The organism is Brumimicrobium sp. (genome assembly GCA_023957385.1).
Classification (GTDB): domain Bacteria; phylum Bacteroidota; class Bacteroidia; order Flavobacteriales_D; family Crocinitomicaceae; genus Brumimicrobium.
Map to the genome: position 1 here is coordinate 692,057 of JAMLGZ010000001.1, position 115,343 is coordinate 807,399.

Genomic DNA, 115,343 nt, shown 5'->3' on the forward strand with positions numbered 1-115,343 from the left:
TTTCTTCACGCTAATATTTTTTTAATAGGTTGGATTAATAAACTGATATCACCAGCTCCTACAGTTAAAATCACCCCTTTTTGAATTGTTTTGATAAATTCTGGAACTTCTTGCATGTTTAATACCTGTACATTTGAGGTAACCATTTTTGCTAATTCTTCACTCGTTATACCTTCAATAGGTAATTCACGTGCAGGATAAATGGGCATTAAAATTACATTTTCAGCTTCACTCAAGGCTTCTGCAAATTCATGCATAAAATCTTGTGTACGACTGTATAAATGGGGTTGAAAAATAAGATAAACTGGCCACCCTTTGTAAATAAGATGAATAGATTTTAATAAATTCTGAATGGCAGTTGGGTGATGTGCATAATCATCGATATATATCAAACCTTCTTTCTTGATATGTAATTCAAATCTACGATGTACACCTCTGAATTGATGAAGAGCTTCTCGGATATCATCAACTGTTAAGCCTATTGTATCGCATAACGCAATTACTGCTAATGCATTTTCTGCATTGTGGACACCAGGCATCCCTATGATAACATGTGGATAATTTGCTGTTGGAGTGGTTACATCCATTACAAATTCATTGTTTTCAATTCGAATATTACTTCCTCTGTAATCAATATCCGGATTCTCACCTATACCATAGGTATATGAAGGTATATCTTGACAAATAGATAAGGAAAAATGTTTGATAACAAAGCCGTCTTTATTTACAAGATGACCGTATTCATTAAATGTATCCACAAGGGCTTGTGGCTCATGGTAAATGTCTAAGTGGTCAGCTTCTGTTGATGTAATAATGGTAGAGAAGGGACTTAATTTTAAGAAACTCCGATCGTATTCGTCGGCTTCTACTACCATCCAATTGCTAGTTGGGTCGATGAGTAAATTAGAGTCAAAGTTAGAGCTTATCCCTCCAAGAAATGCGTTACACTTATAAGCGGAAGTGTGAAGTACATGTGCCAACATCGTTGAGGTGGTAGTTTTTCCATGTGTACCGGCAACAGCCAATGTTTTATATGCTTCAGTTATTCGCCCTAAAACTTCTGCTCGTTTTTGAATAGTATAATTGTGTTTTCTTAAAAACTGCAATTCACCAAGGTCAGAGGGAACTGCTGGAGTTAAAATAACTAGCGTGTTTTCAGGGGGCCCAATGAATTGAGAAATGGAATCTCCCTTGTCTGAATAATGTATATGAATACCTTCTCGAACCAGGTTTTTAGTAAGTTCTGTTTCGGTTTTGTCATAGCCGGCAACCCGATAGTGGAAGTGATTGAAATATCTGGCAAGGGCAGACATGCCAATGCCACCTATGCCAACAAAATAGATATGTGTATAATTGTCATATTTCATTTTACAATATCTTTTATCACTTCTACGATGCGTTCATCTGCGTTGTCAATGGCTTTTTTCTTAATGTTCGCTGACAAGGTTTGTTGTTGTTCTTCGTTAGAAACCAAGTCGAGTAGAGTTGGAACCAATTCTGCACGAGATGTTGTATCTTTAACAAGGATTGCTGCATTGTCGTTTACTAAAGCCATCGCATTCTTTGTTTGATGGTCTTCTGCTACATTTGGTGAAGGCACTAAAATGATTGGTTTTCCAATAATACATAATTCAGATATGGCAATTGCACCAGCACGAGATACTATAATGTCGGCAGCTGCATAGGCCATCTCCATTTCTTTGATGAATTGTGTTAGAACGATTCCTTTCATGTTTTTTCCAGCAGTTAATTTTTTCATCTCTTCAAACTGACCACTACCACATTGCCAAATGAGTTGAATATCTTTTTCTTGTAAAGTCTCTAATTGATTTACTACACTCTCATTTAACGTTCTAGCCCCCAAACTTCCTCCAACTATTAGCACGGTTTTATGGTTGGGATTTAATTGGAAAAAATCTAAACCTTTTTGCTTCAATCCTTCAATCTGCACTACTTGTTTTCGGACAGGATTTCCTGTAAGTACAATCTTTTCTTTTGGGAAAAAACGCTCTAGGTTTTCATAGGCTACACAAATCTTAGTAACTGTTTTGGAAAGAATCTTGTTGGTTTTTCCAGGAAAAGAATTTTGTTCTTGTACAATGGTTGGAATACCTAATTTACAAGCGGTACGTAATGTAGGTGCGCTAGCATATCCACCAACGCCAACAACTACATCGGGTTTAAATTCTTTTATGATTTGCTTTGCTTTGAATAGAGAGTATATCAATTTAAAAGGAAGTAGAAAATTTTTGTAAGTGAGGCGCCTTTGAAATCCACTAATCCAAAGACCTTCAATTTTATACCCGGCTTCTGGAACTTTTGTCATTTCCATTTTTCCTTTTGCACCAATAAATAAGATCTCAGCGTTAGGATTCTCTAGCTTTATTCTATTGGCAATGGAGATAGCTGGGAAAATATGCCCCCCTGTTCCTCCTCCTGATATGATAGCTCTGTTAATATTCATGATTTAATCTTGATTTTCACTTGCCATTACTTTATTTTCTTTAAGTGAATTTTTATACCCAACACTTAAAACAATTCCTAGGGAGACACAGCTCATAACCATGGCAGACCCACCCATTCCTAAAAAGGGCATATTTTGACCTGTCACTGGGATAATACCTGTACAAACAAACATGTTTGTTAGTGCCTGAGCCATGAAGATAAGTCCTATCCCAATACATATATAGGTTTCAAATAATCTCTCAGCATTTAAACCGATGCGTAAAATTCTATAGAATAAAATAAGATAGAGTAGGATGAGAGGTACTGCAAATTTGAGTCCTAATTCTTCCACAAAAGAAGAATAGTAAAAGTCTGCATAGGCCTCTGGGGTATAATATTTTAGGTCTCCATCGCCTATACCAACGCCAAAATACCCACCGTTGTGAATAGCTAACTTTGCATTGATGGCTTGCATGTTATCGATTTGGCTAATGGTATCGTCCCCGTATGCTCTAAAAACACGATTAATCCAAGTATCCAAACGAGGAAGGATATCATATTCAGGTAGAGCAAAATGAATAAGTACAAAAATGCCAAATAAACCGATGGCGCTCAAAGTAAAAGTAGATATCTTACTGAGAGGCACTTTGGCAATAAAGAATAAACACATGATTACTCCAACCAATAATCCTGCTGTTGAGAAATTATCCTTAGCAATTAGCATGCTTACAAGAATAACCGGCCATATCAAAGGCCAAAATCCATCTTTCCAAGAATCAAACTGATCTTGTTTACTTACTAGCCTGCGAGAGATATAGATTACTAGCGCAAGTTTGGCAAAATCGGAACTCTGAAAGGTAAGTCCGATGATTGGGATTCTGACCCATCGGGTGGCATCATTGACTTTTACTCCAAAGAAGAAGGTAAAAATAAGTAGCCCAATAGATATGTAAAAAATAAATTTTGATAATTTCTCTAGATAAATTGGATCTTTGGTGTGAAGCCAATACATCATGATTAATCCAATAATGATATAAGTGAGATGTTTAAATAAATAGCCCAAAGATGAACCCCCTTGTGTTTTTATCAATATAGGTACAAAGCTATAGACGGTTACAATGGATACGCCCATGAGAAGGAGAGCAATAATCCATAGCACTTTATCGCCTTTGACATATTTAAACAGGTCTTTCACTTACTTGCTTTTATGTTTTTTTGTTAGATTATAATGCACGAACAGCTGTTTTAAACTGTTGGCCACGGTCTTCAAAATTTTCAAATAAATCAAAGCTTGCACAAGCGGGAGAAAGAAGGACTGTCTCTCCTTTCTTAGCTAAGCGATATCCGTATGCTACGGCTTCAGATGCGGAAAATGCCTCTACAATAACTTCAATATCATTTTGAAAAGATTCTATAATTTTATTATTTTCTTTTCCTAAGCAAATAATGGCTTTTACCTTTTCTTTTACCAAAGGAAGAAGTTCTTCATAGTCGTTTCCTTTATCTACTCCACCTACTATCCAAACAACTGGATTTGTCATGCATTCTAATGCATACCAAGTAGAATTGATATTGGTAGCTTTTGAGTCATTGATAAATTCAATACCGTTTACTTTTGCTACAAATTCCAAACGATGTTCTACGTTTGTAAAATCAGCTAAGCTTTCGCGTAGGCTTTCCTTACGGATTTCAAAAATTTTTCCAGCGATTCCTGCTGCAAGTGCATTCTGCACGTTGTGTTGTCCTTTCAGAGCTAAATCATGAATACTCATAGTTAATTTATTTTTTATGGTTATTGTTTGTGTTTTTGCATCATAGTAACCTCCTTCTACTGTTTCATCTTGCATTGAAAAAGGAAGTTTATTTGCCTCAATGATATGTTGAGACAATTGTTTTCTGATTTCTTCATCATCTGCATAATAAATGAAGGCATCATCTTTTGTTTGGTTTTGTGTAATTCTCATTTTAGCCTTACCATATTCATCCATACTATGGTTATATCTGTCTAAATGATCTGGCGTTATATTTAGGAGAATAGCTACGTTTGCATGAAATTTATACATGTCTTCCAATTGGAAAGAACTTAGTTCTATCACGAAGTAGTCAGGATTGAAATTAGTAGCTAATCTTCTAGCCAAACTTACCCCCATGTTACCTGCCATTTCAACATTGAGACCTGCCTTTTTTAGTATATGATAAGTGAGGTGAGTGGTTGTAGTTTTTCCATTGCTTCCTGTTATAGCAATTAACTTGGCTTTTGTATAACGAGCTGCAAATTCTATCTCACAGATGGGAGTTATACCAGCTTCTAAAATGGTTTTAATCAGGTTAGAGCTGTTTGGTATGCCAGGACTTTTAATAATTTCATCAGCTGCTAATACTCTCTCTAAAGTGTGTCCACCTTCTTCCCAAGCTATTTGATGTTCGTTTAATTCTGCTTTGAATTTATCTTTAATAGGACTAGCATCACTAACGAATACAGAAAGTCCTTTGGCTTTTGCTAAAATAGCAGCTCCCACTCCGCTTTCACCGGCTCCTAAAACGACAATATTTTGATGTGTTACATTCACTTATCTTAACTTTAATGTTACGATGGTTATTACGGCTAGGAGAATCCCTATAATCCAGAATCTGGCAACGATTTTTGCTTCGTGTAAGCCTTTTTTCTGATAGTGATGATGTAGAGGTGACATCAAGAAGATGCGTCTTCCTTCACCAAATCTTTTTTTCGTATATTTAAAATAGGCTACTTGAATGATTACAGATAAATTCTCCATTAAGAAGATGCCGCACAGTACTGGAATTAATAATTCCTTCCTTATAGCAATTGCAAATACAGCTATAATTCCGCCAATTGCCAAAGAACCAGTATCACCCATGAATACTTTTGCAGGATAGGCATTATACCATAGAAATCCGACACATGCTCCTACAAAAGCTGCAATATAAACTACCAATTCTTCACTATAAGGGATATACATTACATTGAGGTAACTAGCAAATGTGATATGAGAGCTTATGTATGCTAGAATAGCTAAAGCAATACCTATTATGGCTGAAGTACCGGTAGCCAAACCGTCCAGCCCATCGGTTAAATTTGCACCATTTGAAACCGCTGTAACTATGAAAATTACTATGGGAATAAAAAGTAACCATCCCCATTTCTTCCCGTATTCGCCCAATAGCCAATTATAGTCAACTTCATTGTTCTTAATAAATGGAATGGTGGTTAGCATATCTTTTGATTCTACCCATTTGGTTGTGTGGATAATATCCTCACTATCGTTAGTAGTTACAAAATGTTCTCCTTCTAGTAGCACATAATTAGCCTCAACTTTCTTGTGTACCTTTACGTCGGGATGAAAAAATAGTATAGAACCTACTATGATCCCAACACCAATCTGACCGATGATTTTGAATTTCCCTTGTAAACCATCTTTGTTTTTCTTAATACGTTTTAAGTAGTCATCTAAAAAACCTATAAAACCAAGCCAGATTGTTGCAATCAGCATGGTAATGACATAGATGTTATCTAGTTTAGCAAATAAGAGAGTAGGGATAAGTATGGAACCTAAGATAATGAGTCCACCCATTGTTGGGGTTCCTTCTTTTTCTTTTTGACCCTCTAGTCCGAGTTCACGAATTTGTTCACCCATCTGTAATTTACGCAATAAGTTAATTAGTTTATTTCCGAAAAGGATAGAAATAATGAGTGAAGTTATCAGCGCCATAGCTGAACGAAATGAAATGTATTGAAACACTCCCGCTCCAGGAATATCCAATTGGTCGAAGTAATTAAATAAATAGTACAGCATTATTTATTCAGTTTTAATAAGGTTTCTTTTAAAATTTCTAAGTCATCAAAATCGTATTTCACACCATTGATTTCTTGGTAGGTTTCATGTCCTTTCCCTGCAACTAAGATGATATCATTTGGTTGCGCCATGCTACAGGCTACTTTGATAGCTTCAGCTCTGTCTATGATGCTTAATGTTTTATAGTAATATTCCCCCCCCACACCGGCTTTCATTTCTTCAATGATTTGAGCTGGGTCTTCACTTCTTGGGTTATCAGATGTAAGCACAACTTTATCGCTTAATTTGCAAGCTGTTGCTGCCATTACTGGGCGTTTGGTTTTATCCCTATCTCCTCCACAGCCTACTAATGAAAATACTGTTTCATTTCCTGTACGAATATTTTGTATTGTTTTCAAAACATTTTCCAAGGCATCAGGTGTGTGAGCATAATCTACGATACCTATGATACCCGTGTTGCTTTTAAAAAACTCAAAGCGACCTTCAACAGATTTTAATTCTGAAATTACGCGTAAGATTTCAATTGGCTCATGTAGTAACTGGTCGGCAATCGCATATACTAATAAGATGTTGTAGGCATTGAAGTCGCCGATTAACTGCGTGTAAATCTCTGTTCCATTGATTGATAAAACGAGTCCAGAAAAACTATTTTCAACCACCTTAGCTTTGTAATCTGCTATTCCTTGTAAGCTATAATAGTATTTCTTAGCTTTCGTATTTTGAAGCATTACTTCTCCGTTTTTGTCATCTGCATTGGAAATTGCAAAAGCAGTTGCGGGTAAATGATCAAAATACATCTTTTTAGCAGTAATATATTCTTTGAATGTTTTGTGATAGTCTAAGTGCTCGGGAGTAATATTTGTAAAAGCAGCTCCAGTAAAGTGTAAACCACCAATTCTATTCTGTACAACAGCGTGAGAACTCACTTCCATAAAGCAATACTCACATCCTGCATCTAGCATATCTGCAAAAAGTTGATTTAAACTAATAGCATCAGGGGTTGTCCTTTCTGTTGGAATAAGTATATTATTGATTCTATTCACTACGGTAGAAATTAATCCTACAGAATACCCCATTCTTCTGAATAGTTCAAATAAAAGAGTAGTGGTAGTTGTTTTTCCATTGGTGCCTGTTACGCCAATTAGTTTTAAATTTTTGGATGGATGGTCGAAGTAATTATTTGCAACAATTGATAGAGCTTTGTGTGTGTCATCTACCATAATGTATGCAATTCCTTGATGTGTCTGAGTAGGGAGTGTTTCGCAAAGAATCGCAGTTGCACCTTTTTGAATAGCACTTTCTATAAATTGTGTTCCATCTACCTTTTCTCCTTTGATTGCAATAAATAAATCATTGTCTTCTACAGTTCTGGAGTCAAACGTAAGTTTGTTGATTTCATAGTCAACTTTTCCAATAATCTCTTTTATTGAACAACCATATAATATGTCGCGAACATTTTTCACTGTCTTTCTATTTAAGTAATAAATGAATGAGTTCTCCTGGTACTGTTTCTTGCCCAGCCACTAATGACTGATTGATTACTCTTCCATAACCAGTTGTTTTTACAACTAACCCTTGTTTTTCTAATAAATAAATAGCATCTGTAATACCCATTCCAACTACATTTGGAACAATTCCTTTGGTAACATTCAAGTCGGCAAATAAAATTTTATTTTCTTGAGAAACTGTTTGGATCCACTCCTCCTTACTTTGTAAATCCTTTTTAATTCTAAAATGGTTTAGAACAGTGTTGATATCATATCTACTTCCATTTTGCACGAAAGGAGTGGAAGCACGAAAACTTTGCTCATTGATTGCTTCATGGTATTTATAGCTAGAAGCATATACCTTATTTGCTATAGCCGAAAATACTGTCCCTGAAACTGAAGCGCCGTAAATATCATTTGTTGGAGCGGCAATTGAAATAATGCAAGAATAAATAGGGTCATCTGCAGGGAAATACCCCACAAATGACGCTAAATATTTTCGAGCCCCTTTTTCACCATATCCTTCGTTGTTGTTTGCAATCTGAGCTGTGCCAGTTTTTCCTGCAATGTTGAAAAATGCTGATTTTAGGTTGGAACCTGTTCCGTATTCTACAACACCTTCCAATGCATCTTTCATGGTGTTGATGGTTGTTTGACTGGCTATTTTGTCGATTTTTACAATAGGCTTGAATTCTTTTACAATTCCACCGTTATTAATGACGTGTGTTACTAATTGTGGTTGCATATATTTCCCATTGTTAGCAACTGCATTGTAGAATGATAAGAGTTCCAAAGGAGTTAATCTAAACTCATATCCTATTGCCATCCAACCTAAGGATCCACCCCACCATTCTTTTGTTCCTGGCATGGAATATAATGGCTCTACTTCTCCATTGAGATTGATGCCACTCTTTTCAGTTATTCCAAATTGTTGGAGTCGGTCTATATATTTTTGAGGATCTTCTTTATAAGCATTGTAAATTACTTTGGAAATCACATTAGAAGATACCTCAAACGCATGCTTTAGAGTGATTTTTCCATATCCCCAGCTTCTAGAATCTGTAAGGGTCTGGTCATAGAATTTATAATGACCTACTGCATTTACGGTGTCTGTTAATTTTACTTTCCCATCCTCTAATGCCGCCATTAAAGCAGCAAGTTTCATAGTTGAACCAGGCACCTCACGAGTTCCTAAAGCATGATTGTATAGTTCTTTATACACCCCTTCTTCTACCTCTTGAAGATTAACCATTGCTTTGATGAATCCGGTTTTTACCTCCATCACTACAGCGCATCCATATTTTCCTCCTTTAGTTTTAAGTTGATTTTCTAGTTCGGTATGTGCAACTTCTTGGATATCCTTATCAATAGAGGTAACTAAATCATACCCATTGATTGCTTCTCTAACTATATTGCTTGTTGGTTTCCAAGAATTTCCAATTCTTTGTTCCAAACGGATACCTTCTTGTCCTGCTAGATAGTTGTTATATGTCCCTTCAATACCAACGTATAAAGAATCCTTTCCATTGTCTTTGATATATCCAATGGTACGAGCTAGTAGTTCTTCATTCGGGCGTTTTCTAACAGTGATTACTCCACTATCTATCAAACCACCTTTATATCTTCCTTTGTTGTAAATTGGGAGGTTTCTAACTTTTTCACGTGTTTCATGCGTAACCCGTTTATGGATAAGTACATATCTTCTTCCTTTTTTGCGTGCTTCGCGTAAATATTCTTCATATTCCCGGGCTGATTTTTCTGGAAATAATTGAGCAAGCCCTATACATAAATCTCCAATTTCTTCTTGCCATAAATCTTCTTTTACAGCTATAGGGTCCATGTAGATATCGTAAAAGGAGACGGAAGTAACTAAAGGGCTTAGCTTGTTATCTAAAATTTCTCCACGACGTGCTGGAATTGGAGCAGGACGTTGTTCTAAATTGCTATTAGCTAAGGTGAAAACACGTTCTCTTCCGTCCATAATGATAATCACTGTCTTAGTTAAGACAATAATCATTGCTATTACCACTAGTGAGTATAGAAGATAGGTACGTAATATGATCGCCTTATTGTTCTTCACGTGTGTTATCCTTTTTTCTTTTCTTTAATTCGTATTACTTTAACAGGGTTTACAGTTTCCTTTAATTCGAGTGGTTCGAGACGTTTAATCATTTCGGAGCGACGTGTCATTTCTTCTAATTTTGCCTTAGTTTCCACGTAATCAGCATTAATATTCCTCAGGTTTTTCTCAGTGTCACTGATGTCGTTAGTTAATTGTGTTACATAATACCCTTTGGATACGATAAGCACCATTAAAAAAATCAAGAAGAAGATATAGTTCAAGTTATTGAGTACAAAGTCCTTTGTTAAGAAATCTCCATTCATGATTTGAGCAATAGAATCTGTACGTTTCTTGCTTTCTTTTGAAGGCTTACGCTTTTTATCCTTTTTTATAGGATTTGCATTCTCTGGTATGTAGTTATTATCCTTCATTTCTAGTGGCTATCCTTAATTTAGCACTTCGTGCGCGTGGATTCTGTTCAATTTCTAGGTCTGATGGAATAATTGGTTTTCGATTTAACTCGGTAAAAGGCTTTAGTACATTTCCATAAAAGTCCTTTTCAATTTCTCCATCAAAACTTCCTCGTTTCATGAAGTTTTTTACTAACCTATCTTCCAATGAGTGATAGGACATAATTACCAGTCTTCCATTCGGACGGAGCATTTCTGCTGTTTGCTCTAACATCTTTTCTAGCACTATTAATTCATCGTTCACTTCAATACGAATAGCTTGGAAAATTTGTGCTAAGAATTTGTTTTCTTGGTTGCGTGGGGCAAACGATTTAAGTAATTCTACTAATTCCCCGGTTGTTGAAATTGGATTAGCTTGTCTATTTAAGCAAATGATTTGTGCGATTTTACGTGGGTTTTGAACTTCTCCGTATTTCGCAAAAATCTTAAGTAAATCAGCCTCGTCATATTCATTAATCACCTGAAAAGCAGATTTTTCTTGGCGTTGATTCATACGCATATCCAAATGTTCATTGGAACGTATGCTAAAACCTCTTTCAGGTTGGTTAAATTGATAAGATGAAACACCCAAATCTCCTAAGATTCCGTCAACATATTTAATTCCTAAAAGGCGCAGTTGATTCTTTAAGTATGAAAAATTAGAAGCAATAAAATGAAAATTTGGAGCTGTCCAAGCATTTTTAGCAGCGTCTCCATCTTGATCAAATACGATGAGTTTTCCCTTTTCTGAAAGTTTTTCAAAAATAGCACGAGAATGTCCGCCACCACCAAAGGTAACATCTACATATATACCATCAGGACTAATGTTTAGTCCTTCCAAGCATTCTTGGAGCATTACAGGGGTGTGGTATGTGTATTTATCTTGGCTCGTCTCCATTGTCTATTTTACCCATTACTTCATCCGCTAAATCGGAAAAATCAGACATGTTTCCTTCGATCATATTGAAGTATTTGGACTTATCCCAGATTTCTACTCGGTCATTGTAAGCAATTAGCATTGCTTCTTTTTTTAGACCAATACGTTCCATGTGAGTTGAAGGAATCAGAATTCTGCCGGCACTATCTAGAGAGATATCTTTTGCACCTTGATGAAATAAACGGTAGAACATACGATTCTTAGGTTTGAATAAATTAATCTTACTGAGTGCTTCACTCAATTTTTCCCATTCATTCATAGGATAGAGTGTTAAACAGTCTTCAAACCCTTTGTTCAACATGAAACTTTCTTGGGCAGCAGGAGATAATTGCCTTCTCAAATGAGAAGGGAACATGAAACGCCCTTTTGCGTCTAGTGTTACTTCATATTCTCCTACAAGTCCTGCCATGTCTTAAATAATGTGTAAAATTAATGGATTTTTACCACTTTTTACCACTTTTTGTGAACTGTTGAAAACTTATAACGTAAATAGATCTAAAAAAGTTACATTATTTTTTAAGAAATGACGGTATATCAATAGATTTGATTGTTTTTATAGTGGTGGTAAAAAGTGGGAATATTTCTAAATTGTTGATAATATGAAAAGATAATATATTGAGAAATCATTTTCCAATACTATATAATAAATATGTGTTATTCTGCCTATATAGGGGATTGAGAATACTATTTAATAGGGCTTTTTCTCCTAATAAATTATCTTCTACATGTTAGGGATTTCTTTCTAATGAAATTCATAAGAAGTATAAGGGCAATCTACTTGTATTTATAACAGATGATTGATTGTGCTATCTTAGAAAATATATATACCTGCTTTTTATCTTTGTCTGTCTCTGCTACAACTAATTCTCTTCCTTCTTTTGGGAAATCAGTTACCTCTTCTCCTAGAGAGGAATACGCATGTATCTTATTCTGTAAATTATCTAATACCACACATTCTTTGCGATTTTTTAGATAAACAAAACTGCCCACTTCATTGAAAGGAACTGTTTTAGTGTATAGTAAACTTTGATCATGGGTAAAGACTGAGAAATTATTTGATTTTACAATTACAATATAATCGTTTGTTACGGTAAATATTTTTCCTTTCTCAATAGGAATTGGATTACTTCCTTTCAGTCCATTTACATCCGATTTTTGACAATATACTTCTCCTTCTTTTTCAAAATAATTTACTACTTTTCCATTGTATTTCACAGCACTTTCTGAATCGACGCTACCGAGTTCTACAGGTTTTCCTGGTTTCTCAAGAAATCCTAAATATTCCTTATGCTCCTTATTCACCACCCATGCTGTTAATTTCCCTTTGATATTTAGGGCATAAGGAGTTTGTATGACAGAACTATTTCCAACCTTAATAATAGTTAATTCTTGTCCAGCGCTATTCAACATTATAACCTCTCCTTTTTCGGTTCCGACAAGGAAGCGTTTTGTACCATTCCAAACAAAATCACTAATGCTGGTAGTTAATTCATTATCTGATAAATATGGAAAGCCTCCTACTTCTTTCCCATTTAAGTCAATGAGATGTACTCGTTTCTTGGTTCTAAATAAAAATTGGTGCTTATTGTTGTCAAACACATCAATTACACGCACTTCTCCTTGAATAGCACCATCTGCATCGCCTCGCCATAATGATTTTCCATTGGAAGAAACTAGCTCATATTTTCCATCTTCACTATAACTCAATACAGAGATTCCACCGCGTAAATGGTCGTATATAGGCACCAATTCAAACACAGTATGGTTAACAGATGCTGACCAAGAGGTTTTGTCTTCCTTTACCAATTGTTCGCCTGGAGGTTCTGTACTAACTTCAAATAGGAGATGATTTTTCCATGTGATACTTCGCTTTTGATTATTAGAAACAAAGCGGTGATTGGTAAAAGAAGGAAGCCCTCCAAAAAAATAATTCATCTTTTCAGGATTTAAGGCTAGTGTTTTTCCTAATTGATAATCAACTAATAGTTTTTGTGTAATAGACTTAGATTCTGTGATAATAACTTTGTCTTCTATTTCTGTAATATAGATTCGTTTGTTTTTTTGAGAAGGGAAATCGTTAGTTAATTGGAATCCAGAGAAAGAATATATTTCATCAGAAATATTGACAGAATCTTCTTGCTTAGATTGTTCTATAAGAATTAAACGTGGTGTTTGTTGTGATCGGTAATCGGATATAATAACAGAGGCGCCCTCATATTCGAGTACAACAAAACCTTTATCCACCCAATCATTCATTGGGCCAATTTCAAAGATACTATCTGTTTTTTCAGCATAGAATCGTTCATGAAAAGAATAATTATCTGCCGTATATGGAATGACACTTGCAAAAAGAGGAATGTCCTGAATGGCTTCTCCATATATAGCAGTAGGGTTGCTAGAGCGGTATTCGAAATAGCCATTATTGAGATTGTACATGTCAGTGCGACTCCATTGATTCTGATTGTATTTCCAAAAATTGGCAGAAGCTTTTTTATCTGCTTCCCGCAGTTGAGTTAATAAATTATGATTACAAGCAGTATAGTCTTTTGAGAACATCAAATAAGGTCCCTCGTGTCTGCTCTCCACGCCTGTTAATTTAAATTGAGAATAAATGAGGTCAATTTCCTCCTTTTTCCACGAGTTTTCTTTTTCGAAGATGATAATCGCTCTTTGTTGAGAAGCATATATTCTAAGATGAGGTATTTTGATAGAGTCTAGATTCTCCAATGAATTAGCTAATGGGTTGCTAGCTACTACTTTAAGATAATCAGAATTTTTAGTTTCGTTATAATTGTTGATGAGCAAAACACCTTGATCTTGCTCGCAAAAAACGTATTGAGGGTTTACTTGACTGTCATTATTTATCCATAATTGGTAACTGGAATATGCAATCCAGATTACAGCAACAGAGACTAAGCCAATGAGTACAATACGTTTCATCTACTATTTTTTATCAAAATTACTGTTTTCTAATATGTGTCAGAATGCAGAATTAAAATTTTATTAACGAATGATTGTTGGACGATTGATGGATATAATTTGCATCTTATAGCTCAAATATTCTTAAAGTCAGAATAAAGTTCCTTGATTATCTAGTAGTCTAAATGACAAACGATGGTGAGCGGTAGCACCCATTTCTTTAAGCATCTCCCTATGAAATTTTGTAGGATATCCTTTATTTTTTTTCCAATTAAAATCTGGAAATTCTTGATGCAAATCCTCCATAATATGATCACGAGTTACTTTGGCTAAAACGGAGGCTGCTGCTATACTCAGATAATTTGCGTCCCCTTTTATTAAGCACTGATGTTCAATATTAGGGTATGCTTTGAATCTGTTACCATCAATTAGTAGTAATTCGGGTTTAGTTTTTAATTGGTCAATTGCTTTATGCATCGCTAAGAAACTTGCATTTAAGATGTTGATTTTGTCTATTTCAGCAGGACTTACTTCTGCAATCCCGTAGGCTAATGCAGTTTCTTTAATAATAGGAAATAACCTCTCACGTTGTTTTTCAGTTAACTGTTTTGAGTCGTTTAATTCTTCAATATAACAATCTGAAGGTAAGATTACTGCTGCGGCAACTACAGGACCGGCAAGACAGCCTCTTCCAGCTTCATCACATCCCGCCTCTATTTTCTCTTTATTAAAGTAATTTTTAAGCATTTAGCATAAAATTTTAAATTCAAAAGCAACTATTCTGGCACAAATATTGTCTTTATAATATAAATTTTTTAAGATTAAATTTTGTAGAAAGATAAATTATTTAGATATTTAGCTTTTATAACTGCAAAGTTATTATTTTTATAAAAACTAAAATTATGAAAAAATTATTGACACTTATCGTTTTGGTTGTCTTTACAATGTTTGGTTATGCTCAAACAGCAAAAGTGGGGGGAACTGAAGAGTCTATTAAAAACATGATTGGTAAAAATTATGTTGAATTTGTTTTTCCAGATGAGATAACACAAGAGACGATTGAAAAATCAGGAAAATATTACACTGAGTATTTTACAGTGGAATACAATAAACCAAGCAAGATTGTGAAAGTATCTTTGATTGAAAATACAGATATGGCGCGAAGAGTAATCACTCGTTTCCTTTTATCTTGTGGTGTTAGAACAGTTGAGTTTACTGGTAAAGAGTTTACTATCATGGAATTTTATGATAGCTATTTAAAATAGTAATTACGAGAACATCAAAAAAAGAGTTGTCATTCGGCAACTCTTTTTTTGTTTCATAATAAATCTCTCAAATTTATCCCCAATTCCTCTAGATTAATTTCCTTGGTTTTATCAATCTTTCTGCTGATTGGAAAGCCAGCCCCTGAAGCTTTTAATTTCCCAACTATACGTGCATTTAATGGTTTCCCAAGTGTCATGCTGAGTAATTTGAAGAGAACTCCTTTGCCTAATTCCAATTGGATGGGAACTGCTGCAATAGTAGTCGATTTTTTCTTCATTTTATACTTTTGAGTAACATGAATCTTACCTACATAATCATCGTTTAAGTAAATATCGAAGACAGATTTCTTGATATTTATCTTGAAACCATTTGGATTGTAAGCTTCTATATCTATATTGAAAACTACCTCTTCTTGATTGATGTGATCAATTTTAAGATTAGACATTCCTTTATATTCGGGCTGTTCTATGCAACTTGTTAGAATAATGGAAAGAAAGAATAGAATACCTACAGGTTTAATTAAATGCCTCATGTTTATTTCTTTAACCTACTAAATTCTTCATAGAAGTAAGGAATCGTTTCAATGCCTTTATAATAATTAAATAAGCCATAGTGTTCATTTGGTGAATGGATAGCATCGCTATCTAATCCGAATCCCATTAAAACAGTTTTTAATCCCAATACTTCCTCAAACAAGGCGACAATAGGGATACTACCACCGCTTCTCATAGGGATAGGTTTTTTGCCAAAAGTTCTTTCCATGGCGTTGCTTGCTGCAATATAACCTACCGAATCAATTGGAGTTACAGCCGGTAATGCACCATGATGGAAATCTACTTTTACCTGCACTGATTTGGGTGCTATTTTTTCAAAATAAACTTTAAATAATTCGGAAATTTCTTCAGGTGTTTGGTGCGGAACCAAACGCATGGATATCTTTGCAAAAGCTTTTGAAGGTAACACTGTTTTTGCGCCTTCTCCAATGTAGCCTCCCCAGATTCCATTGACATCTAATGTTGGACGAATAGAAACTCTTTCTAATGTAGTATATCCTTCTTCACCCTGAATATCTGAAATCCCAATAGATTCTTTAAATTCATTCATGTCAAAAGGAGCTTTGTTCATTTGAGTTCTTTCTTCAACAGAAACAATCTCTACTTTATCGTAGAAACCAGGTATTGTAATATGATGATTTTTATCTTGTAGTTGGGCAATCATATCACTCAATATATTGATTGGATTAGCTACTCCTCCTCCATATAAACCAGAGTGTAAGTCACGGTTTGGACCTGTTACTTCTACTTCAACATAAGCTAGGCCCCTCAACCCGGATGTGATGGAAGGCGTATCATTAGCAATAATTCCTGTATCTGAAATCAATACGATATCAGCAGCTAATTTTGCTGTATTTTCTTTTACAAATACACTTAGGTTAGTACTTCCAATTTCTTCTTCCCCTTCAATCATAAACTTTACATTACAAGGAAGTTCTCCATTTTTCTGCATTGCTTCAAAAGCCTTGATATGCATAAACATTTGTCCTTTATCATCACAAGCTCCTCGCGCAAAAATGGCACCTTCTGGATGTATTGCTGTTTTCTTAATAGTAGGCTCAAATGGTTTGCTTTCCCATAATTCTATAGGGTCAGCAGGTTGTACATCATAATGTCCATATACAAGGATAGTGGGTAAATTGGAATTAATAATTTTGTTTCCATACACTATAGGGTGTCCAGCAGTTTGAAAAATCTCTACATCATCAACACCACCTGCCTTCATGTATTCAGCTACTTTTTCAGCAGCTTTCTGCACATCACCTTTGTATGCAGGATCGGCTGAAATAGAAGGAATACGAAGTACTTCAAATAATTCGTTTAGAAATCTCTCTTTGTTATTTGCTATAAATTCTTGTGTCTTTTTCATGGGTTCTCATTTTTCGTAAAATTAAAAATTATTACCCAATCTCTGTGAGAACTATTATTTTTTCTTTTTCGGACAACGAAAATCATAACCATTCGTTATAATAATTGATATGAAATAACGTTATTTGCACTATGTTTAAACAGATTCGGAAATTACTGATTTTATTTCTATTAGTTATGTATGCTTTTACTGCCAGAGCCACGCATGGTATGGGAGGTGATATTACATGGCATTGCTTAGGGAATGGACAGTATATTTTTGAATTGAAATTCTATCGAGATTGCAATGGCTTTGATGTGAATATCAACTATGAAACACTTCAAGTATGGGGACATCCTAATTTGACATCTATTCAAGTTAATTATATTTCTAGAACGGATATTTCTCCTACTTGTACTCCTGCCTCTGGATATGTTCCTTTTACTTGTGGTTCTGGAACAGGAGGAGGGAGTGGAGTAGGTGCTGTTGAAGAGATTTTGTATCGCAGTGACCCAATTTCAATTAGTGGAACTCCACCTGTAGCAGGTTGGAAATTCACCTTCCAAAATTTCTCGAGAAGCGCTAATTTAACTAATATTCAGAGTCCTACGACGTATGGAATCACTCTCTCAGCAACAATGTACCCAGTACCTGGAAATACAGGCGGTTGTATCGATAACTCACCCATATTCTTACAATCTCCGTATATTGTAAGTTGTGCCGGAGAACAGTATGAATACAATCCCAATGTTGTAGATCCTGATTTGGATTCTCTCGTTTTTGATTGGGGTAAACCGTTGGATTATTTTCCGACAGGTTCTTTTTCACCTCCTACTAATCCAGCACCTGTTCCTTTTGTGGCCGGTTTTTCGTATGATAATCCTACTCCAGGACCTGGGTTTAATGCTGGTAACCAAGCTGCTGTCTTAGACTCTGAAACAGGTAAAATGACGTTCAAATCCTTTACCATTGGAAATTTTGCTACTAAGATTGTGATTGATTCCTATCGTGCGGGAATTAAAATTGCTTCGGTAGAAAGAGAAACACAGTTGATTATCAATAATTGTAGCGGTAATAATAATGCACCTGTAATTACACCTCCATTTGCAAGTGGAACATCCTTTGAAACTGAAGTCTTTGCAGGCGATTTAGTACAGTTCAGTATAAATGTGACTGACAATGATAATCTACAAAATGGAAATCCGCAATCTGTAACCGTATCGTCCTCGGGATTAATGTATGGTGCTAACTTCACTAATCCGGGAGCAGGTTGTTCTATTATACCCTGTGCCACGTTGGCCGCACCAAGTGTAACGAATGTGCAGACTGCTACTTTGGGATTTGATTGGCAAACTTCATGTGATCATTTAGTTGATGCCACCGGAAATGCACAAGCAAAGAAGACCTATGTTTTTGTATTTAAAGTGCAAGATGATTATTGCCCTATTCCTATGGTGAAATATGCAACGGTTAAAGTTACCTTGAAAAATAAAGATGTGTTACCCGCTCCTACGATTAAATGTATTTCTTATCAACCCAATGGTGATGTAAAAATTGAATGGGATCCCGTTTCTGATCCGTATGGAACATTTAGCGGATATAAAATTAATGGAGTAAATGGTGGGGTTTATGGAATGGTAAATAATATCAATGCTAACTCGTATATTATTGTAGGAGGTGTCGTAGCTCCCGAACAGTTCTTTGTTTCAACTATGTCAGGATGTGGAGGTTTGACAGCTCGTAATTCTGATACGATTTCAAGTATATTCTTAACTCTTGATAATCCGGGTGATGGACGTGCAAAATTAAATTGGACTCAACCTCATATACCACCTCTTCCTTCTTTCGGAAATAATTATGATATTTATAAGGAGTATCCAGCAGGAATATGGACACTAATCAATACAGTTCCATACGGAACAACTGTCTATTTCGATACAATTACTACGTGTAGTGACTGGATTAATTATAAGGTGGTTTTATCAACTCAAACATGTGATTTTGTGAGTAATGTTGTGGGTGATGTTTTTAAAGATAAGATTGTTCCTGATATGCCAACTATCTATAGTGCAAGTGTGGATACATTGTCTGGAAACATCATAATTACTTGGGATGTAAATAAACAGGAAGATACTTATGGATACGTTATATATATGGAAGATCAATTCGGAAATATTGTTCCAATTGATACGGTTTGGGGAAGGAATAATACGACATATATTTATGCCCCTTCCTACAGTGATGCTTATAAATATTCAGTAGCGGCATTTGACTCATGTTATACTACAAATATTCCTCCTACGTATCAGACTTCAGCTAAAGCAGAGCCTCACACAACTATTTATCTACAAAATGAAGTAGATGTATGTGCTCGTTTGGTAACACTTAACTGGACGAAATATGAAGGTTGGCAGGGAGTAGATCATTATAACATTTATGTCCGTAAGAATGGACAAAGTTGGGTGTTGGAAAGTCAGGCTAACGGATTAAGTTACTCGATGGATATAGTAGCGGGAGATATTATTGTTGCGGTTGTAGAGGCAGTTTCAACTGACGGAATTAGAGCCTTTTCCAATAGGGATACTGCTAATTTTGTTGGTACTGCAGGACCTTCTATGTCGTATTTAAGCGTAGCTACAGTGGATGGTGAAAATGTTCGTATTCGATATAGAATTTCAACGGGAGAAAGCGCTCAAAGTGTTCAACTTCAAAGGTGGAATCCGCAGATTCAAGAATTTGAAAAGATTGATGAAAAAGCAGTAGGTAATGATGAGGAAATTTCCTTCATTGATTCAGATGTAGAGGTAAATAGGAGATCATATACCTATCGTGCAAAAATTATTGATACGTGCGGAAGATTTGTGAGTTATTCCAATATTGGAAGGACCATGTATCTCACTGTATCCACAGATCAAGCTAATGAGACTCATACTTTACAGTGGAATCCGTATGAAGATTTTATAGGTGGATTGTTGATGTATCAAGTTTACCGTGCTATCGATGGTGAAAATTTTGGAACTACCGCTATTGCAACTCTTCCATATAATGTACGAACTTTTGTTGATACCATTGGGGTTATTTCTAGTTATGATGATGGTAGGATTTGTTATTATGTAGCAGCTAGAGAAGCAAGCAGCCAAGTTATAAAGGAAGCAAGTTATAGTAATATTGCTTGTGGCGTTCTGGATCCAATTATTTTTATCCCAAATGCCTTTACAGTTGGTGGTAGAAATCCAATCTTTCAACCAATTACAGGAAATCATCAACTTCAAGATTATTTATTTGAGATTTATGATCGATATGGTCGTGTGATTTTTAGTACAAATAATCCAGATGAAGGATGGAATGGCCAATTGAAAGGGCAAACACGTATTGCTCAGGAAGGTGTATATGTTTTTAGAGTAGCACTTAAAGATGGAAATGGTATGGAACATGTAACGTATGGACATGTTACGCTCTTAGATTATACCAAAGTAGATTATTAGAAATATCTTTATTAATTCTTCAGTATCACATCATATTTTATAAAATACACTATTTTTGTGTACGTTTATGAAAAAGGAGGATGATAATGATATGGCCTTTTTGGAGCATCTTGAGGAATTGAGATGGAGGATTGTACGTGCGCTTATTGCGGTCCTAATCTTTGCTGTTGCCATATGGTTCTTAAAAGAATGGATTATCCAGCATGTATTTATAGCAATGTCCAAACCTGATTTTATCTCCTTTCAGTTGATGTGTAATTATTTTGGTATTTGTATTGAGGAAATACCTATAAGATTCCAGTCAAATCAAGTAGCAGCTCAATTTACTTATGCCCTGTATATGTGTGTAGTAGGTGGTTTTATAGTTGCGTTTCCCTATGTGTTTTATCAATTCTGGTCTTTCATTAAACCAGGGTTAAAGGCAAAAGAAATTCAGGCGGCAAGAGGAATTACAGTTTCGGTCTCCGTCTTATTTTTGCTAGGAGTTGGATTTGGATATTTTGTTGTAGCTCCTTTATGTGTTAACTTCTTTGGGGACTTCCAACTGGCTGCCGAATTTGAAAATATATGGAAGATTGATTCCTTTATGTCTATGATTATTTCTAGCGTTATATTTACAGGACTCCTTTTTTTATTGCCTGTTGTAGCTTATATTTTTACCAAATTAGGATTAATTACTTCTGTATTCTTAAAAAAATATAGAAAACACGCCATCGTAGGAGTTCTAATTGTTGCGGCATTTATTACCCCACCTGATTTTATAAGTCAAATTATTGTTGTTATTCCAATTCTTATTTTATATGAAATTAGTATATTGATTAGCAGGCGAGTAGAACCAAAATATAAGTAATACTTATCATAAAATGAAGTATTTTATAACAGCTACTTTCATTCCTAAATATTAATTTGATTATCTTTAGCATTTATGCGCTGGACACTCTTCATACTTTTACTTGTTAGTAGTTATTCGTTAGCACAACGGACTACGGTGACAGGCAAGATTATAGAAGAGGAAACTGGTAGTCCTATTCCGTTTGCTCAAGTTTTCTTCAAGAACTCTAAGATTGGTACAGAGAGTGATTTCGACGGGAACTATAAATTGGAATCTTATTATGCAACAGATACCATTTCCGTAAGAGCTTCTGGATTTGAGCCTCAATCAATGGCTATTAAGAAGGACCAAGTACAAGTGGTTGATTTCAAGTTATCTCCCGTTCTACAAACTACAGAAGAAGTTGTGATTAAAGCCCCTGATGAAAAACCATCTACAATTCTTTTTAGGCGAGTGGTAAAAAATAAATCTATTAACAACAAAGAAAAACTAGATGCTTATCAATATGAAACATATAATAAGATACAATTTGACCTCAATAATATAGGAGATAATTTTGATAGGAATAAGATTGTTCAAGGCTTAAAAGTTATTATGGATTATATGGATACCTTAGAAGGTAAAAAGTTACTTCCTTTAATCTTGTCAGAATCTATTACTGATTTTTATTATCGTACAAGTCCAGTTAAAAAGAAAGAAGTTTTAAAGGCAAGTAGAATTACAGGAGTTGATAATCTTGAATTAGATCAGTATCTAGGCGATATGTATCAGGATATTAATGTGTATGATAACTATATCAATATCTTTGATAGATCCTTTATAAGTCCAATAGCTAGTTTTGCATTGAATTATTATAAATTCTTCTTGCAAGACAGTATGTTTGTTGATAATCAATGGTGTTACTTAATGACCTTTAAACCTAAGCGTAAAGGAGATTTAGTATTTGAAGGAGAGATGTGGATTAATGATACGACCTATGCGGTGAAGCGATGGACTGCAGGAGTCTCTGAAACAGCAAATATTAACTATATCAATGGTTTTTATTTGGATCAGAAATTTGATCAAGTAGAGAATGAAGTTTGGATGTTAACATCAGATAAGTTGATTGTTGATTTAAAAATTCAACGAAATTCTAAGACTCTTGGCTTTGTTGGAAGGAAATTAACTACTCGGAAAGATTTTGTTATCAATAAACCGAAAGATTTGAATTTCTATCTTTCAAAAACTCCCGTGACCAAATTAGATAGCTCAGGAATCAGGGATGAATCTTATTGGGAAAAAAATAGGCATTCTCCTTTAAATAATACCGAGAATAATATTCAACTTATGATAGATTCTTTGAATCATGTTCCGCTCTTTAATTTCTTTAAAAATTTAACTTTTATGGCAGGTTCAGGATATTATCCTGCTGGATATGTCGAGATAGGAACTGTTGGTGGGTTAATTGGATTTAATCGAATTGAAGGATGGCGTAATCAATTGCAAATTCGAACTTCTAATAAATTTAGTAAAAGGCTGGAGTTATCTGCTAAAATAGCTTATGGTTATAGAGATACACGTGTCAAATATGGAGCGGGATTGCGATTTAATTTAACTCCAAAGAAGCGTGGAATGCTTAGTCTTTTCTATGATAATGACATGTATCAACTTGGATTAGGAGGAAGAGGAGGAGACGTTGAACGTGGTTTTGGTTCCTTGATTAAAACAAAACCAATCAAAGAGTTGACAAAAATTGAAAAATTTGGAGCTTCTTTCGAAAAAGATATATGGAAAAGTTTTATTATAAAGGTTGGAGGAGAATGGATGAGTTATACCCCTTTTGGTGAGATGTCATATAGAGTCCCTTCAAATTCAGTTGGATATACTTTTACGCAAAATATCCGCTCCTTTGAAACCTCTGTTAAATTTAGATACGCACAAGACGAGCGTTTTATTTCAGGTACGTTTGATAGAATATCTATGGGATCTAAGTACCCTATTTTGAGTTTAGAAGGAACTTTTGGAATTCCAGGAATTCTAGGATCCGACTATAATTATCAACGAGTGGAATTCAAATTAGAACATAACCCGAAGATTGGTGTTTTGGGGAAACTTATTTACCGTGTCTATGGAGGAATGTATTTTGGTCAAGCTGCTTTTCCTTTTCTAAAAATACATGAAGGTTCTCAAACATATTGGTTTCAAAATTTCTTACATAATCGTATGGATTATTATGAGTTTATATCTGATACTTATGTGGGAGCACAAGCTGAACACCATTTTAACGGACTCATTTTTGACCGAATTCCGGGTATTCGAAAATTGAGATGGAGATTGGTTGTGTCTGGTAAGGCTGTATGGGGAACAATCTCGGATAGACAAAAAGAAATTATGCTGTTACCGTCAAATACTAAATCTTTTGGAAATATTCCGTATGCTGAAAGTGCCATCGGAATTGAAAATATATTCAATGTACTGAGAGTGGACGTTGTTTGGAGGATGACACATTTGGAAGTGGGTATGCCTCCTGTCTCAATAAGAGCAAAATTGAGTATTAGATTCTAATCAAGAGTGAATTGTTTTTATTATTTTAGCGGGGTAATTGTTTGAATGAAATTATATACTAAGAATATATCAAAGACCTATAAGAATCGACAGGTTGTAAAGGGAGTTTCCATTGATGTTAATCAAGGTGAAATTGTTGGTTTGCTTGGACCAAATGGAGCAGGGAAAACTACTTCATTTTATATGATTGTGGGACTTATAGAACCGAATGAAGGTACAGTCTATTTGGATGACCTAGAAATTACTCACCTTCCTATGTATAAAAGGTCTCAATTAGGAATAGGGTATTTACCACAAGAGGTTTCTGTCTTTCGGAAGTTGAGTGTGGAAGATAATATCATGGCTATTTTAGAGATGACAAATCTTTCTAAACCTGAGAGAGAAGCAAAATTAGAAAAGTTAATTTCAGAATTTGGTTTGAATCATGTCCGAAAAACAAAAGGAGGCGCGCTTTCAGGCGGTGAAAAGAGACGTACGGAAATAGCTAGAGCATTAGCTACAGACCCTAATTTTGTTCTTTTGGATGAGCCTTTTGCCGGTGTTGATCCTATTGCTGTAGAAGATATTCAGTCTATTGTAGCTGATTTAAAGAAACGAAACATTGGTATTCTTATAACTGATCACAATGTAAACGAGACACTTTCTATTACTGACAGAGCTTATCTACTTTTTGAAGGAAGTATTTTAAAGGCAGGTACTGCTGAGGAGCTAGCAGAGGATGAACAAGTCAGAAAAGTGTATCTGGGTAAAAATTTTGAATTGAAACGAAAAATTTAATATATTTGCTTCAAATATCTGTAACATGTTTAAATATAATCTCTTAATCCTAATAATAGTCGTATCATTTTTAAGCTCTTGTAAAAAGTGTGATCCATCCAATAGTACTTCTGGAATTATTATAGAAAAATCGAGAGTTAAGGTATTATCAGGACATGCCGGGCAACAATTTATTACAGATACTGAGCAATACCCTAGTATTGAAATGAGCTTAGATGATGGAAAAACATATACTAGCGTTGATTTTTCAAAGTATTCGGTGATGGGATTAACTACAACTGCGGGTTGTAGCACAGGTTATGCTCGAAATGTTCAGGTTAACGATGCAGCAAAAACGGTAACTTATACAATTACCTTGTCCGAATGCCCTACATGTAAAAATTCGGTTACTATAGATAATTGGGTATTGATAAAGAAGGTACCAAGTAATTATTCGCCTATCTTCGATATTAAGAAGAAATAAGTCTAAAAAATTCTACAGCTTATTATAGCAGTATCATCTACTAAATCTTGCTGATTTCTAAATTCATCTAATTTAGAAAAAATGATATTATTTAAGTCCTCCATTTTTAACGGATAAAAACGGTGTATCAATTTTATTAGTCTATTAGTTTGGAAGAACTCTCCATATTTATTTTGTAATTCCACTACGCCATCTGTGTATAGAACTAGAGTGGAATTTGGATTAATATAGATTTCATCAGGTTCAATAAAAGGGATTTTATCAAGCATCCCCAAGCCGATGGAGCCTTTATCTAAAAATTGTGCCTTTTTTCCATTGGTTAGAATTGGATAATTGTGACCTGCATTGATATATTTGAATTGTCGTGTTTTAGCATTGTAATGCCCTATAAAGAAAGTAATAAATTTTTCACCCTTAGCAGATTCAGATACACGTCTATTTAATTCATGAATAAGTTCTTCCAAGTCATATTGTTGGAAACTAAGAAGCGTACGGATAGTGGCTTGAAAATTAGCCATCAGCATAGCAGCACTTATTCCTTTTCCAGACACATCTGCAATATAGATAATAAATTCATCATCATTGATAGGGATAAAATCATAGTAGTCTCCACCAACTTCATGGCGTGCTATAAAATTGGCCGCTAAGTCTAATCTTTTATCAGAAGGGAGTTCATTAGGAAAAAGCATCTTTTGCATTTCAGAAGCAATCTCTAATTCCTTTTTGATTCTCTCTTGAGCTAAACTCTGCTTGTTCATCCTTTTGTTTTCAATAGCTACTAAAATGATATTAGTAAGTGTTTGAATGAATAACAAATCGTCATCTGAATTTCTTTGACTTAAATCGATGGAGAGTTTTAAAATTAGAAATGCAATTGCTCTTTCTTGGAAGAAAACAGGAATTACTATATCAAACTGATTTAAATCTTCATTGGCAGATGAATCAATTAAGGTAATTTTCTTAAAACGCAATAAGTCTCGCTCAACCTGAATGCCTTTTATAGATCCTTTAATTCCAGCTTTGACTGTAGCATTCCATCCTGTCTCTGTAGTATTGAATAATACAAAATGACGCACTCCAAGCCTTTCTTTAAGAATGAATTCATAAAGAGAAATTAGATTGTCAATGGACTTATTATCATGAATGCCTTTTGTGATTTCGAGAATAGAGTTTAACTCGAAATCTTTTAATTTCAATTTCTTCTTAAGGTCACGTATGATAAATTCGTGTTCCATTATAAATTCTCAATTATCTCTGGTAATTTGCGTAATGCAGCCATTTCTCTGTATTTAATACGAATATCTTGACAAGGACTGCCGAAATAAGTTCTGTTGGGAGCTAAACTTTTTGATATTCCCGATTGTGCTAATATGATAGCTCCTTCTCCCACAACAATTCCATTAATACACCCTACTTGTCCCCACATGATTACATTGTTTTCAACAACCGTACATCCTGCGATTCCTACATGAGAAGCGAGTAAACAATTTTTTCCAATATGCGTATCGTGACCAATTTGTACATGATTATCTAATTTCGTCCCTTCTCCTATGATGGTGGAAGATGCAACTCCTGCATCGATAGTACAACAAGCACCCATCTCAACTCCTTTCTTTAACCATACATTCCCACACGTATGTAATCTGTCGTATCCAGTATCTTTCTTTTTGTAATAAAAAGCATGTTGACCTATTACACAGTTTGCTCCTATAACTACGTCATCCTCTATGATACAGTTATCCATTATTACAGTTCCGGAGTATATGACTGTATTTTCTCCAATCTGTACATTATTTCCAATAACAACATTGGCGTAAATTGTTGCAGTTGGAGCTATGCGTGTTCCCTTTCCTACGGGTGAGGTCATTGGAATAGTTGGATAGAAATGTTTGGCTATCTTATTATAAGCATCAAAAGGTTTATCTATAATAAGCAGTCCTTTTCCAGTAGGCACATCTACATCTTTGTTGATGATTACAGTTGTAGCTTTACTATTTAGAGCTTTATCATAATATTTAGGATGATCAACAAATACCAAATCACCTTCTTCTACCATGTGGATTTCGTTGAATCCTTCTACCAAGTGTTGTGCATCACCTTTAAAATCACATTGTAGGAAATTAGCCATCTCCTGTAATGTCATAGGTTTTTGAAATTTCATATTTTTACTCTTTGACAAGTAAAAATATAAAGAATACGAGCAATTAAAAAGGCTCAACAGAATAATTGTGAGCCGTACAATGTTAAAAACTATAAACGTTATATGTTAGATGATAAGGAGAGCTTGCTGCTTATAAAAATCCCAGTTCTAATTTAGCTAATTCGCTCATCATAGATTGTTCCCAAGGTGGATCAAAAACAACTTCTACGTGAGAAGCTGTCACCCAGTCTATTTCTCCAATCTTATCTTCCACTTCTTTAGGAAGAGATTCAGCAACAGGGCAATTAGGTGAAGTAAGGGTCATACGTGTATCTACGCTCATGTCGTCGTTAATTTTGACCTCGTAGATTAAACCTAATTCAAAAACATCAACAGGAATCTCAGGGTCGTAAATATTCTTTAAAACTCCTACAACTTCTTCTTCTAATGCCGCTTTATCCATTCTATTTTTTTTTGCAAAATTACTACTTCCTTCTATATTTTAGTTCATTTTCTTATTCTTTTTTAGAAAGATTATAAATAAGAGCAAAATAAATTAACGAAAAATTGTCTCAATACCACAAAAGTGGTATTTTTGCCATTTCAAATAGTGTTATTTAGAATAAATATAAATAATTTTAGAAAAAAATAAAAATGTGAAGAATAGTTGGAATAACCAACTTGGACTAAATATAAAGATATGGAAGGATATACAGAGGAGGAATTAGCTAAAGACTTAGAGAACCAAGAGTATAAATATGGGTTTGTGTCTAATTTCGAGTCGGACAGAGCTCCTAAAGGGTTAAATGAAGAAATTATCCGCCTTATTTCTGCTAAAAAAGATGAGCCAGAATGGTTGTTGGAGAAACGTTTGGAAGCTTTCCGCCATTGGCAAACTTTAATTGAACCAGAATGGGCGCATGTTCAATACAATAAACCTGATTTTCAGGCAATTTCTTATTATTCTGCGCCTAAGCAAAAGAAAAAATATGAAAGCTGGGATGATGTTGATCCAGAGATGAAGGAGACTATGAAGAAGTTGGGGATTTCGTTAGAAGAACAGCAACGTTTAACAGGAACGGCGGTAGATTTTGTAATTGATTCAGTTTCAGTAGCTACTTCCTTTAAAAAGAAACTGAAAGAACTAGGAATTATCTTTTGTTCTATGTCAGAAGCTGTAAAGGAACACCCGGAATTAGTGAAAAAATACTTAGGAACAGTAGTTCCTTCTACAGATAATTTTTATGCTGCATTAAATAGTGCGGTGTTTACAGATGGTTCTTTCTGTTATATCCCAAAAGGAATTAGATGTCCTATGGAATTATCTACATATTTCCGAATTAATGATGGTGAAACAGGACAGTTCGAACGAACTCTAGTGATTGCAGATGAGGGATCTTATGTTTCCTATTTGGAAGGTTGTACAGCACCACAGCGTGATGAGAATCAGTTGCATGCAGCTGTTGTGGAATTAATAGCTATGGATAATGCTGAAATTAAATATTCTACGGTGCAAAATTGGTATCCAGGAGATAAGAATGGTGAAGGAGGAGTATTTAACTTTGTTACTAAGCGTGGTTTATGTGAAAAGAGTGCTAAGATTTCATGGACACAAGTAGAAACGGGATCTGCTATTACGTGGAAATATCCTTCTTGTATTTTAAAAGGTGATAATTCAGTGGGAGAATTCTATTCTGTGGCTGTGACGAATAACTACCAACAAGCCGATACTGGGACTAAGATGGTTCATATAGGAAAGAATACTTCAAGTACAATTATTTCTAAAGGGATTTCAGGAGGATATTCTCAAAACTCATATAGAGGTTTAGTACAAATTCATGCGAGCGCTGAGAATGCTCGTAATCGTTCAGAATGTGACTCCTTATTATTGACCGATAAATGTGGGGCACATACTTTTCCCTATATTGAATGTAAGAATAGTTCGGCTAGAGTGGAACATGAAGCTACTACGTCTAAAATAGCAGAAGATCAAATTTTCTACTGCCAACAGCGTGGTATCGATGAAGAAAAAGCAATCGGTTTGATTGTTAATGGTTATTGTAAAGAGGTTTTAAATAAAATGCCTATGGAATTTGCAGTGGAAGCACAGAAATTATTGGAGATTTCATTAGAGAATTCAGTAGGTTAGAAGTATAATAGATATAAAAAGAAAATATATAGATATGTTAAAGATAAAAAATCTGCATGCTAAAGTAGAAGAAGGAGCAGAAATACTTAGAGGTTTAGATTTGGAAGTGAAACCAGGTGAGGTTCATGCTATTATGGGACCAAATGGAGCTGGTAAATCTACCTTAGCCTCAGTTCTATCTGGTAAAGATGGATATGAAGTAACAGAAGGTTCTGTAGAATTTAATGAAAAAGACTTACTGGAATTAGAAGCGGATGAACGTGCTAAAGAAGGAATGTTTTTAGCTTTCCAATATCCTATGGAAATACCAGGTGTATCTAATATCAATTTCTTGCGTACTGCAATAAATGAAATTAGAGCTTATCGTAAAGAAGAACCTATGTCTGGAAAAGATTTCTTAGACAAAGTGAAAACTGCTTCTAAGATTGTAGAATTGGATAGCTCATTAGCTAGTAGATCTGTAAATGTCGGTTTCTCTGGAGGTGAGAAAAAACGAAATGAAATTTTCCAAATGGCGATGTTAGAACCAAAATTAGCTATTTTAGATGAAACTGACTCAGGCCTAGATATAGACGCATTAAGAATTGTTTCAAATGGTGTGAATCAGTTGAAGTCTAAGGATAATGCAATTATTCTAATTACCCACTACCAACGCTTATTGGATTATATACAACCTGATTTTGTGCACGTATTGTATAAAGGAAAAATCATTAAAACAGGTACAAAAGAATTAGCCTTAGAATTGGAAGAAAAAGGATACGATTGGATTACGGAAGAAATGGCTCAGTAAAATGGAAATGGTGATAGATAATAAAGTATTAGAGTTTGTTGCTGATTTGAAGTTGCCTGAAGTAATTTCAAATGTCAGAAAACAAGCAGCGGATGCATTGAATGGTATGGACTTCCCTACAACTAAGGTAGAGGAATGGAAATATACCCGTGTATCTAAATACGTTAAGAAAAAATATATTCAGTCTAAAATAGATGCAGATATTCAAAAATATATCCCATCTGATTTAGAAGGTCATAGACTCATCTTTATTAATGGATATTATAATGAATCCCTATCGTCTATAATAAAAGAGGATAATGCACTGAATATTCAATCAATAGAATTGCTTAATGAAGAGTATTATACAGATCTTCTAGAAGATATTTCCGAGAATGTATTTTCATTAATCAATAAGGCGTATCAAACAGGAGGAATCTTTATTCAGGTAAAAGAAAATGCCAAATTGAAATATCCAATTCATCTCTTATTCTTGACCAAAGGAAATGGTGTTATAGCCAATACTAGAAACTTTATTCAATTGGAATCAGGGGCAGAAGCTGAAGTATTTGTTACGTTTAACTCTGAGAATTCTGATGATAGTTTTACGAATTGTGTATTGGAAGGACATGTAGAGAATAATGCCCATTTAACAATCACCAAATTACAATCAGAAGAAAATAATGTCTTCCATGTGTCTAAAGATTTATTTATTCAAGATACTGGGAGCACCTTTAAAATGAATACAATTACAACAGGAGGCTCATTGATACGGAATAGTGTAGATGTATTAGTAGAAGGAGAAAACTGTCATACAGAATTAAATGGCGTATATTTAGGAGTGGAGAAGCAGTTAATAGATAATCATACATTAATAGATCAGATGTTTCCAAATTGTACATCAAATGAATTATATAAAGGAGTAATGGGTGATGAATCTACTGGAGTATTTAATGGAAGAGTGATTGTGAGACAAGACGCACAAAAGATACAAGCATATCAATCGAATAAAAATATTCTATTAACAAAAAAAGCAAGCGTTAACTCTAAACCAGAGTTGGAGATTTATGCAGATGATGTGATGTGCTCACATGGTTCAACTGTAGGGGATTTAGATGATGATGCTATCTTTTATTTAAAAACACGTGGGATTTCTGAAGAAAAAGCAAAACACATGTTGATAGGAGCTTTTATTGGCGATGTGTTAGAACGAATTGAGAACGAACCTATTCGAGAGATCGTAAATAAAAGATTTACTGAAAAATTTGGTTGGGAATTTTAAAGTAATGAAAATGTAGCAGTTTCAAAAGTCAAGCTTTACAATGAAATTGTAGGTATTTCAATAATAACGCTTTATTTCGCCATTTTTGAGACGCTTACTTTTATTTGGTAAAATATTCCATTACAATGTGGGTCGCTCCTGTATTTTGCTGGATGTATTCACGCACCCTTTCTGCAATATTCTCATCAGAAAGAATAGAATAATAAGCTTCCATAAAAGATGCTTGATCATAAATACTATCTCCAATGCCTTTATTGATAAACGTTGAGGCTTCTGGAAAGTTGGTGTGTATAGGACCAAATATAACAGGTAGTCCAAATGCTGCTGGCTCGAGAATATTGTGCAGAGCAGATCCAAATCCACCACCTACATAAGCAATTTTTCCATATTTATATGCTTCGGCTAAAATCCCGATACAATTTAAAATAACAACTTTTGTATCATCTGACAAGATCTCTCCCTGTTGTAAATCTGTATATAATTGATATTTTACTTGTAATTGAGCTAGAATTTGTTGAACATGGCCTTCATGAACTTCATGCGGGGCGAGAATAATTTTTTGGGTTATTTTTCCTGAATTTATAAGAGGCAAAAGTACGGACTCATCTTTTGGCCAGGAGCTACCAATCACGAGAACGTCTTCTGTTGATACCCATTTTGAAAAAATGGGATTTTCTTGTGCATGATGAGCACGATTTGCTACTCTGTCAAAACGTGTGTCACCTGAAACAGTTATATTATTTAGGTGTATATTTTCTAATAGATTCTTACTGTTTTGATTTTGTACAAAGATGTGATTAAATAAATGCAATGCGTTACGGAAATATCCACCATACCATTTGAAATATCTATGCTTGATTCTATAATTGGCACTTATGGCGTAAATTTCACTTCCTGATGTTTTTGCAGCTTTCAGAAAATTAATCCAAATCTCATACTTGATGAAGAATACTTTTTTAGGTTTAAAATGACGAATAAATTTTTTTGCATTTCTTTTTGTATCGAGAGGAAGATAACAGGTGTAATTCCCAATCGATTTTGTTTTAAAATATTCGTATCCGGAAGGGCTAAAAAAGGTGACAAGGATGAAATCTTCTGGAAATTGTTTTTTCCAAGCCTCCATAATAGGTAAACCTTGGTCGTATTCTCCCATAGAAGCACAATGAAACCATACGACGTTTGCATTTTCTACCTGAGGGAATTGCTGAAATAATCTCTTACGACCATCTACCCATTTTTTAGCTTTCGGATGAAATAAACTTCCAATTCGGACTAAAATACCATATATGAAAATACCAAGATTGTATATCATCCTGTTAGTTATAATAAAATTCTTTTGGCATTCGCTTATAGATAGGAATGAGCCATCCTGCTCGTAACCCAAAGAGATGACCTATACGAATTTTCTTATCTACTAATTCATTTGGATGATCCCAAAAAATATCGCGCTGATCTCGTGTGAATTGTTGTTGGAAGTAGAATCCAGCATAAAAATTGAAAATCCCACGATTAGCCATGAACGTATAACCGATAAATTCTGAGGTATTTACTCCGATTTCTAGTCGATCGTAACCTTTTAAATAGTCTCCCCTAAGTTGTGGAACTTCATCTTCTTGTGTTTCAATGCGCAATCTATTCCAAAAATATCCTGCATCCAACGTAATGGTTATTCCAGAGTTTGGATTAGGGTTCCAAACAGGAATAATTTTACCTACAGATGCGTTTATATTGAATCCTCGATTGAATAAAAGAACTATGGACGATCCACCCGAAGTATTCAAAATATTCCCATTAGAATCCATTAAATTTTGAATGAGTCCTTCTACTTTAATTTTATTACCAAATAGAAAGTTGCCGTCCAAGGCATATATCCAATTCTTTTTTGTTTTATATCCAGCGTGCGATCCAAGCATGTTTGTAAAGCCATATCGTTGAGCGTATGCGCCTCCCGGCCAATTGGCACCATAATGTATTCCAATATACGGAGTACCAATAGCTTCCTCTACTTTTCGTTGTCCCCAGCTAAAAGTATGAGCCAGTAGAAGACAAATTCCTAAAAGGAATAAGGTCTTATTTGATATAGCACATGAAATTTTTTTCATATCTCACAAAGTTAGAAAGAACTCTTTGAATTTAAATCTTTTTGATAGAAATGTTTATTTCTCTTTGTTAAAAAATATATTTCCAAGTCGATAGTTCTTTAAGTTGTTTCCATTAATAAAGAGGGTGTTTCTTTCTGGAATTGGAACAGATAAAGAAGGAGTAAAGATGATATTTGACTCGTAACGACCAATAGTACTTTTACGTGTGACATTTCCATTTGTACAATCTATAGAAACGTGAGTAATCGTATTTTTAACAGCGTTAAATTGGGCTAATTCGGAAGTGTTCTCATCTTTAATAAAATTGCCATCTTTACTATAATTAGAGAGATTATCATTAAAAAAGATGTGTAAATGATTGTCGGATAGGTAAGAAGTGGCTGATAAATAATACCCACCATCATTCACTGTTCGTTGTAATTTAGGTATTAATGAGAACCATTGAGTAGAATCTCTTTTGTTTATACCAAATGCTATTAAATCATTGCACCAATAATATCTATCAATACTTCCTGCTCCATTTGGCATAGCAGCACCTCCGTATCTATATTCGGTGGCTTTATACTCTATAATACCATAATAATTGTCACCTATGGCATAAAAGTCGATGAGTTTAAAATTATGGGTAGAAGGTTCAAAATCTAAATTAAATCCAGCATTAAATATAGTGGCAGAACGTATATAAGTAAGTGTTTCATTATTAAATGGAGTGAAATATTTATTGAGTATGTTTCCCTCTTTATCCATTTTAGCAATAAGAACTCCTTGAATTTCGCCATTTATTTGATATTTGTATAAAGAAACAATTGTAAATCCATTCTCAGAGGGGTAGCATTTTGTATCTGAAAAATATATTCCTTGTTCTCGGATCGACCATTCATGGAGTTCCTTATCCTTTAATTGTGTGATTTTAATTTCATCAAATTCATACGCCTTTGTTTTTGCTAATTCTTTGTCATTATAATGTGCTGCAATTAAAAATTGGTTATCGGGATTGAATATAAAAAAATCCAATGGATTGAAATTATTTGTGGAGTATGGATAGTTGATACCTCTTAATACGGGTACTTCTGAGTTGCTTGCAAAAAGCAGATAATTTAGTTGGGTAAACTCGGCATCTGTTGTATTAGGAAGATACATGATAGAAGAATAAGAAGCATCTTCACTTGAAATTAGCATGAGTCTAGAGATATTTACGTTCTTATACATGCGGCTAAAATCTTCAGGGATGCTGAATCCATGATTTATTCGAGTATCAGAACTTGGATCAATAAAATGATAATACAACAAATCATTCCGAGAAGCAAAATCACTCCGGTATGATACAGCCAAGATATGTTCACCTAAAATTGCATAACTAGCTAATTCAGTCCGCCTGCCATCTCCATAAAATTTAAGGTATTTGGTTTGAGGTAAAGTATAATCCTCTACATATCCAAAAGAGCGATTTGCTTTTATTTTGCTGAATAAATTGAGGAGATTACTTTGATTTTGGACACAGATTATTTTTCCGGAAGGCGTCTTGCTAAAGCTTTCTATATAGCCTTTTGATTTCTTTTTATCTCCCATAAATATAGAGATATCTTTATAATCTTTGACAACCTGTGCATGTACATTCGGAGTAGAAATCATCCAAAAGCAGAAACTAAGAAAAATCAGAATAATGAGACGCATTCTGTTAATATCGCATATTTATTATAGCGAAGATACTACTAAAATATGACAACTAAGATAAAGATAAGTTAAAAACCCGTGTAATTATGAGGGGTGATATTTTTAAGCTCTTTTTTTAGGAGTTCATTAACCTCTAAATTATCAATAAAATGATGCACCGTTTCTTTGGTTACTTTTTCATTCTTTCGGGTTAATTTTTTCAATGCCTCATACGGTTGTGGATAGCCTTCCCTCCTTAAGATGGTTTGTATGGCTTCTGCAATTACCGCCCAATTATCTTCTAGATCATCTGCAAGTGCACTTTCATTTAAGACTAATTTTTCTAAACCTTTTTGTGTGGAGTTGAAAGCAATAATACTATGTGCCAACGGTACACCAATATTCCTAAGTACAGTAGAATCTGTCAAGTCTCTTTGAAGTCTGGATATGGGTAGTTTCTGTGCAAAAAACTCAAATAGAGCATTTGCAAGACCCAAGTTCCCTTCTGAGTTTTCAAAGTCAATAGGATTCACTTTGTGAGGCATGGCACTTGATCCTACTTCTCCTTCTTTAACTTTTTGTTTGAAATAATCTATCGAGATATATGTCCAAATATCACGATTCATATCTATCAAGATTGTATTGATGCGTTTCATGGCGTCAAAAAGAGCAGCGAGATTGTCGTAATGTTCAATTTGTGTTGTAGTTTGACTTCTTGTTAACCCTAATTGTTTTTCTACAAAATCATTAGCAAAATGTACCCAGTCTTTTTGTGGATAAGCAACGAAATGAGCATTAAGGTTCCCAGTAGCACCGCCAAATTTCGCAGAGAAAGGAATTTGTTTTAGCTGTTTTAACTGCACTTGTATTCTTTCATAAAATACAAATAATTCTTTTCCTAGCTTGGTAGGAGTTGCCGGCTGCCCATGTGTTCTTGCCAACATAGGAATATTCTTCCACTCATCAGCTAAAGTTTTTATTTGAATGCAAACCTTATCAAGCTCTGGTAAATATACACTATTTACAGCTTCTTTTAATAACAATGGGATAGCTGTGTTGTTTATATCTTGAGAAGTTAGTCCAAAATGTACAAATTCAAGAATTGATTCCAAACCAAGTGATTTCATTTTGTCTTTAACAAAATATTCAACGGCTTTCACATCGTGATTGGTTACTTTTTCAGTGCCTTTAATTACTAAGGCATCTTCTTCCGTAAAATTTTTATAGACTTCTCGTAAGGCTTGGGTTTGACTAGGATTTATTTTTATATTAGAAATTCCAGAATTCTCTGCTAAAGCAATGAGATATTCAATTTCTATAAGTGTTCTATATCTAATGAGTCCAAATTCAGAAAAATAACTTGCTAAATCTTCGGATTTACTTCTATATCTTCCGTCAATAGGGGATATAGCCGTAAGTGTGTTGAGTTTTATCGACATATAGGGTGTATGATAATGAATAAAACAAAGATACAAATTCTGATTTAATCTGAATAAGATATGACTATTAATATTGAAATGATGTATGTAAGATGCCCTATTTTAAGTGTTTATTAGGTTTAGGTTTTATAATTAAAAATAATTTATATATTTGCAAAATTAATTTGATCAAAAAAATATATCATGAAAAAATTACTACTAATTGGATTTGGTGCTTTAATGTTAACTACTTTAGCTTCTTGTAAAAAAGACTGGACTTGTGTTTGTCAATCTTATGGTGAAGTGTCACAATACACAATCTATGGTAAAACTAAGAAACAGGCAAAGAATCAATGTACAGATGCTGTTTCTGTTGGTTTAGTTACTGTAGGTGGTGATAATGATTGCAGTCTAAAGTAATTAGATTACAAATTTCAAATTAAAAAGAGTATCTAAAAAGGTGCTCTTTTTTATTTTAGAATACATGTCTTGTCCTAACATAGCGTTACACTAAAAAAAGTAATGTTATGGATAAATCTAAAAATCAGTACATTAAACGTACACAAAAAGATTACAGCATGTCTTTTAAATTAGCTGTAGTTAAAGAAGTTGAAAGCGGAGAAATTAGTACCGAAGCAGTAATGCGAAAGTACGGTATACAATCTCATAGTACAATTTTAAATTGGAGAAGGAAATTTGGTATCTTTGATTTAAAAAACAGTTCTAATTCTATATTTATGAAAACACCACAACAAAGAATCCAAGAGTTAGAGCAGAAATTACGGTTATTGGAATCAAAGAATGATTTCTTAGAGGAACAATTAATGAAAGCCGAGGATAAAGCTTATATTTTGGATAAGCTTATAGACATAGCAGAAAAAGAATATATGCTTCCTGTAAGAAAAAACTCCTTCCCCGATCAATCAAAGAAACAAACAAAGAAAGGCAAAGGTCAATAGGCTATCTTTGTGGATTGGTCGGGATAAATAGACAATACTATTATCGTAGTTTCTGGCTTATAAATGAAAAACGAGAAGTCGCTAGCCAAGTTATTGAAATGGTTAATAATGTACGTATAAAAATGCCTAGAATAGGTACTAAGAAGCTTTATTTTCTTTTAAAAGAAGAATTAAAAGGTCTTCATGTGGGTAGAGATAAACTTTTTGATATTCTTAGAGCAAATCATATGTTAGTAATTCCAAGGAAAAACTATCATATCACAACTAATTCTCATCATCGATTTCATAAATATAAAAATATTGTAGAGAATTTAGAAATAACAAAACCAGAACAAGTATGGGTATCAGATATAACTTATATTGAAGGAAGAGGTAATGGTTATTTAGCTCTAGTAACGGATGCTTATTCAAAGAGGATAATGGGGTATGATTTATCAAATAGCCTTGCAACAGAAGGTGCTTTAAGAGCTCTTAAAATGGCCTGTAAAAATCGTATATATAAGAATCATCCTTTGATTCATCATTCTGATAGAGGAATACAATATTGTAGTAATAAATATCAAGAATGTCTTAAAAGGAAAAATATTCGACCTAGTATGACTGAAAGCTATGATCCGTATGCAAACGCGGTAGCTGAAAGAGTAAATGGAATATTAAAGGATGAGTTTTTATTGGAAAATTATAAAGCTGATATTCAAACAATGAAAAAAATTGTAAAAGAATCTATTGAAATCTATAATAACCAAAGACCACATCTGTCATGTGAATTGTTAACACCAAGTAAAATGCATATGCAAAGAACTATAAAAAGAAAAACTTATAAAAAAACTTCTGTGAAGCTAGCTTCACAGAAGTTTTAATTATTTTTGTTTAAAATATGTAACGCTTATTTAGGACGATACAACATCTGTTATTTACATAAAACTTTTATATTTGGTAAAATTTTTTAAATTAGTGGTATCTTTATTGCACTGCTGTTTATCTTGAAATTAAAAATAAAATAGTAATGAAAGCCTTATTAATAGCCTTATTTGGAAGTTTCTTTTTTATAGGAAATTCTTTTGCTGTCGAATTTTCTGGACATACTCCTCCCCCAGATTCTAGTTCGTCAATTATTGATAAAACTGCAGCACTCTATCTAATAGATGAAGGTAAGAAATTATTAAATCAAGGGAGAACACGAGATGCCTTACAAAAATTCAGAGAGGCTTTTGTCAAAGATAAATATAACTCGAAGGCTGCTTACTGGATAGGAGAAGCCCACTATAAGTTAGATAATTTTGGATATGCTTTGAGATATGGTAAAACAGCTGAAGCATTAAGTCAGGCTTCTGATGGAGATGTATTCTTTTTGCTAGGCAGAGCATATCACAGACAAAATATTCTAGATAGTGCAAAAATGAATTATGAGTTGGCAGATATTCAATTATCACAAGCATTAAAAAAAGCCTATAATCTTGGTCTATACCTTGAAGAAATAAAGTATGCTTTATCTGTATCTAACTATGAAAGAAAGTATCAAAAGGAATTATTGGGAGATAATATCAATTCAGGATATGATGATTATAATGCTTTAATTTCTGATGATGGAAAGACAATGTATTTTGTTTCAAGAAGACCCGAAACAAAAGGTAGTAACATTAACCCGGATGATCAGAGATATTTTGAAGATATTTATATTTCTAGATGGGATAGTGAAAATAATGAATGGGGAAGAGGGGTTAATGAAATCGACAGATTAAACTCTAATGGATTTGATGCACTGAATTATATCTCTAAAGATGGAATGGAAGCATACCTAACTATCAATACCTCTATCTTAGATCAGAAGAAAGTTACTAAGAGTTCAGATATTTGTATATCTAATTTTACAAAAGAACACCGATGGTCAGTTCCAAAGCCTATAAAAAATAAAACAATCAACACCTCTTTTTTTGATGGTGCTCCCACATTAACAGAAGATGGTAGTATTATGTACTTTGTAAGTGATAGAGAAGGAAATAAATCAAAGTCTGATATTTATGTGGTTGAAAAAGTTGGAAATTCTTGGGGTACTGCTAAGAAATTACCAATGAATGTAAATACGACTGAAAACGAAACAACTCCTTATATTACGCCGGATAATAAATTTTTATTTTACTCTTCAAATGGTAAAAAAGGAATGGGAGGATATGATGTGTATGTAACTGAGAATATGGGTGATGGAACATGGGGTGAGCCCGTTAACTTAGGGCCGGATTTTAATACTGTGAATGATGATATCTTCTTTAAATATTATCCAGAATTAAATAAAGGAGTGATTTCCACTTATACACTAGAAGGACAAAAATCAAGTATGGATATTTATGAATTGAAATTAGAGGGTTGGAAAATACCTAAATAATTTTCTGTAATTCAGTATATAGAAACGGGTTGAGAATTCTCAACCCGTTTTTGTTTTAATCTACTACCGTTAGCTTTGCAAATTTGAGTATTAAAGTTTTCTGTCCAACTTTTGGAAAAAACACAGAGGCTCTTTTATCATTTCCTGTTCCAGAGATGGCTGTAATTTTCCCTTTCCCAAATCGCTCATGTTCTACGTTATAGCCAACTTTTAAATCTAATGAAGAGGTCAAGTCTCCTTTAGAATCTTTATTAATTACATCTTTTAATGGCTTTAGATTCTTTTTAATTGAAGACTCAAAAGAAGCAGGGCCATCCATCGGAGGTCTTTTAAATCCACTAAGTGAGCGACCACCTGAAGTACTTATCACCTTATTCTCAAAATGCAAAAAATCACTGTCAATCTCGTCTATAAAACGACTAGCCTCAGAGGTGATTAATTGTCCCCACCTATAACGACTCACAACGTATGAAAGCGTGCATTCTTTTTCAGCTCTAGTTAATGCCACATAAAACAATCTTCTTTCTTCTTCCAACTCTGCTCGAGAAGTTAAAGAAAGTTGTGATGGAAATAAATTCTCTTCCAAACCTACTATATATACGTATGGAAACTCGAGACCTTTTGCAGCATGAATTGTCATTAATGTTATAGTGTCTTGGTTCTCTCCCTTGTCTTGATCTGCATCTGTGAGGAGCGCTACGTCAATCAGAAAATCACTTAATGTGCCCAACTCTTCTTTTTCGGTCTTCTCAACTGAGAAAGCTTTAACAGCAGATAATAATTCCTGTATATTTTCATAGCGAGTCACCCCTTCAGGAGATTTATCATCATATAAATCCTTTAATATACCAGATGATTTAGCAATATTTTCAGCTAATTCGTATGCAGAGGCTGTATCTATCTGAATAGCAAAACTATTCATTTGAGCAGCGAAACTAGTAATCTGGTTTTTTGCTCTCGGACTAATATCTACTGGGTAGCGACCAAAATCAGAAATAATTTCCCAAATTGGCACATTATATTGCCGCGATGCAAGAACCAACATATCTACAGTAGTGTCTCCAATCCCTCTTTTAGGATAGTTGATGATTCTTTTCAGTGCCTCTTCATCTCTCGGGTTAGCTGTGAGTCGAAAATAAGCTATTAAATCTTTTATTTCTTTACGTTGATAGAAAGATATGCCACCATATATTTTGTAAGGAAGATTTAATTTTCGTAAAGACTCTTCAAAGGAACGTGATTGTGCATTGGTGCGGTAAAGAATTGCAAAGTCTTTGTAAGACGCCCCATTATTTCTTTTCGTGTCATATATCTTATTGACAATAATGCGACCTTCTTCATTATCTGTTAAACATCTAACTACATTTATTTGTTCCCCCTGAACATTCGAGGTCCAAACGTTCTTCTTAATCTGGTCTTTATTTAGTTTGATGATGCTATTAGCAGCCTCTACAATATTTTTAGTGCTTCGATAATTTTGCTCAAGTTTATAGAGCTTGTAATCTGGATAGTCCTTTCTGAAATTTAAAATATTTTCAATGTTAGCTCCCCTAAAAGAGTAGATGCTTTGTGCGTCATCGCCAACTACACAGATATTTTCATAAGCTGCTGCTAATTTTTTTACAATTAAGTATTGTGAATAGTTAGTATCTTGGTACTCATCAACTAAAATATATTTAAATTTCTGTTGATAGAAATGTAATACATCCGGATAATCTCTTAATAGAACATTTGTTTGAAATAATAAATCATCAAAGTCCATTGCTCCGGCTTTAAAGCATCTGTTCTGATATTCTTTATATATACGGAATAATTCAGGTTTTTGAGACATCCTATCCTCTGCAATGATATCTGTATTACTCTCATAGTAAGCAGGAGAAATTAAATTATTTTTAGCACCAGATATACGATTATATACTGTACTGGGTTTATATATTTTATCATCTAAGCCATATTCTTTGATGATGCTCTTGATAAGATTCTTACTATCATGCGTATCATAAATGGTAAAATTGGAAGGATATCCTAATTTATCGGCATTATATCTTAAGATACGTGCAAATACTGAGTGGAAAGTTCCCATGGTTATATTTAGAGCATCACTTCCGCCCACAATTGCATTAATTCTATTTTGCATTTCTTTAGCCGCCTTGTTGGTAAAGGTCAAAGCCAGAATATTAAAAGGATCCACGCCGCTACGAATAAGATGCGCAATGCGGAATGTTAAAACTCTAGTTTTACCCGATCCTGCGCCCGCAATAACCATCATTGGGCCACTAAGATGTTGAACAGCAGCTTGTTGATCAGAATTTAATTCATTTAGATAATCCATAAGGACAAAGATACTAAGAAAGAAGGTGGATAAAAATCTTTTTAAAACTCTTTTTAGAAAATAATTTTTTCCTACTATGCATTCTCTTTATTTTTTTTAATTGATTGATAATTAGTTTATTATATTAAATATAAGTATGGATGAAAAGATTTAGAGAATTAGAATTAACAGTAGATTGTTAAAAATCAGCAACTTTTTATAAAAAAATGTTGGATTCTAAAATTAATTATCTAATTTTGCACCCCCCAAAGTGTATTGGGAGTATTAATTAATTATAATAATTTAAAGAGAAAATATGCCAACTATTCAACAACTAGTTCGCAAAGGTAGAACAGCGCCGGTGAGAAAAAGCAAGTCTGTAGCACTTGATTCTTGTCCGCAGCGTAAAGGAGTATGTGTACGTGTGTACACCACTACACCTAAAAAGCCAAACTCTGCAATGAGAAAGGTTGCTAGGGTTCGTTTAACTAATGGAAAAGAGGTGAATGCCTACATCGGAGGTGAAGGTCATAACCTACAAGAGCACTCTATGGTATTAGTAAGAGGAGGAAGAGTAAAAGACCTTCCAGGAGTACGTTATCATATTGTACGTGGGGCAGAAGATACTGCTGGAGTAAATGGAAGATTACAAGGTCGTTCTAAATATGGAGCGAAAAAACCTAAAGCACAAAAATAATTGAGTCATGAGAAGAAGAAAGGCGAAAAAAATTGAAATTTTACCAGATCCACGCTTTAATGACGTTCAGGTAACAAAATTCGTTAACAACTTAATGTTTGACGGGAAGAAAAACTTGGCTTACAAGATTTTTTATGATGCTATTGATATTGTAGAGGGAAAAATTCAAGATCAAAACGGATTAGAAGTATTCAAGAAGGCGATTGAGAACATTACTCCAAGTGTAGAAGTTCGTAGTAGAAGAGTAGGAGGAGCTACTTTTCAAATCCCTACACCTATTCATGAGTCAAGAAAACAATCTTTGGCTATGAAATGGATGATTACTTATTCTCGTAAGCGCAATGAAAAAACAATGGCTATGCGTTTAGCTAATGAGTTTATTGCTGCATCTAAAGAAGAAGGAGCTGCTTTCAAGAAGAAAGAGGATACATTAAAAATGGCTGAGGCTAATAAGGCGTTCTCTCACTTTAGAATCTAAAACGAAGATATTATGGCAAAAAGAGATTTAAAATATACAAGAAATATTGGGATTATGGCTCACGTGGATGCTGGTAAAACAACAACTACTGAGCGTATTCTTTATTATACAGGTGTAAACCATAAATTAGGAGAAACGCATGACGGTTCTGCAACAATGGACTGGATGGATCAAGAGCAAGAAAGAGGTATTACTATTACTTCTGCTGCAACTACTTGTTTCTGGAAGTATAATAATGAACAATATAAGATTAATGTGATTGACACTCCAGGACACGTTGACTTTACTGTTGAGGTAGAGCGTTCTCTTCGTGTATTGGATGGAGCTGTTGCTTTATTCTGTGCTGCTTCAGGTGTTGAGCCTCAATCAGAAACAGTTTGGAGACAAGCCGATAAGTATGGTGTTCCTAGAATTGGTTTCATTAACAAGATGGACCGTGCTGGAGCTGATTTCTTTAAGACTATTCAACAGATTATCGACAGATTAGGAGGTAATCCAGTTCCGATTAACTTACCAATTGGTTCTGAGGATACTTTTATTGGAGTTGTTGACTTGATTAAGAATAAGGCACTTATTTGGCATGACGCAGATAAAGGTATGACTTGGGAAGAGCAAGAAGTACCTGCTGATATGAAAGATCAGGTTGAAGAATACAGAAGTAAATTAATTGAAGCTGCAGCTGAATCTGATGATGCTTTAATGGAAAAATTCTTTGAAACTCCAGAAGCAATTACAGAAGAAGAATTAAGAACTGCTATTAGAAAAGCAACTATCAATATGTCTATTAACCCAATCCTTTGTGGATCTTCATTTAAGAATAAGGGAGTTCAGACATTATTAGATGCAATTATGCAGTATTTGCCTTCACCATTAGATATCGATGCAATTCAAGGTGTGAATCCTGATACAGGTGCAGAGGAAAGCAGAAAGCCAACTATTGAGGAACCTACTTCTGCGTTAGCATTTAAGATCGCTACTGACCCATTTGTAGGACGTTTATGTTTTATCCGTGTATATTCAGGAAAAATTGATGCTGGTTCTTACGTTTATAATACTCGTACTGAGAAAAATGAACGTATCTCTCGTATTTTCCAAATGCACTCAAATAAACAGAACCCTATTGATGTATTAGAGTGTGGAGATATTGGAGCAGCAGTTGGATTTAAAGATATCAGAACAGGAGATACTCTTTGTGATGAGAAAAAACCAATCGTTCTTGAATCTATGTCTTTCCCTGATCCAGTTATTGGTATCGCTATTGAACCTAAAACAAAGGCTGACGTAGAAAGATTATCAGTCGGCTTAAATAAATTAGCTGAGGAAGACCCAACATTCCAAGTTTCTACTAACGAAGAGTCTGGTCAAACAGTTATTTCTGGAATGGGAGAGCTTCACTTGGAAGTACTTGTTGAAAGATTAAGAAGAGAGTTTAAAGTTGAAGTAAACGAAGGAGAACCTCAAGTTTCTTACAAAGAGAAAATCTCTACTCCAGTTGATCATAGAGAAGTTTACAAAAAACAAACGGGTGGTCGTGGTAAATTTGCTGATATTGTTATCAAAATTAGCCCACAAACTGATGAAACTAAAACAGGACTTGAATTTATTAACAGCATTAAAGGTGGTAATATTCCGAAAGAATATATCCCTTCAGTTGAGAAAGGATTCAAAGAATCTATGAAGAATGGTGTTCTTGCAGGTTATCCTCTAGATTCATTAGTGGTTGAATTAATAGATGGATCTTACCACGCAGTTGACTCTGATTCTCTTTCATTCGAATTAGCAGCAAAGATGGCTTATAGAGAGGCATTACCTAAAACTAATCCACAGTTATTAGAGCCTATCATGAAGTTAGAAGTTGTTACTCCAGAAGAAAATATGGGGGACGTAGTTGCTGACTTAAATAGAAGAAGAGGTCAAATGCAAGGAATGGACGATCGTTCTGGTGCAAAAGTTTTAAAAGCTTTAGTTCCATTATCTGAAATGTTTGGATATGTGACTGCTTTGAGAACCTTGTCATCGGGTCGTGCAACATCAACAATGGAGTTTTCTCATTATGATGTTTGTCCTAAGAATATCGCTGATGGAGTGATAGCTAAAGTTAAAGGAAGTGTTACAGCTTAATATATAAGTAATGAGTCAAAGAATTAGAATAAAATTAAAATCTTACGATTACAATTTAGTTGACAAATCAGCTGAGAAAATCGTAAAAACAGTTAAAACTACAGGTGCTGTTGTTAGTGGACCAATTCCACTTCCTACACATAAGAGAATTTACACTGTATTAAAATCTCCTCACGTAAATAAAAAAGCGAGAGAACAATTTGAATTGTGTTCTTATAAGCGTCTATTAGATATTTACAGCTCTTCTTCAAAGACTGTAGATGCGCTAATGCGTTTAGAATTGCCAAGCGGAGTTGACGTAGAAATTAAAGTTTAATGTTTAAAAAATAAAGTATGCCAGGTATAATTGGAAAAAAAGTCGGAATGACTAGCATTTACAGTGCCGAGGGTAAGGCAACACCATGCACAGTGATAGAAGCTGGTCCTTGCGTTGTAACGCAAGTTAAAACGAGCGACAGAGATGGATATGATGCTATCCAGCTAGCTTTTGGAGAAAGAAAAGAAAAAAATACTCCAAATGCTTTAAAAGGTCACTTCAAAAAAGCAAATACAACTCCAAAAACGGATGTTGTAGAATTTTGTGATTTTGAACAAGAATTGAAATTAGGCGAAGTTGTAGATGCCTCTATCTTCACTGAAGGTGAATTCGTTAATGTTGTAGGAACTTCTAAAGGAAAAGGATTCCAAGGAGTTGTGAAAAGACATAACTTCGCTGGTTCTGAAAGAAGCCACGGTCAATTTAGTATGGTTAGAAAACCAGGTTCTATTGGTATGGCTTCTACACCTAGTAAAGTTCAGAAAGGTAAGAGAATGGCTGGTCACATGGGTAATGCTCGTGTTACAATTGAAAACCTTCAGGTTTTAAAAGTTCTAGCTGAAAAGAATATTTTGGTAATTAAAGGTTCTGTACCAGGAGCTAAAGGTTCAACAGTATTAATTGAGAAGTAATGGAAGCAAAAGTATTAGATATTAAAGGAAAAGCTACTACATCAAAAGTGACCCTTTCTGACTCAATTTATGCAATTGAGCCAAATGATCACGCGATTTATTTAGATGTAAAACAATATTTAGCTAATAAACGTCAAGGTACTCATAAATCTAAAGAAAGAGCGGAGGTTAACTTAAGTACTAGAAAGATTAAGAAACAAAAAGGTACCGGTGGAGCACGTGCAGGATCTTTGAAGAGTCCTGTATTTGTTGGAGGTGGTACTGTATTCGGACCTAGACCAAGAGATTATAGCTTTAAATTAAACACAAAGTTAAAGAGAGTTGCAAGACGTTCTGCATTGTCTTATAAAGCAAAAGAAGATGGAATCATCGTATTAGAAGGATTAAAATTTGATGCTCCTAAAACAAAAGATTTTATTGCTGTTTTAAAAGCTTTAAAGATGGATAGTGAGAAAGTTTTATTTGTTGTAGGAGAACACGATAAGAATACATATTTGTCTTCTAGAAACATTGAAAAAGCAAAAGTTATAACTGCAGATTCATTAAATACTTTTGACGTTATGAACGCTAAAAAGTTAGTTATTGCAAAAGAAGCAGTTGAAGTTATTGAAAAGATTTTAAACTAATTAGTGATGATTAACACCATAATTAAGAAGCCTGTTATCACAGAAAAAGCGACATACGCGAGCGAAAAAAACAATCGTTTCTCGTTTATCGTTGATATCAGAGCAAATAAAATTGAAATTAAGAAAGCCGTCGAGAACATGTATGGCGTAACAGTTAACTCTGTTCGCACCATGAATTATGGCGGTGGCAAATCCTCTGTTAAATATACTAACAAAGGTATCGTTACACAACGTAGCAGTCGTACTAAAAAAGCGATTGTAACTGTTGCTGAGGGAGAAACGATTGATTTATTTACTAATGTTTAATTAATTTAAAAGATGAGTCTTAAAAAGTTTAAGCCTACAACTCCAGGGCAAAGACGTAAAATCATCCTTGACAGTAAAGAGATTACTAAGTCAACTCCTGAGAAATCATTGATTTCTAAGAAGTCTAAGACTGGTGGTCGTAACTCTAAAGGTCGTATGACAATGCGATACATTGGAGGAGGTCATAAGCAGAAATATCGTATTATCGATTTTAAGAGAGATAAGATGGATATACCTGCAACTGTAAAGGCGATTGAGTACGATCCAAATCGTACAGCAAATATTGCTTTACTATTCTATAAAGATGGTGAAAAGCGTTATATTCTTGCTCCTGATGGGTTAAAAGTTGGAGATGAGGTACTTTCTGGAAAGAATGCTACTCCAAATATTGGTAATGCTATGTTTGTTGCTGATATTCCTCTTGGAACTTCTGTTCATAATGTTGAAATGAAACCAGGTAATGGTGGAGTGATTGCTCGTGGAGCTGGAACGTATGCCGTATTAATGGCTAGAGACGGGAAGTATGGTATCTTCAGAATGCCTTCAGGTGAGGTAAGAATGATATTAACTACTTGTTTAGCTACTATTGGTACTGTATCAAATCACGAACACAGTTTAACTGTTTCAGGTAAAGCTGGTCGTTCTAGATGGCTTGGTAGAAGACCTCGTGTAAGAGGTGTTGTTATGAACCCAGTAGATCACCCAATGGGTGGTGGAGAAGGACGTCACTCAGGTGGACATCCTAGATCTCGTAACGGTATTCCTGCTAAAGGATACAAAACGAGAGCTCCTAAGAAGTATTCAAATAAATTCATTATTGAGAAAAGAAAGAAATAGGATATGAGTCGTTCGTTAAAAAAACCTCCTTTTGTTCATTATAAATTAATGCAAAGAGCAGAAGCAGCTCAAGCTTCTAATTCTAAGAATGTGATTAAGACTTGGTCTAGAGCATCAACTATCACTCCTGAATTCGTGGGCTTGACAGTAGCTGTACATAATGGAAATAAATTTATTCCTGTTTATGTAACTGAAAATATGGTAGGTCATAAATTTGGTGAATTTGCACCAACTCGTATTTTCCGAGGACATGCCGGTAATAAAAAAGATAAAAAAAGATAAAACTCTGAATTATGGGTGCTAGAAAAAGATTAAAAGCAGAAGAAAGAAAGGCAGAGAACAAACTGATTGCATTTGCAATTTTAAGAAACTCTCCTATTGCTCCTAGAAAGATGAGATCAGTAGCTGATTTAATTCGTGGAGTAGAAGTAAATAAAGCGTTAAATATTTTACAACATAATCCAAGAGTTGCTTCTAAAAGTTTATCTACTTTATTACGATCCGCAATTGCTAATTGGGAAGCTAAAAATGAAGATAAAAGCATTGAAAGCGAAGAATTAGTAGTGAAAACTATTGAAGTATCTGAGGCAGGTATGTTGAAGAGAATTAGACCAAGAGCTCAAGGTAGAGCAAATAGAATTAGAAAAAGATCCAACCACGTACGAATCGTTGTGGACGGTGTAAAAAATTAGAATATGGGACAAAAAACGAATCCGATAGGAAATAGATTAGGTTTTATCCATGGTTGGGATTCTAACTGGTATGGTGGATTTGACTATTCTGATAAAATTGTTGAGGATGATAAAATTAGAAAATATCTAAAAGCTAGATTGTCTAATGCAAGCATCTCAAAAATTATCATTGAAAGAACCTTAAAATTGGTTACTGTAACTATCAATACTTCACGTCCAGGAGTGATTATTGGTAAAGGTGGTCAAGAGGTAGATAAGCTCAAAGAAGAGCTTAAGAAGTTGACAGGTAAAGAAATTCAGATCAACATTTATGAGATTAAACGTCCGGAATTGGATGCTCAGTTGGTTGCTGATAACATTGCTCATCAAATTCAAGCACGTATTTCTTTCCGTAGAGCTATTAAAATGGCTGTAGCTTCAACCATGAGAATGGGAGCGGAAGGAATAAAAGTTAAAATTTCAGGTCGTTTAAATGGCGCTGAAATGGCACGTGACGAAATGTACAAAGAGGGCCGTACACCTCTTCATACTTTCCGAGCTGATATTGACTATGCTTTAGCAGAAGCTCACACAACTTATGGCCGTATCGGTTTGAAAGTGTGGATTTGTAAAGGTGAAGTTTATGGAAAGCGTGATTTATCACCGAATATTGGACTGGATTCTCAAAAGAAGAAAGGAGGTAAACGTGGTGGTGCCAAAAGAAAGAAAAGATAAGTTTAATCTGAAAATCATTAGAAAAAATGTTATCACCAAAGAAAACCAAATTTAGAAAACCGCAAAAAGGAAGAAATAAAGGACTTGCTTACAGAGGAAGTACTGTTGATTTCGGATCTTTTGCTATAAAATCTCTGGAGCCAGCTTGGATTACATCAAGACAAATCGAGGCTGCTCGTATCGCTGTTACACGTTATATGAAACGTGAAGGAAGAGTATGGATACGTATTTTCCCAGACAAATCAGTTACATCTAAACCAGCTGAGGTTCGTATGGGTAAAGGAAAAGGAGCACCTAGTCACTGGGTGGCTGTAGTAAGACCAGGTCGAATTATATTTGAAGCGGATGGAGTTCCTTATGAAGTTGCAAAAGAAGCTCTTCGTTTGGCTGCTCAAAAATTACCGGTAAAATGTAAGTTCATTACTAGACCTGATTATGTAATCCCTACTAAATAAGTACGAATATGAAACAAGAAGAAATAGTTCAATTATCTGATCAAGATTTAAGAGATCGTCTTGATAACTCATTAGAGTCATTAAAGAAATTAATTGCTAATCATAGAATTTCTCCATTGGAAAATCCTATGCAAATTAGAAATATTCGTAAGGCGATTGCAAGAATTAATACAGAATTGTCTAAAAGAAAAGTCCAAAATTAATTGGCGTAATTGTGAAATTGATTTGATATGGAAAATCAACATTTAAGAAAAGAAAGAATTGGGATTGTTACGAGTGAAGCAATGGATAAATCTATTGTTATCACAGTTGAAAGAAAAGTAAAACACCCAAAGTATGGTAAATTCGTTAAAAAATCCAGTAAATTTGTCGCTCACGACGAAAAAAACGAGTGCCACGTAGGAGATACTGTTCTTATCCGTGAGTGCCGTCCTTTGTCTAAGACAAAAAATTGGAGATTAATTGAAATTATTGAAAGAGCTAAATAATTTATTGTAATGATACAACAAGAGTCAAGGCTTAAAGTAGCAGATAACAGTGGTGCAAAAGAAGTTTTGTGTATCCGTGTATTAGGCGGAACAAGACGTCGTTATGCCTCTGTTGGCGATAAAATCGTCGTTACTGTTAAAAGCGCATTGCCCTCTGGTAACGTAAAGAAAGGACAAGTTACTAAGGCAGTAGTAGTAAGAACGAAGACAGCGATCCGTCGTGTAGATGGTTCATACATTCGTTTCGATGATAATGCAGTGGTTTTATTAAACCAATCAAACGAGATGAGAGGTACTCGTATTTTTGGACCAGTAGCCAGAGAGCTTCGTGATAACAATTATATGAAGATTGTATCATTAGCTCCTGAAGTACTTTAAAATTATAGCAATATGCAGAAGAAATTTAATATTAAAGTAGGTGATACCGTTAAGGTTATTAGCGGAGAGCACCGTGGTCATCAAGGGGAAGTTCTTTCTATTGATAAAAAGAAAGATAGAGCTACAGTTCGTGGAGCAAACGTTGTAAAACGTCACTCTAAACCTGATGCAGCTAACCCTAAAGGTGGTATTGTGGAGAAAGAAGCGGGTCTTCACATTTCTAACCTCATGCTTGTAGTTGGAAACGAACCAACTCGTGTTGGACGTAAAGAAAACAAGGATGGAAAACTAGTTCGTTACGCTAAAAAAACCGGACAAGAAATTAAGTAATGAGTTATACGCCGAGATTAAAAGAGAAGTATAAAGCAGAGATAGTTTCTGCTTTACAAAAGCAATTCGGTTATAAAACCGTAATGCGCGTACCAAAACTTGAAAAGATTATTCTTTCTCAAGGGTTGGGAGAAGCTGTTGCAGATAAAAAAATTGTTGATGCTGCAATCGAAGATATCAGTATGATTTCCGGACAGAAGGCAATCGCTACTTATTCTAAGAAGGATATCTCTAACTTTAAATTAAGAAAGGGAGTTCCTATTGGAACAAAAGTGACTCTTCGTGGAGATAATATGTATGATTTCTTAGACAGATTGATTTCTATTGCTTTACCTCGTACACGTGACTTTAAAGGAGTTCCTGTTAAAGGTTTTGATGGAAGAGGTAATTTCAATATGGGTGTTAAAGAACACATCATTTTTCCAGAAATGGATATTGATAAAGTAAATAAAATTTTAGGAATGGATATCACTTTCGTTACTTCAGCTGAGAATGACGAAGAGGCAAAAGCATTATTAGAAGCTTTTGGTTTTCCATTTACAAAAAGATAATAGAATATGGCAAAAGAATCAATGAAAGCTCGTGAGCGTAAAAGAGAAGCACTAGTTGCTAAATACGCTCAGAAAAGAAAAGCACTAAAGGAAGCAGGAGATTGGGATGCTTTACAAAAACTCCCTGCAAATTCTTCTAAAGTAAGATTACATAATCGTTGTAATTTAACTGGAAGACCTAGAGGTTATATCAGACAATTTGGAATCTCAAGGGTAACATTCAGAGAAATGGCTCTTGCAGGTATGATTCCTGGTGTTAAAAAAGCAAGTTGGTAATTCTATAGTAAGAAAAAGATATGAATACAGATCCAATAGCAGATTTCCTAACTCGTATTAGAAATGCGAGTAGCGTAAATAAAAAAATGGTGGAGATTCCTTCATCTGGAACTAAAGTTGCAATGGCTAAAATCCTTTTTGAAAAAGGATATATTGCTAACTTCTTAGTTGAAGAAAAAGCTCCTCAAAATGTAATTAAAATTGCATTAAAATATAATCCAACGACTAAAGTCCCTGCAATTACTAAATTGGAAAGGGTTTCTTCTCCTGGATTGAGAAAATATTGCAATTCAAAAGAATTACCTCGTGTATTAGACGGTCTTGGTATCGCTATCATCTCTACATCTAAGGGTGTTATGACTGATAAAGAAGCTAGACAACAAAATATCGGAGGCGAGGTATTATGTTATGTTTATTAATTTATAAAGTATCAATAAAAAATGTCAAGGATAGGTAAATCCCCAGTAATAATCCCGAGTGGAGTAGAAATAAAAATGGATGGAAACCTCATGACTGTTAAGGGTTCAAAAGGTGTTTTATCACAAGAAATGGACGATTGTGTAACAGTTAAGATCGAGGATGGTACATTAACATTTGACCGCGTATCGGATGCCCCTGAACATAGATCAAAGCATGGTTTATACCGAGCTTTGACTGCTAATATGGTAGTGGGCGTATCGGAAGGGTACAAAAAGGTACTTGAAGTTATAGGAGTTGGATACCGTGCAGAAGCTACTGGTCAAATTTTGACTTTAGCGCTTGGTTATGCTCACCCTATAGTTCTTGAAGTTCCTAGTGAAATTAAGGTAACTGCTGAAACCCAAAAAGGTAAAGCACCAGTGATTACATTAGAATCAGCTGATAAACAGTTGTTAGGACAAGTCGCTGCCAAAATTCGTTCCTTCCGTAAACCTGAACCTTATAAAGGTAAAGGTATTCGCCTTCAAGGTGAGTTTGTTAGAAAGAAAGCTGGTAAATCAGCTGGTAAAAAATAACCTTAATTAAATAGTAAGAAATGGCATTTAGTAAAATAGCGAGAAGAGCTAAAATTAAGAAACGTATCCGAAAAAATATTTCGGGTACAGAAACACTACCAAGATTGACAGTGTTTAGAAGTAATAAGCAAATTTACGCTCAAATAATTAATGATGTAAAAGGAGAAACTCTTGTTTCAGCTTCTTCACAGAAAATTAAAGAGTGTGCTTCTGTTAACAAAGTAGAGCAAGCTAAAATGATTGGGAAATTAATCGCTGAAAAAGCATTGAGTTCTAAAATTGAGTCTGTTCAGTTTGATCGTAACGGATATTTGTATCATGGTAGAGTTAAGGCCCTTGCTGAAGCAGCAAGAGAAGCTGGATTAAAATTTTAAAAGATGGCAGCAAAAATTAATAACAGAGTAAAACCTGCTGATTTAGAATTAGTAGATAAATTAGTAGCAGTTAATCGTGTTACTAAGGTAACAAAAGGAGGTCGTACTTTTAGTTTCTCAGCTGTAGTGGTTGTAGGAAATTCAAATGGTATCGTTGGACAAGGTTTAGGAAAAGCTAATGAAGTAACAGAAGCAATTTCTAAAGCTATTGAAGACGCAAAGAAGAACCTTATTAAAGTTCCAATTATTAATAAAACTATTCCTCACTCTCAGATAGGAAAATTTGGTGGTGCCAAAGTTTTAGTAAAACCAGCATCTGAAGGTACGGGAGTAATCGCTGGTGGTTCTATGCGTGCTGTATTAGAGAGCGCAGGAATTCACAATGTATTGACAAAATCACAAGGTTCATCAAACCCTGCAAATGTGGTTAAGGCAACTATCGATGCTTTATCTCAATTAAGAGATGCTCATAGCGTAGCTAGACAACGTGGAATAACAATCGAACAAGTGTTTAATGGTTAAAATGTAAGGAAATGGCAAATACAGTTAAAATTAAATTGGTAAGAAGTGCTATTAACCGTACACAACGTCAAAAAGAAACGGTAAAAGCATTAGGATTGAGAAAATTAAATCAAGTTGTTGAAAAAGAAGCAACTCCACAAATTTTGGGAATGGTTGCTAAGATTCCACATTTGGTACAAATTGTTGAATAAAAATCTTAAAAAATTAAAGTGATGAGTCTAAATAATTTAAACCCTGCAAAAGGTTCTACTCACAACCAAAAAAGAATTGGACGTGGCCAAGGTTCTGGTCATGGTGGAACTTCTACTAGAGGGCATAAAGGTGCAAAATCCAGATCAGGATATAGCAAGAAAATTGGATTTGAAGGAGGTCAGATGCCTCTTCAAAGACGTGTTCCTAAATACGGTTTCACTCCGCTAAATAAGACAGAATATAAAGCTGTTAATTTAGATGCAATTCAGGAATTAATCGACAGAAAAAATGTTTCTGAGATTACTCCAGAAATCTTACGTGAAAACGGTCTATTAGGAAATAGAGAATTAGTAAAAATCCTTGGAAGAGGAGAACTAAAATCTAAAGTTAATGTAACTGCACATAAATTTTCCGCTACTGCTAAAGCAGATATTGAAGCAAAAGGTGGCGAATGTTCAGAAATCTAATTAACTTTGCAAACTAATTTTCAAAAATGAAAAGATTAATAGACAGTTTAAAGCATATTTGGAAAGTTGAAGAACTAAGGAAAAGATTATTAATTACCTTTTCCTTGATTCTTGTTTTCCGAATTGGTTCTTTTATAATTTTACCTGGAGTAGATAGTTCAAGATTATCCACTGAGGCTGATGCAGGAACCATTGAAGGATTATTAGGATTATTATCCGGAGGTGGATTTACACACGCTTCATTTATGGCTTTGGGTATTATGCCTTATATTTCTGCTTCTATTATCATGCAATTATTAGGAATGGCTGTTCCAGCTGTTCAGAAAATGCAACAAGAGGGTGAAAGTGGTCAAAAACAGATAAATAATTATACACGTATTTTGACTATTATTATCTGTGCGGTTCAAGCGCCTGGATACCTTTCTCTTTATGTTGCAGGTAAAGGTGCTATCCCTGCTGAGTTTATGAATTCTCCTCTTTGGTGGATTCAATCAGTATTGGTTTTAGTAGCTGGTGCTATGATGGCTGTATGGTTAGGAGAAAGAATTACAGACAGAGGTGTTGGAAACGGTATTTCTTTATTGATTACTGTTGGTATCATCGCAAGACTCCCAGCATCCTTTGTTGCTGAGACTGCACAACGTTCTGCACTTGTAGTAATTCTTGAAGTGTTTGCATTTGTGGTAATTGTTATGGCAACTGTATTGATAGTTCAAGGTGTGAGAAAAATACCTATGAATTATGCAAAACGTGTTGCTAGTGCAAAGGGTGAAATGGTAAATGCTCAAGGAGCTCGTTCTTATATTCCAATTAAGGTGAACGCTTCTGGGGTTATGCCAATCATTTTTGCTCAAGCTATTATGACAGTGCCAGTAATGTTTATTCAAAAACAATTTGGAATCTTTGGATTCTGGTATAATTTGGTGTTAGCATTATTAATTATTGTATTCACGTATTTCTATACTGCATTGATGATTAATCCTAAGAAAATGGCTGATGATCTAAAGAGAAATGGTGGATTTATCCCAGGTATTAGACCGGGAAATGAAACTGCTGATTATATTGATGCATTAGTTTCAAAAATCACTTTACCAGGATCTATTTTCCTTGCTCTGATAGCTATTATTCCTGCTATTGCTGTGAAATTTGGAATAGGTGATGGATTTGCTCTTTTCTTTGGAGGTACTTCTTTGCTGATTCTTGTTGGAGTTATCTTGGATACACTTCAGCAAATTGAATCTTATTTATTGAATCGTCATTATGATGGTTTAATGGAAGGAACTAAAGTGAGAGGAAGAAGAACTCAGGGTGAGTTGTCAGGAATGTAATTATAAAAGATATAGATGGCAAAGCAAAAACCAATTGAGCAGGACGGAATTATTGTAGAAGCATTATCTAATGCAATGTTTAGAGTTGAATTAGAAAATGGACATGTTCTTACCGCTCATATATCAGGGAAAATGAGAATGCACTATATAAAGATACTTCCTGGAGATAAGGTGAGAATCGAAATGTCTCCTTACGATTTATCAAAAGGGAGAATAACATTCAGATATAAATAAATTGCTTACAAGCTAAAATAAGAAGAAAATGAAAGTAAGAGCTTCAGTAAAAAAACGATCAGAAGATTGTAAAATAGTAAAACGTAAAGGAAGAGTTTACGTGATTAATAAAAAGAATCCTAAGTTTAAACAACGTCAAGGTTAAGATAATTTAAAGTTATGGCAAGAATCGCAGGTATTGATTTACCAAAAAACAAAAGAGGGGTTATAGGATTGACTTATATCTATGGTATCGGTCGTAGTCAAGCAAAAAAAATATTAACATCTAATGGAATTGATGAAAATATTAAAGTAGCAGATTGGGATGATGACCAAGTAGGTAAAATTAGAACTTCTATTAACGAAATTAAAGTTGAAGGAGCGCTTCGTTCAGAAATCCAATTAAATATTAAACGTTTAATGGATATCGGATGCAACAGAGGTATCAGACATCGAGCTGGGTTACCTTTGAGAGGTCAAAGAACTAAAAACAACTCTAGAACAAGAAAAGGTAAGAGAAAAACTGTTGCTAATAAGAAAAAGGCAACTAAATAATAATTAATTATGGCAAAAGCAAATCAAAAGAAGAAGAAAAATGTTAAAGTAGATGCTGTTGGCGAAGCGCATATCCAAGCTACCTTCAACAATGTCATTATTTCTTTAACCAATGCGCAAGGGCAAGTTATATCTTGGTCTTCAGCTGGAAAAATGGGCTTTAAAGGTTCTAAAAAGAACACTCCGTATGCAGCACAAGTATCTGCAGAGGATTGTGCTAGAGAAGCTCATGACTTCGGATTACGTAGAGTAAAAGTATATGTGAAAGGACCAGGTACAGGTAGAGAATCAGCTATCCGTGCACTCCATAATGCTGGAATTGAAGTTACAGAAATCATAGACGTAACTCCATTACCTCACAATGGTTGTCGCCCTCCTAAACGTAGAAGAGTTTAATTGTAAATAAATTAATAATAAATACTGACGAAGGAAAAGCCTTAATTCTCAGTTGTAATTTAAAATAAAATAGTATGGCAAGATATAATGGACCCAAATCAAAAATTGCTAGAAGATTTAGAGAGCCAATTTTTGGACCGGATAAAGCATTAGAAAGAAAAAAGTATGGACCTGGACAACATGGACCTACTAAAAGAAGAGGAAAGCAATCAGAATACTCTATTCAGTTGCTAGAAAAACAAAAAGCAAAATATATTTATGGTATTTTGGAACGTCAGTTCGAAAATATGTATAAAAAAGCTGCTGCCCAAAGAGGAATTACAGGTGAAAACTTACTTGTTTTATGTGAATCTCGTTTGGATAACACTGTGTACCGTTTAGGTATTGCAACAACTAGAAGAGCTGCAAGACAGTTTGTATCTCACAAACACATCACAGTAAATGGAGAAGTAGTTAACATTCCTTCATATACACTAAGAAAAGGTGATGTAGTGGGTGTAAGAGAAAAATCAAAATCTCTAGAAGCTATTACCAATTCTATCGCATCTAACAATAAAACGTATGATTGGTTAGGTTGGGATGCTGCTTCAATGTCAGGAACTTTCATTAGTCTTCCTTCAAGAGATATGATTCCTGAAAATATCAATGAACAATTAATTGTAGAATTATATTCTAAATAATAATTAACGTATAAAAGTATGGCAATTTTAGAATTTCAAAAGCCTGACAAGGTAATTATGATTGAATCTGACGATCACGAAGGTCAATTCGAGTTTCGTCCGTTAGAACCAGGTTATGGTATTACTGTTGGAAATGCTTTAAGAAGAATCTTACTTTCTTCTCTAGAGGGATTTGCAATCTCATCCATTAGAATTGAAGGTGTAGATCATGAGTTCTCTACAATTAAAGGTGTTGTTGAGGATGTTACTGAACTTATCTTGAATTTAAAACAGGTTCGTTTCAAACAACAAATTGAAGATCAAATAGAAGAAACTGTTATCATTTCTATAGGAGGACAAAAAACTTTTAGTGCTGGAGATATTGGTAAATTTACTACAGCATTCCAAGTTTTAAATCCAGACTTAGTGATTTGTAACATGAATCCTTCTGTAAAATTAGATATAGAATTAAAGATTGTAAAAGGAAGAGGATATGTTCCTGCAAGTGAAAATAAAAATTCTAATGCTCCTATAGGAACAATCTTTATCGATTCTATTTTTACACCAGTTAAGAATGTTAAATATTCTATCGAAAACTATCGTGTAGAACAAAAAACTGACTATGAAAAGTTAGTGTTTGAGATTAAAACTGATGGTTCGATTCATCCTAAAGATGCATTACAAGAAGCAGCTAAGATTCTAATTCATCACTTCATGTTATTCTCTGACGAGCGTATCACACTTGAAAGTGAAATGAAATCTGAAGTAGAAGAATTCGATGAAACATCTCTTCACATGCGTCAGTTATTAAAAACAAAATTAATTGATTTAGATTTATCTGTACGTGCATTAAACTGCTTAAAGGCAGCTGATGTGGATACACTAGGTGATTTGGTTTCTTACAATAAAAATGATTTATTGAAATTTAGAAACTTTGGTAAGAAATCTCTTACTGAATTAGAAGATCTAGTTGATGCGAAAGGATTGTCTTTTGGTATGAACACTGCTAAGTACAAATTAGATAAAGAATAACTAATTAAGATATTAAACAATGAGACACGGTAATAAGATAAAAAGTTTAGGGAGAAAGTCAGAACACCGCCAAGCGATGTTAGCAAATATGGCTTGCTCTCTTATCGAACACAAGAGAATCAATACAACTGTAGCAAAGGCAAAAGCACTTAGAGTATATTTAGAGCCTCTTTTAACAAAATCAAAAACGGATTCTACTCATTCTCGAAGAGTAGTATTTAGTTACTTAAAAAATAAAGAAGCTATCACAGAATTATACAGAGAAATTGCTCCTAAAATTGCTGACAGACCAGGGGGATATTTACGTATTATCCGTCTAGGAAACAGATTAGGTGATAATGCTGAAATGTGTATGATTGAATTGGTTGATTTCAACGAATTGATGACTGGTGGTAAAGATCAGAAGAAAACTACTCGTCGTTCAAGAAGAGGAGGTGGAGCTGCTAAAAAAGTTGATGCTACCGAAGCTGAAGTAGTTGAAGAAACTAAAAAAGAAGCAAAACCTAAAGCTAAAAAAGAAGCAAAACCAGCTGAAGATAAAGTGGAAGAACCTAAAGTAGAAGCTACTGAAGAACCTGCTGCTGAAGCTCCAACTGAAGAGCCAAAAGCTGAAGAAGGTAATGCTACTGAAGAGGAAACAAAAGAATAATATCTTTTCGTTATTATAACTTAAAAAGAGACTGCCCTAGTGTGGGAGTCTCTTTTTTATTTTTTTATTTTTGCCAAATGAATCATAAGTCTGGATTTGTAAATATTATTGGAAGCCCTAATGTGGGAAAGTCAACCCTGATGAATGCACTTTTAGGGGAAAAGCTCTCTATCGTAACCTCAAAAGCACAGACTACCCGCCATCGTATTAAAGGTATTCTGAATGAAGAAGATTATCAGATTGTATTTTCGGATACACCAGGGGTTCTCAAATCTGCTTACGGTTTACATGAGGCAATGATGGATGATGTGAAAGAGGCTTTGATAGATGCGGATGTACTTATCTTAGTTACAGATGTTTTTGAAAACACCTTGAATCATGTGGAAACCCTGGAAAAAATTAAAAAACTTAAAACTCCAGTTATTTGCTTAATTAATAAGATTGATTTAAAAACGCAAGAAGAGGTAGCTGAACGAATCCAATATTGGGTGAATGAATTGCCAGAAGCGACTATCCTACCTATCTCTGCTCTACATAATTTCAATGTGCAATCAATTATTGATTTAATACTGGAGAAATTGCCAGAGGCACCTCCTTATTTTGGTAAAGATGCTATTTCTGATCGTTCTATGAGATTCTTTGTTTCTGAAATTATTCGTGAAAAGATATTTCTGAATCTGAAGAAAGAAATTCCTTATGCGTGTCAGGTGGAGGTTACAGAATATCATGAATCAGATGATATGATTAAAATTCGAGCAAACATAATTGTTGAGCGTGAATCACAAAAGGGTATTATCATAGGAGAGAAAGGAAGACAATTAAAATATATTGGAATTGATAGTCGCAGAGATATTGAAAAATTCGTGGATAAACATGTTTTCCTAGAGACCTTTGTGAAGGTGGATAAAGACTGGAGAAATAATGAGAATAGATTAAAACAATACGGATATAAATCATGAGTAATATTGTTGCCATAGTCGGTAGACCAAATGTTGGAAAATCAACTCTTTTTAATAGACTTACAGAGTCTAGGAATGCTATTGTAGAAGAAATGAGTGGTGTTACTCGCGACCGAATATATGGAAGAGGAACATGGGGAGGATATGATTTTTCTGTGATTGATACAGGGGGATATGTGAAAGGTTCTGAAGATATTTTTGAAAGTGAAATCAGAAAACAAGTTGAGATAGCTATAGATGAGGCTAATACAATCGTATTTGTTGTGGATGTTACAACAGGCATTACGGACTTAGACCAAAAGGTAGCGGAAATGCTTCGTGCTACCAAAAAGAAAGTATTTGTAGTAGCTAATAAAGTGGATAATACTCAGCGTGTTGGATTGTCTTCAGAATTCTGGTCTTTAGGAGTAGGAGATGTATATGATATTGCCGCTGCAAGTGGAGCGGGTACAGGGGAATTATTAGATGATATAATCAAGACCTTTGAAACGAAAGAGATTGAATCTGATAGCGATTTACCTCGTTTTACTATTGTAGGAAAACCTAATGTTGGTAAGTCTTCCTTAGCAAATGCATTGATTGGAGAAGAAAGAAACATTGTTACACCCATTTCTGGAACTACCCGAGATGCTATTAATACGCATTATAATGCATTCGGATTTGAGTTTATATTAGTTGATACTGCTGGGATTCGTAAGAAAGCTAAGGTAAATGAGGATATTGAATATTATTCTGTTTTACGTTCAGTACGTGCTATTGAGAACTCTGATGTATGTATTTTTATGATTGATGCTACTGAAGGGTTACAAAGACAGGATTTGAGTATCTATTATATGTGTGAGAAGAACCATAAAGGAGTTGTTGTATTAGTAAATAAATGGGACTTAGTAGAGAAGGAAACAAATACAACAAAAGAATATGAAGAAAAACTACGTCAACAATTAGCGCCTTTTAATGATGTTCCTATCGTCTTTGTATCTGCACTAACAAAACAAAGAATTCACAAAGCTTTGGAAGAGGCAATGCGTGTATATGAGAATAGAATCAAGAAAATTTCTACATCTAAATTAAATGAAGTGATGTTGAAAGAAATTGAAATTATACCACCAGCTTCTGTTAAGGGTAAAACGGTGACTATAAAATATGTACGTCAATTACCGACACATGCTCCTTCTTTTGCATTTTATTGCAATCTACCTCAATATATCCAAGAGAGCTACAGACGTTTCTTGGAGAACAAACTAAGAAAACATTTTGATTTTAACGGGGTTCCCGTACGTATCTTTGTGAGGAAGAAGTAAAAAAAAATGGCTAAGCCAGCATTGTCCTTAACCATTTTCTTTTAAACCATAAATAAACCCTACTTATTAGACGAATTCATTTCTCGAAAGGTTGTGTGGAAAAGAAATAATATTTTTTATCAAACATAATACACTTATATTCATTTGTTTATACATACAGTTTAATAGTTAGTGTTAGTTATTTCAAAAAAAAATATTACCTTCATGTATATTGTCTGCTATGCCTATTAATACAATATTTGGTTGGATTATAAAAAAAAGAATACATCAAATTGATTTATTCCTACAACATCCTATTGAGGTCCAACGTGAATTATTAGAACGGTTAATCCTTGAAGGGAGAAATACGAAATATGGCTCTGTCTATCAGTTTAATACTATTCATGATTATGAAGAATTTAAAAGGAGAGTTCCATTAACGGAATATAATGGTATAAAAGAATGGGTAAACCGTGCTATAGCAGGAGAAGAAGATGTACTATGGCCAGGAGAGACTAAATGGTTTGCTAAATCTTCTGGAACAACTTCAGACCGAAGTAAATTTATTCCTGTTACAAAAAGATCTTTAGAAGAATGTCATTATAAAGGTGGGAAAGACTTGGTTGCTATTAATTATAATTTGTATCCAGAAACAAAGATTTATACTGGAAAACACCTTGTTGTAGGTGGATCAGCAGAGTATAATTTGGTAAGACCAGATAGTTATACAGGCGATTTGTCTTCCATTATCATTAAGAATTTACCTTGGTGGGTAGAGATTAAACGTACTCCTTCTAAAGAAACAGCCTTATTGGCCAAGTGGGAAGAAAAGATCGAACGTTTAGCCAATGAAACTATACATGAGGATGTGACGAGTATTTCAGGAGTACCAAGCTGGACTTTGGTCTTAATTAATAAGATATTAGAAAAAGCAGGGAAAGATAATTTGCTACAAGTATGGCCAAATCTCGAACTATTTATGCATGGAGGTGTAAGTTTTTTACCTTATAAGCATGAATTTGAACGTTTAATCCCATCAACCAAAATGCATTATTTAGAATCGTATAATGCTTCTGAAGGCTTTTTTGGCATACAAGATAAGGAGAGGGGAGATTTACTGCTCATGCTGGATTACGGCATCTTTTTTGAATTCATACCTATGTCTGATTTTGATGGAATAAATTCTCAGAAAGTGGTAAGTTTGCAAGAAGTGGAAGAAGGAGTGGAATATGCTTTAGTTATTACAACTAATGGTGGTTTATGGCGTTATATAGTTGGAGATACTATTCGTTTCACAGAAACCCATCCGTATCGTTTTGTGGTTTCGGGCAGAACTAAGAATTTTATCAATGCATTTGGAGAAGAATTGATTGTCGATAATGCAGATAAAGCTATTCAATATGCTTGTGAGCATACAGATTCATTATTGAAGGACTATACGGCTTGTCCAATATTTATGCAAGAAGGTAAGCAAGGAGGACACGAATGGATGATTGAGTTTCGGAAGGAACCAAGAGATCTTATTGAGTTCACCAGATTATTAGATTTAAAATTGAGAGAAATTAATTCAGATTATGATGCCAAAAGAACACAAAATCTTACCTTAGATTTTCCGCTTGTTCATAAAGTTTCTGCTGGATTCTTTGAAAAGTGGCTAAAAACTAAAAATAAATTAGGAGGACAACATAAAGTACCTCGTTTACTCAATAGTAGAAACCTCATGGATGAATTATTAGAATTGAATAAAATGTATAAGTAAGATGAAGAAGGTAAAGTGGATATATGTTATTTTATGTTGTATTTACGCAAGTCTGTTGAGCGCTCAAGAAATAAATGATTGGAAACTCATACATTCTTATTCAAATAAAAATATAAGTGCATGGGACGTTAATCCTTTATCTCAAATCATCCTTGCTTCGCATAGTAAGATATTTAAGTTGGATACAAATTTCCAGATAACTTTTACGCAGAGTGATGCCTCCTTTGGGAATGTATCTATATTGGACGCAGCACATTCTTTAAAAACATTGGCGTTTTCTGAAAATAATCAAATGTTGGGAATATTGGATAATGCATTAACTTTTCAGGAAGGAAAAGCTGATATGTCTTATTTTCAAATATCATCAGCCACCTTTGTGTGTTATTCTGAGCAATCTCAGCGTTTCTGGATTTATGACGAAGATAATTCTCGCTTGGTTTGCTTCCAAGGAGTTAAGAGTAATCAAAAACAATCTGAAATCACGAATGTTTCTGGAATAACAGGGAATGTCGCACCAACTTCACTTTTAGAGAAAAATCATCAGTTATTTCTTTTTTACCAAGGAGATGGTGTTTTCTTGTTTGATTATTATGGAAGTTTAATCCGAAAATATGAAGAAAAACAAGCCATTCAGATATACCCAACGGATAAGTTTATTTACCTTTTGTATCCCGAGTATCTAGTGCGTTTGGACCGTGAAACGGATGAAAGGAAAGAGGTGACTTTACCTACCAAAGGTATTCAGGAATTTAGAGTAATGGAAAAATTTGTATTCTTTAAAGATAAGAGTGGAATCAAAAAATACTATTTGAAAGAGTAGAACTATTGTTAATATTTTTTTCTTCCTTTCCTGTCTTTTTCTAAACAATATTAGTATTTTAGTCCGATTCAAAAAAATGATTGAAAATGCATATAGCAGTAGCAGGAAATATTGGCTCAGGTAAAACAACATTGACAGAATTATTAGCAAAACACTATAATTGGGAAACGCATTTCGAAAATGTTGCTCAGAATCCATATCTCAATGACTTCTATGAGGATATGCAACGTTGGTCATTTAATTTGCAGGTGTATTACCTTAATAGTAGGTTTACACAACTTCAGGAAATTAAGAAAACGAAAGGAGTAGTTATTCAAGATAGAACCATTTATGAAGATGCCTATATATTCGCGCCGAATTTACATTCTATGGGCTTGATGACTACACGTGATTTTGAGAACTATTTTTCTCTTTTTAATCTTATTGAATCATTTATTGCGGCTCCTGACCTTTTAATCTATTTGAGAGCCAGTGTTCCTACTTTAGTAAATCAGATTCAAAAGAGAGGAAGGGAATACGAAGAATCTATCCGTTTGGATTACCTGAAAAGATTGAATGAACGCTATGAAGCTTGGATTAGCACCTATGATAAAGGGAAATTACTCATTGTGGATGTAGATAACAATAATTATCATGAAAACCCAGAAGATTTAGGTAAGATAATCAATTCTATTGATGCTGAAATCAATGGATTATTCTAGATAGCTTTACTATTTTCGTGATCTTCTAAAATTTTAGCGATTTCTGCAATCAACTTGATTTTATCTTCAGAATCTTGCTTGCTTTTTTGCTGTTTCTCAGCATATTCTCGTAAAATAATTTGCCCATCGAGTAATTTCTGATCTTCAAGTGGACCTTCCATGTTTTCAATAATGGTCAAACATTCTAGTGCAATCATATAGTCATTGAGAATAGAAATTTGAATGAATTCCAATAAGTATTCAGAATAATCAATTTTACTATTCCACATCGTAGATAATAGAGATTGATGAATATTTCCAAAATCCTTATTTAGAACAGCTTCCATTATTTTCTCCTTAGCAGCAGACGATTTTAAATCACCAAAGAAGTTGATAATTTCAGATTCTAAATATTCTGAAACGCCTTCATTCCACAATTCGATAATAGGGATGATTACTTGAGCGTCGCCAATCTCTTGAAGTTTTTGAAGACCTTTACTTATCTTTTTTTCGTCATGAGTTTGTAATTCTAGGATTATTGCTTTTACTTTTTTTTGACGTTCTTGTTCTCTTTCTGCTGAAGCCATTTTACTTTTTTTGCAAAGTTAAAAAATACTTATATCATTAATTGTGTTATTTTAGCCTGAAATTTAAAAAAAGCATCGTTATTATGAAAAAATTCTTGAAAGAATGGAAGTTAGGAACTGATTTTGGTGTTTTAGCTCTACGATTAGCTATGGGATTTGGATTATTCTATGCCCACGGAATGGGAAAATTAGGTAAACTATTTTCAGGCGCAGAAATCCATTTCATGGACCCAATAGGTTTGGGTGAAAAACTATCTTTTGGACTAGTAGCCTTTGCAGAAGGAATATGTTCTTTACTAGTAATGGTTGGTTTGTTTACTCGTTTTGCAGTTGTTGCCCCAATCATCACTATGTTAGTTATTGTATTCTCTGTTCACAGTGGAGGAGCTTTTAAGGAGTTGGAATTACCATTTCTTTATCTAATTGGTTATTTTGCTATTTTCTTAACAGGTGGAGGTAAGCACTCCATAGATAGGTTAATTACAAAGTAATATCATCATATATTAACTATGAAAGTTAAACCGGATAATCATAATTTCTTTGGGATAGGTATTATGCAATGCAAACGGGATTATAATCTCGGTACATTGTGGCGTTCTGCTGATATTTTAGGGGCGTCTTTTATTTTTACAATTGGAAAAGATTACCGTAAACAAACTTCAGATGTATTGAAGTCATGGCGAAAAATACCACTGTTTCATTACGAAGATTTTGATGATTTCTATAAGCACTTACCATATAATACACGTTTGGTTGCAGTAGAATTAGATGAGCGTTCTATCATGTTGCCTGAATTTGAGCATCCTAAGAGGGCTGTATATTTACTTGGAGCAGAAGACAATGGCTTACCACCATCTGCTTTGGATAAATGCCATGAAATTGTTCAATTATATGGAGATATTTCTATGAATGTTGCCGTAGCCGGGAGTATTGTAATGCATGACCGAATTGGTAAACTCTCTAAATAGATTATTGTTAATAACACATCTTTGCTAATAACTTCTTTTTTTTCTAAGAATTGAAATTCTCTTTTTTATTTACTTCGTATTAAACATCGGAGTGATTATGATTAATGTAGGGATTTTTTGTGGAGGATATTCATCAGAACATGATATTTCTATCAAGAGTGCTAGTACTATACTAGAACATGTAAAAGGCGCTGAATACAATGCCTTTCTTGTGCGTGTAGAGCGCAATGGTTGGTTTGCGGAATATAAAGGTGAAACACTTCAAGTTTCGATAGATGATTTTTCTTTTACGTTATCATCCGGAGAAAAGATTACAATTGAATTAGCACATATCTATATTCATGGAAATCCAGGTGAAAATGGAAGATTACAAGCCTATTTTGAGATGATGAACTTGCCCTACATCAATGCAGATTCGTTATCTTCAGCTTTATCATTTGATAAGTGGATGTGTAATCAATTCTTGCGTGCTTTCAATGTGACGGTTGCCGATTCAGTATTATTAAAAAGGCATACACAATATTCTATTTCAGAGATAGGAAAGAAATTGGGATACCCATTATTTGTGAAGCCTACAGATTCTGGATCTAGTTACGGTATTTCAAAAGTTTATAAAGAAGAAGATTTACAAAAAGCTATCGATTATGCTTTTTCAGAAGGAAAAACAGTGATATGTGAAGCGTTTATGGATGGTTTTGAGGTAACCTGTGGAGTATATCGTAATCAAGAGGGAGTGAATGCATTACCTTGTGTTGAGATAGTTCCTGAATCTGATTTCTTTGATTATGAAGCAAAGTACCAAGGAAAATCTCAAGAGATAGTTCCTGCACGTATTAGCGATGAATTAACAAAAGAAGTACAAGAATTGACTAAGAAAATTTATGACTTATTGCAATTGCGCTCGGTAGCTAGAGTAGATTATATGATTGTAAAGAATAAACCCTTTGTCATTGAAATAAATACAACGCCAGGTTTTACTCCAGAATCTTTGGTGCCTAAAATGCTTACGCATGAAGGAATTGCCATTCGTGATTTTTGGGAAAGTATTTATGCCTTTGAAAGGAACTTCTAAATTTTTTAATTGTTAAAGAATCTAAAGTAGTTACATATAAAAAAACAACTTACTACTTTATTCGTTATCTTCGATAAATATTATTTTATAAGAAATGGAATCAAATGAATTTTTAAATGATGTACACTTTCAGGATGTACAAGAGAAAAATGCTTTACAAGTAAAAACTTTCTTTAGAAATGTTTATCAATACATGTTTATTGCTCTAGGGATTTCAGGGTTAACTTCTTGGTATCTCGCTAGTTCAGGATTGTTTATTGACTGGTTTATTACAGCAGAAGGAGGTTTGAGCCCGCTTTTCTATGTAGTTGTATTTTCTCCTATTGCTTTGGTATTTCTTATTCAAGCTAAGGTGAATAGTTTTTCTATTGGAACTCTAACGGCATTATTCGTGCTGTATGCGGCTTTGATTGGTGCAAGTATTGCTTCAATCTTCTTTGTATATAGTATGGGAGACATTGCTATAACTTTCTTTGTAGCTGCAGGAGCATTCGCAGGAATGGCTATTTTGGGATATACTACTTCAACAGATTTATCTAAAATGGGAAGTTTACTATATATGGCGTTTATTGGGATTTTTATAGCAGCAATTGTTAATATGTTCCTAGGAAGCGAGATGTTATCCTATATCATATCAATTGTAGGGGTGTTTGTATTTACCGGATTGACTGCTTGGGAGATGCAGAAACTTAAAATAATTGCAACAGATCCTAGCTTAGATAGTGAAACTATGAAAAAAATGAGTCTGATAGGTGGATTAAGCCTTTATATTTTATTTGTAAACTTATTCCTTTCTCTATTACGTTTACTAGGAGGAGGAAGAGATTAATTAATACAACAATTTTTTTGATGTTTGTATCAACAAAAAAGGACTATTGTTGTTATATTTGAAGAAACTGAATTATTAATTTAAAAAAACAAAAAAATGGCATTTGAATTACCAAATTTACCTTATGCATACGATGCATTAGAGCCACATATTGATGCTAGAACTATGGAAATTCACCATGGAAAGCACCATGCAGGTTATACAAACAACTTAAATAATGCAATCGCAGGAACAGATTTAGAAGGTAAATCTATCGAAGAAGTATTAAAAGCAGGAAAGGATAAACCTGCTGTTAGAAATAATGGTGGTGGTTTCTATAACCATGATCTTTTCTGGAAAGTTATGTCACCAAACGGTGGAGGAGAACCAACAGGAGCAATTAAAGATGCAATCAATGCAAATTTTGGCTCTTTTGAGGCATTCAAAGATGCTTTCTCTAAAGCTGGTGCAACTCAATTTGGTTCAGGATGGGCTTGGTTATGTGTTCACCCTGGAGGGAAATTAGAAGTTTGTTCAACTGCAAATCAAGATAATCCAATTATCATGGGTAACTGTGGAACAGCTATCTTAGGAATTGATGTTTGGGAGCATGCTTATTATTTGAATTACCAAAACAGAAGACCTGATTACATTAATGCATTTTTCAATGTGATTAACTGGGATGAGGTTAATAAGCGTTTTGCTGCAGCAAAATAATTTTGTAATTATATAAATAAAAAAGCCTGAAGATTCTTCAGGCTTTTTTATTTGTATATAGTTTGTTTAATATTGAGCAGTTTTACTAGCTTGTGCATGAATAACACCTGGGTAAACCTCCAAGGCTTTTTCTAAGCATATAAGAGCTAATTCTAATTCTTTCTTTTCTAGTACATAGGCAATACGAACTTCTTGCTTGCCTAATCCTTTTGTAGCGTAAAATCCGCTTAATGGTGACATCATAACAGTATTTCCATTGTACTCAAATTCTTCTAGTAACCACTGGCAGAAATGTTCCGTATCTTCTACAGGAAATTCAGCAATACAGTAAAAGGCACCTTTTGGGTTTGGACAACGAACACCATTGATTTTATTTAATCCGTTTACCATAATATCACGACGGCCTTTGTACTCTTCTTTTACTTTAGTAAAGTAATCTTCACTCACATTAAGAGCTCCTTCTGCTGCAATTTGTGCATAAGTTGGAGGAGATAATCTAGCTTGTGCAAATTTCATTGCTGCTGCCATGAACTCTTTATTATGAGATACTAAAGCACCAATACGAGCTCCACACATGGAATATCTCTTAGAAATAGAATCTATCATAACAACATTGTTTTCTATTCCTTTCAAGTTTAATACTGAAACAGGTTCAGCACCATCATAGCAAAACTCACGATAAACTTCGTCTGCGAATAAGAATAAGTCGTGTTTTTGAACAAGTGCACGTAGTTTTTCTAATTCTTCTTTAGAGTATAAATAGCCAGTAGGATTACCTGGATTACAAATTAAAATAGCCTTTGTTTTTGACGTAATTTTCTTTTCGAATTCCTCAATTGGAGGCAATGCAAATCCATTGTCAATATGTGAAGTAATTGGTACAATCTTCACTCCAGCCGATGCAGCAAATCCATTATAATTCGCATAAAAAGGTTCAGGAATAATTACTTCATCATCTGGATTTAATCCAACTGCAAAGGCAAATAGCAAAGCTTCTGAACCACCGATTGTTACAATAATATCATTTGGTGTTGTTTGAATATCAAACTTCTTATAATACTCCACTAACCCTTCTCGGTAGGATAGATTCCCATTAGAAGGAGCGTATTCTAATACTTTTAAGTCTGAATTTCGAACTGCATTTAAAGCTTCATCTGGCGTTGCTATATCTGGCTGACCGATGTTAAGATGAATAACATGAACTCCTCTTTTCTTAGCAGCCTCTGCAAATGGCACCAATTTTCGTATTGGTGAAGAGGGCATATTAGCAGTTTTTAATGATAATTTCGGCATAATTTTTCTACAAATTTGGGTACAAAATTACAGTTTTATTCTGTATTCTAAAACTATTGTATGTGAGATTCGATTTAAACAGCTAATTCAATCAATTGCTTGTGCCAGCTATCTTTTATGGAAACTTCCCATTTATTCTCAAAGTCAGCTTTAGTAGTAATTACATTGTTAAAAACAATGGTATTTTCATCTACATCACCTGATTTAATCAAGTCTCTAAAGTCATTTATATTGGTGCTAAGAATCTCCTCTCCCTTTCTGTATGAAACAATCATTCTATCCATCAAAGACAAATTGAATTCAGCATCTAAAGCCTTAAAAAACTGAAGTGATCTATCACCAGCACTTCCACATAATCTATCCTCTGTATCATCAGCTAATAAGACAATAAAACGCTTATATAAGATAACCGCTTCAGATTTCACAATGGAGCCATGAGAATCCCAATTCTCTGTAAAATCGATTAGTTTTTCATTGATTGCACTTTCCTCAGCAGGATTTAATTCACGTGCACTTTGATATACCCAAATTTTAGCTAAATCGGGGTAATTTGAAAATATATTATGTGTCATAATTTTAACCTTGAATAACTATAAATCAGCAGCAGAAGCTATTAATTCTGCAATATCAATCACCTCTAATTTACCGTCTAAGTTCTTATTTTTAACTCCGTCTGTTAACATGGTATTGCAGAAAGGACAAGCTGTAGCTACAATATTAGCTTTTACTTCTTCAATCTCCTCAACTCGCTTGTCATTTACTTTTCTAGTACCTTTTTCTTCTTCTTTAAACATCTGAGCTCCTCCTGCTCCACAACAAGTAGAACGATTTCTACAGTTTCTCATTTCCACAAGTTCAGCGTCTAATTTTTGAAGAAGTTCTCTTGGCGCTTCATAGATATTGTTGGCACGACCTAAATAACAAGGATCGTGGTATGTAATTCTTCTTCCTTTAAAGGATTCTCCTCCTTCTACTTTTAGTTTTCCTTCGTCAATTAAAGATTGAATTAATTGTGTATGGTGTACAATATCATAATTACCACCTAACTCAGGATATTCATTTTTAATCGTATTAAAGCAGTGAGGGCAACCTGTAACAATTTTTTTAATCTCATAGCCATTTAATACGCTGATGTTTTGCATTGCCTGCATTTGGAATAAAAACTCATTTCCAGCACGTTTTGCAGGGTCACCGGTACATGATTCTTCTGCTCCCAATACAGCAAATTTAACGTTACATTTATTTAGAATCTTAACGATTGCTTTTGTGATTTTCTTTGCCCTATCATCAAAACTACCAGAACAACCTACCCAAAATAGAATTTCAGGAACTTCACCTTGCGCAGTCATCTCAGCCATTGTAGGCACTTTTAGTAATTCGCTCATGTTTTTATTTTATTTAGTATCTATAAACTACTATCAACTTTTACTCTTCTTCCGCCCATTTAATTCTGTCCTCAGGACTAAACTGCCATGGAGCGCCATTGTTTTCAATATTTGTATTCATACCTGCTAATTCATTTGGAATCTTTGATTCTTCCATAACAAGGTATTGACGCATTTGCATGATAATATTCATTGGGGAAATATCAACCGGGCAAGTTTCTACACAGGCATTACAAGTAGTACAAGCCCATAATTCTTCTTCGGAAATGTAGCTGTGTAAACTCTTGCCGTCATCATAATCCTTTCCGTGTTTACGGATATTATTTCCTTTTTCATCTAAACGGTCACGTGTTGCCATCATTATAGCACGTGGTGACAATAATTTACCTGTTTGATTAGCTGGACAGTTATCTGTACATCTTCCACATTCAGTACAAGAATATGCATCCATTAAATTCTTCCACGATAAATCTTCCACGTCTTTTGCTCCGAAACGTTGAGGCGTTGCGTTTTCATCAGGAGCAGGTGCTGCGTATGGATCAGCATCTGGGTCCATCATCAACTGCACCTCTTTCTTTACGGCCTGATTATTGGCAAATTTTCCCATAGGTTCCAAATTGGAGTAATACACATTAGGGAATGCCAAAAGGATATGCAAATGTTTGGAATATGGCAGATAGTTTAAGAAGACAAAAACCATCATAATATGTCCCCACCATCCAATACGTTCAATAATCATTAGTGTTTCATTGCTCATATTTCCAAAGAAAGCTGGACCTATAAATTGAGAAACAGCAAATCCAAAAGTATTATCTCCTGTGAATGTAGTAGCAGCGTGAGACATATCTCTGTTAAATAGCACTTCATCAGCTCCATTCATCATGAAAATACAGCAAATAAGTGTTAATTCCATTATCAAGATCAAGTTTGCGTCTTTTCTAGGCCATCCAGCCATTTCACGCATATTTAAACGTGGTAAACGAATTAAATTACGTCTGGATAAGAATACGATTGTAGCGATAAACGCTAAAACAGAAAGAATCTCGATTAAGGATATAATGAAAGTATAGAAACCACCTAAAGAGCCTCTAAATAATCTATGACCTCCAGTTATTCCATCTGTAAAGATTTCGATTAATTCAATTTGAGTGATGATAAAAGCAGTATAAATAAATAAGTGCATGACAGCAGGAAACCATCTTTTAAACATCTTTTTCTGACCAAAAGCTACTAGAATCATTGTCTTCCATCTTTCAGCTTTGTTGTCTGTTCTATCTAGTTTTTGTCCAAGCAGGATGTTACTTCTAATCTTCAACATGTTTAATGTAAAGAATGTAAATCCAGCTAATGCTAATATGATAAAAATAATACTTGAAATCATAATAATCTATTGTTTATTAGGAGTTGCGTTGAGTAAATCTCGTAATTTCTTCTCCTCATCTTTGGTTAAAGGAACACCTTTTGATTTTGTCCCAAAAACGGAGAAATGAATATATCTTTCAGGATGAACTTTAATGTCGTCCACTAAGTCTTGCAAGCGCTGAGCAGTACTGTTTAACTCATTGTAAAGTTGTTCATCCTTCAAAAGTTTTCCAAGTGTACCATTTCCTTCCGAGGCATCTTTTAGTGCTAGGTTAAGTCGTTGTAGAGTTTCAGTAGCGCTAGAAATCACACCTTTTAAGTCAGAAGTCATCAATGAGTCAGTGATAGCTTCGGCATTTCCGATAGTCCTTTTTAGAGAGGCATTTGTTTCTTTAAAATTGTAGGTAATATCTTCTACATTGTCAAAAATACGGCCTAGTTTGGCTTTTTCGGAAGTGATTAAATCGTCTAAGTTATAGGCTACATTTCCAAAACGAGCAATAGCAATTTTCACCTCGTTTAGTCCTTGGTTTAAGGTGTTGGCGGCTGATGTGTCCCAGAATACGGTAATAGAAGTAACGATATTGTCGATGGAAGTCATTAAGTCTTCCAATTTACGTTTTACAGGTAATAACTGTGTTTCTAACTGTTCGGTTAATTCTTGACTCACTGAACCATATATGGTGTCTCCTATATTTAGATAACCATGTTCTGCAATATAATTTTGCTGCAACTGAACTTCGGTATTTAAAATTCCGGGAACAATCGTAATATGGGAGCCACGCGCGATCTTCATTCCATCTTTTTGAATACTAAACTTGATTAAAACCCGTTTATTTGGATCAATAAATTTATTTGGATCAACTAAGTCAACAGAAATTACATTTCCAATTACCACCCCATTTAGTGTAACAGAGGAAGAAGGAGACAATGTTCCAGAAGAGGGAAAGAAGGCATAATACACATCATCCCCACCAAAGAAACTGTTACCTTTTAGGTAGTTTATTCCAAAAATCAATAGTACTGTAGCTAATACTACAGAAAGTCCGATTTTAAATTCGTTTGATACTTTCAAGATAATGTATTTTGCGCTAAAATAAGAGTTAAAATACAAAGTTTAGAAAAAAAAGTGGAAAATCTACTGTTTTGCCATTTTTATAGCTTTTGAGATATTGATTCTTTCACCGTTAACAAAACCAACAACGAAGGCATTTTCAAAGCCCTTAGATCTCATCTTATTTTTAAGTTCATTGGCTGACTCAAAGTCATTTTCAAAAATACCTGTAGTATATTTGTAGAGCCCATCTTGCTGATATTCAGATACGGTTACACCTTTAAATCGCTGGTCTGTTAGGGCAACTTTTACCTGAGAAGTGGCTATTTGTACTTTAAAATACACTTTATCTTTTTCTTCTTTTATGGGTATATTTACCGTATTTTGTTTGGTGTCGTCTTTTTCTAATTCTTTGATTGTATTTTCATATCCATGACCATTCTCAACTAGAGTTGTTACCCCGTCTATTTCGGCAACATATTCCTGAAATGCACGGAATATTGAGTTTGCCATCTTTACCTGATTAGCTGTATTATGTAGGTATGTTTCCTCTTCTGGGTTAGTTAAAAATCCAGTTTCAATTAAAATACTAGGCATAGTGGTTTTATACAATACAAGAAATCCTGCTTGTTTAACCCCTCGATCTTTTCTACCTTCTACTTTAAATTGAGCTTGCACTTTAGACGCTAGACTGATACTTTGGTTTAGAAATACACTTAGTTGCAATTGTCTCGCAATAATGGCGTCAGGAGATAAGTCAAAATCTTTGTATTTTTCTTTGCTATTATCTTCAAATTCTATTGTACTATTTTCACGTTCGGCAACTTTTTGCTGACTTTCTGTTCTGTGTAAACCTAAAACGTATGTTTCTGTTCCACTAGCTGCGGCACTTGCGGAGTTTGCGTGTATGGAGATAAAAACATCTGCTTTGTTATTAATCGCAATTTTAGCTCTTTGGTCTAATTCCACAAAAGTATCATCATGACGTGTGTAAATAACTTTGATATTTGGGTATTTCTTTTTAATGTATTCCCCTAATTTTAGCCCTATCGCTAATACAACATTTTTTTCATTGGTGATAGCACCGTGACAACCAGGGTCTTTTCCACCGTGACCGGGGTCAATGACAACAGTTTTAATTCCTTTAGAAAAAATCTCATCGCTATTGGTTTGAGTATATGAAATGTTAAACAAGCCTAAAATAGAGACAAATAAAAAGATACTTTTCACCATATTTATTCCAACAACCATGTATTTTTTTAGATTTGTAATCGTTAAAGTATATTGCATAGACAAAATTATAAGTTCCATTTGAGCAAAAAATATTCCATACTTTATTTTTTCGTCGTTGAATTGTTAATAATTCTGTCGTGTAACCCTATTTTTTCACAAGACACACTGGTTTCTATTAATCAAGATACTTTATCAAAGATTGATAAACCACGTATTTATGCAAATGATACTACTATGGAATCTATTGTAGTATATTCATGTAGAGATTCTATTGTAGCCAATCTGAAGACGAATAAAATTTCTATGTATGGAGAGGCAAAAGTTGAATATGAAGGTATCATTCTAACAGCAGATTTAATAGAAATGGATACCAAAACCAAAGAAGTATATGCTATCTATACATTGGATGAGAATGGCAATAGAGTTGGTATCCCTAAATTTGAAGAAGGCTCGGAATCATTTACAGCGGCAAGCATTCGCTATAATTTTGAAACAGAGAAGGGATATATCGAAGAGCTGAAATTACATCAGGATGAAATTTATTTGCACATGGAAATTGCAAAACGTCAAGCAAATGAGGAAGTACATTTTATTCGAGGTAAATTTACTACGTGTGATTTAGATGATCCGCATTATCATTTCCAGTTGAGTAAAGCTGTAATGGTTCCTAATAAACGAATTGCCACTGGTCCTATGAACTTATGGGTTAGAGGTATTCCAACACCAATAGGTTTACCCTTTAGTGTGATACCAACAGAAGATAAAGGGCAAAAGAGTGGACTTATTTTCCCAATGATTACTCCTATTTCTCAATTTGGATTTGGTTTTCAAGATTTAGGATATTATTTTCCTATGAAGAAATATGATTTTATTCAGACAACTTTTTATGGTAGTTTGTATTCAAGAGGAACCTTTGAGATTAGAAATCAAACAGATTATAAGAAAATCTATAAATTTTCTGGAGGTGTTAATTTAGGTTTTAGTTCATTTAGACAATCATTTCCTAACGATAAAGTTAGAAACAACAAAGTAGTAGTACAATGGGAACATAGGCAAGAAGCGAAGGCAAATCCTTATTGGAAATTTAATTCACGTGTGAATTTCCAATCAGATAATAGTGGAAAAACAACTTTGGATCCATTGAGCCAACAATATTACCAAAACAACTTTAATTCGGACATCAATTTGGTGCGAGTGTTTCCAGGGAAACCTGTTACGATTGGTTTAAAGATGGGGCTAAAGCAAAACTCTGCTTCTAAGAATATTGATGCAGATTTACCTACTTTAAATGTCAATGTAAATCGATTCTTTCCTTTTAAGGCATTGAGAAAGAATAAAATAGGTAAGGAAAGATTTTATGAAAAAATCGGGTTTACCTATGCGATGGAAGCAAAGAATCGTTCTTTATTTGCAGATTCTTTGCTAAATCAAAAGCGTTTTGATTTAATGGCACGTCAATTTCAGAATGGTATCCGACACAGTGCCGGTTTAAGTTATCCACTCCAATTGTTTAGGAAAATAGTTACGCTAAATACTACTGCTAACTATAACTTACGTATGAATTTCCAATCTACTAAGAAACGTTATGATACGGAAACCTCTAAAGTTGTGAATGATACTATTCGTGGTTTTGGGATGTCTCAAGATGTTTCTTTGCAAACAGAACTTTCTACCAATCTATATGCATATTATCAATTTGTTGGAAAAAATAAGGTTAGGATGCGTCATGTGATTACTCCTCGTGTTTCATTTAGATTTCAACCGGATATTAGCTCTTATATAACAGAAACGTTTGGTCCTGAGAATACAGAAATTCATTATTCGCCGTATGAAACTAGTTTGTATCGAGAGAGTTATGGACGCAAAGTTGGGCAAATCAATTATTCCTTAAATAATGTATTTGAACTTAAACATAAGAAGAATAAAAGGGACACTATTTCAGAAGATGATTACACTAAAACAAGAATAATCGACGCGCTTTCTATATCAGGGAATTATGATGTATTTAAGGATTCCATGAAACTATCGGATATTCACTTACAATTGCGAATAAGTCCACTTAGTGGATTAAGTATTGTTTCTGGGGCAACACTTTCACCTTATGCATGGAATAAAAATGGATATTCTTTCAATCGCTTAGCTTCACAGAATGGACAAGGAATAGGGCGTATTACAACTGCTAATATCTCTACAACATATACTTTTACCTCCAAAGCATCACAAGAAAAAATCAAGCGAAATGGTGAAATTATGGGTGATTATTGGGGAGCTGACTTCCAGTATTATGCAATGAATCCACATCAAATTATTGATTTTGATATTCCTTGGAAAATTAATTTTACGCATACTTATTTTATTAATCTTACACCGTCAAACCCTAAACGAAGATATTCCCAAAGCCAAAATATTATGTTGAGTGGGGATGTAAGTTTTACGCAACGATGGAAACTGGGATTTGAATCAAGTTACGATATTCAAAATAAGGGATTAACTCAAGCTAGATTGTCTCTGACGCGAGATATGCACTGTTGGCAATTGTCTTTCTACTGGACGCCAGTTGGTGGTCAGAAAAGTTTCTTAGTAAGATTTAATGCTACATCAAATTTATTCCAAAGCGCAAAGTTGGAATTAAGAAAACCACCAGAATTTTTATAAAATGACAACTAATTCATTTTTGTAAACGTATGAGTAAGTAATCAATAACTTAAAATATTACTTATGAAAAAAAATGTTTATGCATGTGGCTTATTTGTATTGGGTTTATTAGGGATGCAAGATTTGTATGCCCAACGTACTGTAGATTTGGAAATCGAAGTTATGAACCCCTTGGATGGAGGGATTGTATATTATAATACTCCTTTTTCATTTACCTATAAGGTGAAAAATTTATCTGGAGCTGATATTGAAGCAACGGACACTTTGAGATTCTATTTAACTTGGGATGGAAATCAAGTTTTGTTTATGGATGATAATGATCCTAATGGAGATCTTATTGATTATTCGCCAAAAGTTAATAATGTAATAGCTGCTGGAGATGAAATTACGCTTACTCATGTATTTGCGATTGGCAATCTAACGGAAGAACCTGATATGGAATCAGAATTTTGTTTGAAAATACTTCCTTCAAATTCCCAAAATCTAATTCAGGATACGTATTTACCTAACAATGAATTTTGTTATAGCATCCAAATCAAGAATCAAGAAGAAACTGGATTAGAAAAATTTGCATCTGAACATATCCGTATGTATCCAAATCCTGCTAGTACTCAATTACACCTCGATGTTGTTCCAGATGGAGATATTTTAATTTCCACTTTAGAAGGAAGAGTAGTACAATCCATGGCAGGGACCTCTGATATAGATGTTAGTCAAATGGAAAATGGAGTTTATCTTATTTCATTTAAGATAAAAGATAGAGCTATTTCACAGCGATTCATTATAAATAGATAGAATTATTAAAAAATATACCCCGAGCAACCAAGATTCTCGGGGTGACAATTGTGAGGGGAGACAATCGGTCAGTAAAGCTGACCGCCTTGCCTTTCTATGTATTGTCACCCCAACGGACGAAGGAGTTTCGGGGTCTAAGATGATATCAATATTTTATTCTAAATGTACAACGGGTTTTATTTAACCCCATATATCTTACCACTATTTTTAATTTCTATAAAATCCTCTTGTTTGAGCGTGGTTTGTTTGTTTTTTTGAATTTTAACACCTTTCCATTTAGAGTTTAAAACCTGCTCATTTGTTAATATTCCACCATCTAATATCAATTTACCACCTTCTTCTATGTAAATTCCCGCTTCAGGAATAAATCGAATAGTATTTTTAATAGTTAGGGTAGCACCTGCTTGGATTCGAATGTTATTAAAGGTTTTGAAATCAAAGTCCCATATCTCTTCTTTAGTGATTTCAATAAAATTAGATGAATTAAAATTATATGCTATAGCATATTTCCCAATAGATTTCAGCATGAGAGCACGGTGCATACGCTGTACTTGTTTGGGCGAGAAATACCGTGCATCTTTAGTTCCTCCCATGATATTGTTTAAGCAAGGTTTGATGGTGTCGGCATAATCGCAATCCCAGCCGGTATCAAATGGACAAATTACGTTTTCCCCTCTACCAAAAATATCATCTAAATAATCTGGTTTAGTTTGGTCACAGGCATTAAAATTCAAAGAATATATGTGATACAAATCTAAGTTATGAGCTAATTCATGCGCAATATGCTGTGCCTTTGCCCAAGTGGCATCAGGTCCATTAAAATGAATCTCTTGTTCTTTGTTAAAGGTAACCACAAAATGGTCTCTACCCTCTTTAAATTCAGGAAAGACAGCATAACCTGAAGGTCTTGGATTTGCCCCAGTCACGTGTATTTTGAGAAATGAAATACCTTTGGGGTATAAACTATCTGCTATTTGATTTAGTTTTTCACCTTCTCTAGCATTAATATTTTGCCCTAGCTTCCAACATGCTGAATTTTTCGTAAAATAAACCTTATTAAGTTGAAAATGGATTTTTGTTGTTTCGTAATCTACCACTCCGGGCACTTTTCGGGAAGGAGCTTCGATTTGGTTGTAAAAACGCTCTACATATTCTATAATCTTCTTCCAATCAGCTCTATTTGTAGAGTCATTTATATAGTTTCCTGTCCCATCGTCTTTCTGCCAAATATGAATATCTAGTGGAATAAGAACTTCATTTCTGATATCATAAGTCTCTTTATAGAAATCGTACCTACCATAGTAATCTTCAAAGAGTGATGAGGAAGGCTTATTTTCTTTTTTGATTTCTGCTTCAAATGAAAAATCATATAGGTTATAATTAATGGAAGTGTAGTTGCTTATTGTACTACAACCTGTTAGAATGATTATACTGATATAGAATATGTATTTTTTCATTTCGAGAACAAATTTACAAAATGAGGATCAAACAAAAAAGCATTGACTTATGCCAATGCTTTTACTGTAGTGACCCTGGAGGGATTCATGACAAGGAAATCAATACGAAACTAACTGAACCCACTAAATGCGATAAACTCAATATTTACAAATGAATTTATGAGGTTTGATATTTATATCCCTTTACTTCTATTTATTTTCATTTGCTATTTTGATACATTTTTGATACATTCTTATTATATTTGTATCAATTCTAAATATTCAAATTATGGCAAGGGTAAATTTTCAATATCGTTCTAATAAAAAAATTGCATTTATTGAAGTTAGATTTTCATATCATGATGAAGCTGGAAAAAGAAAGCATTTAGGAACACGAGCACAATATGAGATAGAAAAAGAATACTTTGATAAGTGGAAGAAGAACGGGGATTTTTCAGATATAGATAAATCAAACAAACTAACAGATATTAAGAGAGAAGTTAGTGGATTATATTCTAATCTTAGAGGTTATATCTTAAATGCGTACAAAAATGAATCTGGAGCGATTGATAAGGACTGGCTAAAGAATGTAGTAGATGAATATTACAATCCGAAAGAAGAAACTGAACTTCCAACAAAACTACTTCCATACTTTGATTATTTTCTATCATTGAAAGAAAGGGAGGTAAAAACTGGAACATTACGAAAGTGGAAAGTAGTAAGAAATAAAATTGCACGTTTTGAAAAGGACAAAAGAAAGAAGTATTTTATCAAAGATGTAAATTCTAATTTTTTGAAATCGTTCCAAGAATGGAGCATAAAAAATGAATATGAAAATTCAACTACAAACCGTAATTTTAGAGATATAAAAGCCGTATGCACACACGCACGCACACGAGGGGTTGAAGTAAGCAATGAAATAGATTATCTTTCATCTAATCTAAAGAAAGAAAAGAAGTTTATTATCACATTATCCATTGATGAACTGGAGCGAATCCACCGCCTGAATGGTTTACCTAATTATTTAGATAATGCAAAAGACTGGCTACTAATATCATGCTATACAGGGCAAAGAATAAGCGATTTTATGCGTTTCAATACTGATATGATACGAACAGAGCAAGGACGTAAATTCATTGATATAACGCAAGAGAAAACAGGAAAAAACGTATCTATTCCACTACTTCCAATTGTTCAAAAAACATTAGATAAAAGAAACGAAAAATTCCCCCATGCAATATCACACGTGAAATATAATGAATACATAAAAGAAGTATGTAAATTGGCTAAAATAGATGAGGTTATCGAGGGGAAAAAAGAAATCAAAACAGACAAGGGGAACAGACGTAAAGAAATTGGATTTTATCCTAAATATGAACTTATCACTTCACACACTGGCAGGCGTTCATTTGCAACTAATTTTTATGGTAAACTTCCAACTTCATTTTTAAAAGATATTACGGCACACAGCACGGAATCAATGCTATTAAATTATATTGGAAAGACTTCCAAAGATACAGCGATTGAATCCTACGATATTTTAATGAAAAGTATAAATTCTAAATAATACGATTATGGATAACGAACAATGAATGTTGATAAAATATTGTGTATTCGTAAACAAGGTACGGAAAAATATAATATCTTTGTGGTTGCATGTAACGACATGCAGTTTTTTTATTTATTAATAGAAGTACAGAGAACTTGCTCCAACAAGCTCTCTGATAATTTTCTAAAGTCTAAATAGATCTTTCTGTTTTTACTTACGACAAAGATACAAAGCATATTTTAATTTAACCAAATAAAATTGCACTTTTTTTTAGTTGATTATTTCAAAAAGTATCTTTTCGCCCTCGCAGAGTGTTTATTTACAAGGCTTATAGAAGATTTTAGCTTCATAATTTTTTTTTATTATGAGTGTATTAAACACACAAGAAGTTGCAGAAAAACTAAAGTGCAACGCGCGAAAAGTCCATTATTTAATGGAAAAAGGATTGCTAAAGCCAATCAAAAGGTATGACAGATTTTTCATATTTGATGAAAAAGAAATCACTCGATTTATTAATCAATCTAAAAGTTTAGGCAATGGAAAAAAGTAGAATTACATTTGAACAGTTGCCTGAAGTAGTGGCGACCATTCTAAAAGAAGTTAGAGAATTAAAAGAACTTCATTCTAAGGAATCGGAATCCGAAACCGTGGAAACCTCATCAAAGAACCCATTTGATGACTACATTCTAAGAAGTGAGATTGTAGGAACTGGAAAAGCAATAAGCGATGCCACAGCGTGGAAATGGGAAAAGGAAGGAAAAATTCAAGCGTACGGAATCGGAGGAAAACGATATTACAAGCGTGCTGATGTAGAACAGTTATTTACTAAAGTAAAAAAATAAGGCTATGAATACAAAAAACTATATTCAAAGCCTTCAAAATTCTTTAGAGAGAATACAAGGCAAAGATAACGAAATTTCTATAAATCTGATTGACTTCCTACCTAAAAATATGGCTGGTATTGTCAGAGATTTAGAAAGTAAGTTAAATTACAACCCTGATTTTTGTATTTTACCAATGCTGGTTACAAGTGCTGGAGCAATCGGAAACGCTCGAAAAAGTCATATAGCTGGCTACGATGTTATAAGCGTTCTTTTTGGTGCAAATGTAGGCGTTCCAAGCTCGAATAAATCACAGGCGTTTAAATTCGCCATAGAGCCATTAAAAAAGAACTTTGAGCGTGAGTTTTTACGATATAAAGAGGATTTAGCAGAATGGAAAGAACAGCACAACGAGTGGAAAAATAAGAGCAAAGCCGAAAGGGAGGGAGAAAAAGAACCCATACAACCTCATAAAGTTTTCAGTTATCAAAGTGATGCTACAATTGAATATTTAGCCAAGGCTTTAGAGGCGAACCCACGAGGTTGTTTTTTACAAATGGACGAACTCAAAGGATTTATAGTAACGTTCAACAGGCAACAGGGGAGCAATGCAGAACAAAAGATTTTATCACTATTTGACGGCACGCCAATAATTGACGGCAGAATGGGGAGAGAGTTAACGTATAGCGGACTAAATTCTTTACTAAGTATCACGGGAACAATCCAACCCGATGTTATACATAGGACGTTTAAAAATAGTCCTCAAAATGGATTTGTAGAACGTTTCTTATTTGCATATCCTGATGCAGAGCCTTTGCCGTGGAATCAATCCGCCACAAAAGAGATTAAAGACGAAATTCAACGTAAGTGGGGAAAAATAGTAGGTAACTTATTGAGTTTGGATAATGGAGATGCAGACGGTACTAATTCTGACGCTGGCTTTATACCATTTTCCAATAGTGCTAAAGATTTACTAATAAGATGGAATGGATTTAATACTGAAAGACAAAAGGAGAAACCCGAAGTAAATGCAATTTTAGGAAAATTCAATATTATCGTTCCACGACTAGCACTCATTTTACAATTGATAGCGGAAAGCGGAAGCCGTGAGATTAGCGAACTCAATACACAAAGAGCAATTCAGTTAGGGGAGTACTACATTCTGAATGCGTTAAAAGTTACTAATCTAATTAAGCATGGTAGCGAAGAAAGTGAGGACAGAACAGATGTAGCGAAAAGAAAACTTTATTCGTTACTTCCTGATGAATTTGAAACTAAAGATGCAACCGCTTTAGCTGGAGAGATTGACGTTAGTGTTCCTACAATCAAACGTTATTTGAATGACAATGATTTTTTTGAAAGTGCTGGACACGGAAAATGGAGACGTAAAAGTATAAAGTAAAAAACCCGTGATATTATTGATATTTTGATATTTTGCTCTCTCAACCCCTGATAAACACTAAGGTTTAGAAAATATCACTCAAAAAACGCAAATGATACTTTGATACTTTGAAAGTATCACTGATGATACAATGATACTTTGATGATATTTTGCAATCCTCGATGAATACTAAGGTTTAGACAGGTTTGTATCAAAATATCAATAATATCACTTAAAAAAAAGATATTATGATAGAATCAATTTTAAATAAGAAAATTTCAATGTTTCGTAGAGTGAGTGAACCGCAGAATCCTACGGAAGTCAATTTGTTTGAAGTGCTAACTTCTGATAAATATAAATCACTGGTAGAACAATGTTCGCAAATTACAGATAAAAAGGAGCGTAATAAATGGAAAGTAAAAAATGTTCCTGCAATTACAGTTAGTGGTACTTTCTCATATCGGAGCGAAAAGAATCTAATCAAACATAGTGGATTGATAGCTTTAGATTTGGACGGAGTGCATGATATTAACAAGCTGAAAGAAGATGTTTCTAAACTTCCATTTGTTGCGTATTGTGGAAAGAGTGTTTCTCAAACTGGATTATTTGCAATTATCCCAATTCCTGAAAGTAATATTCAAGAACACAGGGAGCGTTTTAATGCTTTAGAAAGGTTGTTTATTTCTAAGTTTAAAATAAGTGAATCATTTGATACAAGCGTTAAGGATGTTTCAAGATTAAGGTTTGTTAGTTATGATGCTGATGCTTATTTTAATCACGATGCAGATGTTTATACAGGTATTTTAAAGGAAAGCATAAGAGAGCAAGAAGTAAGCGTAAAAACGCAACAAAAACAATATTACAGACCGACTTATTTTAATAATAATACGCTGGAGAAAGTTTGGGAATGCGTGGACATTATCCAAGATAGAAAGCTGGACTTTGCTCCTGATTATGATACTTATATTAAGACTGGATTTGCTTTAGCAAGTTTAGGAGAGGACGGTAGGGAAATATTCCATGCAGTTTGTCAATATTCCACAAAGTACAATTATAAAGATGCTGATGTAGATTTTACTAATTGCCTGAAAACAGGGCGAAATATAAGTATAGGAACATTTTTTCAATTTTGTAATGATTATGGAATCCGATATTTAAACGAACGTGCTGTTCCTTTGAAAAGCTGGAAAGTATTCCACCCTCAAAAGGTTTTAAGCGTTCCACCTCATCACGAACCCACCACACCCACACAGATTGCCGTTATCGAAACAAAAGAGGAAAAGCAAACAATCCACCCACCCAAGAAAAAAGAGCCGTTAAATGTTATCGAAATAGATTATTCAGATTTACCATTTTTTGACGATGCACCAACGCCAATAGTTAAGAATGAATTTGACTACACAAAGGAAATTGAGGAGATTAAACAATTCTTTGAGAATACAGAGCTTCCGAAAGAATCCGTAAAATTAGACGTTTGCACGACCGTAACAGACTGTAAAAAGTTTTATTCAAGTCATATTCCAATTATTGAGAACTACAACGGAAAACGTATTGCACGACCGTATTTAGATAGGTTATTGAATTTGAAAAAATGGATTGAATCTAACAATCAAAACAAATGGTTATCACTCGATGAATTAAAAGCAATATTCAAACCTTGTTCAAATTATTATCCTGATGAAGTACTGGATCATATTAACAGGGAGCAATTAAAGGAACTGGAGAAAGATAATTTCTTTTCTTTTGATAAGAATGTAGGAGTTTATTTTTTGAGCAATTCCACGCCTTTTTAAATAAAATACTTCGGTTTGCTTCGCTAATTGAAAACCTCACAAAACCTCATATTCAAAACTTATCAAAACCTATCAAAACCTTACATTGAAAATAAAAAAAATTGGACGAATTGGACGCCATAAGGAGTAACACCCAAAACTTTACAAAACTTTACATTGAAAATAACTTTTTGCACGATTTGCACAGCATAAGGGAATAAGTATAAAAACTTTTGGACGAATTGGACACCCTTAAGAGAGCAAGTATAAAAATATTATTTTTCGTCGTTTTGTGAACTATAAGGTAGCAAAAAAAAAATACTTCAATATGTTTCAGAAAAACGGCAGTAGAGAGTAATTAAATAATTTGATTATATTTGTATCGTTATCATTACCATAATGGTAATATTTAGAATTTAAAAAGGTGCTGAAATATGCACCTTTTTTTGTTTTGATACAATTTTGATACATTTTTAATCAAATAAAAAACGCAACCACCTAAATAATAGATAATTGCGTTTTATGTTAGTGACCCTGGAGGGATTCAAACCCCCAACCGCTGGAGCCGAAATCCAGTGCTCTATTCAGTTGAGCTACAGAGCCATTTTCCTTTTTTTTATTTCTCAGTGCTCTATTCTACCGATAGCTATCGGCATGAGCTACAGAGCCATTTTCCTTTTTTTTATTTCTCAGTGCTCTATTCTACCGATAGCTATCGGCATGAGCTACAGAGCCATCTTAGTTGTTTTATAAACTTCCCTATAAAATAGTTAAGCTCTAATTTAAGTGGAGATTACCGGATTCGAACCGGTGGCCTCTTGCATGCCATGCAAGCGCTCTAGCCAACTGAGCTAAACCCCCAAGCGAACACAAAAATATTCTAATTTTTTGAATTAGCAAGGAGAAGATACCTCTCATTCATTAAGTGTAGAATAAATTATGGATTTATATTTTTTTACTCTTATAGAGCTGTCGAAAGTAAACCTTGCTAGCAACTCTTTTTAATAAGAGATCACTTAACTCATCAATAGGATTATCAGCAAGTTTGAAAATATTATTTACATGATTTTCGGGTAAATCAGCAAGGTAAAGAAGTTGATGTAGTCGGGTAGGAGAGGCTTCTGCTAAAATGCTAATTTCTTCCTTTAGATAGAACAAGAACTTATCATAAGTCTCCAGCTGATTTTCTGTTAACTGCAATTCCAATCCTATCTTCTGAAATTCTTTCTGAAGTTGAGCCAAAACTTGCTCAGCAAAATCAATTTGCTGGAATTGAGTAACAAGTTCTTGTTGATTTGTAAGTGAAAAATTTCCCATCTATTGAAATGTTGCGTAAAGTAAAGCAAAACTAACAGAATAATACTATTTTAGCGTTGAATTTTTACAAGATGAAAGTATTCAAATTTGGAGGAGCTTCTGTTAAATCGGCAGATGCAGTTAAAAACGTTCAATCAATTATTAGTCGTTATTCAGATCGATTGGTAGTGGTAGTCTCAGCTATGGGGAAAACAACGAACGCTTTAGAGGAAATCACAAAGGCATTATTTGATAACGATAAAGATATTTTTACAGAATTAGTTAATGAATGCCGCTATTTTCATCTTCAAATAATGAATGAACTTTTTGATGAAAATAACTTGTCTATTTTTGATGAGGTAAACCAAGTATTTGATAGCTTGATTGAAAAGAAAAATCAAGTAATTTCAGATAATTATGATTTTCTCTATGATCAAATTGTATCTTTAGGAGAGGTGGTGTCTACGTTGATTGTTTCCGCATATTTGGCACAAAAGAATGAGAAAGTATGTTGGAAGGATGCCCGTACCTTTTTACGCACAAATGACAAATACAGAGCTGCAAAAATAGATTGGGAGATCACACAACAATTTATAAAAGAGGAAATTTTTTCTTCGGATTGTCAAATAATAGTTACACAAGGATTCCTAGGACATACTGTAGAGGGAAATACCACAACCTTAGGGAGAGAAGGGTCAGATTTTACGGCGGCAATTATTGCTTATTGCATTCAGGCTGAGAGTGTGACAATTTGGAAAGATGTACCGGGTATGCTCAATGCAGATCCAAAATGGTTTAGCGATACAGTGAAACTGGATAAAATCTCTTTTAAAGAAGCTATTGAGTTAGCCTATTATGGAGCTTCAGTAATTCATCCCAAAACGATACAACCTCTGCAAAATAAGAATATTCCTTTATACATTAAGTCATTTATTCATCCAGCAGCTGATGGCTCAGTTATTCAGGAATCTATGGAGTTTGATGGATTAGTTCCTTCCTTTATTGTAAAAACAAAACAGATATTGTTATCTCTTACGCCAAAAGATTTCTCTTTTGTGGTAGAAGAAAATTTACGAGATATTTTCGAAAAGCTAGCCCAATTTGGAGCTCATATTAATGTGATGCAAAATGCTGCAGTTAGTTTTACAGTTTGTATGGATATCGATGCACATAAATTGGATGCGCTCATACAAGAATTCCAGAAGGAATATAAGGTGAAATATAATACCGAATTGGAATTACTTACAATTCGTCATTACGACCAAGAGACTATTGATCGCGTGGTTGGTGATAAAGAGATTTTAATGGAGCAACGAACAAGACATACGGTGCGTATTGTCATGAGATAATCACAATCCATAATAGGCTATCATCTTATCTGCTAGAACTTCACTCAATTTGTAATAACTTTCTACTGTCCAACCAGCTACATGTGGCGAGAAAATGATTTTATTTGAATTCACTAAATGACTAAACACTGAGTTTTGCGAATCTTGCATAGATTGTTCAAAAGAAGCACTTTCAAATTCCATGACATCTAAGCAAGCTCCTAAAACCTTTCCTTGTTCTATAGCATTTAGTAAAGCAGCCGTTTTTACAATTTTTCCACGTGCTACGTTGATGAGGTAAAATGGCTTTTTAAAAGAATTGAAAAAATGTTCATCTGCCATGTATATGGTTTCTTCAGTTTGAGGTATATGGAAGGAAAAAATATCAGCTTTCTCGAAAATTTCATGCATCGAAGCTTCTTTAGCGTATTGATTTCCATAATTCTTCTTGTATTTGTCGTAAGCTAAAACTTCTACATCAAAGCCACTCAATTTCTTTGCGAAGGCATTTCCGTTATTTCCATAACCTATAATTCCCACGGTTTTACCATCGAGTTCTAGACCTCGATTTCCCTCTCTATCCCAAATTCCTTGACGAACTTCTTTATCTCCCTGAAGCAGTTTATTAAATAGTGCCAATAACATAGCTAGAGCATGTTCTCCAACTGCATTTCGATTCCCTTCGGGCGCATTGAAGCAAACAATTCCTTGGCTTTCTGCATAGTTTAAGTCGATGTTTTCCAGTCCAGCACCACTTCGTAAAATAAATTTGAGATTAACTGCATATTGTAAAAAATCTTTATCCATGGGAAAACGAGAACGAATTACAATACCATCGAAAGAGGGAATTTCTTCTTTACATTTATCTCGTGACCAAGTGGTTCCGTCAACACAAGTTATTTTCTTATTAGTTAACTTTTCTTGTAGGATTGGATGGACTATATCTATGAATAGGACTTTCATACGTTTGATTTTAACAAAGGTAATAGTTTTAATAGGAGAATAAAAGAAGATTAAAATTTGACACCAATTATACACACATCATCTGTCTGCTCATTTTCCCTTTTCCATTCGTTAAACTTTTGAAGAAGGGTTTCTTTTTGTATGTTTAAATCCATGTGCTGTATTGCTAGGATTTGAATTTTTAATTGTGAAGATTTGAATTTTTTAGAATATTCTCCTCCAAATTGATCGGCATATCCATCCGTAAAAATGTAGATACTATCCCCTTGATTTAATTCAATATTATGAGAGGTAAAAGGAAGTGGTTTATCTGTTTTTCCAATGGCTTGTTTGTTGGATTTAATTTCTTCAATTTTTATACTGTCTTTTCGGATAATCCATAAAGGATTATTAGCACCACTCCATTGAAGTGTGTTTCCCGAGAGTTTACAAAGTGATATGTCCATCCCGTCTTGTACATTTTCTTCACTTTTTGAAAAATGCTCCACTACTAATTCTCGAGTTCTATCCAAAATCTTTCCTGTTTCTGTAATGTTATCTTCCAGTAAAGCTTTAGATAAAGAATTAGCACACACTACGCTTACCATAGCACCCGGAACACCATGGCCTGTACAATCTGCTGCTGCAAAATAGATAGAATCATTTACCTTTTCAAGCCAGTAAAAATCTCCAGCAACAATATCTTTTGGTTGGTAAAGCACAAAACTATTAGGAAGATTTTCAGTAATAATTCGTTGAGAAGGAAGAATAGCTTCTTGAATACGTTTAGCATAAGTAATGGAATCTGTTATTTCTTTGTGCTTTTCTTCCAATAAACGTTTCTGAGCAGATACGTTAGTGTGCAGCCTATTTATATCTCGGTTTCTACGAATAATAATTACTAGAAAAATGATAATTAATATCGTGATAATTATAACCCCAGTGAGCATAATCTTTTTCTGCTTTTCTTTGACTTGGAATAATTCATTTTGTTGTTGGAGAGACTCTATTTCCTTTTCCTTCTTTAAGAGTTGAAGATTTGTTTCGATTTCTTCATACTTAATAGATAATAATTCATTATCAATTATTTTGTTAATGGAATCATGTTTTTCTAAATAGTTAAGTGATAAAGAAAAATCTTTTTTCTCCTTGTAAATTTTGTAAAGCAAGCTATAAATTCCTCGAATGTATTCTTTGTTACCTAGTTTTTCTATAGGAAGTAGAATCTTTCTAGCAAAATACAGAGAACTGTCAACCTTTCCTATAGATAGGAGTATTTTACTTTGTAGAAGAGCTGTTTGATAATAATTGTTTTTTCGGCTTGTGGTATCTATGTGTAGAAGGGTTAGGTTTAAATATTTTTGAGCTTCTTTGTAGTCTTTTTTCTGTAAATATTGGTCCGTTATATTATTTAAAATAATGTCAAGTCCTCTGATATAATCTTGAGTTTCTTCAATGATTTTTTTAGCACTAAATAGATATATAATAGCTGAGTCTCTATATTGCGGTTTGGTGGGGTCTTTCTTAGCCATCTCACTATATGCCCCTGCCAAGGCATTAGATAGTTGTATAACACCCATTTTATCATTTATATTTTCATAAATCTTTAATGAATTTCTAAGCATATATAATTTGGAGAAGTTATTTTTTTGAATAGCTTCAATCCAGCCTATACCGTATAAGGCATAAGCGTATTCATTTGGGTATTTGATCGAGTCAGCAAAGTGTGCGGATTTTATATAGAAATCTTCTGCTTTCCCATATAGGGCCATTGCCCATAAGTAATCAGCAAATGCTTGCTGTGATTTAATAATATAAAGCGTATCATGTATTTCATTTGCGTAATCAATAAGATTGGTAGCGATGTCGTAAGTAGTTGTTAAATCATTTTTTCTACTTTTAATTGAAAAGATAATTCTATCCATAGAATCTCTATCCATCTGTGCAAAAGAAGAAAACAGAGGGAGAAGCAATAGTATGAATAATAGTTTTTTTACCATCATTATTTAATTCAATAATACTATTTAAAAATGAAATTTTAAATAGTTAGACTGTTTTTCTTTAAGAAATAAGGCTGCTCTTATTCCCTTTCTTTTCCATCCAGTTCTTTACAATAGGATTCATAATGATTACCAGCACTATGAAAGCAGCACCAAAATAAAATTTAGAATTTAAGATTTCATTTTCATGGAGTATAGGGATGGCTAGTAGGATGGAATATACAGGTTCTAAATTAATACTTAAGGAAGCAGTGAAGGCACCCAATTTATCTACAACCTCGATCATAAGTAGATAAGCAATTGAAGTACAAATCACGCTCAAAAACATCAGCCACCAAAAATCACTCATTGTCATTTGAAAAAAATGAGAGTCGAATTTCCCTTGAAATCCTAATATAATGACTAAAAAGAAAAATCCTGAGAACATTTCATAGAGGGTAATTGAAGAAGAGGATATTCCTTTTCTTTTCATCTTTAGATTGAACACTGAGAAACAGGCAGCTGTTACAGCAGCACATAATCCCCAGAAAACACCTTCTAGTTGCGTTGCATCAATGTTTCCAGAAACGAAAGCAATCCCTGCAATGACTAATAATCCAAAAATAAATTCTTGAATAGAAAATTTCTGTTTCATGACGATGGGCTCTATCCAGCTGACATGTAGTGTGGTTGTTGCTAAACACAAAACGGCAAGAGATGCAGATGAAACTTGGATGGCTTTGTAGAATAGGAGCCAGTGTAATGTTACTAATATCCCAATGCCAAATACTTTGATTGCAGATTTTTTATCACGAATGATGTAGTTTTTTCGTGTCAATGCTAAATAGAGAAACAAACTCAATCCCGATAAGATTAATCTAAAGAATACTATTTGATCAAAATTTAATTGGATGATTTTTCCCAAAATGCCTGTAAATCCCCAAATGAAGACGATTACATTCATTAATACATGATATTTTAAATTGGGAAACATGCCGGCAAATGTAATGTAAACAGTGAAATGATGTTTATGTTTTAGAAATATTATCTTTGCTTTATGAATTATTTTCAAGATAAAGTAATATGGATAACAGGTGCTTCTTCTGGGATTGGAGAAGAGTTAGCCAAGCAACTCTCGGTACTCGGAGGTAAATTAATCTTATCTGCAAGAAGTGTAGAGAAATTAGAAGCACTTAAAAATTCCATAGCGAATAGTGAGAATCATTTGGTTGTACCCATGGATTTAGCTGAAAATACTCATTTTGATGATTTAGCTAAGAAAGTGATTGATCGTTTTGGAAGAATTGATTTTGTATTCAATAGTGGAGGTGTTTCTCAACGTTCAGAAGTGAGTGATACTACCATGGAAGTTGATAGGAAAATTATGGAGGTTAATTATTTTGGAAATGTTGCTTTAGCAAAAGCTGTGTTGCCTTATATGCAACAACAAAAAAGTGGACACTTTATTGTTACTTCTAGTATCGCAGGTAAATTTGGTTTTTATTTGCGTTCGGCTTATGCTGCATCCAAGCATGCTTTACATGGATTTTATGAATCACTTTCTTTGGAAGAGGCAAAACACAATGTATTTGTGACCATTGTTTGTCCAGGAAAAATCAACACTCCTATCTCTGTGAGTGCTCTAACAGGAGATGGAACACCTCATAATGAAATGGATCACAATCAAGCAACAGGAATGTCTGTTGATGAGTGTGTAAGACAGATCATTAAAGCAACTGAAAAGAGAAAACGCGAAGTGTTGATAGGGAACAAAGAAATTTTAGCAGCTAAGATTAAACGTTTTTCACCTGCCTTATTTTGGAAAATAATTAAAAATCAAAAAGCGACATAATGAAGATACTGATGGTGTGTTTAGGAAACATTTGTCGTTCCCCCATGGCAGATGGCTTGTTGCGAAAGAAAGTTAAGGATAATAATTTGGATGTGGAGGTTGATTCCGCGGGAACAGGCGGTTGGCATGCTGGGGAATCACCAGATCCTCGTATGCAAAAAACGGCTGCAAAAAATGGAGTTCCTATTCATGAATTAGTAGCCCGTCAATTTCAGGTTTCTGATTTTGATACATTTGACCGCATCTATGTGATGGATAGAAGCAATTATACGAATGTACTAAAACTTGCAAGAAATGATAAAGACAAGGAGAAAGTAGATTTACTTTTAAACTTATCTTTTCCGGGGGAAGATCGTGAAGTGCCGGATCCATATTTTGGAGGACAGGATGGCTTCCAAGAGGTTTTTGAAATGTTAGATGATGCGACAACAATTCTTATCAATGAACTTGAAGAAAATGGCAACAGGTAAACTATATCTTCTCCCGACCTTATTGGGTTCTGACAATTGGGAACATGTAATCCCTTATGATGTCGTAAAAATCGCTAAAGAAACACGTTATTTTGCTGTAGAAGAGATTAAAACAGCACGTAGATTCCTTCGAAAAATAGATAGAGAATTCCCAATTGATGATTCTACATTTTTTGTATTGAATAAAAATACTCCTCACCATGAATTAGCTAAAATGCTAGTGCCTTTAAAAGAAGGGAAGGATGTAGCGATTATGTCTGAAGCAGGTTGTCCTGGAATAGCAGATCCTGGTGCAAATTTAGTTGCATTGGCACATCAACAGAATTTGTTAGTAATGCCATTGACAGGTCCATCTTCTATTTTGTTAGGATTAATTGGAAGTGGTTTTAATGGTCAGACATTTACTTTTCATGGCTATGTTCCAAAAGAAAGAAAGCAAAGAATCGATGCATTTAAAAATTATGAACGTTCCGCTAGTCAATCGGGACACACCCATATTTTTATGGAAACCCCATACCGAAACAATCATTTATTAGAAGATTTATTAAATGAATGTTTAGATACTACCTTTCTGTGTATTGCATGTGATTTGACACTCCCTAGCGAACAAATTCAGACTAAAACCATTAAAGATTGGCGAAAGAAAGCCTTTAGTTTAGAGAAACGACCTACCATGTTTTTGATAGGAAAACCGTTTGCTGGATAGTTTCCAAACTATAGTTGTAGTTCGAAAATAGATTCCGTTCGCTTTGTCCAATGCAGGGTTATTGTTGAAAAACAGATTCCGTTCGCTACTCAAATGCTACAAGCGATAATCATGGATGAAAAACAGATTCCGTTCGCTACTCAAATGCTACAAGCGATAATCATGGATGAAAAACAGATTCCGTTCGCTACTCAAATGCTACAAGCGATAATCATGGATGAAAAACAGATTCCGTTCGCTTCGCTCCGGAATGACATTTAAGCCTTAAATAAAAGGGAGAGGGGCGGCGAAGCCGCCCCCTCTCCCTCTAACTACGTTGATGGTTGTCATTCCGGAGCGAAGCGAACGGAATCTAACTTCCTTTCTATAAAGGTGATTGAGTCTCCAAAGCGAACGGAATCTAACTTCCTTTCTATAAAGGTGATTGAGTCTCCAAAGCGAACGGAATCTAACTTCCTTTCTATAAAGGTGATTGAGTCTCCAAAGCGAACGGAATCTAACTTCCTTTCTATAAAGGTGATTGAGTCTCCAAAGCGAACGGAATCTAACTTGCTTTCTATAAAGGTGATTGAGAATCCAACGTGGACTGAATCTGTATTAATAGAGGAGAAGATTTAGATGTACATATTTTTCGTTTCTTGAAATAATTTAGTTAAATTCATAAAAATGATAAAAACCACCTTTATGACTAAGTCGTATTATATTTATATCCTTACTAATTTTAATCGTACTACATTATATATCGGAGTCACTAATAATTTAGCCAGAAGATTAGAGGAACATATTTCACAAGAAAAAACTCAAAGTTTTACAGCAAAATATAATATTAAATATTGTATTTATTATGAGTTATTCACTGACATACGTATGGCAATTGCTCGAGAAAAGGAAATAAAGAAATGGCAACGAAATAGAAAAATTAAACTAATTGAAAGCCGAAATATTAGCTGGAAAACTTATGATTATAATAACTTCTTACTACAGCCTTTTGATTATCAAAAATAAGAGAAATCAAAAAAGACGAGATACCCCGCCTTGATTGTTTCCACAACGGAAATTATCCCTCCATTTTACAAAATAGAAGAGACATATTTTTCAATAATCCTCTGTTTTGTGTTAGAAGAGTTTATTAACTTGGATTTATGATAGCCGAATTATTTTCAGAGTCGCCTTCCTTTCTCAATTTTTTCAGATTATTTTTTAATTCAATAGTTTGCTCATTAAATTCGACCTTAGATAAGTGCAAATAATCTTCAAAGTTCTCGCTATTGCGGGCTAATTTACGAAGTGAATCTCGATCTGTTTTTATGAATAACTCGCTTTGTTTAACGACTTCTTCGTGCTTGAATCCAAGACTTTCTAACATTAACCCTCCTAGGTGTATAGCTGAAAAGAAGGTCTCACGATAGACTTCATCGTATCCCTCTTGTAAATATTCGTATGCTATTTTTCTATTTTTTGCACGAACAATTACTTTTACTTTGGGAAAATTTTTCTTCATAATTTCTAAGAAGCGCTGATTTTCTGAAGCAGGATCAAGTGCTGCAATAACATATTCAGCTTCTTCTATATGAATTGTTTTAAGTATATTTAGAGAAGTTGCATCTCCAAAAACGACCTTAAATCCTAATTTCTTTAAATCGTCAACATGGTCAGAATCATTGTCCATGACAAGCGGTTGGATATCGTTTGCTTGCAACATTCTGCCAATGGTCATTCCAAAATCTCCAAATCCTGCTATTACTATTTTCTTTTTTGCAGAAGCCTCAGCTACATTTTCATAATTATTCTTGGTAGTCACTTTTGCTTTAAAGCCAAGTGCTGGTGAAATCCAACGTTCATTTAATAGCAATAATATAGGCGTAATTACCATAGATAATGCGGTAGTTGCAATCAGATAATCATACCATTCATTCGTTAATAAATGAGTAGTTTTCCCTAAAGCAAGAATTACAAAGGCAAACTCGCCAATTTGAGAAAGTAAAATCGCAAATAGAAAGGATTGATCCTTTGGAAATTTCTGCCATCTTCCAATGGCTAATAAAACGATTCCTTTGATAAGAATAGATCCAACTAATATTCCAGAAATTAATAATGGTTTATGAGCAATTACCGTAAAGTTAATTGTTGAACCCACAGCAATGAAGAACATCCCAAGGAGGAGGGCTTTAAATGGCTCAATATCACTTTCTAATTGTTGTTTATATGGGTTGTTTGCTAAAACGACTCCAGCAATAAAAGCACCTAAAGCTGCACTTAATCCAACTTGTTCCATGAGTAGAGAAACTCCCACAACCAATGTAAGCGCTGATGCTGTGTAAATCTCTTTGATTTGTAGCTTTCCTACCATCTTGAATACAGGGTTCACAATGTAATTTCCCACCAAAAAAATGATCGAAATAGCCCCCAAGATAGCCAGGGTTCTCATGAAGACAGGAGCATTTTCTAACCAGTCGCTTGCGTTAGCTGGGTTAGAAGATACTGTTCCTCCTACAGCTAACAATGGAATGATAGCTAAAATAGGAATAACGGATACGTCTTGAAATAACAAGACAGCAAAACTTGATTTTCCAGTTCGAGTTTTACTTAAACCACGTTCTGATATGGTTTGGAGAATAATGGCGGTAGATGACATCGTAATCACAAAGCCAATAGTTAATGTTGTTCCAAATGAAAAATCAAATATAAAATATGCAATAACTGAGATGAGAACAGTGGTTCCTATTACTTGGAATAATCCTAAGCCTAGAATTTCTTTTCTGCTCTCCCAAAATTCTTTTGGGTCTAAACTTAACCCAACCAAGAAGAGCATCATTACTACACCAAACTCGGTGATGTGCATAATTCCTTCTCCATCGTTGCCAATAAATTTTAAAACAAAAGGACCAATTAGAATTCCAGCAAGTAAATAACCTAAAATGGAACCCATTCCTAATTTCTTCGAAATGAGCACACAAACAACTGCTGCAAAGAGAAATATAAAAGCTTGTGCTAAAACGCTATCCATTTAGTTTAAAATTATTTTCAGTAGTTTAAAATTTTAAAGGTTAATTCTAATACAAATTTAATAGGATAATTGTTCACAAAGAATAAATTTCTTTAAAAAAAAAAGTATCTTTCGAGAAGAATTTAAAAATGAAGTTTTGTTAGCAGGAATTATTTGGACAGTTGATTCACAATTGATAGATGGGCTAAATACCCCTAATCTATATGGGTTACTTTTCGTTTCAGGTTTAATTATTGGTTATTTCGTGATTAAACGCATGTTTAAACAAGAAGGTATACCCGAAGATTTTTTAGATAAATTACTTGTGTATGTTGTGATAGCGACGATTGTAGGGGCTCGTTTAGGGCATGTGTTTTTTTATGATTGGCATTATTACAAAGACCACCTATCTGAGATTCCTATGGTTTGGGAAGGAGGTTTAGCTAGTCATGGTGGTGCTATTGCTATCTTGATTGCATTATACCTATACAGTAAGTTCGTTTCTAAGCGTAGCATGTGGTGGATATTAGATCGAATTGTAGCTCCTATTGCGATAGCAGGTTGTTTTATTCGATTAGGAAATTTAGTGAATCATGAGATTACTGGAATTCCAACTGATTTACCTTGGGGCTTTAAATTCATGCATGAAAGTCAGGAGGATATGATTTTAATCAATGGAAGATATGAGCATGTTTATCGCCATCCAGCTCAGTTGTATGAATCAATGGCTTATTTATTAAGTTTTGGTATTTTAATGTATATGTATTGGAAAACTAATTTGAAAGAAAAGAGTGGTTTCATTTTTGGGTGGTTCTTAATTTTCATTTTTGGTTGGAGATTTATTATTGAATTTGTAAAAATTGGTCAAGCGGAAAGAGATGCAGGAATGTTAATCAATACGGGTCAAATATTAAGCATTCCGTTTGTAGTAGCAGGAATTGTTATTGTTATTTTGGCAAGTAAGAAGCTACTTAATCCGAAAAATGAGATTGTTCAGAATAAAAATTGAGAATTGATAGTTAGTTCAAAGGATGAGTGAAATTTGGTAATAGATTCCGTTCGCTTGGTGTATTCTTCAAACGATAATCATGGGAGAAGAATAGATTCCGTTCGCTTCGCGTATGCTACAAACGATAATCATAGTTGAAGAATATATTCCGTTCGCTTTGCGTATGCTTCAAACGATAATCATGGGAGAAGAATAGATTCCGTTCGCTTTGCGTATGCTTCAAACGATAATCATGGGAGAAGAATAGATTCCGTTCGCTTTGCTCCGGAATGACAACCGTCAAGGTAGTCAGAGGGAGAGGGGGCGGCTTCGCCGCCCCCTCTCCCTTATTATTTAAGGATTAAGTGTCATTCCGGAGCAAAGCGAACGAAATCTAAATCCCTTTTCCGTAACGGTGTTTGAGAGCCGGTATCGAACGGAATCTATCCTCCTTTCAGTAACGGTGATAGTTAGTTCAAAGCAAACGGAATCTAAACCCTTTCCGTAATGGTGATTAAGATCCCAAAGAGAATAGAATCACAGCTCTTTATAAATCAGATAAGGATGAATAAAATGCGAACTAATATTATTTCCTTCTCCCTTTGATTACCATTTAAAAGTATCAATCATTAATCTCCCTATGTATTATCTGAGAGCCCCTAATACGTCAACGCTCTATTCAAACCAGCTTGGAACAAAACACGTGGAGGTCTTGCTTCTTTCTTATTGTGAATAGGTAACCCTTCTTTGTTTAACATGGGATAATTAGGATCTGGTTTTCTTAGTTTTTGAGGTACAAATCTCTTATCATGAATCATCTTATTCTGAAGAATATCTCGAAAACGTTCACTGTCAAAACCTACTTCTGCGGAAATGGAATTACCCCAAAAAATAAGATAATCAACAGAAGCACTTATAATTCCATGACTGTATCGTCCGTATAACTTGTCTCTCAAATCTTTATATCCGTATGCATAAAGACTATCAGGTGTATTGAGTAGTTTGGTATTTCTAGTATCTCCTGTCCAAAGTTTGGTATGAATGGAAAGATTATAAAATTGATTGTGATAATTTATCCCAAGGTAACTCGTTCGAAAACGATCACTTCCTTTTCCAATAAACAAATCATTCTCCATGAGTAAACTGAATTGTTCTATGTGTAGACCAAATCCAGCAGAACTTTGAGAACTCCCTGCATTGTCTAAATACCATAGATAATTATAGGCAATCCCATATTGATAAGAAGTTTGATGATTTAATCCGTCCAATATAAACTGTGGGATAGCTGTACGTTTTCCTCCCATTAAGGCTACTCCAATATTGAATCGTGTTTCGATAAAATCAGATCTTCCTCCTATATTTAACATATTAAAACGAAGATTTAAACCTGTGTTTGCCTGTACAAATTGATAGTTGTAATAGCCTTGAATTTTAATCCCAAAATTCTGAATGTGCGTTCCTAATTCGGAGCTAATACCAATCTGAACTCCCCAATCTTTTTCTCGATAGAATTGAGCGTTTAGATTACTGTAAGATAGCAGTAATTGTATAATAAAGGTAATAAGGAGAATCGTGTTTTTCATTTATTCTGAGACTTCGTAGGCCCCTATATCTGGCACAGGACCTCTTACATCACAATCAATATCAAAAGTCGTGCTATACACAGCGTCACCAGCATCAATACAAGGGGAGGTGCTCTTAATCTTATACTTCATATCCTCAATGCTTTTGAATTTTGGATTCTTATTCCACATATTATTGATGAATTTAGAATTATTGATAGCATCTTTTTGTTTGATACAATTTGTATTAAACTCATAATCGATTGTTACACCGTTTGTGTTTAGCGTATCAAAGGCAATCTGATATTCTCCTCCTCCATAAATAATCGAATTATAAAAGGCATTTTCGTTGATGCTACCAACATAGGTAATTCCATTGCTACGTGTGAAATAATTTTTAATCGCAACAGCAGGTTTGCTTCCATCTGAGCCCCAGCTTAAAAATTGAGAGTGACGGAAATTACAATCTCCACCTTCCAAAACAAAATAAGCATACACATCGTTGTCGTGGATATTTAAGTTCTCTCCATAAATTCTTCCTCCAGAATAATTAAAGATACCATAACTAGCATGATTGTAAATCTCTGTATTGGTAACTTTTAAGGTGTAATCAGAGTTGGAAGGGTCATCTCCATAAACATGAATTCCGGCAGTTCCATTCTTAATAATGCAATGATTAATTGTGGAAGTCCGCGCATGATCCATGTAAATTCCATAATACTGTCCCTTAACATCTTCATAAAAAGATTCTAAGCGGTCTCCTTGGAGGATTACGGGATCCGTACAGGAACCATCTATGATTAAGGTTCCTTTATAGTTAAATAAAAGTGCATTTTTATGTAGATATATTTTAGTCCCTGCCTGAATTGTAAGTGTTTTTGCAGAATCTACAGCAGCATAGTCGTAGATAACATGGGGTTTATCATTTGGCCAGATTCCTTCATTGGTATCTTTATAATGGAAATACGCATTTTGTCCCCAAGCGGCTAGTTGAACATGTTGTGTTTTTCCATTGGTTTGGAATTCTACTTGATCCTCTACAATAAATGGGGTAGTCTCTGAGTTTTCACCGAGTGTAACTTCCACAAACATAAATAAGCTATCTTTTGAGGGAATGGTTACATCAGTAAAAACAAGTCCCGAAATACCGTCTAAGTTTACACGAAAAGGAGATGCTTTCCCTCCTTTAAGGATGACTTTATCAATTTTAATTGCTTGGTTAGATTTGTTATAAATTTTAAATCTCTTTGTTGTGGAGCCAATTGTAGTGAAGATAGTATCAAAAACTAAAGTATCTGTTGAAAAAGATAAGGAGTCTTTAGAAAACAAATCTTTCTTTTTACATCCAGTAAGCAACTGAATACCAAAGGCTAATCCAAGGACAAATGCTATGAGTAATACTTTTTTCAAGTTATTCCGTTTTTCAGGTGCTAAATTAACGAATTTATATTAGTTTTATTTCGTTGAAGAAAGAAGTTAAAATCAAAAGAGAATTTTTCAAATCATAAAGCGTTATTGAATATATGAAATTAGACTTTTCTTTTATAAATAAGCGAGCACCTCAAAAAGGAAGAGTGATAGTAGCGGATCCCTTCTCTAAGGGAGATTATTTTGAGCGCTCAGTAGTATATTTATGTGAACATAATGAAGAGGGAACCTTTGGTTTTGTGTTGGATAAATACTTGGATTTTAATTTGTCGGATATTGCTAAGAATTTCCCTGAGATTGACACAAGAATTAGTGTAGGAGGACCTGTTCAGACTGAAAGTATTTTCTTTCTTCATACATTGGGAGAACGCATTGAGGGGAGCATGGAAGTAGGAAATGGAATCTATATGGGAGGAGATTATGATTCAGTTATTCAAGGATTGCGCGATGAGTCTATTCAATCTTCAGAGGTAAGATTCTTTTTAGGTTATTCAGGGTGGGATCCAAACCAGTTGGAAGATGAAATTAGTCGAAACAATTGGATAGTATCTACTGTAACCAATGTTTGGGAAATTATGGATACATCTTTAGAGGACTTATGGCAGCGTTTTATGAAGAGAGAAGGGAAAAAATATGAAATTCTTTCCAAGGCACCAATTGATTTTATAGATAATTAAAAGTAGGATGGGCTATACACAGAGTGAGTTTCGTAAGTTGACTGTGGATCAAAAGTACCAGATTTTAAAAGAGCAGGGGGATTACATTGGAGGGAGAGTTTTTGGTAGTCACTGGGTATATCTCTACGCTTTAGATGGGTTCTTTGTGGAAATGTGGGTTATTATAGCAATTGAAAAAATACAATGGATTGAAATTCAAGATAATCAAACTATTTTGAATGAATATACAAGAGAGATAGACATTAAAAAAGATTTGAATTTATAAACTAATAAAATATGAAATTTTTTATAGACACAGCAAACTTAGCGGAAATCAAAGAGGCAAACGATTTAGGAATTTTGGATGGTGTAACTACAAATCCTTCATTGATGGCTAAAGAAAATATTACAGGAAAAGAAAATATCTTAAAGCATTATAAAGATATATGTCAAATCGTTTGTGGACCAGTAAGTGCTGAGGTGATTGCTACGGATTATCAAGGAATGATAGAAGAAGGACAAAAACTTGCAAGTATCCATCATAATATCGTGGTTAAAGTACCTATGACATTGGATGGAATTAAGGCTATTTCTTATTTCTCAAAAAATAAAATTAAGACAAATTGTACGCTCATTTTTTCACCGGGGCAAGCTCTATTAGCCGCAAAAGCTGGTGCTAATTATGTTTCTCCTTTTTTAGGGAGACTGGATGATATTTCTGCTGATGGTTTAGCATTGATTGCTGAGATTCGTCAGATATTTGATAATTATGATTTTGAAACAAAAATATTAGCAGCTTCGATTCGTCATCCGATGCATATTATTGATTGTGCTAAAATTGGAGCAGATGTGGCTACTTGCCCATTAAAACCTATTCTTCAATTAGCGAATCATCCACTAACAGATAGAGGACTAGAGCAATTCTTGGCTGATTATAAGAAGGGGAATTCATAAAATATAAACATGCTTTCCATACTAATTCCTGTTTATAACCATAATTGTGTGCGTCTTGTTAAAGATCTTCATTCACAAGGAATGATGTTAAATATTCCATTTGAAATCATAGTTTTAGATGATATTTCCTCTTTGTTTCTTGAAGAAAATGACGCCATAAATGAATTAGAAAATGCGCGATTTATTGGTGCAAAAGAGCATCTTGGTCGGGCAAAAATCAGGAATGAACTCAGTAGAATGGCAACGTATGAAAATTTATTATTTATCGACTCTGATGCACAAGTTGATCATTCTGATTTCTTAAAAAACTATTTACAACACCTTTCGAAGGCGGATGTGTTGGTTGGCGGGATGAAATATGCGCTAACACCACCAATGAATAATGTGTTGAGATGGTATTATGGAAGTAAACGGGAAGATTTACCTGAGAAAATTCGTAATCAACATCCCTATCGTTCAATCATAAGTTTTAATATCTTAATCAAGAAACATGTGTTTTCAAACTATCCCTTTGACGAAACCAATATTGAGGTAACAAGTAGTTATGGTCATGAAGATACACTGTTAGGTTTGATATATAAGCGTCATGCTGTCTCAATTCTTCACATTGACAATCAGTTGATTCACGACTATAAGGAAACAAATGAAGGTTTTTTAAGAAATAGTCTTATTGCAGTTGAAAAATATGTTCGTTTCCAAAAATTCAGAGAAAAAGAAGTGGTTAGTCAAATTAAAATCTTCAAAATATTTGAGTTATCCAAAAAAATGGGATTGTTAAGAGTATTTGATTTTCTTTATAAAAGAAATAAAGAAAAAATGAGAGCTAATTTGTTAAGTCAACACCCTTCGTTAAAAACATTTGATTTTTACAGACTTTATTACCTTGCTCATTTCTATCTGAACAATACCGACTTATTGGAGAAGTAGGAATAGATTTTGAAAAAATAAAGAGACCTTCCTGGCAGAAGATCTCTTTATTTACCTAACTTACTTAACCTAACTAACACTACTTATAAACTACTTAACTTCAATCTTTTTTATAATTTTCTTTTTCAATTCTGGTTTGGGTACGATTACTCTTAGTACACCGTCAATGTAATCTGCTTGAACAGATTGTACGTCAATATCTTTTGGTAAAGTAAAAGAACGTCTAAATGAACCGTATGAAAACTCTCTTAGCGTATAATTTTCCTCTTTAACTTCATTTTGAGCTTTAGCTTCACCACTTATTGATAATTTGTTTCCGTCAATTTCTATATTGATGTCTTGTTTGTTAATTCCTGGAACGGCTAATTCAACTACATAATCATTCTCTCGCTCTAAAATATTTACCGCTGCTTCATTAAATTTTGAAGGTTGATGCGTTCTGAAAAAGTCATCTGTAAAATCTCCTAAGAATGAAGGTAAAAATCCGCTGTTTCTTCTAGTTACTTCCATGATCGTATATTTTTAAATTATTAATCAATTTTTTCTAGGATTAGTCAAGTATTGTACCAATGCATTTTTGATAAGATAATAAGAAAAATAGGCAGAAAGTAATATGGAAAAAATGACAAATAGTCATTTCAGAATAAAATTAAGCGACAAAACGTCAGCTACGCAGCTCTCTTTTTGCTTATAAAAAGAAGTCCAATAAATGTGATTACACCATTAATCACCAATAATTCCAATCCAATTTGGAAATCACCAAAGATACTTGCTTGATAGTGATCTATGAGATAGCTAAGGGTTGGAGCAATAATACAAATAAGAGGAACCCATTTATCTATTACTTTTCGTTGTGTAAAAATTCCAAAAGCAAAGAGACCGAGTAAAGGTCCATAAGTAAATCCAGCTAATTTCAGAATCAACCAAATCATGGATCCATCATCAATTACCTTAAATAGGAGAACCATTAGAAGGAAAGAAAGAGCTACAATTAGATGGACATTCTTTCTGATTTTTTTCTTTTTTGTATCATCCCATTCGTTACGTTGATTGATTCCGAGAATATCAATACAGAAAGAAGAGGTGAGAGCAGTCATAGCGCCATCAGCACTTGGAAATAGAGCAGAAATTAAAGCAATAATGAATATTAAGGAAATGATGCCCGGCATGTGTTCTAAGGCAATTTCAGGGAACAAAGCATCTCCCGTAGCATTCACGCTTTCTTGTCCAGCATATAGATGTAGTAATCCTCCTAAATATAGAAATAGACCAATAACAAATAGCATAATGAATCCTAGGGTGACCATATTTTTTTGTGAATCTTTAAGGTGGGTCACTGAAAGGCTCTTTTGCATCATTTCTTGGTCAATACCTGTCATGGTAATAGTGATAAATGCACCAGCTATAATTTGTTTCACAAAGAAATTTTTCTCCATTGGGTTAGTCCCGAATATTTGAGTAAATCCCTCGTTGTGCATTAGACTTAGACTTTCTCCAAAGCTCAAATCCATGTGTGTAAGAATATAAATAGTGCAAATAATTAGTCCAGCCAGCATGAAGGTAGTTTGCAAGGTATCTGTCCAAACAATAGTTTTTACACCACCTTCATAAGTGTAAAGTAATATCATGACAATGGCGATAATGGTTGTAGCAATAAAAGGCACGCCGAGTTTTGCCAAAATAGTTATTTGAAGAATATTCACGACTAGATAAAGACGTGCAGTTGCGCCAACTAAACGAGAAACAATAAAGATAGTTGCACCCGATTTTTCTGAGACCACTCCCATGCGTTCACGTAGATAGCTATAGATGGAAGTTACTTTTAACCGATAATAGAGAGGTAAAAGAATATATGCAATTACGATATATCCAATAAAATATCCAATAGTAATTTGAAAGTATCCAAAATTATCTTTTCCTACTGCTCCTGGAACGCTAACAAAGGTAACTCCTGATAAAGAAGACCCAATCATTCCAAAAGCAACCAGCATCCAGTTGCTATTTCTGTTTCCTATGAAGAAGGCATCATTATTACTCCCTTTTCCAGTCCAATAAGAAACAAAAAGCAAGAATGCAAAATAAATTACAACAACGGATAATAAAAGAATAGGGGACATGTAAATGATGTTGGGTTTAAGCGCCTAATTTTCGAATCAGTTCATTTATGGTGTTTTCCCAATAATGCTGTACTTCATCCATTTCATAATCAAAGGCAAAACTAGTTACGTTTAAAACCACAGCTTTTGTCATAGGATCTACATGAAATTTAAGTTCCACATACGAATCTATATCTTCTTCTTCATCTTCTATCCATCTGAATTTGATGAATTCTCCTTCTTTCTTGCCAAGTAGTCTAGCTTGTTCTTCACTTCCATTCCAAATAAAAGTATATATGTCATCTTTAATATTTACATCATCAGCAAACCACTCGCTTAACCCACCAGGAGTCATGATCATATTACTTAGAATCTTAGTAGAAGTCTTCAATAAATACTCTTGTTCAAATTTAATTTTCGACATATCCTATACTAGTTAAGGTTATATTTTGAATGTCTGCAAGATAGCAAAAAAAAATGGAATCTGATGTGGATATAATGTGGGTTTAAAGACTTTCTTTCAACGACTTTTCAACAAAAAACACAAAAAAAAAGAGCTGCCTATAATTAGACAGCTCCCCAATATAAAATATGTTTGTTTACTCTTTCTCTTGAAAGTTAGCCAATCTGTATGCGATGCCGACACCTAGTACTTGTTTGAACTGAGTTCTTGGACCTACGTTTCCGTTTCTATCAGTGATATCAATATCATCGTCATAGATAAGATTTAATTGTAGGTTAGCAGAGAACCATTTGTTGATTTTAAAGTCCATGATTAACTCACCATAAACATCAATATTTTGTGGATTTTCTAAGTAGTTAGAGAAGAATTCCCATCTTGTTTTTAAGTTGATATTCTTCATGATTTCTTTTTTATAAGAAACTCTCGCATAAGCACCTAGCTCAGCTCTGAAACGACTTCCTTTTTTGATCATTGTTCCCATGGCATCGTATTCAGCAGCTTCAACCCCAAAAGCACCAGCATCAGCTAAAATTTGATTATTTACAAAAGTAAATTTAGCAGTTAGCGGTGATAACATAGCTTTAAAATTATCATTTGGGATATATTCGATACCCAGAGATAATGTAGCATATCCAGGAGCCATGAAAGTAGATGTACGAACAGAATCATTTGGATAAGCGAATCCATCTAAATATTGAGTTCTAAATCCTCCAAGTAAAGATAAGTACCATGGATCTTTTAAGCCATAAGAAACAGTTGATTGGATATCTAATACGTCATCTGTTTTTTGTAGTTTTTCATCAAAATATTGAATACCTCCTAAACCAGTAGAAAGAGCATTTGCCCATTTGATTTTTCCTTTTGAATAATCAGCACTTGCATTAATGAACCCAAGACCTGAAATGTTATTTCTACCCCCAGCAGCCCAGTTAGTAAATGATGATTGGGTAATGTTGAGGGAAAAGATACTTTCTAATTTCCAATTTCCTGGAGTTTTTTCAGCTGATGGAGCGGGTGCAGATTCCTCTTGCCCGAATACATTGAAAATAAGTAGGGTAGATAGTGTTAAGATAGATATCAATTTTTTCATTTTTTCATTTTTTTAAAAATTTCGTGCAAAGGTATGAGTATTTTAAAGAATTTCAAAATGGAAGTTTAATAATTGCGTGAAAGTTGGAGGTGAGTCCCAAATTATGATTGTAGTTTAAGAGTAGGATCTGTTCACTACGCTTTGGTAGCAGAGTGGTGGTTGTAAAATAGATTCCGTTCGCTACGCTCCGGAATGACATTTAAGCCTATAATAAAAAGGGAGAGGGGGCGGCGAAGCCGCCCCCTCTCACTACCCACGTTGAAGGTTGTCATTCCGAAGCGTAGCGAACGGAATCTAACCCTATCCGTAACGGTGATTGCTATTCCGTAGCGGACTTAATCCGTAATATTATAGGAGAAGATTTAGATGTATATATTTTTGTTTATTTAAATAATTTAGTGTTAAATTCATAAAAATGAAAAAACCACCTTTATGTCTAAGTCGTTTTATATTTATATCCTTACGAACTTTAACCGTACTACATTATATATAGGAGTTACTAATACTTTAGTAAGAAGATTGAGAGAACATATTTCTCAAGAAAACACTCAAAGTTTTACAGTAAAATATAATATTAAATATTGTGTTTATTATGAGTTATTCACGGATATTCGTATAGCAATAGCTCGGGAAAAGGAAATAAAGAAATGGCATCGTATTAGAAAAATTAAACTAATTGAAAGCCGAAATATTAACTGGAAAACCTTTGCTTATAATAGTCTTTTATTACAATCTTTCGATTATCAAACTAGGGAATAAAAAAAGACGAGTTGCCCCGTCTTAAATGTTTTCACAACGGAATAATCCTTATTGTGAATTGCTTTCGTATTCCAAATATAAGAATTAAAATAAAATAATGCATTATAAGTATATTTTTTTTTATTTTAGAACTCATGTAAATATAAGAAATATGGCTAAGAAGATATTAGGATTGGATTTGGGAACGACAAGTATAGGTTGGGCATATATAATTGAAGGTGAAAAGTCAGAAAATTCATCAATCGAACAGATTGGTGTGAGAGTTAATCCGCTAACTGTAGATGAACAAAATGATTTTGAAAAAGGAAAACCATTATCAACAAATGCCAATAGAACTTTAAAGAGAGGTGCTAGAAGAAATTTGGATCGCTATCAAGATAGAAGAAAGAACTTGATTCAAATTCTAAAGGATTCTACTATTATTAACTTAGATTCTACTTTGACAGAAGATGGAAAAGACACCACTTTTGATACGTGGAGAGTTAGAGCAAAATCAGTTTCCGAAAAAATAACAAAAGATGAATTTGCTAGAGTTTTATTAGCTATTAATAAAAAACGAGGATATAAAAGTAGTCGGAAAGCAAAAAATGAAGATGAAGGTCAAGCTATTGATGGGATGGCAATTGCGAAAAGATTATACGACGAACATTTAACACCAGGTCAATTTGTTTTTTCAATTTTAAAAAGTGGAAAAAAATATGTACCTGATTTTTACCGTTCAGATTTACAAGCTGAATTTGATACTATATGGAATTTCCAAAAACAATTTCATCCTGAAATCCTGACAGAAGAATTTTATCAAGATTTAAAAGGAAAGGGACAACGAGCAACTTCTGCATTGTTTTGGGTAAAATATGAATTCAATACTGCTGATATTAAAGATCTGGAAGATAGCCTTTTAAATGAAAGAACAGCAAAATTAAATCTCAGAGATAAAAAGAAACTACAAGCTTATAAATGGAGAAGCGAAGCAGTAACCAAAAAAATGGAAAGAGAACAGTTAGCTTATGTTTTAACTGAAATCAATAGTAATTTGAATAATTCGAGTGGATATTTAGGTGCTATCTCTGATAGGAGCAAGGAGCTGTATTTTAATAAGGAAACTGTTGGTCAATATCTCTATAAGCAACTAAAAGAAAATAGACACAATAAATTAAAAAATCAAGTTTTTTATCGTCAAGATTATTTAGATGAATTTGAAGCAATTTGGACTGAACAATCTAAACACTATCCTGAATTAACTGATAAATTAAAATCTGAAATAAGAGATGTAGTCATATTCTATCAACGAAAATTAAAATCTCAAAAAGGGCTTATTTCCTTTTGCGAATTAGAAAGCAAGAAAATCATTGTTAATGGGAAAGAAAAGAATGTAGGTTTACGTGTTGCACCAAAATCTTCTCATTTATTTCAAGAATATAAAATATGGCAACGATTAAATGATGTTGTTGTACGAAAAAAAGGTAGTAAAAAACGAAAATTAGCTAAAGATTTAAAATTAACAGATGAGGAAAGAGAACTTTTTGCATTGGGTAATGATGAAAAGCAACTTCTTTTTAATGAATTAAATTTAAAGGGAAATATTTTAGCAAATAAGGTTATTGAAATTCTGGGACTCAAGCCAAGTGAATGGGAAATTAATTTTACCGCTTTAGATGGTAATCTGACAAACAGAGAATTATACAATGCTTTTCTAAAAATAATTGATTTAGAAGGTTATGATGTAAAAGATATTTTAAAAGTTAAATCTAATAAAGATGAAGTTGAATTAGATGATTTAAGTGTTTCTGCAGATAATATTAAAGAGATGGTTAAATCTATTTTTGAGTCTTTAGAGATAGATACATCTATTCTGGAATTTAATGCAGAATTAGATGAAAAATTATTTGAAAATCAAGCCTCTTATCAACTATGGCATTTACTATATTCATATGAAGGAGACAATTCTCAAAGTGGAAACGAAACACTATATAGTTTATTAGAGAAGAAATACAATTTTAAAAGGGAGCATGCCCAAATTCTTGCTAATATCGTTCTACAAGATGATTATGGTAGTTTGTCAACAAAAGCATTGAGAAGAATTTATCCTCACATTAAAGAGAATAATTATAGCACCGCATGTGAGTTAGCTGGATACCGACACTCCAAACATTCTTTAACCAAAGAAGAGTTAGAAAATCGACAATTAAAAGATAAGCTGCAATTGCTACCTAAAAATAGTTTACGAAATCCAGTTGTAGAAAAGATTCTTAATCAAATGGTAAATGTTGTAAACACATTGATTGACAAAGAAAACGATAAACTAGAACAAAAAGGCTTACCAAGAAATTTTCATTTTGATGAAATCAGAGTGGAACTAGCTAGAGAGCTAAAAAAGAATGCTGCTGAACGAAAAGAATTAGATCAACAAGTTAGAAATGGGAAAACACGTAATGAAAAAATTGCAAAAATTATTCAAACAGAGTTTGGCATTCCTAACCCTACAAGAAATGACATTATTCGTTATCGTTTATATGAAGAATTAAAAAACAATGGGTATAAAGATTTATATACAAATACCTATATAAATAAAGAATTAATATTTAGTAAAGAAATAGATATTGAGCATATAATTCCTCAATCACGTTTATTTGATGACAGTTTTTCTAATAAAACATTAGCATTTAGAAAAGATAATCTAAAGAAAGACAATCGGACTGCTACTGATTATATTAAAGAAGAGTTTGGAGAGGCTAACCTTGAAGCATTTGAACAAAGAGTTGAAAACCTCTATAAGTTAGCTCAAAAGAACCCTGAGGAAGGGATTTCTAAGGCGAAGTATAAGAAATTATTGATGACACAGAGCGAAATCGGAGATGGTTTTATTGAGCGTGATTTAAGAGAAACACAATACATTGCTAAAAAGGCAAAAGAGATGCTTTTTGAAATCACAAAGGCAGTCGTTTCAACATCTGGAAGTATTACAGATAGGTTAAGAGATGATTGGGATTTAATCAATGTAATGAAAGAAATAAACTTTCCTAAATACCGAGCTTTAGGATTGACAGAGTGGCAAGAGCGTAAAGGAGGAAAAAAAGTAGAAGTAATAAAAGATTGGACAAAGCGAAATGACCATCGCCACCATGCAATGGATGCTTTGACAGTTGCTTTTACAAAAAGAAGTCATATTCAGTATTTGAATAATCTGAACGCAAGAAGAGGAGATAAATTTGAAGATGGAATTAGGAATACGGATGATAATTATTCCATTGAAACAGCAGATTTAAAAATATCTACAAATGATGTGCTTGGCATTGAACGAAAAGAATTGTATCGTGATGAAAAGGGAAAATTACGTTTCAATTTACCAATTCCAAATTTTCGTCAAATAGTAAAAGAACATTTGGAGGGAGTAATTATTTCACATAAAGCTAAAAACAAGGTAGTAACTAAGAATAAAAATAAGATTTCAGGAAAAAGCACACCTCAAGTTGTATTAACACCTAGAGGGCAACTTCATAAGGAAACCGTTTATGGTCAATATCATTTCTATGAATCAAAAATGGAGAAAATAGGACCTAAATTCGATGAGAACACTATTAATATGGTAGCAAATCCTACATACCGAAGACTATTATTAGAACGTTTGCAAGCAAATGATAGGGACCCTAAAAAAGCTTTTGGAGGAAAGAATGCATTAAGTAAAACACCTATTTATGTAGATGAAGCAAAAACAAAAGTAATTCCTGAATCAATTCAATTATCTTGGTTAACAAAAGATTTTTCTATTCGTAAAGATGTTACACCAGATAATTTTAAAGATGAAAAATCAATTGACAAAGTGGTTGATGGAAAAGTAAAGGAAATACTAAAGGCACGCTTAAAAGAGTATGGTGATGCTAAAAAGGCATTTTCTGAATTAGATAAGAACCCAATCTGGCTCAATAAAGAAAAAGGAATAACTATTAAACGTGTTACCATTAGTGGAGTAAGTAACGCGCTGGCTCTACACAATAAGAAAGATCATTTTGGTAATGAAATATTAGATAAGAATGAGGAACCAATTCCTGTAGATTTTGTAAGTACAGGAAATAACCACCACGTAGCGGTATATCGCGATGAAAAAGGTAACTTACAAGACAATGTTGTTTCTTTCTTTGAAGCGGTAGAGCGTGTGAATCAAGGTTTACCAATTATTGACAAATCATATAATCGTCATTTAGGTTGGAAATTTTTGTTTACCATGAAACAAAATGAAATGTTCGTATTTCCTAATGAAAAGATGGGATTTGATCCACAAGAAGTTGATTTGCTAGATCCAAAGAATAAATCTTTGATTAGTCCAAATTTATTTAGAGTGCAGAAAATGTCAAAAGTTTCTTATGGGAATTCTGCTGTTCGTGAATTTGTTTTTCGCCATCATATAGAAACATCAGTTGATGAAAAGAAAGAATTAAAAGAGTTAACTTTTAAGAATATTAAAAGTTTAGGTTATTTTGAAGGAATTATTAAAATTCGCACCAATCATTTAGGCGATATTGTAGGTGTTGGCGAATACTAAAAATCTTAATATTTATATTAATCAACTATTGACTTTATAGCCTAAATATCATTAAAATGTAACTTTTTTACTAAATATCGTAAAATAGAAAACACAATAATCTATTTTACCATGTTAAAACGAACGATTTATATTGGTAATCCAGCCTATTTAAAATACAAAGATTTACGTTTAGAGATTTTGGATGCAATTTCTAAGGAAGTTAAAGGTTCTGTCCCAATTGAAGATATAGCCATTGTTGTGTTAGATAGCTATCAAATTACGATTAGTCATCAAGTAATCAATGCACTCCAAGAAAATAATGTCGCTATTTTAAGTTGCAATGAACAACATTTGCCTTTGGGATTGATGTTGCCTTTGGCTGGGCATGTGGAACACTCTGAACGACTCAAAGTACAGATCAATGTGTCAGAACCTTTGAGAAAACAACTCTGGAAGCAAACTGTAGAGTCTAAGATTAGTCAGCAAATGTTGTTATTGAAGAAATTAAAGAAGAATTTCTCACCCATGGAAGAATATTTAGCTTCTGTCAAGTCAGGAGACACATCCAATATGGAGGGAGTGGCTGCTAAATATTATTGGGAGCAATTATTTGATGATTTTACACGCGACCGATATGGAGATGCTCCAAATAATTTACTCAATTTTGGTTACGCTGTATTGCGTAGTATTGTTGCACGAGCCATTGTGAGTTCAGGTATGCATCCTACCTTGGGTATTTTTCATCGTAATAAATACAATGCATATTGTTTGGCGGATGATGTCATGGAGCCATATCGTCCTTATGTAGATGAGGTGGTATATCATATCATGGAGAATTCAGAAATTGGGACAAGTGAAAGTTTAAGTAAAGAAAATAAAGCACAAATTCTTCAAATTGCTACCCGAGATGTTTTGATTTTGCAAAAGACTCGTCCCTTAATGGTAGCTGTGAGCACAACAACCTCATCATTATATCAATGTTTTTTAGGAGAACAACGGGTTATTCGTTATCCAACAATTTATTAATTTATCAACTTCAACGAAATTGTTTGTTATGAGTCAAGTTCGTTACAATGCATATCGTATCATGTGGGTATTAGTATTTTTTGATTTGCCGACAGAAACTAAAAAAGATCGTAAAAATGCTTCGCGTTTTCGAAAGGATTTAATTGACGATGGTTTTAATATGTTTCAATTTTCTATTTACCTGCGTCATTGCGCTAGCCGAGAAAACGCTCAGGTACATGTGCAGCGGGTTAAAAATAATATTCCTAGTAAAGGGAAAGTAGGTGTATTAACAATTACCGATAAGCAATTTGGGTTAATGGAAATATTTTTTAGTCAGAAAGAAGTAGTTCCTCCTACGGGACCACAACAATTGGAATTATTTTAAAGAAATAGGATTATAAAAAAGACAGAAGATGAGGAATGTTAGGAGAAGTGATAGGTAATTTTTTAATTCTAATCTAACTTTGTAATTGTCTTGTAATCAGATGGATTAACCACAAAGGCTGTGATAAATCCATCTAAAATTACAAAATTCTTAAAGAACGAAAGCAATTCACAACATCACGTTATCACATTAACAAAGCTTTGAGGCTGTGATAAATCCATCTAAAATTACAAAATTCTTAAAGAACGAAAGCAATTCACAACAAGTAATGGCTAATCATTTGATTGTACATTGCTGTGATAAATCCATCTAAAATTACAAAATTCTTAAAGAACGAAAGCAATTCACAACTTTTACTGTTGCGGAGTTAGATACAACGTTGCTGTGATAAATCCATCTAAAATTACAAAATTCTTAAAGAACGAAAGCAATTCACAACGTTGAACAAGTTTTATAAATGCTATTGTAAGCTGTGATAAATCCATCTAAAATTACAAAATTCTTAAAGAACGAAAGCAATTCACAACCTGGTAACACGGGTTTTGCGTCAGCAGGGTGCTGTGATAAATCCATCTAAAATTACAAAATTCTTAAAGAACGAAAGCAATTCACAACAAAATGTCCGTGTACTTCTAAATATACACCGCTGTGATAAATCCATCTAAAATTACAAAATTCTTAAAGAACGAAAGCAATTCACAACCTTGTAACGACAAGTCGTTATCATTAGTT

The 115,343-nt window shown here is 34.0% G+C and carries 118 protein-coding genes and 2 tRNA genes (1 of these 120 cut by a window edge); 76 read left to right on the forward strand and 44 right to left on the reverse strand.

The annotated features are described in order from the left end of the window. The 13 genes from M9897_02915 to M9897_02975 form a co-directional block, all read right to left on the reverse strand. A protein-coding gene (locus M9897_02915) for a hypothetical protein (GenBank protein ID MCO5267829.1) crosses the window boundary here: on the reverse strand, positions 1-9 show its 5' portion. It extends 789 nt beyond the left edge of the window; only the first 9 of its 798 coding nucleotides appear in the window; the start codon lies at positions 7-9; its stop codon lies off the left edge, out of view. After that, positions 6-1,367 carry a UDP-N-acetylmuramate--L-alanine ligase gene (murC, locus tag M9897_02920; protein MCO5267830.1) on the reverse strand — a complete coding sequence of 454 codons (1,362 nt, stop codon included), beginning with the start codon at positions 1,365-1,367 and terminating at the stop codon, positions 6-8. Before murC ends, M9897_02915 begins: the two co-directional genes overlap by 4 nt. Continuing rightward, complete coding sequence (murG, locus tag M9897_02925) at positions 1,364-2,464, reverse strand: undecaprenyldiphospho-muramoylpentapeptide beta-N-acetylglucosaminyltransferase (protein ID MCO5267831.1); 1,101 nt, start codon at positions 2,462-2,464, stop codon at positions 1,364-1,366. Before murG ends, murC begins: the two co-directional genes overlap by 4 nt. A gap of 3 nt (positions 2,465-2,467) precedes the next feature. Beyond that, positions 2,468-3,640, reverse strand: a complete 1,173-nt coding sequence (locus M9897_02930; protein MCO5267832.1) for an FtsW/RodA/SpoVE family cell cycle protein — start codon at positions 3,638-3,640, stop codon at positions 2,468-2,470. A 28-nt stretch (positions 3,641-3,668) separates the two neighbouring features. Further along, positions 3,669-5,015 (reverse strand): UDP-N-acetylmuramoyl-L-alanine--D-glutamate ligase, encoded by a 1,347-nt coding sequence (gene murD, locus M9897_02935; protein ID MCO5267833.1) that lies wholly within the window; start codon positions 5,013-5,015, stop codon positions 3,669-3,671. Continuing rightward, on the reverse strand, positions 5,016-6,260 hold the full coding sequence (gene mraY, locus M9897_02940) for a phospho-N-acetylmuramoyl-pentapeptide-transferase (GenBank protein ID MCO5267834.1): 1,245 nt from the start codon (positions 6,258-6,260) through the stop codon (positions 5,016-5,018). Then, positions 6,260-7,723: a UDP-N-acetylmuramoyl-L-alanyl-D-glutamate--2,6-diaminopimelate ligase gene (locus M9897_02945; GenBank protein ID MCO5267835.1), complete on the reverse strand. Its 1,464-nt coding sequence runs from the start codon at positions 7,721-7,723 to the stop codon at positions 6,260-6,262. Before M9897_02945 ends, mraY begins: the two co-directional genes overlap by 1 nt. A gap of 7 nt (positions 7,724-7,730) precedes the next feature. After that, positions 7,731-9,827 carry a transpeptidase family protein gene (locus M9897_02950; protein MCO5267836.1) on the reverse strand — a complete coding sequence of 699 codons (2,097 nt, stop codon included), beginning with the start codon at positions 9,825-9,827 and terminating at the stop codon, positions 7,731-7,733. 5 nt (positions 9,828-9,832) lie between these two features. Continuing rightward, on the reverse strand, positions 9,833-10,240 hold the full coding sequence (locus M9897_02955; GenBank protein MCO5267837.1) for an FtsL-like putative cell division protein: 408 nt from the start codon (positions 10,238-10,240) through the stop codon (positions 9,833-9,835). Continuing rightward, on the reverse strand, positions 10,230-11,156 hold the full coding sequence (gene rsmH, locus M9897_02960; GenBank protein MCO5267838.1) for a 16S rRNA (cytosine(1402)-N(4))-methyltransferase RsmH: 927 nt from the start codon (positions 11,154-11,156) through the stop codon (positions 10,230-10,232). Before rsmH ends, M9897_02955 begins: the two co-directional genes overlap by 11 nt. Beyond that, positions 11,137-11,604 (reverse strand): division/cell wall cluster transcriptional repressor MraZ, encoded by a 468-nt coding sequence (mraZ, locus tag M9897_02965; protein MCO5267839.1) that lies wholly within the window; start codon positions 11,602-11,604, stop codon positions 11,137-11,139. Before mraZ ends, rsmH begins: the two co-directional genes overlap by 20 nt. Before the next feature lie 365 nt (positions 11,605-11,969). Continuing rightward, positions 11,970-14,135, reverse strand: coding sequence for a hypothetical protein (locus tag M9897_02970; GenBank protein MCO5267840.1), 2,166 nt, complete (start codon positions 14,133-14,135; stop codon positions 11,970-11,972). Between the two features lie 129 nt (positions 14,136-14,264). Further along, positions 14,265-14,861: a ribonuclease HII gene (locus M9897_02975; protein MCO5267841.1), complete on the reverse strand. Its 597-nt coding sequence runs from the start codon at positions 14,859-14,861 to the stop codon at positions 14,265-14,267. 155 nt (positions 14,862-15,016) lie between these two features. Between M9897_02975 and M9897_02980 the strand changes: the two genes are divergently transcribed. Then, positions 15,017-15,379 carry a hypothetical protein gene (locus M9897_02980; protein ID MCO5267842.1) on the forward strand — a complete coding sequence of 121 codons (363 nt, stop codon included), beginning with the start codon at positions 15,017-15,019 and terminating at the stop codon, positions 15,377-15,379. Positions 15,380-15,432: 53 nt separating this feature from the next. Here the strand turns inward: M9897_02980 and M9897_02985 are convergent, their stop codons facing one another. Continuing rightward, positions 15,433-15,912: an LEA type 2 family protein gene (locus tag M9897_02985; GenBank protein ID MCO5267843.1), complete on the reverse strand. Its 480-nt coding sequence runs from the start codon at positions 15,910-15,912 to the stop codon at positions 15,433-15,435. Between the two features lie 2 nt (positions 15,913-15,914). Next, positions 15,915-17,303, reverse strand: coding sequence for a dipeptidase (locus tag M9897_02990; protein MCO5267844.1), 1,389 nt, complete (start codon positions 17,301-17,303; stop codon positions 15,915-15,917). A gap of 131 nt (positions 17,304-17,434) precedes the next feature. Here M9897_02990 and M9897_02995 point away from each other — a divergent pair, with 131 nt between their 5' ends. The 5 genes from M9897_02995 to M9897_03015 all read left to right on the forward strand — a co-directional run bounded on the left by M9897_02995 (position 17,435) and on the right by M9897_03015 (position 25,383). Beyond that, complete coding sequence (locus M9897_02995; protein ID MCO5267845.1) at positions 17,435-20,767, forward strand: gliding motility-associated C-terminal domain-containing protein; 3,333 nt, start codon at positions 17,435-17,437, stop codon at positions 20,765-20,767. A 67-nt stretch (positions 20,768-20,834) separates the two neighbouring features. Further along, the gene (gene tatC, locus M9897_03000) at positions 20,835-21,617 is read left to right on the forward strand and encodes a twin-arginine translocase subunit TatC (GenBank protein MCO5267846.1); all 783 of its coding nucleotides are present in this window, start codon (positions 20,835-20,837) and stop codon (positions 21,615-21,617) included. A 75-nt stretch (positions 21,618-21,692) separates the two neighbouring features. Continuing rightward, positions 21,693-24,143 carry a DUF5686 and carboxypeptidase regulatory-like domain-containing protein gene (locus tag M9897_03005; GenBank protein MCO5267847.1) on the forward strand — a complete coding sequence of 817 codons (2,451 nt, stop codon included), beginning with the start codon at positions 21,693-21,695 and terminating at the stop codon, positions 24,141-24,143. 45 nt (positions 24,144-24,188) lie between these two features. Next, a complete protein-coding gene (lptB, locus tag M9897_03010; protein ID MCO5267848.1) occupies positions 24,189-24,920 on the forward strand; it encodes an LPS export ABC transporter ATP-binding protein in 732 nt (243 codons plus the stop codon). A gap of 25 nt (positions 24,921-24,945) precedes the next feature. Beyond that, entirely contained in the window at positions 24,946-25,383 is a 438-nt protein-coding gene (locus tag M9897_03015; GenBank protein ID MCO5267849.1) for a hypothetical protein, read from the forward strand. 2 nt (positions 25,384-25,385) lie between these two features. Here M9897_03015 and M9897_03020 read toward each other — a convergent pair whose 3' ends face one another. The 3 genes from M9897_03020 to M9897_03030 form a co-directional block, all read right to left on the reverse strand. Then, positions 25,386-26,618, reverse strand: a complete 1,233-nt coding sequence (locus tag M9897_03020; GenBank protein MCO5267850.1) for a PP2C family protein-serine/threonine phosphatase — start codon at positions 26,616-26,618, stop codon at positions 25,386-25,388. Then, a complete protein-coding gene (locus M9897_03025; protein ID MCO5267851.1) occupies positions 26,618-27,544 on the reverse strand; it encodes a UDP-3-O-(3-hydroxymyristoyl)glucosamine N-acyltransferase in 927 nt (308 codons plus the stop codon). The genes M9897_03020 and M9897_03025 overlap by 1 nt, the downstream gene beginning before the upstream one ends. Before the next feature lie 130 nt (positions 27,545-27,674). Then, positions 27,675-27,986: an iron-sulfur cluster assembly protein gene (locus M9897_03030; GenBank protein MCO5267852.1), complete on the reverse strand. Its 312-nt coding sequence runs from the start codon at positions 27,984-27,986 to the stop codon at positions 27,675-27,677. A 237-nt stretch (positions 27,987-28,223) separates the two neighbouring features. On the opposite strand from M9897_03030, the gene sufB reads away from it, so the two are divergent. Genes sufB through sufD form a run of 3 tightly spaced genes read left to right on the forward strand, consistent with a single transcriptional unit; the run spans position 28,224 to position 31,723 of the window. After that, positions 28,224-29,672 (forward strand): Fe-S cluster assembly protein SufB, encoded by a 1,449-nt coding sequence (sufB, locus tag M9897_03035; protein ID MCO5267853.1) that lies wholly within the window; start codon positions 28,224-28,226, stop codon positions 29,670-29,672. Positions 29,673-29,706: 34 nt separating this feature from the next. Beyond that, on the forward strand, positions 29,707-30,462 hold the full coding sequence (gene sufC / locus M9897_03040; GenBank protein ID MCO5267854.1) for a Fe-S cluster assembly ATPase SufC: 756 nt from the start codon (positions 29,707-29,709) through the stop codon (positions 30,460-30,462). Position 30,463: 1 nt separating this feature from the next. Continuing rightward, complete coding sequence (gene sufD, locus M9897_03045) at positions 30,464-31,723, forward strand: Fe-S cluster assembly protein SufD (GenBank protein ID MCO5267855.1); 1,260 nt, start codon at positions 30,464-30,466, stop codon at positions 31,721-31,723. A gap of 100 nt (positions 31,724-31,823) precedes the next feature. Here the strand turns inward: sufD and M9897_03050 are convergent, their stop codons facing one another. The 4 genes from M9897_03050 to purB form a co-directional block, all read right to left on the reverse strand. Further along, a complete protein-coding gene (locus M9897_03050; protein MCO5267856.1) occupies positions 31,824-33,035 on the reverse strand; it encodes a 3-deoxy-D-manno-octulosonic acid transferase in 1,212 nt (403 codons plus the stop codon). Between the two features lie 4 nt (positions 33,036-33,039). Beyond that, positions 33,040-33,825 carry a hypothetical protein gene (locus M9897_03055; GenBank protein MCO5267857.1) on the reverse strand — a complete coding sequence of 262 codons (786 nt, stop codon included), beginning with the start codon at positions 33,823-33,825 and terminating at the stop codon, positions 33,040-33,042. Between the two features lie 54 nt (positions 33,826-33,879). Further along, positions 33,880-35,499 carry a hypothetical protein gene (locus tag M9897_03060; protein MCO5267858.1) on the reverse strand — a complete coding sequence of 540 codons (1,620 nt, stop codon included), beginning with the start codon at positions 35,497-35,499 and terminating at the stop codon, positions 33,880-33,882. A gap of 68 nt (positions 35,500-35,567) precedes the next feature. Continuing rightward, positions 35,568-36,917 carry an adenylosuccinate lyase gene (gene purB / locus M9897_03065; protein ID MCO5267859.1) on the reverse strand — a complete coding sequence of 450 codons (1,350 nt, stop codon included), beginning with the start codon at positions 36,915-36,917 and terminating at the stop codon, positions 35,568-35,570. A gap of 183 nt (positions 36,918-37,100) precedes the next feature. Here purB and M9897_03070 point away from each other — a divergent pair, with 183 nt between their 5' ends. The 4 genes from M9897_03070 to M9897_03085 all read left to right on the forward strand — a co-directional run bounded on the left by M9897_03070 (position 37,101) and on the right by M9897_03085 (position 40,238). Next, positions 37,101-37,316 (forward strand): hypothetical protein, encoded by a 216-nt coding sequence (locus M9897_03070; GenBank protein MCO5267860.1) that lies wholly within the window; start codon positions 37,101-37,103, stop codon positions 37,314-37,316. A gap of 107 nt (positions 37,317-37,423) precedes the next feature. Next, entirely contained in the window at positions 37,424-37,855 is a 432-nt protein-coding gene (locus M9897_03075; GenBank protein MCO5267861.1) for a transposase, read from the forward strand. A 14-nt stretch (positions 37,856-37,869) separates the two neighbouring features. After that, complete coding sequence (locus M9897_03080) at positions 37,870-38,715, forward strand: IS3 family transposase (GenBank protein MCO5267862.1); 846 nt, start codon at positions 37,870-37,872, stop codon at positions 38,713-38,715. A gap of 146 nt (positions 38,716-38,861) precedes the next feature. Next, on the forward strand, positions 38,862-40,238 hold the full coding sequence (locus tag M9897_03085; GenBank protein MCO5267863.1) for a hypothetical protein: 1,377 nt from the start codon (positions 38,862-38,864) through the stop codon (positions 40,236-40,238). Between the two features lie 55 nt (positions 40,239-40,293). Here the strand turns inward: M9897_03085 and M9897_03090 are convergent, their stop codons facing one another. Continuing rightward, complete coding sequence (locus M9897_03090; GenBank protein MCO5267864.1) at positions 40,294-42,570, reverse strand: UvrD-helicase domain-containing protein; 2,277 nt, start codon at positions 42,568-42,570, stop codon at positions 40,294-40,296. 295 nt (positions 42,571-42,865) lie between these two features. Between M9897_03090 and rpsL the strand changes: the two genes are divergently transcribed. From rpsL to M9897_03275, 37 genes are all read left to right on the forward strand, one after another. Then, positions 42,866-43,246: a 30S ribosomal protein S12 gene (rpsL, locus tag M9897_03095; protein MCO5267865.1), complete on the forward strand. Its 381-nt coding sequence runs from the start codon at positions 42,866-42,868 to the stop codon at positions 43,244-43,246. Between the two features lie 7 nt (positions 43,247-43,253). After that, positions 43,254-43,724, forward strand: a complete 471-nt coding sequence (gene rpsG / locus M9897_03100) for a 30S ribosomal protein S7 (GenBank protein ID MCO5267866.1) — start codon at positions 43,254-43,256, stop codon at positions 43,722-43,724. A gap of 12 nt (positions 43,725-43,736) precedes the next feature. Next, positions 43,737-45,845, forward strand: a complete 2,109-nt coding sequence (gene fusA, locus M9897_03105) for an elongation factor G (protein ID MCO5267867.1) — start codon at positions 43,737-43,739, stop codon at positions 45,843-45,845. A 10-nt stretch (positions 45,846-45,855) separates the two neighbouring features. Further along, a complete protein-coding gene (rpsJ, locus tag M9897_03110) occupies positions 45,856-46,161 on the forward strand; it encodes a 30S ribosomal protein S10 (GenBank protein MCO5267868.1) in 306 nt (101 codons plus the stop codon). A gap of 17 nt (positions 46,162-46,178) precedes the next feature. Beyond that, on the forward strand, positions 46,179-46,793 hold the full coding sequence (gene rplC, locus M9897_03115) for a 50S ribosomal protein L3 (protein MCO5267869.1): 615 nt from the start codon (positions 46,179-46,181) through the stop codon (positions 46,791-46,793). Next, positions 46,793-47,419, forward strand: a complete 627-nt coding sequence (gene rplD, locus M9897_03120; GenBank protein MCO5267870.1) for a 50S ribosomal protein L4 — start codon at positions 46,793-46,795, stop codon at positions 47,417-47,419. Before rplC ends, rplD begins: the two co-directional genes overlap by 1 nt. 6 nt (positions 47,420-47,425) lie before the next feature. Further along, complete coding sequence (rplW, locus tag M9897_03125; protein MCO5267871.1) at positions 47,426-47,725, forward strand: 50S ribosomal protein L23; 300 nt, start codon at positions 47,426-47,428, stop codon at positions 47,723-47,725. 12 nt (positions 47,726-47,737) lie between these two features. Next, positions 47,738-48,562, forward strand: a complete 825-nt coding sequence (rplB, locus tag M9897_03130; protein ID MCO5267872.1) for a 50S ribosomal protein L2 — start codon at positions 47,738-47,740, stop codon at positions 48,560-48,562. A 3-nt stretch (positions 48,563-48,565) separates the two neighbouring features. Further along, positions 48,566-48,844, forward strand: a complete 279-nt coding sequence (gene rpsS / locus M9897_03135) for a 30S ribosomal protein S19 (protein ID MCO5267873.1) — start codon at positions 48,566-48,568, stop codon at positions 48,842-48,844. An 11-nt stretch (positions 48,845-48,855) separates the two neighbouring features. Then, complete coding sequence (gene rplV, locus M9897_03140; protein MCO5267874.1) at positions 48,856-49,254, forward strand: 50S ribosomal protein L22; 399 nt, start codon at positions 48,856-48,858, stop codon at positions 49,252-49,254. A gap of 3 nt (positions 49,255-49,257) precedes the next feature. Then, positions 49,258-49,968, forward strand: a complete 711-nt coding sequence (gene rpsC / locus M9897_03145) for a 30S ribosomal protein S3 (protein ID MCO5267875.1) — start codon at positions 49,258-49,260, stop codon at positions 49,966-49,968. A 26-nt stretch (positions 49,969-49,994) separates the two neighbouring features. Continuing rightward, positions 49,995-50,423, forward strand: a complete 429-nt coding sequence (rplP, locus tag M9897_03150) for a 50S ribosomal protein L16 (GenBank protein ID MCO5267876.1) — start codon at positions 49,995-49,997, stop codon at positions 50,421-50,423. An 8-nt stretch (positions 50,424-50,431) separates the two neighbouring features. Continuing rightward, positions 50,432-50,626, forward strand: coding sequence for a 50S ribosomal protein L29 (gene rpmC, locus M9897_03155; protein MCO5267877.1), 195 nt, complete (start codon positions 50,432-50,434; stop codon positions 50,624-50,626). A gap of 27 nt (positions 50,627-50,653) precedes the next feature. Continuing rightward, positions 50,654-50,911: a 30S ribosomal protein S17 gene (rpsQ, locus tag M9897_03160; protein ID MCO5267878.1), complete on the forward strand. Its 258-nt coding sequence runs from the start codon at positions 50,654-50,656 to the stop codon at positions 50,909-50,911. 9 nt (positions 50,912-50,920) lie between these two features. Next, positions 50,921-51,289, forward strand: coding sequence for a 50S ribosomal protein L14 (gene rplN, locus M9897_03165; GenBank protein ID MCO5267879.1), 369 nt, complete (start codon positions 50,921-50,923; stop codon positions 51,287-51,289). Positions 51,290-51,301: 12 nt separating this feature from the next. Beyond that, complete coding sequence (rplX, locus tag M9897_03170; GenBank protein ID MCO5267880.1) at positions 51,302-51,619, forward strand: 50S ribosomal protein L24; 318 nt, start codon at positions 51,302-51,304, stop codon at positions 51,617-51,619. Next, the gene (rplE, locus tag M9897_03175; protein ID MCO5267881.1) at positions 51,619-52,170 is read left to right on the forward strand and encodes a 50S ribosomal protein L5; all 552 of its coding nucleotides are present in this window, start codon (positions 51,619-51,621) and stop codon (positions 52,168-52,170) included. Before rplX ends, rplE begins: the two co-directional genes overlap by 1 nt. Before the next feature lie 6 nt (positions 52,171-52,176). Beyond that, positions 52,177-52,446, forward strand: coding sequence for a 30S ribosomal protein S14 (gene rpsN / locus M9897_03180; protein MCO5267882.1), 270 nt, complete (start codon positions 52,177-52,179; stop codon positions 52,444-52,446). Between the two features lie 20 nt (positions 52,447-52,466). Continuing rightward, complete coding sequence (gene rpsH / locus M9897_03185; protein MCO5267883.1) at positions 52,467-52,865, forward strand: 30S ribosomal protein S8; 399 nt, start codon at positions 52,467-52,469, stop codon at positions 52,863-52,865. A 21-nt stretch (positions 52,866-52,886) separates the two neighbouring features. Continuing rightward, positions 52,887-53,441 carry a 50S ribosomal protein L6 gene (gene rplF / locus M9897_03190; protein ID MCO5267884.1) on the forward strand — a complete coding sequence of 185 codons (555 nt, stop codon included), beginning with the start codon at positions 52,887-52,889 and terminating at the stop codon, positions 53,439-53,441. A 20-nt stretch (positions 53,442-53,461) separates the two neighbouring features. Continuing rightward, positions 53,462-53,815 (forward strand): 50S ribosomal protein L18, encoded by a 354-nt coding sequence (gene rplR, locus M9897_03195; protein MCO5267885.1) that lies wholly within the window; start codon positions 53,462-53,464, stop codon positions 53,813-53,815. 3 nt (positions 53,816-53,818) lie between these two features. Then, positions 53,819-54,337 carry a 30S ribosomal protein S5 gene (gene rpsE / locus M9897_03200; protein MCO5267886.1) on the forward strand — a complete coding sequence of 173 codons (519 nt, stop codon included), beginning with the start codon at positions 53,819-53,821 and terminating at the stop codon, positions 54,335-54,337. 11 nt (positions 54,338-54,348) lie between these two features. Then, entirely contained in the window at positions 54,349-54,528 is a 180-nt protein-coding gene (gene rpmD, locus M9897_03205; GenBank protein MCO5267887.1) for a 50S ribosomal protein L30, read from the forward strand. Positions 54,529-54,549: 21 nt separating this feature from the next. Beyond that, the gene (gene rplO / locus M9897_03210; GenBank protein MCO5267888.1) at positions 54,550-54,996 is read left to right on the forward strand and encodes a 50S ribosomal protein L15; all 447 of its coding nucleotides are present in this window, start codon (positions 54,550-54,552) and stop codon (positions 54,994-54,996) included. 26 nt (positions 54,997-55,022) lie between these two features. Then, positions 55,023-56,324 (forward strand): preprotein translocase subunit SecY, encoded by a 1,302-nt coding sequence (gene secY, locus M9897_03215; protein MCO5267889.1) that lies wholly within the window; start codon positions 55,023-55,025, stop codon positions 56,322-56,324. Positions 56,325-56,339: 15 nt separating this feature from the next. Further along, entirely contained in the window at positions 56,340-56,558 is a 219-nt protein-coding gene (infA, locus tag M9897_03220) for a translation initiation factor IF-1 (protein MCO5267890.1), read from the forward strand. 28 nt (positions 56,559-56,586) lie between these two features. Next, positions 56,587-56,703 carry a type B 50S ribosomal protein L36 gene (ykgO, locus tag M9897_03225; protein MCO5267891.1) on the forward strand — a complete coding sequence of 39 codons (117 nt, stop codon included), beginning with the start codon at positions 56,587-56,589 and terminating at the stop codon, positions 56,701-56,703. A 14-nt stretch (positions 56,704-56,717) separates the two neighbouring features. Next, the gene (rpsM, locus tag M9897_03230; GenBank protein MCO5267892.1) at positions 56,718-57,092 is read left to right on the forward strand and encodes a 30S ribosomal protein S13; all 375 of its coding nucleotides are present in this window, start codon (positions 56,718-56,720) and stop codon (positions 57,090-57,092) included. 9 nt (positions 57,093-57,101) lie between these two features. After that, positions 57,102-57,488 (forward strand): 30S ribosomal protein S11, encoded by a 387-nt coding sequence (gene rpsK, locus M9897_03235; protein ID MCO5267893.1) that lies wholly within the window; start codon positions 57,102-57,104, stop codon positions 57,486-57,488. Between the two features lie 74 nt (positions 57,489-57,562). Beyond that, complete coding sequence (gene rpsD, locus M9897_03240) at positions 57,563-58,168, forward strand: 30S ribosomal protein S4 (GenBank protein ID MCO5267894.1); 606 nt, start codon at positions 57,563-57,565, stop codon at positions 58,166-58,168. 18 nt (positions 58,169-58,186) lie between these two features. After that, positions 58,187-59,179 (forward strand): DNA-directed RNA polymerase subunit alpha, encoded by a 993-nt coding sequence (locus tag M9897_03245; protein MCO5267895.1) that lies wholly within the window; start codon positions 58,187-58,189, stop codon positions 59,177-59,179. A 19-nt stretch (positions 59,180-59,198) separates the two neighbouring features. Next, complete coding sequence (gene rplQ, locus M9897_03250; protein ID MCO5267896.1) at positions 59,199-59,828, forward strand: 50S ribosomal protein L17; 630 nt, start codon at positions 59,199-59,201, stop codon at positions 59,826-59,828. 77 nt (positions 59,829-59,905) lie between these two features. Continuing rightward, a complete protein-coding gene (gene era, locus M9897_03255; protein ID MCO5267897.1) occupies positions 59,906-60,787 on the forward strand; it encodes a GTPase Era in 882 nt (293 codons plus the stop codon). Continuing rightward, a complete protein-coding gene (der, locus tag M9897_03260; protein ID MCO5267898.1) occupies positions 60,784-62,088 on the forward strand; it encodes a ribosome biogenesis GTPase Der in 1,305 nt (434 codons plus the stop codon). The genes era and der overlap by 4 nt, the downstream gene beginning before the upstream one ends. A 220-nt stretch (positions 62,089-62,308) precedes the next feature. Next, positions 62,309-63,826 (forward strand): GH3 auxin-responsive promoter family protein, encoded by a 1,518-nt coding sequence (locus tag M9897_03265; GenBank protein MCO5267899.1) that lies wholly within the window; start codon positions 62,309-62,311, stop codon positions 63,824-63,826. A 1-nt stretch (position 63,827) separates the two neighbouring features. Beyond that, a complete protein-coding gene (locus tag M9897_03270) occupies positions 63,828-64,646 on the forward strand; it encodes a hypothetical protein (GenBank protein MCO5267900.1) in 819 nt (272 codons plus the stop codon). Positions 64,647-64,732: 86 nt separating this feature from the next. Then, a complete protein-coding gene (locus M9897_03275) occupies positions 64,733-65,347 on the forward strand; it encodes a deoxynucleoside kinase (protein MCO5267901.1) in 615 nt (204 codons plus the stop codon). On the opposite strand, the gene M9897_03280 is transcribed toward M9897_03275, so the two are convergent. Then, the gene (locus tag M9897_03280) at positions 65,344-65,913 is read right to left on the reverse strand and encodes a hypothetical protein (protein MCO5267902.1); all 570 of its coding nucleotides are present in this window, start codon (positions 65,911-65,913) and stop codon (positions 65,344-65,346) included. The two genes, M9897_03275 and M9897_03280, sit on opposite strands and share 4 nt — an antisense overlap. A gap of 83 nt (positions 65,914-65,996) precedes the next feature. On the opposite strand from M9897_03280, the gene M9897_03285 reads away from it, so the two are divergent. From M9897_03285 to M9897_03305, 5 genes are all read left to right on the forward strand, one after another. Then, the gene (locus M9897_03285) at positions 65,997-66,404 is read left to right on the forward strand and encodes a DoxX family protein (GenBank protein ID MCO5267903.1); all 408 of its coding nucleotides are present in this window, start codon (positions 65,997-65,999) and stop codon (positions 66,402-66,404) included. An 18-nt stretch (positions 66,405-66,422) separates the two neighbouring features. Further along, a complete protein-coding gene (locus tag M9897_03290; protein MCO5267904.1) occupies positions 66,423-66,881 on the forward strand; it encodes an RNA methyltransferase in 459 nt (152 codons plus the stop codon). A gap of 97 nt (positions 66,882-66,978) precedes the next feature. Then, complete coding sequence (locus M9897_03295) at positions 66,979-67,953, forward strand: D-alanine--D-alanine ligase (GenBank protein MCO5267905.1); 975 nt, start codon at positions 66,979-66,981, stop codon at positions 67,951-67,953. A gap of 94 nt (positions 67,954-68,047) precedes the next feature. Then, on the forward strand, positions 68,048-68,782 hold the full coding sequence (locus tag M9897_03300; protein MCO5267906.1) for a Bax inhibitor-1/YccA family protein: 735 nt from the start codon (positions 68,048-68,050) through the stop codon (positions 68,780-68,782). Positions 68,783-68,878: 96 nt separating this feature from the next. Continuing rightward, positions 68,879-69,478, forward strand: a complete 600-nt coding sequence (locus M9897_03305) for a superoxide dismutase (protein MCO5267907.1) — start codon at positions 68,879-68,881, stop codon at positions 69,476-69,478. A 66-nt stretch (positions 69,479-69,544) separates the two neighbouring features. On the opposite strand, the gene M9897_03310 is transcribed toward M9897_03305, so the two are convergent. From M9897_03310 to M9897_03335, 6 genes are all read right to left on the reverse strand, one after another. Continuing rightward, complete coding sequence (locus M9897_03310; protein MCO5267908.1) at positions 69,545-70,771, reverse strand: pyridoxal phosphate-dependent aminotransferase; 1,227 nt, start codon at positions 70,769-70,771, stop codon at positions 69,545-69,547. A 74-nt stretch (positions 70,772-70,845) separates the two neighbouring features. Then, positions 70,846-71,343 carry a hypothetical protein gene (locus tag M9897_03315; protein MCO5267909.1) on the reverse strand — a complete coding sequence of 166 codons (498 nt, stop codon included), beginning with the start codon at positions 71,341-71,343 and terminating at the stop codon, positions 70,846-70,848. Between the two features lie 18 nt (positions 71,344-71,361). Continuing rightward, positions 71,362-72,156 (reverse strand): (Fe-S)-binding protein, encoded by a 795-nt coding sequence (locus M9897_03320; GenBank protein ID MCO5267910.1) that lies wholly within the window; start codon positions 72,154-72,156, stop codon positions 71,362-71,364. Between the two features lie 40 nt (positions 72,157-72,196). After that, positions 72,197-73,537 (reverse strand): 4Fe-4S dicluster domain-containing protein, encoded by a 1,341-nt coding sequence (locus M9897_03325; GenBank protein MCO5267911.1) that lies wholly within the window; start codon positions 73,535-73,537, stop codon positions 72,197-72,199. Between the two features lie 6 nt (positions 73,538-73,543). Continuing rightward, the gene (locus tag M9897_03330) at positions 73,544-74,593 is read right to left on the reverse strand and encodes an MlaD family protein (GenBank protein ID MCO5267912.1); all 1,050 of its coding nucleotides are present in this window, start codon (positions 74,591-74,593) and stop codon (positions 73,544-73,546) included. Positions 74,594-74,656: 63 nt separating this feature from the next. Beyond that, positions 74,657-75,883, reverse strand: a complete 1,227-nt coding sequence (locus M9897_03335) for an N-acetylmuramoyl-L-alanine amidase (GenBank protein ID MCO5267913.1) — start codon at positions 75,881-75,883, stop codon at positions 74,657-74,659. A gap of 156 nt (positions 75,884-76,039) precedes the next feature. Between M9897_03335 and M9897_03340 the strand changes: the two genes are divergently transcribed. Together M9897_03340 and M9897_03345 are read left to right on the forward strand one after the other, a co-directional pair. Then, positions 76,040-78,460 carry a hypothetical protein gene (locus M9897_03340; protein MCO5267914.1) on the forward strand — a complete coding sequence of 807 codons (2,421 nt, stop codon included), beginning with the start codon at positions 76,040-76,042 and terminating at the stop codon, positions 78,458-78,460. 63 nt (positions 78,461-78,523) lie between these two features. After that, positions 78,524-79,255 (forward strand): T9SS type A sorting domain-containing protein, encoded by a 732-nt coding sequence (locus M9897_03345; GenBank protein ID MCO5267915.1) that lies wholly within the window; start codon positions 78,524-78,526, stop codon positions 79,253-79,255. A gap of 176 nt (positions 79,256-79,431) precedes the next feature. Here M9897_03345 and M9897_03350 read toward each other — a convergent pair whose 3' ends face one another. Beyond that, positions 79,432-80,712, reverse strand: coding sequence for a M43 family zinc metalloprotease (locus M9897_03350; GenBank protein MCO5267916.1), 1,281 nt, complete (start codon positions 80,710-80,712; stop codon positions 79,432-79,434). Between the two features lie 268 nt (positions 80,713-80,980). Between M9897_03350 and M9897_03355 the strand changes: the two genes are divergently transcribed. From M9897_03355 to M9897_03370, 4 genes are all read left to right on the forward strand, one after another. Next, complete coding sequence (locus M9897_03355; GenBank protein MCO5267917.1) at positions 80,981-82,258, forward strand: site-specific integrase; 1,278 nt, start codon at positions 80,981-80,983, stop codon at positions 82,256-82,258. A gap of 518 nt (positions 82,259-82,776) precedes the next feature. Further along, positions 82,777-83,082, forward strand: a complete 306-nt coding sequence (locus M9897_03360) for a helix-turn-helix domain-containing protein (GenBank protein MCO5267918.1) — start codon at positions 82,777-82,779, stop codon at positions 83,080-83,082. Between the two features lie 4 nt (positions 83,083-83,086). Further along, positions 83,087-84,463: a YfjI family protein gene (locus M9897_03365; GenBank protein ID MCO5267919.1), complete on the forward strand. Its 1,377-nt coding sequence runs from the start codon at positions 83,087-83,089 to the stop codon at positions 84,461-84,463. 227 nt (positions 84,464-84,690) lie between these two features. Further along, complete coding sequence (locus M9897_03370; GenBank protein MCO5267920.1) at positions 84,691-86,235, forward strand: PriCT-2 domain-containing protein; 1,545 nt, start codon at positions 84,691-84,693, stop codon at positions 86,233-86,235. Between the two features lie 508 nt (positions 86,236-86,743). On the opposite strand, the gene M9897_03375 is transcribed toward M9897_03370, so the two are convergent. The 3 genes from M9897_03375 to M9897_03385 form a co-directional block, all read right to left on the reverse strand. Beyond that, a tRNA-Arg gene (locus M9897_03375) sits at positions 86,744-86,817 on the reverse strand. Positions 86,818-87,001: 184 nt separating this feature from the next. Next, positions 87,002-87,075, reverse strand: a tRNA-Ala gene (locus tag M9897_03380). Positions 87,076-87,159: 84 nt separating this feature from the next. Beyond that, positions 87,160-87,531: a hypothetical protein gene (locus M9897_03385; protein ID MCO5267921.1), complete on the reverse strand. Its 372-nt coding sequence runs from the start codon at positions 87,529-87,531 to the stop codon at positions 87,160-87,162. A 71-nt stretch (positions 87,532-87,602) separates the two neighbouring features. On the opposite strand from M9897_03385, the gene M9897_03390 reads away from it, so the two are divergent. Continuing rightward, on the forward strand, positions 87,603-88,859 hold the full coding sequence (locus M9897_03390) for an aspartate kinase (protein MCO5267922.1): 1,257 nt from the start codon (positions 87,603-87,605) through the stop codon (positions 88,857-88,859). Here M9897_03390 and M9897_03395 read toward each other — a convergent pair whose 3' ends face one another. The 3 genes from M9897_03395 to M9897_03405 all read right to left on the reverse strand — a co-directional run bounded on the left by M9897_03395 (position 88,860) and on the right by M9897_03405 (position 92,723). Continuing rightward, complete coding sequence (locus tag M9897_03395; GenBank protein MCO5267923.1) at positions 88,860-89,801, reverse strand: 2-hydroxyacid dehydrogenase; 942 nt, start codon at positions 89,799-89,801, stop codon at positions 88,860-88,862. Between the two features lie 50 nt (positions 89,802-89,851). Continuing rightward, positions 89,852-91,780: a serine/threonine-protein phosphatase gene (locus M9897_03400; GenBank protein MCO5267924.1), complete on the reverse strand. Its 1,929-nt coding sequence runs from the start codon at positions 91,778-91,780 to the stop codon at positions 89,852-89,854. Between the two features lie 61 nt (positions 91,781-91,841). Further along, the gene (locus M9897_03405) at positions 91,842-92,723 is read right to left on the reverse strand and encodes a DMT family transporter (GenBank protein ID MCO5267925.1); all 882 of its coding nucleotides are present in this window, start codon (positions 92,721-92,723) and stop codon (positions 91,842-91,844) included. Positions 92,724-92,816: 93 nt separating this feature from the next. On the opposite strand from M9897_03405, the gene M9897_03410 reads away from it, so the two are divergent. The 5 genes from M9897_03410 (at position 92,817) to M9897_03430 (ending at position 95,792) form a co-directional block, all read left to right on the forward strand. Then, a complete protein-coding gene (locus M9897_03410) occupies positions 92,817-93,611 on the forward strand; it encodes an SDR family oxidoreductase (GenBank protein MCO5267926.1) in 795 nt (264 codons plus the stop codon). Further along, positions 93,611-94,081, forward strand: a complete 471-nt coding sequence (locus tag M9897_03415) for a low molecular weight phosphotyrosine protein phosphatase (protein MCO5267927.1) — start codon at positions 93,611-93,613, stop codon at positions 94,079-94,081. Before M9897_03410 ends, M9897_03415 begins: the two co-directional genes overlap by 1 nt. After that, positions 94,068-94,787, forward strand: a complete 720-nt coding sequence (locus M9897_03420) for an SAM-dependent methyltransferase (protein ID MCO5267928.1) — start codon at positions 94,068-94,070, stop codon at positions 94,785-94,787. Before M9897_03415 ends, M9897_03420 begins: the two co-directional genes overlap by 14 nt. Before the next feature lie 111 nt (positions 94,788-94,898). Beyond that, positions 94,899-95,048 carry a hypothetical protein gene (locus tag M9897_03425; GenBank protein ID MCO5267929.1) on the forward strand — a complete coding sequence of 50 codons (150 nt, stop codon included), beginning with the start codon at positions 94,899-94,901 and terminating at the stop codon, positions 95,046-95,048. A gap of 423 nt (positions 95,049-95,471) precedes the next feature. Beyond that, entirely contained in the window at positions 95,472-95,792 is a 321-nt protein-coding gene (locus M9897_03430) for a GIY-YIG nuclease family protein (protein MCO5267930.1), read from the forward strand. Between the two features lie 124 nt (positions 95,793-95,916). Here M9897_03430 and M9897_03435 read toward each other — a convergent pair whose 3' ends face one another. Continuing rightward, positions 95,917-97,794: a monovalent cation:proton antiporter-2 (CPA2) family protein gene (locus M9897_03435; protein ID MCO5267931.1), complete on the reverse strand. Its 1,878-nt coding sequence runs from the start codon at positions 97,792-97,794 to the stop codon at positions 95,917-95,919. Positions 97,795-97,930: 136 nt separating this feature from the next. Between M9897_03435 and lgt the strand changes: the two genes are divergently transcribed. Further along, positions 97,931-98,782 (forward strand): prolipoprotein diacylglyceryl transferase, encoded by an 852-nt coding sequence (lgt, locus tag M9897_03440; GenBank protein MCO5267932.1) that lies wholly within the window; start codon positions 97,931-97,933, stop codon positions 98,780-98,782. A 638-nt stretch (positions 98,783-99,420) separates the two neighbouring features. Here the strand turns inward: lgt and M9897_03445 are convergent. Further along, on the reverse strand, positions 99,421-100,344 hold the full coding sequence (locus tag M9897_03445; GenBank protein ID MCO5267933.1) for a polymorphic toxin type 23 domain-containing protein: 924 nt from the start codon (positions 100,342-100,344) through the stop codon (positions 99,421-99,423). Beyond that, entirely contained in the window at positions 100,345-101,733 is a 1,389-nt protein-coding gene (locus M9897_03450) for a right-handed parallel beta-helix repeat-containing protein (GenBank protein MCO5267934.1), read from the reverse strand. A 113-nt stretch (positions 101,734-101,846) separates the two neighbouring features. On the opposite strand from M9897_03450, the gene M9897_03455 reads away from it, so the two are divergent. The 4 genes from M9897_03455 to M9897_03470 are packed head-to-tail and all read left to right on the forward strand — an operon-like array spanning position 101,847 to position 104,288. Then, positions 101,847-102,428, forward strand: a complete 582-nt coding sequence (locus M9897_03455; GenBank protein MCO5267935.1) for a YqgE/AlgH family protein — start codon at positions 101,847-101,849, stop codon at positions 102,426-102,428. A 7-nt stretch (positions 102,429-102,435) separates the two neighbouring features. Then, positions 102,436-102,693, forward strand: a complete 258-nt coding sequence (locus M9897_03460) for a hypothetical protein (GenBank protein ID MCO5267936.1) — start codon at positions 102,436-102,438, stop codon at positions 102,691-102,693. 11 nt (positions 102,694-102,704) lie between these two features. Then, positions 102,705-103,361 (forward strand): fructose-6-phosphate aldolase, encoded by a 657-nt coding sequence (gene fsa / locus M9897_03465; GenBank protein ID MCO5267937.1) that lies wholly within the window; start codon positions 102,705-102,707, stop codon positions 103,359-103,361. 9 nt (positions 103,362-103,370) lie between these two features. Further along, positions 103,371-104,288 carry a glycosyltransferase gene (locus M9897_03470; GenBank protein ID MCO5267938.1) on the forward strand — a complete coding sequence of 306 codons (918 nt, stop codon included), beginning with the start codon at positions 103,371-103,373 and terminating at the stop codon, positions 104,286-104,288. Between the two features lie 90 nt (positions 104,289-104,378). Here M9897_03470 and M9897_03475 read toward each other — a convergent pair whose 3' ends face one another. The 4 genes from M9897_03475 to M9897_03490 form a co-directional block, all read right to left on the reverse strand. Further along, on the reverse strand, positions 104,379-104,798 hold the full coding sequence (locus M9897_03475; GenBank protein ID MCO5267939.1) for an Hsp20/alpha crystallin family protein: 420 nt from the start codon (positions 104,796-104,798) through the stop codon (positions 104,379-104,381). Positions 104,799-104,956: 158 nt separating this feature from the next. Beyond that, positions 104,957-106,405 carry a sodium:solute symporter gene (locus M9897_03480; GenBank protein ID MCO5267940.1) on the reverse strand — a complete coding sequence of 483 codons (1,449 nt, stop codon included), beginning with the start codon at positions 106,403-106,405 and terminating at the stop codon, positions 104,957-104,959. 16 nt (positions 106,406-106,421) lie between these two features. Continuing rightward, positions 106,422-106,808, reverse strand: a complete 387-nt coding sequence (locus M9897_03485) for an START-like domain-containing protein (protein ID MCO5267941.1) — start codon at positions 106,806-106,808, stop codon at positions 106,422-106,424. Between the two features lie 175 nt (positions 106,809-106,983). Continuing rightward, a complete protein-coding gene (locus tag M9897_03490) occupies positions 106,984-107,937 on the reverse strand; it encodes a DUF3078 domain-containing protein (GenBank protein MCO5267942.1) in 954 nt (317 codons plus the stop codon). 432 nt (positions 107,938-108,369) lie between these two features. On the opposite strand from M9897_03490, the gene M9897_03495 reads away from it, so the two are divergent. The 4 genes from M9897_03495 (at position 108,370) to cas2 (ending at position 114,611) form a co-directional block, all read left to right on the forward strand. Further along, positions 108,370-108,696, forward strand: a complete 327-nt coding sequence (locus M9897_03495; protein ID MCO5267943.1) for a GIY-YIG nuclease family protein — start codon at positions 108,370-108,372, stop codon at positions 108,694-108,696. A gap of 151 nt (positions 108,697-108,847) precedes the next feature. Next, positions 108,848-113,236 (forward strand): type II CRISPR RNA-guided endonuclease Cas9, encoded by a 4,389-nt coding sequence (gene cas9, locus M9897_03500; GenBank protein MCO5267944.1) that lies wholly within the window; start codon positions 108,848-108,850, stop codon positions 113,234-113,236. 111 nt (positions 113,237-113,347) lie between these two features. After that, positions 113,348-114,244: a type II CRISPR-associated endonuclease Cas1 gene (cas1, locus tag M9897_03505; protein ID MCO5267945.1), complete on the forward strand. Its 897-nt coding sequence runs from the start codon at positions 113,348-113,350 to the stop codon at positions 114,242-114,244. 28 nt (positions 114,245-114,272) lie between these two features. Continuing rightward, entirely contained in the window at positions 114,273-114,611 is a 339-nt protein-coding gene (gene cas2, locus M9897_03510) for a CRISPR-associated endonuclease Cas2 (protein ID MCO5267946.1), read from the forward strand. The last annotated feature ends 732 nt before the right edge of the window (positions 114,612-115,343 follow it).

What these genes read in the sequence shown, in the direction of transcription:
- rplQ (MCO5267896.1), top strand. Translation starts at nt 59,199, where the DNA reads ATGAGACACGGTAATAAGATAAAAAGTTTAGGGAGAAAGTCAGAACAC.
- rpsC (MCO5267875.1), top strand. Translation starts at nt 49,258, where the DNA reads ATGGGACAAAAAACGAATCCGATAGGAAATAGATTAGGTTTTATCCAT.
- purB (MCO5267859.1), bottom strand. Translation starts at nt 36,917, where the DNA reads ATGTCGATAAAACTCAACACACTTACGGCTATATCCCCTATTGACGGA.
- rplP (MCO5267876.1), top strand. Translation starts at nt 49,995, where the DNA reads ATGTTATCACCAAAGAAAACCAAATTTAGAAAACCGCAAAAAGGAAGA.
- M9897_03325 (MCO5267911.1), bottom strand. Translation starts at nt 73,537, where the DNA reads ATGATTTCAAGTATTATTTTTATCATATTAGCATTAGCTGGATTTACA.
- M9897_03265 (MCO5267899.1), top strand. Translation starts at nt 62,309, where the DNA reads ATGCCTATTAATACAATATTTGGTTGGATTATAAAAAAAAGAATACAT.
- M9897_02975 (MCO5267841.1), bottom strand. Translation starts at nt 14,861, where the DNA reads ATGCTTAAAAATTACTTTAATAAAGAGAAAATAGAGGCGGGATGTGAT.
- M9897_03485 (MCO5267941.1), bottom strand. Translation starts at nt 106,808, where the DNA reads ATGTCGAAAATTAAATTTGAACAAGAGTATTTATTGAAGACTTCTACT.
- M9897_03340 (MCO5267914.1), top strand. Translation starts at nt 76,040, where the DNA reads ATGGAATCTATTGTAGTATATTCATGTAGAGATTCTATTGTAGCCAAT.
- M9897_03030 (MCO5267852.1), bottom strand. Translation starts at nt 27,986, where the DNA reads ATGGATAAAGCGGCATTAGAAGAAGAAGTTGTAGGAGTTTTAAAGAAT.
- M9897_03350 (MCO5267916.1), bottom strand. Translation starts at nt 80,712, where the DNA reads ATGAAAAAATACATATTCTATATCAGTATAATCATTCTAACAGGTTGT.
- M9897_02995 (MCO5267845.1), top strand. Translation starts at nt 17,435, where the DNA reads ATGTTTAAACAGATTCGGAAATTACTGATTTTATTTCTATTAGTTATG.
- cas2 (MCO5267946.1), top strand. Translation starts at nt 114,273, where the DNA reads ATGAGTCAAGTTCGTTACAATGCATATCGTATCATGTGGGTATTAGTA.
- M9897_03085 (MCO5267863.1), top strand. Translation starts at nt 38,862, where the DNA reads ATGAAAGCCTTATTAATAGCCTTATTTGGAAGTTTCTTTTTTATAGGA.
- M9897_03315 (MCO5267909.1), bottom strand. Translation starts at nt 71,343, where the DNA reads ATGACACATAATATATTTTCAAATTACCCCGATTTAGCTAAAATTTGG.
- era (MCO5267897.1), top strand. Translation starts at nt 59,906, where the DNA reads ATGAATCATAAGTCTGGATTTGTAAATATTATTGGAAGCCCTAATGTG.
- rpmD (MCO5267887.1), top strand. Translation starts at nt 54,349, where the DNA reads ATGGCAAATACAGTTAAAATTAAATTGGTAAGAAGTGCTATTAACCGT.
- M9897_03385 (MCO5267921.1), bottom strand. Translation starts at nt 87,531, where the DNA reads ATGGGAAATTTTTCACTTACAAATCAACAAGAACTTGTTACTCAATTC.
- M9897_03075 (MCO5267861.1), top strand. Translation starts at nt 37,424, where the DNA reads ATGGATAAATCTAAAAATCAGTACATTAAACGTACACAAAAAGATTAC.
- rplC (MCO5267869.1), top strand. Translation starts at nt 46,179, where the DNA reads ATGCCAGGTATAATTGGAAAAAAAGTCGGAATGACTAGCATTTACAGT.
- murG (MCO5267831.1), bottom strand. Translation starts at nt 2,464, where the DNA reads ATGAATATTAACAGAGCTATCATATCAGGAGGAGGAACAGGGGGGCAT.
- murC (MCO5267830.1), bottom strand. Translation starts at nt 1,367, where the DNA reads ATGAAATATGACAATTATACACATATCTATTTTGTTGGCATAGGTGGC.
- lptB (MCO5267848.1), top strand. Translation starts at nt 24,189, where the DNA reads ATGAAATTATATACTAAGAATATATCAAAGACCTATAAGAATCGACAG.
- rplN (MCO5267879.1), top strand. Translation starts at nt 50,921, where the DNA reads ATGATACAACAAGAGTCAAGGCTTAAAGTAGCAGATAACAGTGGTGCA.
- M9897_03025 (MCO5267851.1), bottom strand. Translation starts at nt 27,544, where the DNA reads ATGAAATTTCAAAAACCTATGACATTACAGGAGATGGCTAATTTCCTA.
- rplW (MCO5267871.1), top strand. Translation starts at nt 47,426, where the DNA reads ATGATTAACACCATAATTAAGAAGCCTGTTATCACAGAAAAAGCGACA.
- M9897_03005 (MCO5267847.1), top strand. Translation starts at nt 21,693, where the DNA reads ATGCGCTGGACACTCTTCATACTTTTACTTGTTAGTAGTTATTCGTTA.
- M9897_03435 (MCO5267931.1), bottom strand. Translation starts at nt 97,794, where the DNA reads ATGGATAGCGTTTTAGCACAAGCTTTTATATTTCTCTTTGCAGCAGTT.
- M9897_03405 (MCO5267925.1), bottom strand. Translation starts at nt 92,723, where the DNA reads ATGAATGTAATCGTCTTCATTTGGGGATTTACAGGCATTTTGGGAAAA.
- rpsS (MCO5267873.1), top strand. Translation starts at nt 48,566, where the DNA reads ATGAGTCGTTCGTTAAAAAAACCTCCTTTTGTTCATTATAAATTAATG.
- rpsG (MCO5267866.1), top strand. Translation starts at nt 43,254, where the DNA reads ATGAGAAGAAGAAAGGCGAAAAAAATTGAAATTTTACCAGATCCACGC.
- M9897_03395 (MCO5267923.1), bottom strand. Translation starts at nt 89,801, where the DNA reads ATGAAAGTCCTATTCATAGATATAGTCCATCCAATCCTACAAGAAAAG.
- M9897_03360 (MCO5267918.1), top strand. Translation starts at nt 82,777, where the DNA reads ATGGAAAAAAGTAGAATTACATTTGAACAGTTGCCTGAAGTAGTGGCG.
- M9897_03015 (MCO5267849.1), top strand. Translation starts at nt 24,946, where the DNA reads ATGTTTAAATATAATCTCTTAATCCTAATAATAGTCGTATCATTTTTA.
- rsmH (MCO5267838.1), bottom strand. Translation starts at nt 11,156, where the DNA reads ATGGAGACGAGCCAAGATAAATACACATACCACACCCCTGTAATGCTC.
- rpsN (MCO5267882.1), top strand. Translation starts at nt 52,177, where the DNA reads ATGGCAAAAGAATCAATGAAAGCTCGTGAGCGTAAAAGAGAAGCACTA.
- M9897_03270 (MCO5267900.1), top strand. Translation starts at nt 63,828, where the DNA reads ATGAAGAAGGTAAAGTGGATATATGTTATTTTATGTTGTATTTACGCA.
- M9897_03425 (MCO5267929.1), top strand. Translation starts at nt 94,899, where the DNA reads ATGGATGAAAAACAGATTCCGTTCGCTACTCAAATGCTACAAGCGATA.
- M9897_03355 (MCO5267917.1), top strand. Translation starts at nt 80,981, where the DNA reads ATGGCAAGGGTAAATTTTCAATATCGTTCTAATAAAAAAATTGCATTT.
- M9897_03370 (MCO5267920.1), top strand. Translation starts at nt 84,691, where the DNA reads ATGATAGAATCAATTTTAAATAAGAAAATTTCAATGTTTCGTAGAGTG.
- rplO (MCO5267888.1), top strand. Translation starts at nt 54,550, where the DNA reads ATGAGTCTAAATAATTTAAACCCTGCAAAAGGTTCTACTCACAACCAA.
- rplE (MCO5267881.1), top strand. Translation starts at nt 51,619, where the DNA reads ATGAGTTATACGCCGAGATTAAAAGAGAAGTATAAAGCAGAGATAGTT.
- cas9 (MCO5267944.1), top strand. Translation starts at nt 108,848, where the DNA reads ATGGCTAAGAAGATATTAGGATTGGATTTGGGAACGACAAGTATAGGT.
- rpsK (MCO5267893.1), top strand. Translation starts at nt 57,102, where the DNA reads ATGGCAAAAGCAAATCAAAAGAAGAAGAAAAATGTTAAAGTAGATGCT.
- rplF (MCO5267884.1), top strand. Translation starts at nt 52,887, where the DNA reads ATGTCAAGGATAGGTAAATCCCCAGTAATAATCCCGAGTGGAGTAGAA.
- M9897_03290 (MCO5267904.1), top strand. Translation starts at nt 66,423, where the DNA reads ATGAAAGTTAAACCGGATAATCATAATTTCTTTGGGATAGGTATTATG.
- mraY (MCO5267834.1), bottom strand. Translation starts at nt 6,260, where the DNA reads ATGCTGTACTATTTATTTAATTACTTCGACCAATTGGATATTCCTGGA.
- rpsQ (MCO5267878.1), top strand. Translation starts at nt 50,654, where the DNA reads ATGGAAAATCAACATTTAAGAAAAGAAAGAATTGGGATTGTTACGAGT.
- M9897_03280 (MCO5267902.1), bottom strand. Translation starts at nt 65,913, where the DNA reads ATGGCTTCAGCAGAAAGAGAACAAGAACGTCAAAAAAAAGTAAAAGCA.
- M9897_02985 (MCO5267843.1), bottom strand. Translation starts at nt 15,912, where the DNA reads ATGAGGCATTTAATTAAACCTGTAGGTATTCTATTCTTTCTTTCCATT.
- rplB (MCO5267872.1), top strand. Translation starts at nt 47,738, where the DNA reads ATGAGTCTTAAAAAGTTTAAGCCTACAACTCCAGGGCAAAGACGTAAA.
- rpsD (MCO5267894.1), top strand. Translation starts at nt 57,563, where the DNA reads ATGGCAAGATATAATGGACCCAAATCAAAAATTGCTAGAAGATTTAGA.
- M9897_03020 (MCO5267850.1), bottom strand. Translation starts at nt 26,618, where the DNA reads ATGGAACACGAATTTATCATACGTGACCTTAAGAAGAAATTGAAATTA.
- fsa (MCO5267937.1), top strand. Translation starts at nt 102,705, where the DNA reads ATGAAATTTTTTATAGACACAGCAAACTTAGCGGAAATCAAAGAGGCA.
- rpsL (MCO5267865.1), top strand. Translation starts at nt 42,866, where the DNA reads ATGCCAACTATTCAACAACTAGTTCGCAAAGGTAGAACAGCGCCGGTG.
- M9897_03320 (MCO5267910.1), bottom strand. Translation starts at nt 72,156, where the DNA reads ATGAGCGAATTACTAAAAGTGCCTACAATGGCTGAGATGACTGCGCAA.
- fusA (MCO5267867.1), top strand. Translation starts at nt 43,737, where the DNA reads ATGGCAAAAAGAGATTTAAAATATACAAGAAATATTGGGATTATGGCT.
- M9897_03430 (MCO5267930.1), top strand. Translation starts at nt 95,472, where the DNA reads ATGACTAAGTCGTATTATATTTATATCCTTACTAATTTTAATCGTACT.
- M9897_03415 (MCO5267927.1), top strand. Translation starts at nt 93,611, where the DNA reads ATGAAGATACTGATGGTGTGTTTAGGAAACATTTGTCGTTCCCCCATG.
- M9897_02990 (MCO5267844.1), bottom strand. Translation starts at nt 17,303, where the DNA reads ATGAAAAAGACACAAGAATTTATAGCAAATAACAAAGAGAGATTTCTA.
- rpsM (MCO5267892.1), top strand. Translation starts at nt 56,718, where the DNA reads ATGGCAAGAATCGCAGGTATTGATTTACCAAAAAACAAAAGAGGGGTT.
- rpmC (MCO5267877.1), top strand. Translation starts at nt 50,432, where the DNA reads ATGAAACAAGAAGAAATAGTTCAATTATCTGATCAAGATTTAAGAGAT.
- M9897_03420 (MCO5267928.1), top strand. Translation starts at nt 94,068, where the DNA reads ATGGCAACAGGTAAACTATATCTTCTCCCGACCTTATTGGGTTCTGAC.
- M9897_03470 (MCO5267938.1), top strand. Translation starts at nt 103,371, where the DNA reads ATGCTTTCCATACTAATTCCTGTTTATAACCATAATTGTGTGCGTCTT.
- M9897_03335 (MCO5267913.1), bottom strand. Translation starts at nt 75,883, where the DNA reads ATGGAACTTATAATTTTGTCTATGCAATATACTTTAACGATTACAAAT.
- M9897_03070 (MCO5267860.1), top strand. Translation starts at nt 37,101, where the DNA reads ATGAAAAAATTACTACTAATTGGATTTGGTGCTTTAATGTTAACTACT.
- M9897_02970 (MCO5267840.1), bottom strand. Translation starts at nt 14,135, where the DNA reads ATGAAACGTATTGTACTCATTGGCTTAGTCTCTGTTGCTGTAATCTGG.
- M9897_03055 (MCO5267857.1), bottom strand. Translation starts at nt 33,825, where the DNA reads ATGAAAAAAATTTCATGTGCTATATCAAATAAGACCTTATTCCTTTTA.
- tatC (MCO5267846.1), top strand. Translation starts at nt 20,835, where the DNA reads ATGAAAAAGGAGGATGATAATGATATGGCCTTTTTGGAGCATCTTGAG.
- rpsJ (MCO5267868.1), top strand. Translation starts at nt 45,856, where the DNA reads ATGAGTCAAAGAATTAGAATAAAATTAAAATCTTACGATTACAATTTA.
- ykgO (MCO5267891.1), top strand. Translation starts at nt 56,587, where the DNA reads ATGAAAGTAAGAGCTTCAGTAAAAAAACGATCAGAAGATTGTAAAATA.
- M9897_03285 (MCO5267903.1), top strand. Translation starts at nt 65,997, where the DNA reads ATGAAAAAATTCTTGAAAGAATGGAAGTTAGGAACTGATTTTGGTGTT.
- M9897_03305 (MCO5267907.1), top strand. Translation starts at nt 68,879, where the DNA reads ATGGCATTTGAATTACCAAATTTACCTTATGCATACGATGCATTAGAG.
- M9897_03455 (MCO5267935.1), top strand. Translation starts at nt 101,847, where the DNA reads ATGAAATTAGACTTTTCTTTTATAAATAAGCGAGCACCTCAAAAAGGA.
- M9897_03490 (MCO5267942.1), bottom strand. Translation starts at nt 107,937, where the DNA reads ATGAAAAAATTGATATCTATCTTAACACTATCTACCCTACTTATTTTC.
- M9897_03300 (MCO5267906.1), top strand. Translation starts at nt 68,048, where the DNA reads ATGGAATCAAATGAATTTTTAAATGATGTACACTTTCAGGATGTACAA.
- der (MCO5267898.1), top strand. Translation starts at nt 60,784, where the DNA reads ATGAGTAATATTGTTGCCATAGTCGGTAGACCAAATGTTGGAAAATCA.
- mraZ (MCO5267839.1), bottom strand. Translation starts at nt 11,604, where the DNA reads ATGGCAGGACTTGTAGGAGAATATGAAGTAACACTAGACGCAAAAGGG.
- sufB (MCO5267853.1), top strand. Translation starts at nt 28,224, where the DNA reads ATGGAAGGATATACAGAGGAGGAATTAGCTAAAGACTTAGAGAACCAA.
- M9897_03345 (MCO5267915.1), top strand. Translation starts at nt 78,524, where the DNA reads ATGAAAAAAAATGTTTATGCATGTGGCTTATTTGTATTGGGTTTATTA.
- M9897_02980 (MCO5267842.1), top strand. Translation starts at nt 15,017, where the DNA reads ATGAAAAAATTATTGACACTTATCGTTTTGGTTGTCTTTACAATGTTT.
- rplV (MCO5267874.1), top strand. Translation starts at nt 48,856, where the DNA reads ATGGGTGCTAGAAAAAGATTAAAAGCAGAAGAAAGAAAGGCAGAGAAC.
- M9897_03310 (MCO5267908.1), bottom strand. Translation starts at nt 70,771, where the DNA reads ATGCCGAAATTATCATTAAAAACTGCTAATATGCCCTCTTCACCAATA.
- secY (MCO5267889.1), top strand. Translation starts at nt 55,023, where the DNA reads ATGAAAAGATTAATAGACAGTTTAAAGCATATTTGGAAAGTTGAAGAA.
- rplD (MCO5267870.1), top strand. Translation starts at nt 46,793, where the DNA reads ATGGAAGCAAAAGTATTAGATATTAAAGGAAAAGCTACTACATCAAAA.
- sufC (MCO5267854.1), top strand. Translation starts at nt 29,707, where the DNA reads ATGTTAAAGATAAAAAATCTGCATGCTAAAGTAGAAGAAGGAGCAGAA.
- M9897_03245 (MCO5267895.1), top strand. Translation starts at nt 58,187, where the DNA reads ATGGCAATTTTAGAATTTCAAAAGCCTGACAAGGTAATTATGATTGAA.
- M9897_03495 (MCO5267943.1), top strand. Translation starts at nt 108,370, where the DNA reads ATGTCTAAGTCGTTTTATATTTATATCCTTACGAACTTTAACCGTACT.
- rplR (MCO5267885.1), top strand. Translation starts at nt 53,462, where the DNA reads ATGGCATTTAGTAAAATAGCGAGAAGAGCTAAAATTAAGAAACGTATC.
- M9897_03050 (MCO5267856.1), bottom strand. Translation starts at nt 33,035, where the DNA reads ATGATATACAATCTTGGTATTTTCATATATGGTATTTTAGTCCGAATT.
- M9897_03275 (MCO5267901.1), top strand. Translation starts at nt 64,733, where the DNA reads ATGCATATAGCAGTAGCAGGAAATATTGGCTCAGGTAAAACAACATTG.
- M9897_03460 (MCO5267936.1), top strand. Translation starts at nt 102,436, where the DNA reads ATGGGCTATACACAGAGTGAGTTTCGTAAGTTGACTGTGGATCAAAAG.
- M9897_02955 (MCO5267837.1), bottom strand. Translation starts at nt 10,240, where the DNA reads ATGAAGGATAATAACTACATACCAGAGAATGCAAATCCTATAAAAAAG.
- M9897_03390 (MCO5267922.1), top strand. Translation starts at nt 87,603, where the DNA reads ATGAAAGTATTCAAATTTGGAGGAGCTTCTGTTAAATCGGCAGATGCA.
- rpsE (MCO5267886.1), top strand. Translation starts at nt 53,819, where the DNA reads ATGGCAGCAAAAATTAATAACAGAGTAAAACCTGCTGATTTAGAATTA.
- M9897_03060 (MCO5267858.1), bottom strand. Translation starts at nt 35,499, where the DNA reads ATGCGTCTCATTATTCTGATTTTTCTTAGTTTCTGCTTTTGGATGATT.
- infA (MCO5267890.1), top strand. Translation starts at nt 56,340, where the DNA reads ATGGCAAAGCAAAAACCAATTGAGCAGGACGGAATTATTGTAGAAGCA.
- M9897_03090 (MCO5267864.1), bottom strand. Translation starts at nt 42,570, where the DNA reads ATGGATTATCTAAATGAATTAAATTCTGATCAACAAGCTGCTGTTCAA.
- sufD (MCO5267855.1), top strand. Translation starts at nt 30,464, where the DNA reads ATGGAAATGGTGATAGATAATAAAGTATTAGAGTTTGTTGCTGATTTG.
- M9897_03400 (MCO5267924.1), bottom strand. Translation starts at nt 91,780, where the DNA reads ATGGTAAAAAAACTATTATTCATACTATTGCTTCTCCCTCTGTTTTCT.
- M9897_03410 (MCO5267926.1), top strand. Translation starts at nt 92,817, where the DNA reads ATGAATTATTTTCAAGATAAAGTAATATGGATAACAGGTGCTTCTTCT.
- rpsH (MCO5267883.1), top strand. Translation starts at nt 52,467, where the DNA reads ATGAATACAGATCCAATAGCAGATTTCCTAACTCGTATTAGAAATGCG.
- M9897_03475 (MCO5267939.1), bottom strand. Translation starts at nt 104,798, where the DNA reads ATGGAAGTAACTAGAAGAAACAGCGGATTTTTACCTTCATTCTTAGGA.
- M9897_03480 (MCO5267940.1), bottom strand. Translation starts at nt 106,405, where the DNA reads ATGTCCCCTATTCTTTTATTATCCGTTGTTGTAATTTATTTTGCATTC.
- M9897_03445 (MCO5267933.1), bottom strand. Translation starts at nt 100,344, where the DNA reads ATGAAAAACACGATTCTCCTTATTACCTTTATTATACAATTACTGCTA.
- M9897_03295 (MCO5267905.1), top strand. Translation starts at nt 66,979, where the DNA reads ATGATTAATGTAGGGATTTTTTGTGGAGGATATTCATCAGAACATGAT.
- rplX (MCO5267880.1), top strand. Translation starts at nt 51,302, where the DNA reads ATGCAGAAGAAATTTAATATTAAAGTAGGTGATACCGTTAAGGTTATT.
- cas1 (MCO5267945.1), top strand. Translation starts at nt 113,348, where the DNA reads ATGTTAAAACGAACGATTTATATTGGTAATCCAGCCTATTTAAAATAC.
- M9897_03365 (MCO5267919.1), top strand. Translation starts at nt 83,087, where the DNA reads ATGAATACAAAAAACTATATTCAAAGCCTTCAAAATTCTTTAGAGAGA.